At 45.7% G+C, this 115,343-nt stretch carries 111 protein-coding genes and 2 riboswitches (2 of these 113 only partly in view); of the genes, 60 read left to right on the top strand and 51 right to left on the bottom strand.

All coding sequences use genetic code 11. From position 1 onward, the window contains the following. The 7 genes from NYR53_RS31885 to NYR53_RS31855 all read right to left on the bottom strand — a co-directional run. A protein-coding gene (locus tag NYR53_RS31885; protein ID WP_261306594.1) for an ArsR/SmtB family transcription factor crosses the window boundary here: on the bottom strand, window positions 1–111 show its 5' portion. The gene continues 171 nt to the left of window position 1, outside the view; 111 of the gene's 282 nt are visible here — the first part of the coding sequence; its start codon is at window positions 109–111; its stop codon lies off the left edge, out of view. A 137-nt stretch (window positions 112–248) separates the two neighbouring features. Next, the gene (locus NYR53_RS31880; protein ID WP_261303043.1) at window positions 249–422 is read right to left on the bottom strand and encodes a hypothetical protein; all 174 of its coding nucleotides are present in this window, start codon (window positions 420–422) and stop codon (window positions 249–251) included. Between the two features lie 133 nt (window positions 423–555). Next, window positions 556–3,222 (bottom strand): S-layer homology domain-containing protein, encoded by a 2,667-nt coding sequence (locus NYR53_RS31875; RefSeq protein WP_261303042.1) that lies wholly within the window; start codon window positions 3,220–3,222, stop codon window positions 556–558. A gap of 16 nt (window positions 3,223–3,238) precedes the next feature. Next, window positions 3,239–4,108 (bottom strand): hypothetical protein, encoded by an 870-nt coding sequence (locus NYR53_RS31870; protein WP_261303041.1) that lies wholly within the window; start codon window positions 4,106–4,108, stop codon window positions 3,239–3,241. Window positions 4,109–4,566: 458 nt separating this feature from the next. After that, window positions 4,567–5,289, bottom strand: coding sequence for an amino acid ABC transporter ATP-binding protein (locus NYR53_RS31865; protein WP_261303040.1), 723 nt, complete (start codon window positions 5,287–5,289; stop codon window positions 4,567–4,569). Beyond that, on the bottom strand, window positions 5,276–6,736 hold the full coding sequence (locus NYR53_RS31860) for an ABC transporter substrate-binding protein/permease (RefSeq protein WP_261303039.1): 1,461 nt from the start codon (window positions 6,734–6,736) through the stop codon (window positions 5,276–5,278). The genes NYR53_RS31865 and NYR53_RS31860 overlap by 14 nt, the downstream gene beginning before the upstream one ends. Before the next feature lie 580 nt (window positions 6,737–7,316). Next, complete coding sequence (locus tag NYR53_RS31855; RefSeq protein ID WP_261303038.1) at window positions 7,317–7,955, bottom strand: nitroreductase family protein; 639 nt, start codon at window positions 7,953–7,955, stop codon at window positions 7,317–7,319. Window positions 7,956–8,085: 130 nt separating this feature from the next. Between NYR53_RS31855 and NYR53_RS31850 the strand changes: the two genes are divergently transcribed. Further along, window positions 8,086–8,451 (top strand): MerR family transcriptional regulator, encoded by a 366-nt coding sequence (locus NYR53_RS31850; protein ID WP_261303037.1) that lies wholly within the window; start codon window positions 8,086–8,088, stop codon window positions 8,449–8,451. An 827-nt stretch (window positions 8,452–9,278) separates the two neighbouring features. Here NYR53_RS31850 and NYR53_RS31845 read toward each other — a convergent pair. From NYR53_RS31845 to NYR53_RS31815, 7 genes are all read right to left on the bottom strand, one after another. Continuing rightward, window positions 9,279–10,046, bottom strand: a complete 768-nt coding sequence (locus NYR53_RS31845; protein ID WP_261303036.1) for an ABC transporter permease — start codon at window positions 10,044–10,046, stop codon at window positions 9,279–9,281. Beyond that, on the bottom strand, window positions 10,047–10,808 hold the full coding sequence (locus tag NYR53_RS31840; protein WP_261303035.1) for an ABC transporter ATP-binding protein: 762 nt from the start codon (window positions 10,806–10,808) through the stop codon (window positions 10,047–10,049). Window positions 10,809–10,821: 13 nt separating this feature from the next. Further along, on the bottom strand, window positions 10,822–11,688 hold the full coding sequence (locus NYR53_RS31835; protein ID WP_261303034.1) for a pentapeptide repeat-containing protein: 867 nt from the start codon (window positions 11,686–11,688) through the stop codon (window positions 10,822–10,824). A 13-nt stretch (window positions 11,689–11,701) separates the two neighbouring features. Next, window positions 11,702–12,031 (bottom strand): PadR family transcriptional regulator, encoded by a 330-nt coding sequence (locus NYR53_RS31830; protein ID WP_261303033.1) that lies wholly within the window; start codon window positions 12,029–12,031, stop codon window positions 11,702–11,704. A 360-nt stretch (window positions 12,032–12,391) separates the two neighbouring features. Continuing rightward, the gene (locus NYR53_RS31825) at window positions 12,392–13,216 is read right to left on the bottom strand and encodes a DJ-1/PfpI family protein (protein ID WP_261303032.1); all 825 of its coding nucleotides are present in this window, start codon (window positions 13,214–13,216) and stop codon (window positions 12,392–12,394) included. A 62-nt stretch (window positions 13,217–13,278) separates the two neighbouring features. After that, window positions 13,279–13,911, bottom strand: coding sequence for a DUF2306 domain-containing protein (locus NYR53_RS31820; protein WP_261303031.1), 633 nt, complete (start codon window positions 13,909–13,911; stop codon window positions 13,279–13,281). 27 nt (window positions 13,912–13,938) lie between these two features. Beyond that, complete coding sequence (locus NYR53_RS31815) at window positions 13,939–14,994, bottom strand: DJ-1/PfpI family protein (protein ID WP_261303030.1); 1,056 nt, start codon at window positions 14,992–14,994, stop codon at window positions 13,939–13,941. Window positions 14,995–15,211: 217 nt separating this feature from the next. Here NYR53_RS31815 and NYR53_RS31810 point away from each other — a divergent pair, with 217 nt between their 5' ends. The 12 genes from NYR53_RS31810 (at window position 15,212) to NYR53_RS31755 (ending at window position 27,529) form a co-directional block, all read left to right on the top strand. Further along, complete coding sequence (locus NYR53_RS31810; protein ID WP_261303029.1) at window positions 15,212–15,901, top strand: response regulator transcription factor; 690 nt, start codon at window positions 15,212–15,214, stop codon at window positions 15,899–15,901. 1 nt (window position 15,902) lies between these two features. Beyond that, complete coding sequence (locus NYR53_RS31805) at window positions 15,903–17,258, top strand: sensor histidine kinase (protein WP_261303028.1); 1,356 nt, start codon at window positions 15,903–15,905, stop codon at window positions 17,256–17,258. Between the two features lie 167 nt (window positions 17,259–17,425). Beyond that, window positions 17,426–18,892: a spore germination protein gene (locus tag NYR53_RS31800; protein ID WP_261303027.1), complete on the top strand. Its 1,467-nt coding sequence runs from the start codon at window positions 17,426–17,428 to the stop codon at window positions 18,890–18,892. A 15-nt stretch (window positions 18,893–18,907) separates the two neighbouring features. Continuing rightward, complete coding sequence (locus tag NYR53_RS31795) at window positions 18,908–20,017, top strand: GerAB/ArcD/ProY family transporter (protein WP_261303026.1); 1,110 nt, start codon at window positions 18,908–18,910, stop codon at window positions 20,015–20,017. A 24-nt stretch (window positions 20,018–20,041) separates the two neighbouring features. Further along, complete coding sequence (locus NYR53_RS31790) at window positions 20,042–21,163, top strand: Ger(x)C family spore germination protein (protein ID WP_261303025.1); 1,122 nt, start codon at window positions 20,042–20,044, stop codon at window positions 21,161–21,163. 165 nt (window positions 21,164–21,328) lie between these two features. Then, on the top strand, window positions 21,329–21,853 hold the full coding sequence (locus tag NYR53_RS31785) for a DoxX family membrane protein (RefSeq protein WP_261303024.1): 525 nt from the start codon (window positions 21,329–21,331) through the stop codon (window positions 21,851–21,853). Window positions 21,854–21,950: 97 nt separating this feature from the next. Next, window positions 21,951–22,568, top strand: a complete 618-nt coding sequence (gene mobA, locus NYR53_RS31780) for a molybdenum cofactor guanylyltransferase (RefSeq protein WP_261303023.1) — start codon at window positions 21,951–21,953, stop codon at window positions 22,566–22,568. Between the two features lie 105 nt (window positions 22,569–22,673). Beyond that, the gene (locus tag NYR53_RS31775) at window positions 22,674–22,838 is read left to right on the top strand and encodes a cytochrome c oxidase subunit 2A (protein ID WP_437180110.1); all 165 of its coding nucleotides are present in this window, start codon (window positions 22,674–22,676) and stop codon (window positions 22,836–22,838) included. 35 nt (window positions 22,839–22,873) lie between these two features. Beyond that, window positions 22,874–23,344, top strand: a complete 471-nt coding sequence (locus NYR53_RS31770) for a cytochrome c oxidase subunit II (protein WP_261303022.1) — start codon at window positions 22,874–22,876, stop codon at window positions 23,342–23,344. Window positions 23,345–23,375: 31 nt separating this feature from the next. Continuing rightward, complete coding sequence (locus tag NYR53_RS31765; RefSeq protein WP_261303021.1) at window positions 23,376–25,040, top strand: cbb3-type cytochrome c oxidase subunit I; 1,665 nt, start codon at window positions 23,376–23,378, stop codon at window positions 25,038–25,040. A 92-nt stretch (window positions 25,041–25,132) separates the two neighbouring features. Then, on the top strand, window positions 25,133–25,438 hold the full coding sequence (locus NYR53_RS31760) for an STAS domain-containing protein (protein WP_261303020.1): 306 nt from the start codon (window positions 25,133–25,135) through the stop codon (window positions 25,436–25,438). 51 nt (window positions 25,439–25,489) lie between these two features. Beyond that, window positions 25,490–27,529, top strand: coding sequence for a sensor domain-containing protein (locus NYR53_RS31755; RefSeq protein ID WP_261303019.1), 2,040 nt, complete (start codon window positions 25,490–25,492; stop codon window positions 27,527–27,529). A gap of 79 nt (window positions 27,530–27,608) precedes the next feature. Here NYR53_RS31755 and NYR53_RS31750 read toward each other — a convergent pair whose 3' ends face one another. Next, complete coding sequence (locus NYR53_RS31750; protein ID WP_261303018.1) at window positions 27,609–28,892, bottom strand: methyl-accepting chemotaxis protein; 1,284 nt, start codon at window positions 28,890–28,892, stop codon at window positions 27,609–27,611. Window positions 28,893–29,060: 168 nt separating this feature from the next. Between NYR53_RS31750 and NYR53_RS31745 the strand changes: the two genes are divergently transcribed. Further along, the gene (locus tag NYR53_RS31745; protein ID WP_261303017.1) at window positions 29,061–29,603 is read left to right on the top strand and encodes a hemerythrin domain-containing protein; all 543 of its coding nucleotides are present in this window, start codon (window positions 29,061–29,063) and stop codon (window positions 29,601–29,603) included. 26 nt (window positions 29,604–29,629) lie between these two features. On the opposite strand, the gene NYR53_RS31740 is transcribed toward NYR53_RS31745, so the two are convergent. Then, window positions 29,630–30,325 (bottom strand): Crp/Fnr family transcriptional regulator, encoded by a 696-nt coding sequence (locus NYR53_RS31740; RefSeq protein ID WP_261303016.1) that lies wholly within the window; start codon window positions 30,323–30,325, stop codon window positions 29,630–29,632. A gap of 294 nt (window positions 30,326–30,619) precedes the next feature. Between NYR53_RS31740 and NYR53_RS31735 the strand changes: the two genes are divergently transcribed. From NYR53_RS31735 to NYR53_RS31725, 3 genes are all read left to right on the top strand, one after another. Then, window positions 30,620–31,084: a GAF domain-containing protein gene (locus NYR53_RS31735; protein ID WP_261303015.1), complete on the top strand. Its 465-nt coding sequence runs from the start codon at window positions 30,620–30,622 to the stop codon at window positions 31,082–31,084. 90 nt (window positions 31,085–31,174) lie between these two features. Further along, complete coding sequence (locus NYR53_RS31730; protein ID WP_029195708.1) at window positions 31,175–31,828, top strand: response regulator transcription factor; 654 nt, start codon at window positions 31,175–31,177, stop codon at window positions 31,826–31,828. After that, window positions 31,821–32,927: a PAS domain-containing sensor histidine kinase gene (locus NYR53_RS31725; protein WP_437180109.1), complete on the top strand. Its 1,107-nt coding sequence runs from the start codon at window positions 31,821–31,823 to the stop codon at window positions 32,925–32,927. Before NYR53_RS31730 ends, NYR53_RS31725 begins: the two co-directional genes overlap by 8 nt. A gap of 34 nt (window positions 32,928–32,961) precedes the next feature. Here the strand turns inward: NYR53_RS31725 and msrA are convergent, their stop codons facing one another. From msrA to NYR53_RS31685, 8 genes are all read right to left on the bottom strand, one after another. Next, window positions 32,962–34,092, bottom strand: a complete 1,131-nt coding sequence (msrA, locus tag NYR53_RS31720; RefSeq protein WP_261303014.1) for a peptide-methionine (S)-S-oxide reductase MsrA — start codon at window positions 34,090–34,092, stop codon at window positions 32,962–32,964. Window positions 34,093–34,128: 36 nt separating this feature from the next. Next, a complete protein-coding gene (locus NYR53_RS31715) occupies window positions 34,129–34,506 on the bottom strand; it encodes a DoxX family protein (protein WP_261303013.1) in 378 nt (125 codons plus the stop codon). Between the two features lie 177 nt (window positions 34,507–34,683). Then, the gene (locus NYR53_RS31710; RefSeq protein ID WP_261303012.1) at window positions 34,684–35,346 is read right to left on the bottom strand and encodes a response regulator; all 663 of its coding nucleotides are present in this window, start codon (window positions 35,344–35,346) and stop codon (window positions 34,684–34,686) included. Beyond that, complete coding sequence (locus tag NYR53_RS31705) at window positions 35,343–36,377, bottom strand: sensor histidine kinase (protein ID WP_261303011.1); 1,035 nt, start codon at window positions 36,375–36,377, stop codon at window positions 35,343–35,345. The genes NYR53_RS31710 and NYR53_RS31705 overlap by 4 nt, the downstream gene beginning before the upstream one ends. Window positions 36,378–36,679: 302 nt before the next feature. Next, the gene (locus NYR53_RS31700) at window positions 36,680–37,501 is read right to left on the bottom strand and encodes an AraC family transcriptional regulator (protein WP_261303010.1); all 822 of its coding nucleotides are present in this window, start codon (window positions 37,499–37,501) and stop codon (window positions 36,680–36,682) included. A gap of 151 nt (window positions 37,502–37,652) precedes the next feature. Beyond that, window positions 37,653–38,735: a Gfo/Idh/MocA family protein gene (locus NYR53_RS31695; RefSeq protein WP_261303009.1), complete on the bottom strand. Its 1,083-nt coding sequence runs from the start codon at window positions 38,733–38,735 to the stop codon at window positions 37,653–37,655. A 1-nt stretch (window position 38,736) separates the two neighbouring features. Beyond that, window positions 38,737–39,507 (bottom strand): sugar phosphate isomerase/epimerase family protein, encoded by a 771-nt coding sequence (locus NYR53_RS31690; protein ID WP_261303008.1) that lies wholly within the window; start codon window positions 39,505–39,507, stop codon window positions 38,737–38,739. A 197-nt stretch (window positions 39,508–39,704) separates the two neighbouring features. Beyond that, entirely contained in the window at window positions 39,705–40,601 is an 897-nt protein-coding gene (locus NYR53_RS31685) for a helix-turn-helix transcriptional regulator (RefSeq protein ID WP_261303007.1), read from the bottom strand. A 173-nt stretch (window positions 40,602–40,774) separates the two neighbouring features. Between NYR53_RS31685 and NYR53_RS31680 the strand changes: the two genes are divergently transcribed. Genes NYR53_RS31680 through NYR53_RS31670 form a run of 3 tightly spaced genes read left to right on the top strand, consistent with a single transcriptional unit; the run spans window position 40,775 to window position 43,641 of the window. Continuing rightward, window positions 40,775–41,620, top strand: a complete 846-nt coding sequence (locus tag NYR53_RS31680) for a sugar phosphate isomerase/epimerase family protein (protein WP_261303006.1) — start codon at window positions 40,775–40,777, stop codon at window positions 41,618–41,620. Between the two features lie 11 nt (window positions 41,621–41,631). Next, window positions 41,632–42,633 carry a hydroxyacid dehydrogenase gene (locus NYR53_RS31675; RefSeq protein ID WP_261303005.1) on the top strand — a complete coding sequence of 334 codons (1,002 nt, stop codon included), beginning with the start codon at window positions 41,632–41,634 and terminating at the stop codon, window positions 42,631–42,633. Between the two features lie 60 nt (window positions 42,634–42,693). Further along, window positions 42,694–43,641: an acetylxylan esterase gene (locus NYR53_RS31670; RefSeq protein ID WP_261303004.1), complete on the top strand. Its 948-nt coding sequence runs from the start codon at window positions 42,694–42,696 to the stop codon at window positions 43,639–43,641. A gap of 51 nt (window positions 43,642–43,692) precedes the next feature. On the opposite strand, the gene NYR53_RS31665 is transcribed toward NYR53_RS31670, so the two are convergent. Continuing rightward, a complete protein-coding gene (locus tag NYR53_RS31665) occupies window positions 43,693–43,989 on the bottom strand; it encodes a hypothetical protein (RefSeq protein WP_261303003.1) in 297 nt (98 codons plus the stop codon). Between the two features lie 282 nt (window positions 43,990–44,271). Between NYR53_RS31665 and NYR53_RS31660 the strand changes: the two genes are divergently transcribed. Together NYR53_RS31660 and NYR53_RS31655 are read left to right on the top strand one after the other, a co-directional pair. Then, window positions 44,272–45,666, top strand: a complete 1,395-nt coding sequence (locus tag NYR53_RS31660; RefSeq protein WP_261303002.1) for an MFS transporter — start codon at window positions 44,272–44,274, stop codon at window positions 45,664–45,666. Between the two features lie 155 nt (window positions 45,667–45,821). After that, entirely contained in the window at window positions 45,822–47,489 is a 1,668-nt protein-coding gene (locus NYR53_RS31655; RefSeq protein WP_261303001.1) for a ribonuclease J, read from the top strand. A gap of 105 nt (window positions 47,490–47,594) precedes the next feature. On the opposite strand, the gene NYR53_RS31650 is transcribed toward NYR53_RS31655, so the two are convergent. The 5 genes from NYR53_RS31650 to NYR53_RS31630 all read right to left on the bottom strand — a co-directional run bounded on the left by NYR53_RS31650 (window position 47,595) and on the right by NYR53_RS31630 (window position 51,883). Continuing rightward, window positions 47,595–48,038: a DoxX family protein gene (locus NYR53_RS31650; protein ID WP_261303000.1), complete on the bottom strand. Its 444-nt coding sequence runs from the start codon at window positions 48,036–48,038 to the stop codon at window positions 47,595–47,597. A 20-nt stretch (window positions 48,039–48,058) separates the two neighbouring features. Continuing rightward, the gene (locus NYR53_RS31645; protein WP_261306591.1) at window positions 48,059–48,661 is read right to left on the bottom strand and encodes a TetR/AcrR family transcriptional regulator; all 603 of its coding nucleotides are present in this window, start codon (window positions 48,659–48,661) and stop codon (window positions 48,059–48,061) included. 160 nt (window positions 48,662–48,821) lie between these two features. After that, window positions 48,822–49,814: a zinc-binding dehydrogenase gene (locus tag NYR53_RS31640; protein ID WP_261302999.1), complete on the bottom strand. Its 993-nt coding sequence runs from the start codon at window positions 49,812–49,814 to the stop codon at window positions 48,822–48,824. A gap of 77 nt (window positions 49,815–49,891) precedes the next feature. After that, window positions 49,892–50,722, bottom strand: coding sequence for a Ppx/GppA phosphatase family protein (locus NYR53_RS31635; protein ID WP_261302998.1), 831 nt, complete (start codon window positions 50,720–50,722; stop codon window positions 49,892–49,894). Between the two features lie 456 nt (window positions 50,723–51,178). Beyond that, window positions 51,179–51,883, bottom strand: coding sequence for a response regulator transcription factor (locus tag NYR53_RS31630; RefSeq protein WP_261302997.1), 705 nt, complete (start codon window positions 51,881–51,883; stop codon window positions 51,179–51,181). A 271-nt stretch (window positions 51,884–52,154) separates the two neighbouring features. Here NYR53_RS31630 and NYR53_RS31625 point away from each other — a divergent pair, with 271 nt between their 5' ends. From NYR53_RS31625 to NYR53_RS31595, 7 genes are all read left to right on the top strand, one after another. Next, window positions 52,155–53,438 (top strand): GGDEF/EAL domain-containing response regulator, encoded by a 1,284-nt coding sequence (locus NYR53_RS31625; protein WP_261302996.1) that lies wholly within the window; start codon window positions 52,155–52,157, stop codon window positions 53,436–53,438. 119 nt (window positions 53,439–53,557) lie between these two features. Beyond that, window positions 53,558–56,734 carry a response regulator gene (locus NYR53_RS31620; protein ID WP_261302995.1) on the top strand — a complete coding sequence of 1,059 codons (3,177 nt, stop codon included), beginning with the start codon at window positions 53,558–53,560 and terminating at the stop codon, window positions 56,732–56,734. Between the two features lie 104 nt (window positions 56,735–56,838). Continuing rightward, window positions 56,839–57,732, top strand: coding sequence for a PhzF family phenazine biosynthesis protein (locus tag NYR53_RS31615; RefSeq protein WP_261302994.1), 894 nt, complete (start codon window positions 56,839–56,841; stop codon window positions 57,730–57,732). A 125-nt stretch (window positions 57,733–57,857) separates the two neighbouring features. After that, a complete protein-coding gene (locus NYR53_RS31610) occupies window positions 57,858–58,061 on the top strand; it encodes a hypothetical protein (RefSeq protein WP_261302993.1) in 204 nt (67 codons plus the stop codon). 166 nt (window positions 58,062–58,227) lie between these two features. Then, window positions 58,228–58,704 carry a hypothetical protein gene (locus tag NYR53_RS31605; protein ID WP_261302992.1) on the top strand — a complete coding sequence of 159 codons (477 nt, stop codon included), beginning with the start codon at window positions 58,228–58,230 and terminating at the stop codon, window positions 58,702–58,704. A 61-nt stretch (window positions 58,705–58,765) separates the two neighbouring features. Further along, entirely contained in the window at window positions 58,766–59,032 is a 267-nt protein-coding gene (locus NYR53_RS31600; RefSeq protein ID WP_261302991.1) for a hypothetical protein, read from the top strand. 159 nt (window positions 59,033–59,191) lie between these two features. Further along, window positions 59,192–60,421: a hypothetical protein gene (locus NYR53_RS31595; protein WP_261302990.1), complete on the top strand. Its 1,230-nt coding sequence runs from the start codon at window positions 59,192–59,194 to the stop codon at window positions 60,419–60,421. 15 nt (window positions 60,422–60,436) lie between these two features. Here NYR53_RS31595 and NYR53_RS34580 read toward each other — a convergent pair whose 3' ends face one another. The 3 genes from NYR53_RS34580 to modA form a co-directional block, all read right to left on the bottom strand. Next, complete coding sequence (locus NYR53_RS34580; protein WP_367618599.1) at window positions 60,437–60,769, bottom strand: DUF5658 family protein; 333 nt, start codon at window positions 60,767–60,769, stop codon at window positions 60,437–60,439. Between the two features lie 228 nt (window positions 60,770–60,997). Then, on the bottom strand, window positions 60,998–61,669 hold the full coding sequence (gene modB / locus NYR53_RS31590) for a molybdate ABC transporter permease subunit (RefSeq protein WP_261306590.1): 672 nt from the start codon (window positions 61,667–61,669) through the stop codon (window positions 60,998–61,000). Window positions 61,670–61,671: 2 nt separating this feature from the next. After that, the gene (gene modA / locus NYR53_RS31585) at window positions 61,672–62,532 is read right to left on the bottom strand and encodes a molybdate ABC transporter substrate-binding protein (RefSeq protein WP_261302989.1); all 861 of its coding nucleotides are present in this window, start codon (window positions 62,530–62,532) and stop codon (window positions 61,672–61,674) included. Window positions 62,533–62,693: 161 nt separating this feature from the next. Here modA and NYR53_RS31580 point away from each other — a divergent pair, with 161 nt between their 5' ends. Continuing rightward, the gene (locus NYR53_RS31580) at window positions 62,694–63,650 is read left to right on the top strand and encodes a substrate-binding domain-containing protein (protein WP_261302988.1); all 957 of its coding nucleotides are present in this window, start codon (window positions 62,694–62,696) and stop codon (window positions 63,648–63,650) included. 190 nt (window positions 63,651–63,840) lie between these two features. After that, entirely contained in the window at window positions 63,841–64,026 is a 186-nt protein-coding gene (locus NYR53_RS31575) for a hypothetical protein (RefSeq protein ID WP_261302987.1), read from the top strand. A 38-nt stretch (window positions 64,027–64,064) separates the two neighbouring features. On the opposite strand, the gene NYR53_RS31570 is transcribed toward NYR53_RS31575, so the two are convergent. Next, window positions 64,065–65,621 (bottom strand): ABC-F family ATP-binding cassette domain-containing protein, encoded by a 1,557-nt coding sequence (locus tag NYR53_RS31570; RefSeq protein WP_261302986.1) that lies wholly within the window; start codon window positions 65,619–65,621, stop codon window positions 64,065–64,067. Window positions 65,622–65,828: 207 nt separating this feature from the next. Between NYR53_RS31570 and NYR53_RS31565 the strand changes: the two genes are divergently transcribed. Continuing rightward, entirely contained in the window at window positions 65,829–66,239 is a 411-nt protein-coding gene (locus tag NYR53_RS31565; RefSeq protein ID WP_261302985.1) for an SRPBCC family protein, read from the top strand. Between the two features lie 42 nt (window positions 66,240–66,281). Here NYR53_RS31565 and NYR53_RS31560 read toward each other — a convergent pair whose 3' ends face one another. Next, window positions 66,282–67,031 carry a spermidine synthase gene (locus NYR53_RS31560; protein ID WP_261302984.1) on the bottom strand — a complete coding sequence of 250 codons (750 nt, stop codon included), beginning with the start codon at window positions 67,029–67,031 and terminating at the stop codon, window positions 66,282–66,284. A gap of 128 nt (window positions 67,032–67,159) precedes the next feature. Between NYR53_RS31560 and NYR53_RS31555 the strand changes: the two genes are divergently transcribed. Further along, a complete protein-coding gene (locus NYR53_RS31555; protein WP_261302983.1) occupies window positions 67,160–67,543 on the top strand; it encodes a GyrI-like domain-containing protein in 384 nt (127 codons plus the stop codon). Between the two features lie 64 nt (window positions 67,544–67,607). Here NYR53_RS31555 and NYR53_RS31550 read toward each other — a convergent pair whose 3' ends face one another. Both NYR53_RS31550 and NYR53_RS31545 read right to left on the bottom strand, forming a co-directional pair. Beyond that, window positions 67,608–67,871, bottom strand: coding sequence for a hypothetical protein (locus tag NYR53_RS31550; protein ID WP_261302982.1), 264 nt, complete (start codon window positions 67,869–67,871; stop codon window positions 67,608–67,610). Between the two features lie 517 nt (window positions 67,872–68,388). Continuing rightward, a complete protein-coding gene (locus tag NYR53_RS31545; protein ID WP_261302981.1) occupies window positions 68,389–69,282 on the bottom strand; it encodes an AraC family transcriptional regulator in 894 nt (297 codons plus the stop codon). Window positions 69,283–69,404: 122 nt separating this feature from the next. Here NYR53_RS31545 and NYR53_RS31540 point away from each other — a divergent pair, with 122 nt between their 5' ends. The 4 genes from NYR53_RS31540 to NYR53_RS31525 all read left to right on the top strand — a co-directional run bounded on the left by NYR53_RS31540 (window position 69,405) and on the right by NYR53_RS31525 (window position 72,409). Then, window positions 69,405–70,481 carry a Gfo/Idh/MocA family protein gene (locus NYR53_RS31540; RefSeq protein WP_261302980.1) on the top strand — a complete coding sequence of 359 codons (1,077 nt, stop codon included), beginning with the start codon at window positions 69,405–69,407 and terminating at the stop codon, window positions 70,479–70,481. 22 nt (window positions 70,482–70,503) lie between these two features. Further along, window positions 70,504–71,340, top strand: a complete 837-nt coding sequence (locus NYR53_RS31535) for a sugar phosphate isomerase/epimerase family protein (RefSeq protein WP_261302979.1) — start codon at window positions 70,504–70,506, stop codon at window positions 71,338–71,340. A gap of 270 nt (window positions 71,341–71,610) precedes the next feature. Next, entirely contained in the window at window positions 71,611–72,099 is a 489-nt protein-coding gene (locus tag NYR53_RS31530; RefSeq protein WP_261302978.1) for a hypothetical protein, read from the top strand. A gap of 25 nt (window positions 72,100–72,124) precedes the next feature. Next, the gene (locus NYR53_RS31525; protein WP_057303996.1) at window positions 72,125–72,409 is read left to right on the top strand and encodes a hypothetical protein; all 285 of its coding nucleotides are present in this window, start codon (window positions 72,125–72,127) and stop codon (window positions 72,407–72,409) included. A 48-nt stretch (window positions 72,410–72,457) separates the two neighbouring features. On the opposite strand, the gene NYR53_RS31520 is transcribed toward NYR53_RS31525, so the two are convergent. Further along, window positions 72,458–74,779, bottom strand: coding sequence for a helix-turn-helix domain-containing protein (locus NYR53_RS31520; RefSeq protein ID WP_261302977.1), 2,322 nt, complete (start codon window positions 74,777–74,779; stop codon window positions 72,458–72,460). A gap of 155 nt (window positions 74,780–74,934) precedes the next feature. Here NYR53_RS31520 and NYR53_RS31515 point away from each other — a divergent pair, with 155 nt between their 5' ends. From NYR53_RS31515 to NYR53_RS31490, 6 genes are all read left to right on the top strand, one after another. After that, window positions 74,935–76,455, top strand: a complete 1,521-nt coding sequence (locus tag NYR53_RS31515) for an extracellular solute-binding protein (RefSeq protein WP_261302976.1) — start codon at window positions 74,935–74,937, stop codon at window positions 76,453–76,455. Further along, on the top strand, window positions 76,430–76,669 hold the full coding sequence (locus NYR53_RS31510; RefSeq protein WP_261302975.1) for a hypothetical protein: 240 nt from the start codon (window positions 76,430–76,432) through the stop codon (window positions 76,667–76,669). Before NYR53_RS31515 ends, NYR53_RS31510 begins: the two co-directional genes overlap by 26 nt. A 206-nt stretch (window positions 76,670–76,875) precedes the next feature. Next, window positions 76,876–78,405, top strand: a complete 1,530-nt coding sequence (locus NYR53_RS31505; RefSeq protein WP_261302974.1) for an extracellular solute-binding protein — start codon at window positions 76,876–76,878, stop codon at window positions 78,403–78,405. Between the two features lie 102 nt (window positions 78,406–78,507). Next, window positions 78,508–79,458, top strand: coding sequence for an ABC transporter permease (locus NYR53_RS31500; protein WP_261302973.1), 951 nt, complete (start codon window positions 78,508–78,510; stop codon window positions 79,456–79,458). A 48-nt stretch (window positions 79,459–79,506) separates the two neighbouring features. After that, window positions 79,507–80,382, top strand: a complete 876-nt coding sequence (locus tag NYR53_RS31495) for a carbohydrate ABC transporter permease (RefSeq protein WP_261302972.1) — start codon at window positions 79,507–79,509, stop codon at window positions 80,380–80,382. Between the two features lie 54 nt (window positions 80,383–80,436). Next, a complete protein-coding gene (locus NYR53_RS31490; RefSeq protein ID WP_261302971.1) occupies window positions 80,437–81,531 on the top strand; it encodes a glycoside hydrolase family 88/105 protein in 1,095 nt (364 codons plus the stop codon). A 77-nt stretch (window positions 81,532–81,608) separates the two neighbouring features. Here the strand turns inward: NYR53_RS31490 and NYR53_RS31485 are convergent, their stop codons facing one another. Then, window positions 81,609–82,733, bottom strand: coding sequence for a GerAB/ArcD/ProY family transporter (locus tag NYR53_RS31485; protein ID WP_261302970.1), 1,125 nt, complete (start codon window positions 82,731–82,733; stop codon window positions 81,609–81,611). A gap of 156 nt (window positions 82,734–82,889) precedes the next feature. Between NYR53_RS31485 and NYR53_RS31480 the strand changes: the two genes are divergently transcribed. The 6 genes from NYR53_RS31480 (at window position 82,890) to NYR53_RS31455 (ending at window position 87,789) form a co-directional block, all read left to right on the top strand. Further along, window positions 82,890–83,126 carry a hypothetical protein gene (locus NYR53_RS31480; protein WP_261302969.1) on the top strand — a complete coding sequence of 79 codons (237 nt, stop codon included), beginning with the start codon at window positions 82,890–82,892 and terminating at the stop codon, window positions 83,124–83,126. 19 nt (window positions 83,127–83,145) lie between these two features. Continuing rightward, entirely contained in the window at window positions 83,146–84,762 is a 1,617-nt protein-coding gene (locus tag NYR53_RS31475) for a spore germination protein (protein WP_261302968.1), read from the top strand. Between the two features lie 26 nt (window positions 84,763–84,788). Then, window positions 84,789–86,015, top strand: coding sequence for a Ger(x)C family spore germination protein (locus NYR53_RS31470; RefSeq protein ID WP_261302967.1), 1,227 nt, complete (start codon window positions 84,789–84,791; stop codon window positions 86,013–86,015). Beyond that, window positions 86,015–86,197 (top strand): hypothetical protein, encoded by a 183-nt coding sequence (locus NYR53_RS31465; protein ID WP_261302966.1) that lies wholly within the window; start codon window positions 86,015–86,017, stop codon window positions 86,195–86,197. Before NYR53_RS31470 ends, NYR53_RS31465 begins: the two co-directional genes overlap by 1 nt. A 221-nt stretch (window positions 86,198–86,418) precedes the next feature. Next, entirely contained in the window at window positions 86,419–87,141 is a 723-nt protein-coding gene (locus tag NYR53_RS31460) for a metallophosphoesterase family protein (protein WP_261302965.1), read from the top strand. Between the two features lie 141 nt (window positions 87,142–87,282). After that, window positions 87,283–87,789: a GyrI-like domain-containing protein gene (locus NYR53_RS31455; RefSeq protein WP_261302964.1), complete on the top strand. Its 507-nt coding sequence runs from the start codon at window positions 87,283–87,285 to the stop codon at window positions 87,787–87,789. A gap of 181 nt (window positions 87,790–87,970) precedes the next feature. Here NYR53_RS31455 and murA read toward each other — a convergent pair whose 3' ends face one another. The 4 genes from murA to NYR53_RS31435 all read right to left on the bottom strand — a co-directional run bounded on the left by murA (window position 87,971) and on the right by NYR53_RS31435 (window position 91,361). Beyond that, on the bottom strand, window positions 87,971–89,254 hold the full coding sequence (gene murA, locus NYR53_RS31450) for a UDP-N-acetylglucosamine 1-carboxyvinyltransferase (RefSeq protein WP_261302963.1): 1,284 nt from the start codon (window positions 89,252–89,254) through the stop codon (window positions 87,971–87,973). Between the two features lie 24 nt (window positions 89,255–89,278). Next, window positions 89,279–90,055: a DeoR/GlpR family DNA-binding transcription regulator gene (locus NYR53_RS31445; RefSeq protein ID WP_261302962.1), complete on the bottom strand. Its 777-nt coding sequence runs from the start codon at window positions 90,053–90,055 to the stop codon at window positions 89,279–89,281. 180 nt (window positions 90,056–90,235) lie between these two features. Then, the gene (locus tag NYR53_RS31440) at window positions 90,236–90,592 is read right to left on the bottom strand and encodes a DoxX family protein (protein ID WP_261302961.1); all 357 of its coding nucleotides are present in this window, start codon (window positions 90,590–90,592) and stop codon (window positions 90,236–90,238) included. A gap of 1 nt (window position 90,593) precedes the next feature. Next, complete coding sequence (locus tag NYR53_RS31435; RefSeq protein ID WP_261302960.1) at window positions 90,594–91,361, bottom strand: DODA-type extradiol aromatic ring-opening family dioxygenase; 768 nt, start codon at window positions 91,359–91,361, stop codon at window positions 90,594–90,596. A gap of 163 nt (window positions 91,362–91,524) precedes the next feature. Between NYR53_RS31435 and catR the strand changes: the two genes are divergently transcribed. Further along, a complete protein-coding gene (catR, locus tag NYR53_RS31430; protein ID WP_261302959.1) occupies window positions 91,525–91,845 on the top strand; it encodes a catDE operon transcriptional regulator CatR in 321 nt (106 codons plus the stop codon). 388 nt (window positions 91,846–92,233) lie between these two features. On the opposite strand, the gene NYR53_RS31425 is transcribed toward catR, so the two are convergent. Genes NYR53_RS31425 through NYR53_RS31415 form a run of 3 tightly spaced genes read right to left on the bottom strand, consistent with a single transcriptional unit; the run spans window position 92,234 to window position 93,451 of the window. Next, complete coding sequence (locus tag NYR53_RS31425) at window positions 92,234–92,614, bottom strand: ArsR/SmtB family transcription factor (protein ID WP_261302958.1); 381 nt, start codon at window positions 92,612–92,614, stop codon at window positions 92,234–92,236. Between the two features lies 1 nt (window position 92,615). Then, window positions 92,616–93,041 (bottom strand): SRPBCC family protein, encoded by a 426-nt coding sequence (locus NYR53_RS31420; RefSeq protein ID WP_261302957.1) that lies wholly within the window; start codon window positions 93,039–93,041, stop codon window positions 92,616–92,618. A gap of 29 nt (window positions 93,042–93,070) precedes the next feature. Beyond that, the gene (locus NYR53_RS31415) at window positions 93,071–93,451 is read right to left on the bottom strand and encodes a hypothetical protein (RefSeq protein WP_261302956.1); all 381 of its coding nucleotides are present in this window, start codon (window positions 93,449–93,451) and stop codon (window positions 93,071–93,073) included. Between the two features lie 236 nt (window positions 93,452–93,687). Between NYR53_RS31415 and NYR53_RS31410 the strand changes: the two genes are divergently transcribed. Next, window positions 93,688–94,689 (top strand): Gfo/Idh/MocA family protein, encoded by a 1,002-nt coding sequence (locus NYR53_RS31410; RefSeq protein ID WP_261302955.1) that lies wholly within the window; start codon window positions 93,688–93,690, stop codon window positions 94,687–94,689. A gap of 394 nt (window positions 94,690–95,083) precedes the next feature. Here the strand turns inward: NYR53_RS31410 and NYR53_RS31405 are convergent, their stop codons facing one another. Continuing rightward, window positions 95,084–96,433 carry an APC family permease gene (locus NYR53_RS31405; RefSeq protein ID WP_261302954.1) on the bottom strand — a complete coding sequence of 450 codons (1,350 nt, stop codon included), beginning with the start codon at window positions 96,431–96,433 and terminating at the stop codon, window positions 95,084–95,086. 92 nt (window positions 96,434–96,525) lie between these two features. Next, a riboswitch (guanidine-I (ykkC/yxkD leader) is annotated at window positions 96,526–96,629 on the bottom strand. Between the two features lie 192 nt (window positions 96,630–96,821). After that, a riboswitch (guanidine-I (ykkC/yxkD leader) is annotated at window positions 96,822–96,920 on the top strand. A 71-nt stretch (window positions 96,921–96,991) separates the two neighbouring features. On the opposite strand from NYR53_RS31405, the gene NYR53_RS31400 reads away from it, so the two are divergent. The 5 genes from NYR53_RS31400 (at window position 96,992) to NYR53_RS31380 (ending at window position 105,215) form a co-directional block, all read left to right on the top strand. Then, window positions 96,992–97,714, top strand: coding sequence for an urea amidolyase associated protein UAAP1 (locus NYR53_RS31400; protein ID WP_261302953.1), 723 nt, complete (start codon window positions 96,992–96,994; stop codon window positions 97,712–97,714). After that, a complete protein-coding gene (locus tag NYR53_RS31395) occupies window positions 97,715–98,368 on the top strand; it encodes an urea amidolyase associated protein UAAP2 (RefSeq protein ID WP_261302952.1) in 654 nt (217 codons plus the stop codon). Window positions 98,369–98,425: 57 nt separating this feature from the next. Next, on the top strand, window positions 98,426–102,046 hold the full coding sequence (gene uca, locus NYR53_RS31390) for an urea carboxylase (RefSeq protein ID WP_261302951.1): 3,621 nt from the start codon (window positions 98,426–98,428) through the stop codon (window positions 102,044–102,046). 18 nt (window positions 102,047–102,064) lie between these two features. After that, the gene (atzF, locus tag NYR53_RS31385; RefSeq protein ID WP_261302950.1) at window positions 102,065–103,897 is read left to right on the top strand and encodes an allophanate hydrolase; all 1,833 of its coding nucleotides are present in this window, start codon (window positions 102,065–102,067) and stop codon (window positions 103,895–103,897) included. A gap of 388 nt (window positions 103,898–104,285) precedes the next feature. Further along, window positions 104,286–105,215: a nucleoside hydrolase gene (locus NYR53_RS31380; protein WP_261302949.1), complete on the top strand. Its 930-nt coding sequence runs from the start codon at window positions 104,286–104,288 to the stop codon at window positions 105,213–105,215. A 93-nt stretch (window positions 105,216–105,308) separates the two neighbouring features. Here the strand turns inward: NYR53_RS31380 and NYR53_RS31375 are convergent, their stop codons facing one another. The 4 genes from NYR53_RS31375 to NYR53_RS31360 are packed head-to-tail and all read right to left on the bottom strand — an operon-like array spanning window position 105,309 to window position 110,473. Further along, a complete protein-coding gene (locus NYR53_RS31375) occupies window positions 105,309–106,382 on the bottom strand; it encodes an ABC transporter substrate-binding protein (RefSeq protein WP_261302948.1) in 1,074 nt (357 codons plus the stop codon). A gap of 28 nt (window positions 106,383–106,410) precedes the next feature. Beyond that, a complete protein-coding gene (locus tag NYR53_RS31370) occupies window positions 106,411–107,574 on the bottom strand; it encodes an amidohydrolase family protein (protein ID WP_261302947.1) in 1,164 nt (387 codons plus the stop codon). 35 nt (window positions 107,575–107,609) lie between these two features. Then, complete coding sequence (locus NYR53_RS31365) at window positions 107,610–109,202, bottom strand: PucR family transcriptional regulator (RefSeq protein ID WP_261302946.1); 1,593 nt, start codon at window positions 109,200–109,202, stop codon at window positions 107,610–107,612. After that, complete coding sequence (locus NYR53_RS31360; protein ID WP_261302945.1) at window positions 109,202–110,473, bottom strand: amidohydrolase family protein; 1,272 nt, start codon at window positions 110,471–110,473, stop codon at window positions 109,202–109,204. The genes NYR53_RS31365 and NYR53_RS31360 overlap by 1 nt, the downstream gene beginning before the upstream one ends. 571 nt (window positions 110,474–111,044) lie before the next feature. Between NYR53_RS31360 and NYR53_RS31355 the strand changes: the two genes are divergently transcribed. The 4 genes from NYR53_RS31355 to NYR53_RS31340 form a co-directional block, all read left to right on the top strand. Beyond that, window positions 111,045–113,720, top strand: coding sequence for a YhgE/Pip domain-containing protein (locus NYR53_RS31355; protein WP_261302944.1), 2,676 nt, complete (start codon window positions 111,045–111,047; stop codon window positions 113,718–113,720). 44 nt (window positions 113,721–113,764) lie between these two features. Beyond that, complete coding sequence (locus tag NYR53_RS31350) at window positions 113,765–114,157, top strand: hypothetical protein (RefSeq protein WP_261302943.1); 393 nt, start codon at window positions 113,765–113,767, stop codon at window positions 114,155–114,157. A gap of 187 nt (window positions 114,158–114,344) precedes the next feature. Beyond that, entirely contained in the window at window positions 114,345–115,019 is a 675-nt protein-coding gene (locus NYR53_RS31345) for a phosphatase PAP2 family protein (protein ID WP_261302942.1), read from the top strand. Next, window positions 115,016–115,343 carry the 5' portion of an MGDG synthase family glycosyltransferase gene (locus NYR53_RS31340; protein ID WP_261302941.1) on the top strand. It continues 854 nt past the right edge of the window, so the window shows 328 of its 1,182 coding nt (coding positions 1–328); its start codon is at window positions 115,016–115,018; its stop codon lies beyond the right edge, outside the window. The genes NYR53_RS31345 and NYR53_RS31340 overlap by 4 nt, the downstream gene beginning before the upstream one ends.

Genomic DNA, 115,343 nt, shown 5'->3' with positions numbered 1-115,343 from the left:
GCACAAATTCCTCTCTTCGGTAAGCAACAGGGCAATTTTAAGCCGGGTCGGTTCTCCTAGTGCTTTGTATACTTTGACGGCTTGCCGTACCTCCGCGTTATCCTCGACCATCGTTACCTCACCTTTGCTTATTGTCATTATTTCTATATCTGTCGAAATAAAAGTACCATACCTTAGGATAAAAGTAAATAGGGTTATTTTCATTCGCTTGGATTGAAGCTGTGATTGGTCGATCCATTTCCAGCGATTCATCCCGCCACCTGTAGAGGATGGGGGAATTTTCGTTGAATTCCGTTAAAGAAGTACAACACCCTATCCGGATTGTAGATTCGCTTAGCCGCATCGACATAAAACGAATAACCGTTGTAATAACGCCCAAACTCGAACTTAACCTTTAAGCTGTAGATACGTGCGAACGACAAAGCACCGCGTACTCCTTTCGGTCAGAAATGGAGTCGCGGTGCTTTTTAAGTCTTAGGATGGAAACTTCGTGGCGCAGTGAGTAAATCATTTTTGTTGTATTTCTCGTGCAGCAAATCAGCCTTGAGCTAAAAATTAAAGATGAAGTGCTGACAGAAGCATACTCAACATCTTCACCGTTTCGGCTCTTGTGGCCGGTTCCTCAGCTCTGAAGGATCCGTCCGGATACCCGTTAATCAGATGCTGAGAGGCGATCCATTGAATGGCTGGGTGAGCCCACTCCGGTATGCTCACTTGATCGGAAAACACCGTTTGAACGGGAGTAGCGGAGTCAGAATGCGATGGTAATATTCTTGAGAAGATCATCGCGATTTCGGCTCGAGTCACAGGCTCATTGGGTTTAAACTGCGCATGGCCTTGGACTCCATCTCCCTGAACCCAGCCTGCTTGAACGGCCGAGCCAACTGCATCTTTAGCCCAATCAGGGATCGACGTGCTGTCTAAAAATGCTGTTGAGCCAGCAGCCGGCTTCAAAGCGAGCAAGTCCGCGAGCAATTTGACGAACTCCGCTCGGGTAACCGTTTGGTCAGGCCGGAACGTTCCGTCCTCATACCCATGAATGGCCCCCATGCCAATTAAACGTTGTGCATAGGCTTGCGACCAATGCCCTGAAAGATCAGAGAATACCTTCAAGCTAACCGCGAAAACCCCGAATTTGGTAAAATGATTGATTTCCATCACGATGGAACCGTCCTGCCCAGCTTGCCCACCAACATAGATCCAACGCGCTTGATTCTCATTATAGTAGAATACAGCAGGAACTTTTCCTTTTTCTATGTTTTGTGACTCATAGCTGAAGCTCAGCTTTAACGGCTTTTGGAATGCGTTATTCTCACTGCTAGTGAATTCTACAATAGGACTTAAACGGCTCATCCCCGAGAATGCCGGGGCATGTTCTGTCGGTATTACCACTATGGTAATCTTACCATCCTTAGATAAGGCACCATCCGGAATATCGATGGATACGACATTATCTAGCTTGACCGTACCGCCTTCAGTCGCTCGGATTTCACGCTCGGCACTCATCACTGTAGCTGCTGATGGAATCATAGGATTCTCTGCTCCTGATGGTATATTTCCATTTGACGTATCGCTGGGAGGCGTTTTGACGATGACATCGACCGGGCTAACCGTAACCTTCACGTTATCTTGATAGACTCCGTTCGTAACTGTAATGACGGATTGTCCTGCTTGTTTAGCGGCGATGAGGCCGTTAAGTGAAACCGTCGCAACGTTCACGTCGCTGCTAGCAAAAGTGGTACCTTCGAATGCAGCCGTCACATCGCGAGTCGTGTTATCCGACATGGCCGCTGTGACTTGCAATTGCCGGTTCTCTTGGCTGCCCAGCTTCAGTTGAACAGATTTCGGTGATACCGTAATTCCCGTCACATAGGGAGGTGTCGCCGGTGGTGGCGGATTGACGATCACATTCGCCGGGCTAATCGTGAGGTTCAAAGTGTCACTGTAAACTCCGTTTGTGACGGTAATAACAGACTGTCCTGCTTGTTTAGCGGCGATGAGGCCGTTAAGTGAAACCGTCGCAACGTTCACGTCGCTGCTAGCAAAAGTGGTACCTTCGAGTGCAGCCGTCACATCGCGTGTCGTGTTATCCGACATGGCTGCTGTGACTTGCAATTGCCGGTTCTCTTGGCTGCCCAGCTTCAGTTGAACTGATTTAGGGGATACCGTAATTCCCGTCACATAGGGAGGTGTCGCCGGTGGCGGCGGATTGACGATCACATCCGCCGGGCTAATCGTGAGGTTCACAGTGTCACTGTAAACTCCGTTTGTGACGGTAATAACAGACTGACCTGCTTGTTTAGCGGCGATGAGGCCGTTAAGTGAAATCGTCGCAACGTTCATATCACTGCTCGCGTAAGTGGTCCCTTCGAGTGCAGCCGTCACATCGCGTGTCGTGTTGTCCGACACGGCTGCGGTGACTTGCAGTTGCCGGTTCTCTTGGCTGCCCAGCTTCAGTTGAACTGATTTAGGGGATACCGTAATTCCCGTCACATAGGGAATAATTACAGGTGGTGTCTTGTCAATATTGCTAACAGTGTACGATCGTTGCTCGCTCTGGTTGCCTGCTGCATCAACGGCGTACGCATCAACGGTCCCATTTTCCACAATGCTGATCGGTCCCGTATAATCCTGCCACGAACCTGATCCGATCCGGTATTTCTTCTGCACGGCATCGCTCGGATAATTGATCGTGACCGTCACTACGCCATTCGTTGGCGCAACTGGGTCAGCACTGATCACTGGCGCGCTCGGGGGTGCTTTATATACTGAAAACATTAAATCGTACCCGGCTCCATCTTGCGCTAATTTCCACCCGTCTTTGCCATTCGCTTGCTCGCCGATCACGATCGTATCGGAGCCCTGTCCAATTGGGCTGTATAGGATTCGGTAGCCTATTTTATACCATTTGCCCGCTTCATAGTCTGCTGCGCTGCCCAGAGCAACAGCTATGCTCGTACTATCTGTTAGGACTCGTGTTAATTTGCCTGATTTCGCAGTAAAGGGACCGCTCTTAGAAGCTCCTTCGAAGACTGCAACGTCGGCACCACGGTAAATGTAGTTGCCTGATGTATCCATGACAGCTACCGTCAAATTGACCTCGTGTACCGTAGATCCGTCGCTAACCAGCTGTCCGTTAGATAAAGCTGTTGAAGCGAAAGCATGACAAGCGAGCATCAGCCAAAAGATGCAGGTGATCCATATATAGCGGTATTTTCCCATTCTCGATCGCCCCTGCTTAATTGAAAGTAGCCGTTACAGTAGAAGTGTTCGGCGCCGGGATTACTTGAAACACGAACGAATATCCCCCAAGCTTCAGTACCTGAATGCCGTTTGTCGGTAGCACGCCAGACAATTGAATATATCCGTCCCCTATATCTCCATTTCTGACAGTCACGCCCCCTGAACTTAAACCATCCGCCAAGTCCTCACTTCCGGCCACCACCAGGTTGAACGACTGTCCCTGGACGACAGTAAAGACGGGGCTTTGATTCATTTTTACGATATCTGAAAGATGCTGTGAACCGATACTGCCATTTGCAATCTCAGCTGATCCTACGGTTCCCGCACTGTCTGTGACGTCGCCACCCGGTGTCAGATACAAACCTTGCTTGAAGTGCAGGACTGGACGAACATAGACTCCCGTACTATTAGCTGCGACGGGATAACCCCCGCCATTCGTGCCAATTAATTTGTTAAATTCAAAGTTAGTATCGGGCGAAAATGTCCAGAATGCCTTTTGTGACATCCAACCGAAGTAGTGTTTAATATTAGCCCAATCATCGGCAGTTGGCAGAGCGAAGTTAGCCGTTACAGTAAATTGGTGTACCACCCCTTCAGAATCAACCATTTCCGGCCTCAAAGTCCATACGGTATTTTGGATATATTCCTTATTGGGAAGGCCATTATAAAACGTCGTATTCAGCCAGTTTCCAATATTACTGCTCTTGGTCGGGTCAAAATAGGAAGCGGCCGCTGAATCAAACGGGCGGGCATCTTCAAAGCCTACCTCCATCACATAACTGGTTGCCGGATCTAGCACGATCCACTGCTTGCCTGCAAAATTGACGATATCGCCGACCAGGGCGGTGTTGAATGCTCTGTTCATCGCTGCATCCGCCTGACGGGGAAATATAGCCGCCAAGAGAATGGCTGCAAGGACAACTTTCCAGCTTCTTGCTAATTGTTTCATGTCGATCTCCCTCTTCTTGCAATAGTTAACCACTTGAACAGTTTAGCAAGACAAGTTTAAAACTGGTTAAAAAAAATCCCATTTTGATACTTTGTATAAGTCACTTATATTGCACCAGACTAACGCAGTGTCGTATTAAACAAAACGAATATAAATAAGGGGTAAGCTTCGCTTCCCCCAAAAACATATAAATTCTGTGGTTAAAAAAGCTGCCGATACTTTCTCGACAGCCTTAAGCTGCAAGAAAGCTCGAATCGTTAAACTAGATGGATAGGTTTATGCAGGTACTCAAACAAAAGAGCCTCAGAGAACAGTGTCTCTAAGGCAAATCTTTTTACTCTAAATAATAATTCGTATCTAAAGAAATAACTATCCTATAGAACTTTCGCCAAAAAATCTTTCGTGCGGGTGTTAGACGGGTTTCCAAACACTTGCTCAGGAGTCCCTTCCTCCACGATCACACCTTTATCCATAAACACAATTCTGTCGCCTACTTCACGGGCAAATCCCATCTCATGGGTCACGATAATCATCGTCATGCCACCTTTAGCCAACTTCTTCATAACATCCAGCACCTCTCCTACCATTTCCGGATCAAGTGCCGAGGTCGGCTCGTCAAATAGCATCACATGCGGCTGCATCGCCAAGGCGCGTGCAATGGCAATCCGCTGCTGTTGTCCGCCGGAGAGTTGGGAAGGGTAGCAATCCTTTTTATCTGCCAGTCCAACAGTGTGCAGCAGCTTCAACGCAGTTTTCTCCGCTGCAACGGTTGACAGGCCTTTCACCTTGGTAGGTGCCAGGGTCAGATTTTGCATAATGGTCTTATGCGGAAACAAGTTGAAATGCTGGAACACCATGCCCATTTTCTCCCGGGTGGCGTTAATGTTGTGCCCACGGGCGGTAATGGACTCGTTTTCAAACAGGATTTCCCCGCCGCTGGGCTGCTCCAGAAGGTTGATGCAGCGCAGAAAGGTGCTTTTCCCCGAGCCACTCGGCCCGATGACAACGACGACCTCACCGCCTTCGATGCTGATATCTATTCCTTTGAGAATTTCTGCTTCTCCATATGATTTGCGTAAATCTTTAACGGTGATCACTAGCTCCCATCCTCCGTTCCCATGCGCCAAGCAGCTTGGACAGCGTGAAAGTCAATACAAAATAAATCGCAGCTGAAATAATGAGCGGGCTAAGTCCCTTGTACGTGATATTCTTCACGACTCCAGCCTGGTACATAATATCTGCCATTCCGATCACGGATATAATGGACGATTCTTTGATAATCGTAATAAACTCATTTCCGATCGCGGGAAGGACTGACTTAAACGCCTGCGGCAAAATAACATGACGCATCGCTAGCCACCTGCTCATTCCAAGCGAACGGGCTGCTTCCATCTGCCCGCGATCCACGCCTTGAATACCCGCACGGAAAATTTCCGCCAAATAAGCTGAACTGTTCAGGGACAGCGTGATAATACCTGACTGCAACGGGGTAAAGTTGATCCCCAGCGTGAGCGCCAGCCCATAGTGGATAATCAAAAGCTGCGCCAACATAGGTGTACCGCGCAAAATCTCAACATACGTTGTACCCAGCAAGGTTATCGCCCGGATACGTGACATTCGCAGCAGACTGATGATCAAGCCAATCATGAAGCCAAACAGGACGCCAAGCGCAGACAACAGCACCGTATAACCGAGGCCAATCGCGTAATAGCTGCGGTATTCCCAGAATATTGTAAATATATTTCCAGATGATTGCGGCTTATCTACAGACAGCATACTCGCTTGTTTAACCATCTCTGTAATACGGTTCTCGCTCTTTAGACGGGCGACCGTCGAATTGACTTGTGCCAGCAACTCTGTGTTGCCTTTGCGGATGCCGATCGCCGCTTGAACAGGTGCATCGTCCGGAACGGCTTCCGCAAGTGTAAGCGCGCTGTTCTGCAGGTAACCGACGGCAACGGTGTCTTCCAGAATGACGGCATTAATTCGTTTCGTCTGTAACTGCAGAACAAGGTCCGGTATGCGGTCAAGAGATGTAATAATAGCCTCCTGAATGGATCGCGCAATCTCCTCTTGAACGGAGCCTTTTTGTGCGCCGATCTTTTCACCCTTCAAGCTATCCATACTCTTGTAGCGTTCTTTATCTTCGGTACGAACCATTAATACCTGCTTGGATTGGTAATAGTTGTCGGAGAAGTCGATACTTTTCCTGCGTTCATCTGTTGGTGTCATTCCGGATATTACCAGATCAACCCGGCTACTTTGCAAAGCGGGCAGCAAGGCATCAAAGCTCATGTCCTCAATAATAAGCTTTGCTCCCATGTCCTTGGCAATTTCACGAGCAATATCAATATCAAAGCCCACGATCTGGTCTTTTCCATTTATAGTTTTATGAAATTCATAGGGCGCAAATTCAGCGCTGGTACCCAGAACAAGGGTGTTCTCCGACTGGCTACCTGCCCCATAAGTGGTCTGAACAGGAAGGCCGGTCAGCAGCACCAGCATCAACAATAACAGCGTCGTATAACGGTAATGCTTCTTCACTATGTTTCTCTCCTAACTTGTAGTATGAACATGAACAACGTGTAATTATAAAGAAGTATGAATGATTATGCAACTGCCTGCTTGACTCGATGCGGACGATCATACACAGAGATTTCCATACCGTGCTTTGCTTCGGGATGGACAATAATGGTCTTAGTATTCAACTAACGAAGACGTTAGTTGAATAAAGCGAAGTAAGGGCCATCTTGCAAAAATTTGCCGATACAGACAGCGCGGAGAAGAACCTTATCATAAGTAAGGGCAAGTTTTTTGTGAAATTCCTTGCGGGGCATGGATTTATTTAAGTGTATGTAGGTTTCGGGCTAGCGTCTGGTCAAATAAATAGCTCTGTCCACCTATCGATGAATGGGCTGCGACATCTCGACGTCTAGACACTGTCGTAGCGTCAAGTCATTCCTGAGCACGTTGTCGAGAATGTGAACACTTTGGGCATTCAGTTGTCGGAGGAAGTGCATGAGACGTTCGAGAAGCTCTTAGCATAAGATGGACATAACAGTTGAGGAAAGTCGGACCAGTTACCGGTCCGACTTTCTCTGTTCAATGGGAATGTGAATTCATATTAGCGCCAAAAAGTAATTTGCTCACTATGCAAGCGCACAGATTCATAGCCCTCTTCTTTCGCCTTTCCGATTGAGAGGAGCATGACTGGTACATATCGTTCGTCATCCAGATCAAATGCACTAACAACCTTATCACGTTCAAAGCCACCCATAGGATTGGTGTCATATCCATGCGCACGGGCTACCAGCATTAGCTGCATGGCAAATAAACTTGCATCGACTTTGGCAATTTCGATCTTTAATTCTCTCGGTATTTGAGGAAACATGCTCATAATTTGTGTGACCTGCTTGTCGCGTACATCGCTAGGCATTTTCCCTAATTCTACAGCTTTATTATAAATTTCTTCTACGTATAATTCACTCTGAGTATCGCCCAAAATAATGAGCATCGCCGAAGATGTATCATTTTGTCTCGTATTAAACTGTACAAGAGGCCGAAGTTTGTTTTTCCCTTCAGGGGAATGAACTACGATAACACGCCATGGTTGCATATTCGCAGATGAAGGCGCTAAGCTTGCTTCTTTTATGATAGCTTGCAATTCTTCCTTTGAAATTTTGACGTCCTCATCGTAAAGCTTTACGGAACGCCGGCCAGTAATAATGTTGGTAAAATCGTTATTCTGGAAATGTTTTTGCATGTAATCTCTCCTTTTGATGTGACCAGATATTTTGACAGTCGCGATAGTCTCTGGTTATCATGTTGTTAGTATGAACTATGAACCTTGGTTCACAGCAAATACAAATTATTGTAAGTTCAGAAGGGAATAGATGATGAAAGCGAATGAAGTTTCTAGGCTGACAGAGTTACCCATATCTACCTTGCGATTCTATGAACGCAAACAGTTGATCCCGGAGCAGTTTATATCAAGGGATGAAAATAATTACCGCATATATGATGAAGAAGTGGTTGATTATTTACAGGATGTGAGAATGCTGCTCACGTTAGGTTTTACGATTCAGGAATTAATTTTACTCATAAATGAGAGTTCACATATAGAGAAGAAGGCACTGGTTGCGGAAAAAATTAAATATATTCAGGAGCTGGAAGCACAATTGGAGGCATCAAAAACATTCTTAAAGAATGTTTTAGAGGGCAAGGCAAATTTTCAAACCCGATGCAAATATAAGCAGTAATCGTGGTATTACAAGGCAAATCTATTCGCAAAGGATGGCCTCTACTTGCCGTTATAGAAAGCGCGGAGAACCGTATCACAGGTAGAAAAGAGGATCATTACAATAATGGAAACGATAACTAATTAAATCACATCACGAGGCTGCCGCAGGATCAATAGGCGGCCTCGCTCCGTTAACGAGGTTAGTGGAAGTAGGCTACTAAGTGGAAGAGGTGCAATTTATGAATAAACCATATGAAATTCAACCATTAAGATTACAGGGGGGATGGACAGTAGAATGTAATAACTTTTATGAATGCGAACCTGATAACTCCAATGATTTTGGCACATATTTTGTTGAAGATTTATTGCAACTTACCAATAGTAAATATAATCTTGTTCTCGACTTGGGGTTTTTATCAAAAGTATCGATAAGGATAATCCAAAAGACTACTGACAACAATTCATTTCACTAACGAGAACTATAGCTCAAACAGAACGAAACGAGGCTGCCGGCACAAACGGTAGCATTGTTTCGTTAGCAGTTTAGTGAAAAAGGAATCGAGACGTGGGACTGAAGGAGACTGCAAAAATGAGTCGTAAGGCACAATAAAAAGCACCACCTGGGTGCTTTAAGCTGAGCCGATATTTCGGCACTTAGGAAATGCACTGCATCCGTAGAATTCATTTACGTAGACCCTTTCCTTAGATCCCACTGTATTGTCACAGCACGGTAAATTGGATAAATACCCTCTTGATGTAAGTTCAGTATAAGTGATTATAACGACATTCGTACTTTTACACTGCTAATCAGCTGCGCCCTTATATTCAGTAAAAGCTGATCTTTTTTCACACCCGTTTTTTATACACCCTCATTGCAAAGAAATAGGCTACGAACAATATCCCAACGCACCACGCAAGAGCGACCCATATATCATTGCCCACCGGCTGATCTGCCAATAGCGCACGGATGGCGTTCACGATCGAGGTCACCGGCTGGTTTTCGGCAAAAGCGCGAACGATTGACGGCATCGACTCGGTCGGCACAAATGCTGAACTGATAAATGGCAGGAAGATAAGTGGATAGGAAAACGCGCTTGCACCTTCAATTGTTTTTGCGGTCAGTCCGGAAATCGCCGCGACCCAAGTTAAGGCCAGTGTAAACAATGCGAGTATGCCTGCTACGGCAAGCCATGGCAATATGCCTGCTGACGAACGAAAGCCCATAATCAACGCTACGAGAACGATGACGAGAAGCGATATGGCGTTGGATACGAGCGAGGTCAGCACATGCCCCCAAAGCAAGGCGGAACGTGAAATCGGCATGGTGTGAAAGCGCTCGAAAATGCCCCGCTGCTTATCCATAAACAGGCGGTAAGCCGTATAGGCGATTCCGCTTGCGATCGCCATAAGCAGAATACCTGGTAACAGGTAATTCACATAGTTATCCGTTCCGGCTTGAATAGCACCGCCTAACACATAGACGAACAGCAGCATCATCGCAATTGGAGTGATGCAAACTGTGATGATGGTATCCATACTGCGGAAAATATGACGCATAGAACGTCCAAGCATAACACTAATATCGGTGAAGAAGTGATTCTTTGTCGTTTCCATTTACTTTCCCTCCTTTTTGCCGACGATTGCTAGGAATATCTCTTCTAATGTCGGCTGTTTTTCAACATACTCCACCTTTGCGGATGGGAACATCTTTTTAAGCTCCGAAAGCGTGCCGTTGGCAATAATTCTACCCTCGTGCAAAATGGCAATTCGGTCGGCAAGCTGCTCAGCTTCTTCCAAATACTGCGTGGTCAGGAGTACCGTCGTGCCACCATCGGCAAGCTCCTTAACAATTTTCCAAACCTCGATACGCGACTCGGGATCAAGTCCAGTGGTCGGCTCGTCGAGGAAAATGATCTGTGGTTTTCCCACAAGGCTCAAGGCGATGTCGAGCCTGCGGCGCATACCACCCGAGTAAGTAGACGCCCTGCGGTCGGCGGCGTCTGTCAAGCCGAAACGTGTAAGCAAATCGTCCGCAACCTGACGCGGATTTTTGAGGTATCGCAATTTGGCAATCATAATCAGATTTTCCCGTCCGGTCAAGATTTCGTCTACGGCGGCAAATTGCCCGGTCAGACTGATCGCTTGCCGTACATTCTCGGGTTTTGACGCAACATCGAATCCGTTTATGGTGGCAGTTCCGCTGTCTTGTTTGAGCAGTGTGGTGAGGATTTTGACAATCGTTGTCTTGCCAGCCCCGTTGGAACCGAGCAGGGCGAAAATACTACCCTTTTCCACCTCGAAATCTACGCCTTTTAAGACTTGAAGCTGCTTGTAGGACTTTTGCAGGCCAACCACTTTAATTGATGTGTTTTGCATAAAATTCCCCTCCTTATCGAACAGTAACCTTAGACAAATCGGCTCCCATGCCCTTAAGAGAGGCATAAGTCAACTTATCCATCAATGCTCCGTCAAAGCAGATGGATTTGATGCCACGGTAATACTTATTGGTCAATGAAAAGAACGCCTGAAAAGATACATTCTTGAGTGTAGCGCCCCTAAACGAAGCTTCGGTTAATGCCGACTTGTCAAACTTAACGCCGATAAAGGTTTGCCCGTCAAAACGTTGCCCGCTCAGGTCGCAATATTTGAAGTCCACGCCGTCAAATATACAACCTTCAAAGATTGTTTTTCTAAGATCGGTCTTGGTTAGCGTAACGTCGGTCAGTTTTATGCCTGTGAATTTTGCTCCGTCCAGCCCCGAAGTGCTGAAGTTGGTGCGTACAAGGATCGATTCATTAAAGCTCGCGTTTGAAAGATCTAGGGAGGTAAAGCTACAGTCAGTCAAATTCGCGCGGTCAAATTTGGCTTCACGTGCGTCGCTGGCCTTAAATGAACTGCCGGTCAAGTCTGCACCCACAAAGTCGGAACCGCGTAACGAACTAGCATTAAATTGGCCTTTATGCGCAGTAACGCCCGCAAAGTCGCTCATTGGCAAGTTGCTCGCGCTAAAGTTTGTCACGACTTGCCGTTCCAACGAGCGGGAGAGGTTGGCGACCTCCAGGATCGTTTGTTCAATGTCGCCGATACTCTCAATAGTCATCTTAAATGCTGTTTCATCGTCTTTGCCCTCGGCTTTGAGTTCACGGTACCGCTCCTGCAAATCGGAGTGCAGATCGGCCTTTAATTCGGTGACGCTTTTTACCCCGTCGTATGGTGTAAAAACACCGTTCAAATAGTTCGTCAACTTCGGATTCATATTATCAATCTCCTTATAATAAGTTTTCTAACACGCGCTGTGCATACTCCCAATTGCTTTTGTTTCGGGCGTATGTATCCTTGCCCTTTTCAGTAATCCTAAAATACTTGCGCCGTCCGCCCTGAGATTCATCGCCCCAATACCACTCGATATCGCCATCTGTCTCAAGACGTCTGACACTGGAGTACATTGTGGCTTCCTTTAATTCATATTCGCCGCCCGAGCGCTCGGCAATCAGCTTGACAATTTCGTATCCGTAGCGGTCAGCTTCGGATAGGAGCCGTAAAATCATTGTATCCGTATGTCCGCGTAGCAGGTCGGATGTGATTTTGTTCTCGCTCATATCATCACCTCCATATTTGAATAATACGACACATTACTATGACTGTCAAGGTAGTGTTTTAAACAAAATACTTTGTTTGAAAAGAATGGATTATATTCAGAACGATATCTAACGGATTCATTTAGGGCGAGCGATAACAGAATACGTCTCTCAGTTCATTACAGCCGCTGAAAGAACAGGAAGTTGAATGAGCAGTGCTCTGGGTCCGGGTAATACCGCCGCCGGACTATTGGATTTAAAGCAAAAAAACGCCAAGCCCGACATGATTGATGGCTTAGCGTATATTTTTGTTAAAATATTGGCGGAACCCCTATTTGGGCATTGATTGGCGCCGTATTATTTTATTCGAACCTTCTCGCCTCACTTTTCGGCGTTACTCACGGAAGCAGCAGGTTGTTTTTCTTCAGACGCTTTTGGACTCGTATTAAAGTCGATCGGCGCAATGCCTTCCGCCCGCCACACAGTGCCTCTTTTCTCATACTCGAATAGCTTTTCTACAGCAGCTGCGATTTGGGGCCCTAATTCACGGTCGACCAAGTACAAGGCCACGTCAAGTCCAGAAGTAACACCTCCCCCGCTCACGAAACGAGGACTATCTTCAACTACTCTTGCTTCAATTGGAATTGCTCCGAGAGCTCCTAATGCATCCATGCCTAAATGATTGGTAACCGCGTGTCTACCTTTTAACAAACCTTCCATCGCAGGCAGCAATGTACCTCCACATACTGTTGCTACAGTGACTTCCTTATTGTTAAAAGCTTGTTTCAACATATCCGGTAAGCCTGTCTTCATGGCCTGCCTTAATATATTCGGAATGGCATCTTCCGAATCGCCCGCTGGCTTGCCTGAAGCTCCAGGCACCAAAATAATGCCAGGACGATTTGGGTCTAATGCGGCTTGTGCTTCGAGGGCGGGCCCACTCAGGCCGCTCGGGACAGAACGCTTACCTTCTGCGGATACCAATTCCACAGTAACGGCTCCTCCTGAGTACATTCCCGCGGCAGCGAATACTTCATATGGCCCTAATGCGTCCATCAGATCGAAACCATCGAATAATACGATTTGAACGTGAGTACTTTTGTCCTTGGATGTATCCTTATCTTCTTTTGTTTTCGCACTTGCTACAGGGGCTACTAAACTTAGAACCAGTGCCAGCGACATGAGTAGTCCAAAAAATTTTTTCATCTTTATACTTATTCCTTTCGTATAGCTCAAGGCATGTTAGCCCTAAGGGATTTTTTGTATTGTTACCTCTTTGATTGACCGATCGTTCTAATGATGACGTTAGGAATGACCAGCAGCAGCACAATGGAGCCGTAAACGCCAATTGCATAGCTGGTAACGTAAAGGAGGCCGAATCCCTGATGAAAAAGGGAGGTGATGAGATGAATCAGCATGTTCGTAAAACAAAAGGCGTAACTTCGGATCATCCAATTCCGGTGCTGGATGATGCGTTTCTTTTTGATCTGTAGGAGCGCCATAATGGTGATAAGCAGCCAAAGAATATTAAGCGCATTGAACCCCATACTGCTTATTTTACCTCCGGTGGCGTAAGGCGCCATGTATCCGGAAGTAATCACGACAAGAAGTACGGACACTAAATAAACGTAGCCATTTATGCGATGGAATTTGCGGCTTTTTTCAAAGATTTGATTGGAAAAATTGAGTAGCCCCGCCGCCATAGCGATGCAAGCAAACGCAACATGAACGTGCATCACGTTTAACCAGACCGGGAGATTTAGCTCGCGCTTCAGTCCGGTTTTATAGCTTAAAAATGCCTCGGCTCCGGGATCGATCATATAATTGACCACCAAGGCGTAAAGGATAAATAGAATACTGACAAAGGCTAAAAGTCCATATAATGTTTTCCACTTCTTCATGCAATCCCAAACCCCCGAGGCTTCACTTTATTGCAAATGCACATTTCTGGGCAAGGAAACCCGCTTACCTGTTAATTTAGATGCCGGCAGTATGCCGGCCTTAACGATACCGGTCATATGATCTCCGCCCGCGGCAACTTCGAAGTTCAGGTTTAAGAGTATTGGTTTCGTGATGCGCAGTGACCAGGTAAGCTTGTTGTCCTGAAGTAACGGGTTTATAAAGTCGATCGTCTCATCCTCTTGCGTTGCCTTGCCTTGGATGATCCCATTACTAGTTGATATGGAGAGCTTGACCTCCATTTTCCCGACGGGCGTAGCTATTATCGTATTCCAGTCCCCGTCGAAGTCAGATTTCCCGTATGAAGTATTACTGATGTCGTGGGCCATCCCCGCTTTGTTCGCCTCGATGTTCGTTTCTTCACCCGTCACTGCCTTAGGAGAGCTAGGCGCTATTCCTTTTTCCCGCCAAACCGTTCCCCTCCGTTCATATTCGAACAACTGCTCTACCGCGTGTGCGATGCGCGGTCCAAGCTCGCGTTCCACCAGATACAGCGCTACATCGAGTCCCGAAGTGACGCCGCCGCCGGTAACCAGGTTGCCGTCGTCCACTACGCGTGCCGGAATGGGAATGGCACCGGTTGCTCCAAGTAAATCCATGCCCAGATGATGCGTTACTGCCGGTCTGCCATCCAAGTGCCCTCCCATGGCCAGCAGCAGCGAACCGCCGCAAACCGTGGCGACGACGATGTCTTTTTGCCCGATTGCCTGCCTGATCATTCCGGTCAATTCTGTATTTATTGCGCGCTTCAAAATAGCCGGGATCGAATCGGGGCCATCTCCTGCGACGCTACCCGACGCGCCAGGCACGAGAATGATGTCCGCACGTTCCGGGTTCAATCTGCTGCTCGCTTCAATCTTTAATCCGTTGATGCCGCTAACCACGGACCTCGGTCCTTCGGCGGTAACGAACTCTACGCTTAACGCATTCTCAGCATACATGGCAGCAGCGCAAAAAACTTCGTAAGGCGCAATGGCATCCAGAAGGTCGAAGCCATCAAAAAGCACAATTTGAACCGTTAACATTCATAAACCTCCTCATATTATTTTGTTAGAAGATCTTTCAGACTGTGGTATTCCTTCTGGTCAATTTCACCCTTAGCAAGAAGAATCATAACAAATGAATATCTCAAACGAAGCTTTAAAAAGGTAACAAAACAATAAACATTTCATCACAAAACATGAAGTTGCGTTCGTTCTTCCAGAAAAAATGATAAACTAGGAACGCAAAGGTGGGATATTCATGAGTGAAGTAAGAAGTACGATACTGGTTGTAGACGATGACCAAAGTATCGTTGAACTATTGAGGGATTTTTTGGAGTACGAAAATTTTCAGGTTCTAACTGCTTGCGATACCGTCGGGGCGTGGGCCTTGTTTGAGAAGAGTTCCATTCATTGCATTGTTCTTGACATCATGATGCCGGGACAAAATGGATTTGAGTTATGTCGCCGGATTCGGGCGGAGAGCAACGTTCCAATCCTTTTTTTGAGCGCACGCAGCGATGATGTGGACAAGATTCGAGGACTGACGCTCGGCGGCGACGATTATATCGTCAAAACTGCTTCACCCGGTGAGATCGTAGCCAGGATAAAAGCTGTATTGCGGCGTTCGGCTTCTCAGCTGCAAATGGATGAAAAGATCTTGGATTTTGGCCGCATTAAGCTAAATCTATCCACAAGAGAAGTGATCGTGGATGGGAAGAACGTAGTACTCACGCCTAGGGAGTATGAATTGCTGCAACTATTTGCTGAACACCCCAGGCATGTTTTTACATATGAACAGATACTTGCAAAATTTTGGGAAGGGGTGGGCGATAAGCATACGATTCGGGTGCATCTCGGTCGACTTCGCGAAAAAATTGAATCCGATCCGAATCATCCTCAATACTTGGTCAACGTGTGGGGAGTAGGGTATCGCTTCGAGGGAGGATAAAATGAGAACACTTCGCATTCGTACGTTTATTATGCTGGTCTTCTTCTTCATATCGCTAGTGCCGTGGCTCTTCTATGTGACAGTTCACTTCATGGAGACAAAAACACTCAGCTTCGCAAAAAGCGGGCCGCAAAGTGAGATTCTGCAAAGACATTTAAACGAGACCATTCACATGATCGAAGCGGGCTCGGACAAATGGAGGGATCCGAACTGGCAAAACCAATTGCACACCCAAATGCAGCAAGTGAAGATGGAAGTGGATATTCTATCTGCGTCAGATCAGGAAATTTATCGGTCTAATCCAGAGCGTCATGGCTCATTGTCGTCAACTGAACGGTTCTCCGTCGTAGCGGACGGTCATTTACTTGGAAGAGTCGTCATTTATCTGCCTAAGTCAAGTACGGTTCAGATGATTTCGATGTTTGCCGGACTATTGTTAGCTTTCTTTATTATTGGTGTTGAAATGCGAAAGTTCCTTCTTAACCCTCTTGAAAAGATGAGCTTTGCAGCCAGACAAATTGCTGCTGGAGAGTGGGAAGTGGAGTTACCCAGGTCCAGGATCACCGAAATCTCCGAAGTACGCGATGCATTCGAAGTGATGGTGAAGGGGCTTCAAAAATCTTTTCAAAAACAAGCGGAATTGGAAGAAGAACGTCGATTCGTGATCGCAGCTGTCGCACATGATTTACGGACCCCGCTATTCGCCTTACGAGGTTATTTAGATGGTCTGGAGCAAGGAATTGCTCAATCTCCGGAGAAAACAACAAAGTATCTGGCGGTTTGCAAGGAAAAATCAGCGCAATTGGATCGGCTGGTAGAAGACCTTTTCACATTTACAAAGATGGAATATGTGGAGAGGAAACTTCCCAATAATACGATTGATTTTAAACTCATCATCCAGAAGTCGATTGACAGTCTAAGTCCGCTGGCTCGGCAGAAGCACATCTCGATCTCGAGCCATACAACAGACGACTGCTTCATTAGCGGTGACATGCACTTATTGGAACGTATGATGAACAATTTTTTGGATAATGCCGTCAGACACACACCCACCTATGGTGAAATTGTTGTTCAGTGTTATAAAGAAGATGAAAAAGTGAATTTTACGATACGTGATACAGGGCCGGGCTTCTCTTGGGAAGAACTGCAACGAGTTTTTGAACCGCTATATCGTGGTGAAGAATCTAGAAATCGTTCCACTGGCGGCAGCGGATTAGGGTTAACCATTTCACAAAGAATTGTAAGGCGACACGGAGGCGAACTTATCGCTGGCAACCATTGGGAGGGTGGAGCCCTGCTAACAGGTTGGATACCTGCAAGAAATATGAACGGAATAAGAGGGGGGATTAGCCTATGAAGGTGGTCATAGCTATCGATACTTTGTGTGAATCCAACCTTTAATTATCTGAAGTAACTCTATAAACCTAATGGCTTCGCCTTTTATATGAGGGCGAAGCTTGTTTGCGTTGGTTCCCATGCATAACTTGGAGAAAAAAATGGATACTATGGTTAAAGGTGATATGTATGGATTTACCGGGTTCCGTTGATCTCTTCGAAGAATCATTGAAAAGCCTGCTCCATAATTGCTCGGATCTTATCGTCAAACATGCGAAGGATGACCTTAATCTCATTTATTTTTGTGATTTAGTTGACGCAAGTCTCATTAACAATCAACTACTCAGCTCCCTACAGCAAATTCGGCTAGAACCATTCTCGATGGAGGGACTTGCTCAATTAATCCCTATTGGCCAGACTGATCTTACTTGTGAAATGGAGCAAGTCATTATCTTGCTGCTGCGCGGTTGGACCGTGGTATTTAAAGTCGGACAAACAGACGTCATACTGGTCAATACCTCTAAGCAGCCAAAACGATCTCCCTCCATAGCGGAAATCGAAACGAACGTGATCGGGCCTCAGATCGGATTCACCGAATCATTGGAAACGAATCTGGGGATCGTCCGCAGCTATGTTGCTCATGAAAATCTGTGCAATGAATCCTTTGAGATTGGTGAAGTAACGAGAACTCAGGTGCAATTGCTTTACTTGAAAGATATCGCAGAAGAGCAAACCATCAATACGCTGCGTCAGCGTATTTCGGAATTAGAGATAGACGGCGTCATCGGGAGCACCCTTCTGGTGCAGCTTATTGAAGATAATTCTTTGTCGATTTTTCCTCAAATGATCATAACCGAACGACCCGATCGTGTCAGTTTTAGCTTATTGGAGGGCAAAGTCGTTCTGCTTATCAATGGCAGCAATTTTGCAATTATAGGACCGAGTACATTCCTTGATTTTTTCAAATCACCGGAAGATCATTACCTGCATTGGAATATTGCCATGTTCATAAGAGGATTGAGGTTCTTGGCCATCTTCATCTCGATCCTTTTGACCCCTGCGTATGTGGCTGCCTTAACGTTTCATTATGAGATTATTCCTCCTAGTCTGCTCGTTCCGCTAGCCCAGTCGCGATCCAGAGTGCCTTTTCCGCCTTTGTTTGAATCGTTATTTCTAGAAGTTACAATTGAGCTTCTGCGTGAAGCCGGGGCTAGACTACCGACCAAGGTTGGACAAACGATGGGCATTGTGGGAGGTATTGTTATCGGACAAGCGGCGGTTCAGGCCGGATTTACGAGCAACATCTTAATTATGATTGTCGCCTTGGCGGCTCTGTCTTCGTTTACCACACCCATCTACTTAATGGGGATTAGTATCCGATTTGTTCGTTTTCCGATGATTATTGCTGCAGGCATTTGGGGTGGGATCGGCATTGTGTTCACGATTTGTTTATTACTCATGCATTTGTTACGTCAAACGAGTCTTGGACATCCGTATATGCATCCGATCTATCCTCCGCGATGGAGGGACATGATAGATACGGTCATTCGACTTCCTTTTCCATTTCTCTCCGCTCGTTCTACCTTTACACGTACACCGAATAAGCCAAGATTCAATAAGAATCAAGCGAAGCTGAAAAAAGACATCGACGAGTAGACGGGTGATGACAAGATGGAGATCTCGGATAAACCGAGGCAAGGTTTACTGTTTCAAGCGTTCCTACTTGTTTTTGTAATCAGTAAAGCCCAATTGGGGGTGGGCGTGCTCGGTTTCCAGCGAGTCATTTTTAAATTTGCGGGTCATGATGCTTGGATTTCGGTCATTGTGTCCGGTTTAGCTGCACATCTTTCCATTTGGTTGATGATTCGCACGCTTGCGCATTATGATTCTGCGGACTTGTTCGGTATTCATTATGCACTATTCGGAAAATGGGTAGGGCGGATTCTCAGCCTCTTGTTTATGACGTATTTCGCGTTCTACGTCCTAACGATCTCCCGCACATATATTGAAACTGTTCAGTCGTGGATTTTTCCCGATTTCCCGACATGGCTCCTCATGCTGCTTTTCATTACGCTAATTGCTTATGGTGTGACTGGCGGAATTCGCGTGATTATTGGCATGTGCCTGTTTGGTATTGGATGTTGGATTGTGACCACATTATTTTTTTATGCCGCGATAAGACATGCCCAGTGGAGTTTTTTGCTTCCGATTATGGAAGCCACGCCTACCCAGTTGTTACAAGGAGCGAGTAAAATGCCGCTGACGGTTGCTGGGTTCGAGGTCATTTACTTTCTGTATCCGTTCATTCGAGATCAACAAAACGTGAATCGTTACGCGCAAATAGGTGTTCTTCTTAGCAACCTATTTTATTTGTTCGTCATGGTCATTTCTATCGTTTATTACAGTCAAAATCAGATGCCAAAAACGATTTGGGCTACGTTTAGTTTCTTAAAAATCATCCGATTTCCGTTTCTGGAACGATTCGAATACATTGCGATTCCGCTCTGGATGCTTATCCTAGTATGCAATCTTATGTTATTTACATGGGTTATCCTGCGTGGAATGAAGCGGGTTTTTCAACAAAATCAAAAACGGACGTTAGCCGTCTTCTGTGTCCTTCTTTTCGCATGCTCCTTTCTGTTCCAAAAACACGGACAAATATATAAGATGAACTCGATCTTGAACTCCGTGTCGACCTATGTGATCTTTTTGTATCCACCCCTTCTTTTTCTGTTGGTGAAAACCGTACATGCCATTAAAAAAAGAACCGTTAATCGATAAGATTACTCTCGGGGAGTGAAATGCGTGAGAAGACCGCTTTGTCTATCTCTGTTGCTCGGCACAGTCGTTTTGTTCTCGGGATGTGTCAAACCATTCATATTAGAGAATTTGGCGCTTAGCATTATTATCGGATATGACTCTCTTGAGAAAGAACGCATTCTTACAACATCGGTCTTGCAAAAAATCGATCCGAGCGCCAAAGAAAAGACGCAGGTTGTAGCCAGTACGGCATATACCAGTAAAGGTTCGCGCATTTCTTCGAATCGAGAGCTTAGCAAATATTTGGTTGGAGGACAAGTACGGGTTGTCATGTACGGCAAAAAGCTTGCCTCCAAAGGGATCATCGATCTAGCTGATACCTTGTCCCGTGACCCAACGCTCGGTGATATGATCTATCTTTGCATAAGTGATGGAGAAGCATCACACATTTTAACGCATCGTTATCGGGAAATATCGAATATTGGCATGTATCTTTATGAAAACTTAAGACAAAATTCGGAGAGAGAGGAGATTCCTTCCCCAACACTCCAAGATTTTCTTCGGGATTATTATAGTGAAGGCAAAGATCCCGTCATTCCGTTGCTCAAACGAAGGGGCAATGAGGTCTTTATCAAAGGATTGGCTTTGTTTCATGATGACCGCATGGTTCATGAAGCTTCGCCGCGGCAAGGGTTTCTGCTCAAAGTACTACTCAATACGAAGAAAGAGGGAAGCTTCGAACTCGTAGCAGATGCCGAACCTTTAACGAAGTACATGAAGCATCCAGATAAAGAGGTTAAAATTGTATTCGCCACTGTGAAAAGCAGCAGTAAAATTAAGCTTCTTGACACGAAAGTACCCGAATTTAATTTGTCGGTGTCGATGCAGGGGGATCTTCAAGAGATTTCGGCTCCTTATTCCTTTGAGAAGCCCGAGTCTGTATCAGCATTAGAGAAAGAAATTGAAAAAAAACTGAAGAAGGAAATAGAAACATTCATCGCGAGTTTGCAATCGAATGAAGCTGATGTTGTCGGGTTCGGTGAGGTTTATCGGAGTAAAATAAGAGACTCAAAGCTAACCAAAGCAAAGTGGCACCCCATGTTCAAAAAAGCAAAAATCAACGTTCGCCTAAATTTCACATTGAGACATACCGGTGCTATTGAATGAAGGATCAGCAAGCAAAAGCTGCCATGGGCTTAGTCCAAGGCAGCTTTTGCTATGTCAGTCCACCAGTGTTTCCCTGTGGTTCACGCAGGTGTGATCTATTTCACATACCGGACTGTTTTTAGGAAATATAATGAAGACAGAAAAGAAAAAAAGGAGATGGTTCACATGATGAAGTGGTTAAGGGGAAATCGTTACGCGGCGATGATCTTGACGATTATTCGTTTGTATGTGGGTTGGCAATGGATGACAGCGGGGTGGCATAAAATCGCCGGAGCAAAGCCATTTGACGCAGCGGGTTATCTGAAAGGCGCCATTGCGAAACCAGTCCTTGAATCGGGAACTACGGATATGGTTTACGCAAATTATGTAGCTTTCTTAAAAAGCTTTGCCCTTCCCAATGTGGGCATCTTCAATACGATAGTTCCTTGGGGGGAATTGTTAGTTGGTTTGGGTCTGATTCTTGGCGCACTGACGACTACAGCCATATTTTTCGGCCTATTAATGAATTTTATGTATATGTTCGCCGGAACGGTCAGCAGCAATCCATGGTTAGTGCTTCTTGGATTCTTTATCATCGCCGCAGGCGCTAACGCAGGCAAGTTCGGCGTTGACCATCTGATTCTTCCTTATCTGCACAAATGGTTTGATAAACTAATCGACAGACTCCATTTGAAGCCGAAATATAAATAAGCGGACACCTATTCATGAAGAACCTACTCTTTGACTCAGTTCGCTGAAGAAGAGTAGGTGTTTTTTTCTCACTACAAAACGGGATAGAGGGAGTGTGATGGTGATGCTTACGGGCGTCATTTTGGCTGGTGGAGCAAACCGTCGAATGAATGGGGAACTGAAAGCATTACTTCCATTTGGTGGACAGCCTCTCATTGTTCGCCAAGTGGATCGGATGAGGATATTGTGTGATGAAATCATTGTTGTAACCAACGATCCCAAATCGTTTCTACCTATCCTGGATCGTTCGGTACGGATTATTACGGATTTTCACACTGGCCATGGACCGCTTGGGGGCATGCATGCAGGATTGTCGTTAGCGAAGCATTCATCGGTCTGGGTTGTTGGTTGTGATATGCCTTTTATTTCGTACAAAGCCGCCGAACTTTTGTGGAACAGAAAGCGGGAAGGGGAAGGCATTGAGGCTGTAATTCCTCTTGTATCGGGTAGATTAATTCCCCTACATGGGATTTATGATCGCGAATGCAAGGCTAAGATTCTTCCACTGCTCATTAGAGGTGAAACGCGGGTTTCTGCTTTACTGGGACATATGTTCTGGAGTGAGTTAGGGGATGAATATTTGCAGAAGAATGGCGTCGATCTGAAATTCATTGCGAGCATCAAGACCATGGACGATTATAAAGCTTTTCAAAGCACCGTGAAGACGGGGATGTAAGAAGTTGTTCATTTCCTATACGGAATGTGACATAAATCATAGTGGCCTCGGAAGAATGCTCCTAGAATGAGGATAGTTGGATTTGAAGTTGGAGGTGGGTCTGAAATGAGTATTCGAAAGTTAAGCAATGAGCAGCCTGAACAAATGAGAACAAACAAGGCGGATCAAGAACCCGTATTGAAAGGCACATTTGCCTCGGTCTTGCTGCTTGGAGCTTTTTTGGCTATAACCTGGGTCGCTGTATTTCTATTATTTCTGTACAGACAGTAGTTCATTTCACGATTAGAAAAGGGTGGTTTTAAGCCATGCATATTCATAAACTTGAGAAAATTTGGCTAGCAATCGGCATCAGCATGCTGTTTGTATTCCTTGGCGTTTTGGGTGTTTCCGCATTTGCCATGGGGGTTAAACCGCCAAGTGAGCATCATCATCGGATTGATCCTGCGAAAGTAACAGAGACAGCCCCTTTTGACAAACCAGGGTTGTATAAGACCGGAGAAAAAGAATATGAAGCGGTGATGACCGCTTTTACATTCGGATATGCCCCAGACAAGATGGAAGTGCCTGTTGGTGCAACGATCAAGTTCGTAGTCACGAGTCAGGATGTCGTTCACGGGTTTGAAATTCCAGGAACGAACGTCAATATGATGATTGTTCCTGGCGAAATCAGCCAAGTGACGCATACGTTTACGAAACCAGGCGAGTACCTTATTTTGTGCAACGAATATTGCGGCGGAGCGCATGAATTTATGAAAACGACGATTATCGTGAAATGATGGGAAGAAGCACAGAAGGGTGGAAGTCGGCATGAAGAAAGGGCAATTGGAATGGTTTGAAAATAAATTCGATCTCAAAGATGGGAGGCTGGTCGTAGCACATATTATCGTGGCTTTCCTTGCACTGCTCATCGGAGGGATCGCGGGGCTGCTGCAAACATTAGTGAAGAGCGGGACGGTTAAGCTCCCTTACGGGATCGGTTATTATGAACTGCTGACTGCGCATGGCGTGTTGATGGCGATCGTATTTACGACCTATTTCATTATAGGCTTTCTTTACTCAGGCATTTCCTACACGTTAGGCGGAAAGCTGCTTCCGATTGTTCATCGCATGGGATGGCTTGGATTTGCTTTCATGACGGTGGGAACAGCCCTCGGGGTAGTGATGGTTTTGACAGGAAAAGCGAGCGTGCTGTATACGTTCTACGCGCCAATGAAAGCTTCTCCTTACTTTTACATCGGATTAGCCCTATTGGTGGTAGGAAGCTGGATTAGCGGGTGGGGCATCTTCTATCAATTGAAGTATTGGAAAAAGACACATCAAGGCAAGATTTCTCCGTTGTTTGCATTTATGGCGGTCATCACGTTCCTTATGTGGCAAATTGCGACCATCGGTGTTGCTGCCGAAGTGCTGATTCAGCTCATTCCATGGTCCTTCGGATGGGTAGAAACGATTAATGTGATGCTCAGCCGTACCCTGTTCTGGTACTTCGGCCATCCGCTCGTATATTTCTGGTTAATGCCTGCGTACATGTGCTGGTATGTCATTATTCCGAAAATTATCGGAGGCAAAATCTACAGCGACGCGCTCGCCAGATTATCCTTTGTCCTGCTTTTGCTATTTTCCATTCCGGTTGGCTTTCATCATCAATTGATGGAGCCGGGCATTAGCTCATTCTGGAAGTACCTGCAGGTCGTCTTGACCTTCATGGTGGTCGTTCCGTCATTGATGACCGCATTCTCGCTATTTGCTACCTTTGAGATCAATGGTCGTGCCAAGGGTGCCAAAGGGCTGTTCGGTTGGATAAAAGTCATGCCATGGAAAGATGTTCGATTCTTCGCGCCATTCCTCGGTATGCTGATCTTTATTCCAGCTGGCGCAGGCGGATTAATCAACGCAAGTAATCAAATGAACGCGGTGGTTCATAATACGTTATGGGTAACAGGGCACTTTCACTTGACGGTTGCGACGAGTGTAGCGCTCACGTTCTTCGGGATTACGTACTGGCTGCTTCCAGCCGTCACGGGCCGTGTGCTTACGAAGCGCATGAACAAGCTTGGGATTATTCAAGCGATCATTTGGTGTGTAGGCATGTTCTTTATGTCAGGTGCGATGCATCTTGTTGGACTATTCGGTGCACCGCGGAGAACGGCATTCACGACCTATGAGGGAAATGCGGATGCGGCAGGCTGGATGCCGTATTATGTTTTCATGGCTATTGGCGGTACGGTACTTTTCATTGGCGTGCTGTTGATGGTGTACAATGTCTTCGCTCTTCTTCGGGCGCCGAAGGGTGTGACAGAGTATCCAATCGGCGAAGCGATGGAGCAAGCGGAAGCGACTCCGGCCTACTTGGATCGTTGGAGTGTGTGGATCAGCTTATCGGTGGCGCTGATACTGATTGCTTATACGGTACCGTTAATGGATATGATTATGCATCCAGGTGTCGGTTCCAAAGGGTTTGTCACTTGGTAAAAGGAAAGAAGCACCGGACTTTATGTGAAGTAAAGCTGGTGCTTTTTTTACAATGAAGTGAGGCTGGAAAATAGGGACCTGGAGGGGTAACAATGTTTCTAGATGTTCGAGTGTCTGGCGGACAGGTGAATATAACGCTTAGGGGCAAAATTTATGTGGATGAAGCAACGATCATAAGGGAGAAGCTGTTTCCTTATTTGGATAGAGGATGTAAGCAATTTGTTTTTAACTTACGTGATGTTGACTATATCGATAGTTCTGGACTCGGCGTACTAGTTGCGCTTCAGAAGAGAGCTCATTCTAATGGTGGCGAGGTGGTCATTAAGGGTCTACAGGGGGATGTCAAAGAACTGTTCGAGCTGACTCGCTTAACGAATGTTTTTGAGATTCAACCCTAATTTTGTCCTATTCACGTGAAAGAAGTCGCTTACCTAGAGGTGATAATCGAAATGAAAGATAAGCTGCGGCTTTATGCACGTGTATTTAAAAAGGTTATGGAATCCATCATGATTACAGACTCTGGAGGCGTTATTTTATCGGTCAATCCTGCATTTACAACGACTACCGGCTATACGGAGGATGAAGTGGTGGGTCAAACGCCGCGTATCTTGTATTCTGGCAAACAAAAACCTGAGTTCTATATTCATATGTGGGCAACGATTCATGAAACGGGTGGTTGGAAGGGCGAGATCTGGAACCGACGGAAGAACGGGGAGCTGTATCTCGAATGGTTGACGATCAGTGCTGTGAGGGATAAGCGTGGCAAAATAACCAATTATGTAGGCATTTTCATAGACATAACGGAGCGCAAGAAGTCTGAGAAAAAATTGCAGCTGCATGCCAGAGTATTCGAAACAGCGAGTGAAGGGATCATGATTACGGATACAAAAGGAACGATTTTATCGGTCAATCCAGCGTTTTCCGAAACAACTGGTTATTCGGAGGATGAGGTTTTAGCTCAAACGCCGCGCATGTTACATTCCGGCGTGCAGGATGCCGAATTTTATATTCAAATGTGGGCATCAATTCATGAAACGGGCAGCTGGCAGGGCGAGGTATGGAATAAGCGAAAGAATGGGGAAATCTATCCCGAATGGCTGACGATTAATGCCGTTAGAAATGAGAATGGCAAAATCTCCAATTATGTCGGGGTTTTCACAGATATTACAGAGCGTAAGCTGTCGGAAGAGAATTTAAAATATTTGGCCCATTACGATGTATTGACCGGGCTCCCGAATCGATTCTTATTTCATGACCGACTGAGTCATGCGATTAGGCAGGCCAATCGTCAAGGCCACTCGGCTGCCCTGATGTTTATTGATCTCGACCATTTCAAACTAATTAACGATACTTTGGGACATGTAGTTGGAGATCAACTGCTGCTGAAAGCTAGCAAACGGCTGGAAAGCTGCGTTCGAACCGGCGATACGGTATCACGATTTGGCGGCGATGAATTTACGGTCATTCTACCCCGCATTCATGAAACCAAAGATGCACTGCTTGTAGCGCAAAAAATATTGGAAGAGCTGGCCCTTCCTTTCTTCCTAGCCGAACAGGAGCTGTTCATAACGGCAAGCATTGGAATCAGCGTGTATCCCTTGCATGGAGAAGATAGTGAAACCTTGATCAAACAAGCCGATTCGGCCATGTATCGTGCCAAGGAACAGTCCAACAATTATCAGCTGTACACTTCCAATATGAACGCAACCTTCTACCGGAAAATGAAACTGGAAAACGGGTTGCGAAAAGCGTTGGAGAAAGACCAATTAAGAATTGTGTACCAACCGCAAATGGACATTCGTACGGGCCGGATCAACGGCATAGAAGCCTTGCTTCGCTGGGAGCATCCCGAGATGGGCATGGTATCGCCGAATGAATTTATTCAGATCGTAGAAGAAAATGGACAAATTGTCGAAATCGGAGAATGGGTGCTGCGCAAGGTTTGTGAGCAGAACAAGGCCTGGCAATCCGCAGGCTATCCTCCCTTGAAATGTGCCATCAATCTGTCGCCCCGACAGTTCAATAATAAGAATTTGATTGAAACGGTCAAGCAGATATTGAAGGAAACGGAGCTGGATCCGAGTTATCTTTGCTTCGAAATTACGGAAAACATCAGCATACACCAAATTGAGTCGGTATTGACGGTTCTGCATGAGTTTAAAGAGATTGGGCTGGAGTTAGCCATTGATGATTTTGGCAAGGGGCATTCCGCTTTAAGTTATTTGAAAAAGTATCCCATTGATACATTGAAAATTGATAAATGCTTCGTTCAGGGTATTGAAATGGATCGAGGGAATGCATCGATTGCCAAGGCTATGATTGATATGGCTCATGGCTTGGGGCTCCGAGTGATTGCCGAGGGCGTAGAAACGGAAGATCAGTTGGCTTTTCTCAAGGACCTCCATTGTGATTCTATACAAGGATTTTGGTTAAGTCGACCGCTGCCTCCTGAAAGGATCGAATCCTTCTTCATGGCTGACGAAGGTTGATCCAGCATACGATAAAAAGCCTTCCTACATGCCTCAGCAGTGCATGTAGGAAAGCTATTTCCAAAGACAGAGACCAATCTCATCTCACTTTAAAGATCTCAATTTGTTTCTTTAAACTTGCGGATTGATCTCGCAATACATCGGAAGATGCAGCGATTTCCTCCATCACGGCCGTCTGTTCCTGTGTTGAAGCGAACACGCCCTTCGCGCCTAAAGAAATTTTGGCGGCAATGTCGGTGACATCTCGAGCTTCGTTCAAGGTGAGCTGTACTTGATCCGCTTGGCTTGCGACCATGGATGCCATATGATCCACGAGTTGATCGACCTGATTAGCTTCACCAACAATACTTTGAAGCGCTGATGCTGTTGTCTCCCCATTGGCGGCTTCTTTATTGACCATTTCGAATTGCTGTGTAATTTTGAAGACCACATGCTTGACCTCAGACTGAATTTGATCGATAAGCTGATTAATGTCATGAACCGCATGCGAACTTTGCTCGGCGAGTTTCTTCACTTCACCGGCAACTACGGCAAAGCCTTTGCCATGTTCCCCGGCTCTCGCAGCCTCAATGGAAGCATTTAATGCCAATAAATGGGTTTGATTGGCGAATTCACCCACAACGCTCGAAATCTCGCTGATTTGCTTCGCATTGCTTTCCAACCGTTGAACAGTATGGATGGATTCTTGATTGGAAATCGCAAGATTTTGCATCCCAGTAACTAACGACTGAATCACTCTTGCACTATCCTTAATGGTAATAATCATTTGCGTCGTTAAATGCCGGGCTTCATGGGCTTCTTTATTGATATCATCGGTGGTTCTCATGATTTGTTCCACGGACATGAACATGGCTTCGGAAGATTTCGATTGCTGTTCAGCCCCATGGGAGATATCTTCAATCGTCGTAGTGATCAGTTCCACATGAGCTGCTGCATGTCCAATCGCTGATCTCAATTCATCCACATGCATATCGGTTCCTATGAAGTTAGTTGAAATTCCATCAATGATATCTCTTAAATTCCCGATCATCATCGAGAAAGAAAGGCCGAGTGCTCTTAATTCATCATCCGATTTGCTTGGAGTAATAGCAATTTGCAAATTTCCTGCGGAGGCCTCATTCGCTGCGTCTGTAAGCTGCAGTAAGGGTTTAATGAACCATTTTGCCGCAATCCATCCCAGAAATCCTGTCCAGAAAATACCGAGAGAAAGGGTGATCCAAATGAACAGCCAATCCGGGATGTAATCTTTCAATAAATCTTGCAGGGTGAAAATAAAAAAAGCACTTGTCCCATAGGTTACGGTGGATACTACCGTGATGCCAAGTACCATTTTCTTGACTATGCTCCATTTAAATTTCTTCATCTTCGTCAGTCCCCATTCTGCCTGTTTCTGTGATGATTTCTTCCAATAAGCACTTTCCAAAAATATAGCAGAATCTTGAAAGCGTAGATGTGATGTTTCTCACAGCGATAATCGGCAAAGCCTTTATACTAGAAATAGAAGCAAAAGACGTATATTGGAGGGATGAATATGGCACCACTTTCAATAACCTGTATGTTGGGAATAGCCTCATCCAACCCAGATGAACTTGATTTTGCCACGGATCGTCTGAAGGAAGAGCATAACCAATTAAGACAGCAGCTAAAGGCTCTCGAACATAGCGCTAAGGAAGTGAGCCTGCTGGATGATCCTGCGGAGGGCGTTCAGGTCTTGCAGCAGCTAAGGCAGCAAACCGCTGATTTTGTGGAGGCACTGGAGCGCCACGCGGAATGGGAGGACCAGGAATTGTTTCCCTTTCTGCTTGATTATTTTCATCGACAATCGGCTCCATCGATCACTCCCTCCTTTTGGGTACTGGAAAAGGATCACCAGCTGGCGATTTCATTTATCCAGACCTTCAATGAAACCATCATCGATTTAACGCCAATTGTCATCAAAAAACAGCTGATTGAGGCTGCGGCGCACCTCATACAGGCCTGCTTAATCTTAAACGATCACTTCACAATGGAAGAACAGCTCGTAATTCCTTTAACGGAGAAAGTGCTAACGGACCTTGAATCCTTCTTTTCATAGTTAATTGGACCATTTCAATCGGGATGCTACATGCGGCAAATCTCTTTCGGGCAGTTTTCGCAGTGGCATACATCGCGGAGATAGGTTAAATCCTTAATCACGATATGGCCATTTTCAATCTCAAGCGCATCTTCCTTCTTCATATCACTCAACATCCGATTGACACTTTCCCGTGTAGCTCCTATCATATCGGCCATTTCTGTATGATTGATCTTGTAATTGATCAGCGTATGTTCACCGTTTGGAACGCCATATGAATTACTGAGCCTGATAAGTAACGAACAGAGTGCGCCTGGTTTTCCGTACATCATCAAATCACGGAACTTCGTTTCAGTCATGCGGTGCATAAGCCCCATCCATTTCATAAACTCAATGGCCAAATCCCCATGCTGCCAAAGTAATACTTCGAGGTCTTTTCGTTGAATGACCCCAATCTCGCAATCGGTTGTGACTTCTGCGCTAAAGCTTTGTACAGAGTTCTGAAAGGGATCGATCTGACCGAATAAATCACCCGCCTGATGCAGAGATATAATGAAGCTTTTACCCGTTTCCGACAGCTTAGTGATGCGTACTCCGCCTTTCATTACGTAGTACAATTTATCCGCGACATCACCTTCCCAGAACAGATAATCACCTTTCTCCGCATGTTTCACATACATAATACTTTGTAATTTATGGAAATTTTCCTCGGAAAAAAAGGCAAGAATACCTTTAACAGCCATCTGTACCAACTCCTCAACGTTTCTTTGTTATCTCTATCTTAACGGGTTCAGATGGTTTTGTTTATCGGGAGTTCTGCTGATCTTTTGGGGGGGAAACTCCCTATTTGGTGTGAGATAAATCACAAGTTAATCCCTTACTTTCCTGATGACTCCTGAGGTAATTTGCAGGTGAATTCGCGCAATGTCCTGATTGCGAAATCAGGGTTTTCCCTGACATACAAGATGAGCGGAAACGTCTACAATGTTAATTAAAATAAATCGGCTCTGGTGCGTAAGGAAATGGAGGTGGCCAGTATGACTCATGGGGATGCAAACATCATAGAAGAGCTGGAGCGATTGCGAAGCCTATCGTCAAGTGATTTTATCGCACTGGCGCCATTGCATGACAAAGTCGAGCGCATTCGTTGGAAATATGCTTCAGGCAGCAGGAATGAACGCTATCAGCAAATGGTGATTAAATCAGGTCAAGGATTAGCAGGTTCCGTCCTGCGCCTAGGCAGATGGGTGAAGCTCGATGACTCGCATCCTGACTCGGATCAAGTGCGACGAAGTTGTCCTGTCCTACTTGCTGAGCAGCTGCAGACAGCAGCGGTATTTCCAATTTTAATGGATTCCGATAATCTCTTGATAAAAGGTTTGCTGTTCATTGGCAAAAGAACACAGCCCAGATATGCTGAGGCCGAGCTTATTGTCGTTCAGAAAGGTCTTCCTACATTGGCTTGGTATCTGAAGGAGAATACAGGGGAAATGGCAAAATGAGTTCCATTACTGGAATTCATTTTATTTGTTATTAGTAATACAATAGGAGTAATGATAGGGTAGTTCTAGCCGATTTATTGGAGGATGGGTATGCCGAAAATTCTGGTAGTTGATGATCATGCCGTAGTCAGGTCGGGATTAATGAGCCTGCTGAATGGTAAGCACAGCATGGAAGTTATCGGAGAGGCTGCCGATGGACAAGAAGGTATTCAAGCAGCCCAATTGCTGAAGCCGGATGTCGTATTAATGGATTTGAACATGCCCCATGGCATGGATGGACTTACAGCAACCACAGAATTGAAGCGTCTGATGCCGGATTTGGCGGTGCTGGTTCTGACCATGCATGATGATGACGAATACCTGTTTAGGGCGATTCACGCCGGCGCCTCAGGGTATATATTGAAAAGCGCTCCGCATGAGGAGCTGTTGACAGCTATCCGCTCCGTTGCATCAGGAAACGCCTATTTGTATCCTACAGCAACCAAAAGGCTGATGAGTGAATATATAGAACGCTTGAAGCATGGAGAAAATATCGGTCCTTATGAATCGCTTTCGGAACGCGAGAAAGAAGTTCTGTCTCTGATTGCCAAAGGATTTTCCAATAAAGAGATAGCCGAACAATTGATAATTAGCGTAAAAACGGTAGAATCGCATAAAAGCAACGTGATGGAGAAGCTAGGGCTCAAAACGAGACCAGAGTTGGTCAAGTTTGCGGTGAAGAAAGGATTGTTGAATTTTGAGTAAGGATGTTAACAGGGAGTATCCGGAAGTGATTGGTGAAAATGTTACCGAGCTTATAGCACGTATGGATGATTATATTACGGACTCTTTGTTTCAAGCTGATCTGAAACAGTCTCTCAAGCAGCTGTCCAATGTAAAGTTCGCCCTAGATGAATCTTCCATTGTTGCTGTCACGGATCATAAAGGGAAAATTCAATACGTGAACGATAAATTTTGCGAAATATCCCAATATTCACGTGCTGAGCTTCTCGGTCAAGACCACCGGATTATTAACTCGGGCTATCATCGGAAGGAATTTATGACCCTCTTGTGGCAGACGATCTCCTCTGGCAAGGTATGGCGCGGGGAGATCAAAAATAAAGCAAAAAATGGCGGATTCTACTGGGTGGATACGACGATTGTGCCATTCGTGGATGAGAAGGGGCAACCCTACCAGTATCTTGCGATTCGTAACGAAGTCACGCAATTAAAGCGTGTCGAAGAAGAACTGCAGCTTATGATGTCGCAGGTTATGCAAATTCAGGAGGAAGAACGAAGAAAATTTTCTCGTGAGCTGCATGACGGCATTGGACAGAGTCTGTTCTCTCTGTTGATTCAGATGGATAGAGTGATCGGGGAAAGTGAAAAGTCTGAAATATCCGGGCTTCGACAGGTGGTTTCCGGAATTATTGAAGAAGTTCGTAATTTGGCGTGGGAAATCCGTCCGTCTGTTCTGGATGATTTGGGTGTAGTGCCGGCAATTCGAACCTATATAGAAAATTACACGGGGCATTACGGTATACGTGTCATACTGGATAGCAATTTGCGTAAGCGATTGGGAGCGTTGGAGGAAACGACCATCTACCGAGTTATCCAGGAGGCTCTTACCAACGTAGCCAAATATGCCGATGTATCCGAAGCTAACGTGTACGTTCATGATAAAGATTCGTTTGTTGAAGTGCGCATCGAAGATCGGGGAAAAGGTTTTATTCGCAGTGGCGGCTCCAAAGGAGTGGGGCTGTTCAGCATGGAGGAAAGAGCGAAGAGCATTGGCGGTGAAATCGCTATTCATTCTGAAATGGAAAAAGGGACGACGATCACCTTGATTGTACCAAAAAGGTGAATCATACATCCCTACGTAGAGTTTTGCTGAGCTCTTAGGAATTAAATTGCTTAACAAACAAGCCATATCCGCTTGCCTCAAGGTCATCTTTCGGAATGAACTGTAAAGCGGCAGAGTTAATGCAGAAACGCAGTCCTGTTGGCTCGGGGCCGTCATTGAACACATCGCCTAGAAAGGAATCGGCACAACGGCTTCTGACCTGGGTAACCACTGAGAATAAGTCGCGTTTTTCTTTAAATATAAGTTGGTCTGGCTCCAACGGTTTCGTAAAGCTAGCCCAGCCCGTACCCGCATCAAATTTGTCTTTAGAGCTAAATAAGGGCTCACCCGAAACAATATCTACGTAAATACCTTCTTTTTTGTTATCCCAATATTCGTTGTGAAACGGCTGCTCGTCTTTATCATGCTGAGTTACGTCGTATTGGAGCTTAGTCAACGTTTTCAACTTTGCATCTTTGTTAAAATCTTTATATGCATTCATTTTTTCGGGAATCACGATCCGATCTTTCCCCCAAGTTTTATTCAAAAATGCACCCCGACCAGAGCCGAGTTCATTGACCTTGTAGCTGATTGGATTTTTTTTGTAATAGTCCTGATGTTCCTCCTCCGCTTTGTAAAACGTTGATGCGCGGACAATCTTCGTTACAATCGGTTTATCGAACTGTCCTGACGAACTTAACGCCTCTTTGGATGCTTCGGCTAACTCTTTCTGTTCATTGCTATTGTAAAATACGGCGGAAAGATATTCTTTACCACGATCAACGAATTGACCATCTGCATCGGTAGGATCAATGTTTCGCCAGTAAACTTGGAGCAGCTGGTCATACGTTATCTGATCCGGATTAAAGCGAACTTCCACCGATTCTAGATGGCCTGTAGTTCCAGTAGACACTTCGCCATAGGTCGGATTTTCCTTTTGTCCGCCTGTATATCCGGTTACAACTTGCAAGACACCATCAAGCTTTTCGAAGGGTAACTCCATACTCCAGAAACATCCTCCAGCAAAAATAGCGGTATCGTAATGGGTGCTCGTTTTTTCACTAATCGTCGTTAACACCTCTTGAGCCTTCGTTATTTCATTTTTGTTAAATGAAGCGTAAATGGTATAGCCAATCAGGACGAATAGGGCAATAGGCAGCACAACTAATTTTTTTTTGGAAGTCATTTTTCCTTCGCCTCCGTTATAAGTTCTTCTAAGTTCTCAAGCTAATTCCATGCCTTTTTGCATTTTTCTGAGGAAGTAGTATGAAAGTAGAACAAACAATAAGACGACGATAGACTTAATACTTCCCATAGGATTTCCGACCGCATTTTCCGACCAAAATGCCGCTATACAATCAATCGTAAAACCGGCATATGCCCATTCTTTTAGCCTGTTAAATCTGGGAACAAGAAGAACAATGATACCTATGAGTTTGGCTACTCCAAGAATAGTCAGAAAGTAGGGAGGATAGCCCAACAGCTGAGTCGATTCTGCTAATGTTTTCGGGGTTTGCAACAGCTCATTGACGGCACTGAGTAAGAATCCTATTAGTGTACAAATCGTAATTACCCAGTAGGTGATTTTAATTTTCTTCATTTCAATAACTCCTCGTATCCATTTTTTAGTGTTGTCTTTCTTACACTTTGATTTTATCAAGAACAAGAAGCGGGCAAATCTATGAAAAGTCATGTATTTACAAAGAAAAAGGCAGAACGTTTGATCGCTAAAGCATGATTAATCTCATACTCTATGCCAAAAGTCATGCCTTTTTCATTATAGTTGATGACGAACGGAGAATACGGCTGCTTGTGTTCGGTCGCGCAATCCTAGCTTAGCTATGAGATTCGAAACGTGATTTTTCACAGTACCTTCCGTGATATTAAGCAAGCCTGCAATCTCTTTATTATTTAATCCTTGGCCCAATAAAGTTAGGACCTCTTTCTCCCGTTCGGTCAGTTGGCTGAGCTGGGCAGGCTCATGACTATGTAAAGGATGAGCGTTATCCGGGTGCCGTTCCGACATTTTTTTCAACTCGTTAAGCAGCGTTGCTGTGATATCCGGTTGAAGAACGCTCCCGCCATTGTATACCGTTTGAATCGCACTTACGATCGCCTCAGAGGGCATATCTTTCAACAAATAGCCATGGACGCCTTTTTCCAAAACTCTTAAAATTAGCTCCGCGTCATCGAATGTGGTCAGAATCAGTACCTTTGTCTCCGGTAAAGCTCTAAGAATCAATTCCGTTCCTTCCACGCCATCCATGCCCGGCATTCGGATATCCATCAATACAACATCGGGTCGCAATTCATGCGCCTTCGTATAGGCATCTCTCCCATCCACCGCTGTTCCAACGACTTCCATGCCCTGTTCCAACCCGATGATGGTCGCAAGTCCCTCTCTCATGAGCCTCTGATCATCTACGATGAGGATTTTCAATGATGTACACGCTCCATTTCTGTTAGTGGATAAGGGAATTGTACTTCAACAGCAAAACCTTCTTGCTGATCCATGCCAAAATGCACCTTTCCGTTCCACTCCCTAACTCTTTCTTGCAAATTGATTAAACCAAACCCCAGCTTCAGTTCAGCAGGGACCTCTCCGTCATTGCGTATGCATAGAGAAAAATCGGTCTCCGAATAGGTTAACAAGATTTCCGCATGTCTCGCATGGCCGTGTTTATGAGCATTCGTCAGTGATTCCTGGACAATTCGATAAGCCGTTAATTGAAGATCACCTGGCAGTGGGACAGGTATCCCTTTTACTTCAAAAGTGGTTTGAACCTCGGCAAATTTGGTGAATTCCTCCGTTAGTTTCCCCAGGCTATCATTTAAGGAAGTGGACGTAACAGGCTCATCTCGAATAGCCCTTACCGAAAGTCGGACCTCTTGCAAAGACGATCTAATTAGATCTTCACAGGCCAGATAGGTTTGTTCACTGCGTAAAGGATCCAGACTGCTTAGCTTGCGAGCCGCTTGCATTTGAACTAATAATGCCGTCAGTTTATGACCTACCGTATCATGAATTTCTCGTGCAATTCGCACTCTTTCCCTCGTCGCTGCCCACTCCTCCGTTCTAAGAGCATAGTCCTGAAGCTGCTCATGGGATTGCATCAATTGTGCATACAACTGCATCGTATCCCGACGTGCGCGTTGATAAAAATTGATTAGAGAGCTCACAATCCCTGCGAAAACAATGAACGAACAGGTAATGAAATAACCAATTTCATCGATTCGTTTGTATAGATACCATTCAATACTGCCCATCGTAATGATATACACGACCAGCAGAAGCAAGCATGTAATAATTAACATTCGGGTGTTCTTTAGAAACATTAAAATGGCTAAAGCTGTAATTCCAATAAATAAATGGTTCGGGAAATTTCCACCAATATAGACATAACCATAAGAAGCGGATACCAAGAAATCTAAGATAAGGATGTGAAAAAGCCAGGTGTGTTTTTTTTTCATCTTTAAATAAAATTGAACCAGAAGAAAAACCACCAATGAAAAGACAACAAAACTTAGTCCCCAAAAAATTGTAATTGAATTCTGGAAATAAAAAACACCAGTTAAAGCCAAATCAAAAGCAAGCTTTATACCAAAAAACAGCCTCCATGAAAGGGAGTTTTTTCGTAATTCATCCGTTTCTTGAAACATTCTCTTCAGCTCACCTCATCTATTCTGGATCTTGTTGAAGCGATTATAGCATAATGAATTAAAAAGATCGCTTCTTCACATATTGCCTCTTTGGCAAGTGGAGAGCGATCTGTCTATTGTTCCACACGAAGCTTCGAGCGTTTCTGTTGTTCTTCCCGATATTGCCGGGGGGATAATCCAAAATGCATGCGAAATTGCCGATGGAAGTACGTATAGCTATTAAAACCGCATGATTTTGCGACATAATCAAGTGACATTGCGCTGAAACGAATGCGCTCGCATGCGACGCCCAGGCGGACTTCAATAGCATAACTCATAATGGATTGGCCAAAATTGATTTTAAACAAATTCACAGCTCTGGAGATACTAATTCCCGCATGTTTGGCGATTTGCTCCAAGGTGAGAGTTTCTGTCGCATGCTGATCGATGAATTTTTTTATTCGATAGGCGATGTAGGATGGACTTAACGTTGTTCCCATGCCGGCAATTTCATGCAGGCGCTGTAAAGTTAAGCAAAAGACGCGCAGTGTATAATCTGTCAGCTCATCGTGGGTGTCATTCCTCCGTAACCTTTCCTTCATCAACTGATTCCACAGCTTCAGAAGATCGTCGTCAAGAGGTATGGTTGTCTTTTGCGGAGGGTTGAAATTGGCCCACCATTGGTCAATCCATGTTCCATTGCAAATCACATAGTAATCGATGCTGTTGTTTTTCAGGATAAGCTCGTACTTTTCGCCAGGACGAAACATAAGCAGGTCTCCAGGCTCAATCACAACAAATTCGTTATCAATCAGCGCTTCACAGCAGCCGCTTGTCTGCAACCTAATGATGTATGTGTTTAGAAACTCACACGGATTTCTAAAACGCTTCTTATGATGCGCCATCGCTGCATCAATCGTTTCAGCTCGCAGTTTATCCTCGCGTCCATGCACCACCAGTTTCCTCCTTTGTTTGAGCAAATCGTTCATGTTTCGGTATCTATTAGATAATTATACGAACTTTCTAGACACTTGTATGCAAATATTTCCATACGTGAACGTGACCGCCCTTGAACAGGGCGGCATTTGTATTTTTATTTTAATGAGGCTATTCAAAATAAATGGCTTTTCCAGTCTTTGAAGACTCATAGATCGCTTCTAATATTTGTGTGACAACAAGTGCTTGCTCCGGTTTTACCAACGGCTCGGTGTTATGAAGGATACATTCGAGCCACAACCGCGCTTCCAAGTCGCTTGAACTTTCTGCTTTGCCTTCAAAAAAGGCGACCCCGCCTGCACTCAAATCGATGGTGGTAGTGTACATTCTTCCCAGCTTTTCACCATTAATGCGGAGTCCGTCACGCATGTCCGCTCCGCCTTCCGTACCGCAAAGCGTCGTTTTTGCCTCTAACGTATCAAGGGAGTTAAGTGCCCAACTGGATTCGAGTATAACGTTCGCACCGTTCTGCATCGTTATGAAGCCGAAAGCTGAATCCTCCACCGTAAATTTATCCGGATCCCACGGTCCCCAGGCATTTGCTGCGTTTTCTTTGCGGCTAAGCTTGTGATAGGCCCTGCCCAAAACACATTTTGGTGCGTAATTGTTCATCATCCGAAGTGTTAAATCCAACGCATGGCTGCCGATATCAATGAGAGGGCCACCACCCTGTTTCTCTTGATCTAGAAAGACACCCCAGGTGGGAACAGCGCGTCTGCGTATCGCATGAGCCTTGGCAAAATAGATGTCGCCGAGCTCGCCGTTATCGCAAATTTGTTGCAAATAACGGCTGTCTGGCCGGAAATTATTTTGGTAGCCAATTGAGAGCTTTTTGCCGGTACGTTTCGCAGCATCCACCATGGCTTGTGCTTCTGCGGCAGTTTTGGCCATCGGTTTCTCACACATGACATGCTTGCCTGACTCCATGGCCGCGATAGAGATCTCCGCATGTGAATCGTTCGGCGTACATACATAGATCACATCGATGGAGGCATCTTTAAGGACTTCTCTATAATCGTAAAATGCTTTTGCGTCAATCGAACCGTATGCTGCCACTGCCTTTTCTGCTTTTTCGACCATAATATCGCAGAAGGCGACCATTTCTAGCTCCTTTAGCTTGGAGAGCGATGGGAAATATTTCTCGAATGCAATGCCTCCACAACCAATAATTGCCCCTTTAATTTTTTTCGTCATCTTATTTGACCTCCATAAACCTATAATTTTGGCGCAGCCAATCCATACTTATCTTTACACTTTCTAGCGCAGAGAGCTCACAATCGTCTTGTTCGACGATGAGCCATTCTGTTCCCGCCGCCTCTGCTGCCGCAATAATTGCGGGTAAATTCATCTCGCCGCGTCCCAGCTCCAACGTTTGATAAGTGCCATCAGCGAACTTGCGAATGTCCTTCAAATGAATCAAAGGCACACGTCCAGCATACTTTTCAAGGTAAGCAATAGGATCGCAGCCAGCGTTATGTACCCAACAAACATCGAGCTCACTTTTCATATCGTCTGGGGATGTACATCCAAATAATGCATCGAACCAAGGTTGACCCTCATATGTTTCGGTGAATTCAACGTAGTGATTATGAAAGCCAAATGCGATGCCTTTGCTCGCAAATTGCTTGCTGCACTCGACAAAAAAAGCAACAGTTTCGGGAAGCGCTTGCCGTTGTTCTTGATTGATCCCTGGACAGACGACATAACGGCTGCCGATGGCAACATTCATGGCAATTTCTTCTTCCAAATAGTTTTGTAGGCGTTCCATGCTGACATGGCTGCCGATGGCTTTCAATGACAAGTCGGTCAGCAGCGTCTTTAACTGTTCAGGGCTAAAATCGTAATAACCTGCAAACTCCACGCCTTCATAACCGAGCTCAGCCACTTTTTGCAAAACCGTTGCGGCGTCATGCGTCATTTCATCTCGAAGTGTGTATAATTGCAGGCCTATTCCTATTTTCTTCACGAAAGCTTACCTCCCACTTCACACAAATTGTTCATTTCTGATTCATTATAAGATGAACGATCTCGCCATGAAATGAAGGATGTCATTGAAACATGAACAATATGATTAAGTTTTTCAGAGTGAAATTTAGGAACAAAAGACAGAAAAAGACCGCCCTAGGGAGGTCTTTTGTATATGTATGCTACCATTTAAGGCTACTAAGTTTGATGCCTACGGTAGTCTCCTGGCGTTACGCCTGCGTGCTTCTTGAACGTTCTATTGAAATGACTTATATGATTATAGCCCACACGGGTAGCAATCTCGGTCACATTGAGGTCCGTTCCCCCTAGCAGCTCCATAGATGCCTGAATACGAATGGCAGATAAAAGCTCGATATACGATTTGCCCCGCACCAGCTTGAGCATGTTGCTGAAATACGATGGAGCCATCAATGCTTTTGCGGAAACCTCTTCCAAATGAAGATCCTCATGGTAATGCGTTTCCATGTAACGGATAGCCTCATAGAAGGCTTCTCGGTGATGTGCCACCCTGTTGCGCTCATGTTGACTTTGCGTTTGTGAATAGCGTTTATACTGCCTGCCGGTAATGACTAGAAGCCTCAGGAGCTCGGCCTTGATCGCTAACCGATAGCCTTCTTCTTGTTCCTCCCATTCCGTGAGAATGACGTTCAGCAGGTTCTCGACCACAGACTGTGTAGGAGGAGGGAACGACATTTTGGGTAACAGATCGGCTTCGGAAATCAGGGGCCTGATATAGGCGAAATCGACGAATGTCTGCATTTGCGCCAGATCCTGAAAGCTTTCATTAATCGCATGGGGCATAAAATCGACCTGTATCATCTCAAAAGCCATCGAATCACGGGGTTCCAAGCGATGCTCTTGAAAAGGCGGGATCGAGAAGAGATCGCCTTTGGTCAACACATATTGTTGGCCCGCCGCCCAATGAAGACAACTGCCGGACATCATGTAGCACAGCTGCAGGTGCTCGTGAGCATGCTGATATCGATTCATATTCAGTGGCGTTCGAACTTCAATTTTAAAAGGAAACTGCTCGTCAAGAAACCCTTTGTATTCATAGATCGGATAATCAGACATACATGACCTCCACGACATTCATCCGTAACTCATTAGCTAAAGATAATGGTACACAGATTCGAGGAATTGTGCAAAAGAAACATAGAAAAGGGAAAGCGTTTACTGAGTTTCGCTGCAATAATAGGAGGAAGTGAAGTTGCCCACTAGATCTGGGAGGAAATGGGGAAAGCAGTATGAAGCATCTGGCATTTAGCACGCTCCCCTGCGAGGGCTGGTCTTTGGCTGAGATGATTGTGTTTGCCAAGGAATGCGGTTTTGGCGGAATGGAGCTGAGGGAAGGGCCCACATGGGGCATTACCACCGAGATGGCGCAGAAGGAGCGGGGAATAGCGCTTCGGAAGTTCGAGGAAGCGGGCATCCGAATCACCAATATCGGGTCAAGTGTATGTTTCACAGGCGAAAGAGGAGATGCCGAGCAATTCGAACTTTTTAAAAAGGTTGTTTCGCTCGCTCGCGATTTGAAGGCTGGCGGCGTGCGGATTTTCCTCGGCTACTTCAATAATCGCAGGGACAATCCGGTTCCTGCTATTCCATACCCTGAAATCATAGCTCAGATTAAGCAAGCTTGCGATTATGCGGCCTCTTACGGTGTTCAGGTATGGATTGAGACGCATAATGAATTCGCCACCGGCCGTTCGCTTCGCAAGCTGTTGGATGATGTTGACAGAGAGAATTGCGCGGTAATCTATGATATTATCCATCCACTCGAAGAAGGAGAGTCTCCAGCGGAGACAATCGCGTTACTAGGCTCGCAGTGCGTTCATGTACATGTCAAAGACGGCATCCCTTTTGAAGATCCGCTAGAGTCGAACTGGAAGTACACCAAGGTCGGCGAAGGGCAGGTTCCGATTGCTTCCATTGTAGATCAGCTTGAGCGAATGGGCTATACCGGCTATTACTCCCTGGAGTGGGAAACCAAATGGCGCAGGGAGCTGCAAGTTCCCGGTATGGAGCCAGCAGCTATTTTTCCTGCGTATGTTGAATTTATGCGTGAATTACTTCAAAGCCTAATGAAATGAGGGTTAAGCCTGTGAAAACATTAATTACGATCGCTGACGCTGGATTACGTGAATTATTTTGGCAGGAGTCCACTCTGAATAAGCTTTCCAGCTTCTCTGAGGTTGATTTTATTACCTTGAATGAGAAATTTACAAGTGAGGACCTGTCGGAACGAATTGGCTCTTATGATGCCTGCATCACTTCATGGGGTTCGCCTCGCTTTACCCCGGAAGTGCTCGCTCGCGCAGAGAGATTGAAATTTATCGGCCATGGAGCAGGCAGTGTAGCGTCGATCGTCAAAGAGGATGTGTTCGATACTTCGATTGCCGTAACATCGGCTAATAAAGTACTCGCCCTCTCGACTGCGGAGTGTGCACTTTCATTGATGTTTGCCGGAGCTTGGGACTTAGCAGGGTACAGCGCCGGGCTTAAAGAGGGACAGTGGAGCAATAACAACCGTGATACGATTCTCGGCGTGACGCGAAGAGTGATCGGTCTAGTCGGCTACGGGGAAATCTCCAAGCAGGTAATGCGGATGCTGCAGCCTTTTTACACGAAAATCTTGCTGCACTCTAGCTACTGTACACAAGAGGAAGCGGCTGCGCAGGGTGTCGAGCTCTGTGGTCTGAATGAACTGTTCGAGCGCAGCGACATTGTCTCACTGCACAATACGTGGACACCTCGCACGCAAGGGATGATCGGCGCGGAACAGCTGTCGCTGCTGCGCGACGGAGCGCTCTTCATTAATACGGCTCGCGGGCCTATTGTGAAAGAGCAGGCGCTCTTAGAAGAACTAAGCAAAGGCAGGATACGTGCAGCCCTTGATGTTTACGACATTGAGCCGATGCCAGCCGATCATAAGCTGCAGGCGATGCCGAACGTGTTATGCTTACCGCACATTGGCGGGTTCCATGGCATATTGAAGCGCGAGCTCTGTGATTTCATCGTCGATGAACTGCACCGGTTCGTGAAAGGTGAAGATTTGCTCGGCAAAGTTACGTTGGATCAGTACCGCAGACTGACGCCATGGTAGAGGGATCTCGTAGAAAAATTGTATAATAAAAAGGACAATTTTTCCATGAGGGGTGTAGCGATGAACGCAATAGAAACACGGATTCATTCGTTGAAACAGTATATGCCGGAGTTAACGGCACCAACTGATCTGGAAGATTTTTGGGATCGTGTCTCCCAGGAAGCAGCAGAATCTGTGAGATATACGATTGAGTCGGTCGCCTCCCCTTTCCTACAGGCCGAAGTTTACAAAGTTGTATTAGAGGGGGCAGCCAATACGCAGGTTCACGCTTGGTATATGCTGCCTTCCGTCCAGCTGCGTCATCCGCTTCCCTGTATCGTAACCTTTCACGGTTATTCCGGTTCCAAAGGTCAACCGGAGGATCATGCTGCATGGCTGCTTATGGGGTATGCCGTACTCGCCATCGACATTCGTGGGCAAGGAGGGGAGACCGGCAACGGGCTGCCGCAAGCATATGGCATGACCAAAGGGTGGATGACACAGGGGATTCTCGATCCGGAGGGTTCCTACTATCGGGCAGTAGCTATCGATGGCCTGCGTGCTGTACGGTGTGCGATGGCAATGCCGGAGATAGACCCCGAGAGGGTGTATGTTTTTGGCGGCAGCCAAGGGGGTGGTCTTGCGCTGCTTGTATCCGTATTGGAGCCTAAGCTGCGGGCTGTAATCGCACATGTACCGAATATGTGCCACATGGATCTGGGGATACTTCAATCGGTCAGTTCACTCACCGAAGCTGCGGAATTCGTAACTCGATTCCCGGACCACCTTGACGAGGTGCTGCGGACGCTTAGTTATTTCGACATCATGAATTTGGCCCATCGAATTACACTGCCCGTGCATGTGACGGTTGGATTGAAGGACACGACCTGCTTACCCGAGGCGATTTTTGCCGCATATAATCGAATCGCATCAGTGAACAAAACGATCGAGGTTCACCCGTTCATGGGGCATGCGATGCCCCCGGGATTTCACGCTGCGGGACATGCCTTTTTCTCGCAGTGGCTTTGAGGGTTGGGCAAGGGGAGCAGGAGCCTAGTAGTGATCTTTAGCTAATCACTACTAGGCTGTAGGCTCGTTTTTCATAAAGCTTTTAGCTAAATTCTCGACGTTTAAATCTCTTGTATTGCTATCATGTTCTCTTAAAACCTGAATCCAATATTGCTCCCCCGGTTTATTCGCTCTGAAAATGGCTTGATCTTTATTTTCAATACGAACATCGTGACCACAGTCTATTAAACATTGTTGAAAATCATTTAAGGTAGGTTTTTGATTTTCTTCTAAGAAGATAAGACCTCTTAAAAGTTGTACGCTATCCTTGTGGATAACTTTAAAGTGAATAATGTGTTCTTTTTTCATAGATAAACACGTCCCCCTACGATGACTTTTTTTGCATACCATAAGTATATGGTAGCTTTTGTTGTTGTTGGGGGCTGTGATTTTTGTTATAGCTCATCGTTGTAAAGTTGGAAATCATAGCAAGTTGAATCGAGTTGAAATGTCTGGATTTATTTGGAATCGCTAATTGACATGCGTATGCCTCCATGCTAAACTGTAACGAAAATGATTATAGATGATGAACTTCAGTATATCGTTTAGCAAGCATGTGATAGACCATCTTGAGTGGGGAGGACCATTCGTATGTCAACCGTTTTACCGCAAGTAGAGCAACCATCTGTATCAGAGGCACCCGGTATTATCCGAGAACGGACGGTCTCTTGGTTACTCTGTTTGACCATTATTCTAGTCGTTATGAACACGATGATGTTCAATTTGGCATTGCCCAAAATTGCTGTACAATTCGCTCTCAACCCCTCAACGGCGTCATGGGTCGTGACGGGTTACTCCATCGTTTTTGCCATATCATCGATTACTTTCAGCCGATTGTCCGATTTCGTGCCCATTCGAAGACTCTTCACGGCGGCGTTGCTGGCATTGGGCGGGGCATCCGTAATTGGTATGTTCAGCGACGGATTTGGGCTGCTCCTTATCACGAGGCTTATTCAGGCTGCTGGCGCTGGTGCCATTCCTTCGCTCGCGATCGTGCTTGTCACTCGTTACATTCCTGTGTCGCGCAGAGGCATGGCCATGTCGTTCATTTTATCAGCGGCCTCACTTGGCCTCGGGCTTGGTCCTGTCGTCGGCGGATCGATCGTGCAGTATCTGGGTTGGCATTTCCTATTTGTGATCACCGGCTTAACCCTGCTGCTGATCCCGGTTTTCCTGCTCATACTTCCCCGTGAAAAGGCGGAGCGCGGCTCGTTCGATTTTATTGGCGCCGTCCTGATCGGGATGGGAACGACAGGTTTGCTGCTCTTCCTCACATCCAAAAGCATGGTTGCACTCATTGTGGGCGTGATTGCCCTGGCCTTGTTCGCGGTACGCATCCGCAAAGCGACGAATCCATTCGTCCTGCCCGCGCTATTCGGCGACAGACTCTATCTGGCGCTTGGTGCTATCGGCATTAGCGCCTACATGATCAGTTTTGCCTTCTTGTTCCTCGCCCCGCAAATGCTGGCCAGAGTCTTCGGTTTAACACCGGCCGTATCGGGTCTTGTGCTCTTTCCAGGTGCGCTCCTTGCCATGCTGGTATCCAACCGGGTTGGTCGCCTCATCGACCGATACGGTAACGGCGCACTCCTTCGCTATACGCCATGGTTGCTGCTGTTTTCGACCGTTTTGCTGGCGCTGACTGCTGTCCATTCTTTCTATGGGCTTGCCGCTGTCTATATACTGACGAGCATCAGCATCACTTCTATCTCGAGTGCGGTCTCCAACGAGCTATCACGGCAGTTGACGAAGGAACGGATCGGCTCGGGTATGGGCTTATTCCAGCTGCTGCAATTTTTCAGCGGGGCTTTCGCCGTAGCCATCTCGGGGAGTGCACTCGTCTGGCAGAAGTCGCTGCCAACAGAGCGCGCGTTCGACAATCTAATCTGGGGCATGGTCGGAATCGCCATATTGACCATCGTCTTCGCCTTTATTTATCGCGGCTACGCCAGAAAGCGCACGAGTGCCGCTGCTGCTCTGGCTTAATATAGATTAACAAAGAGGATCCCGCGCGGATCCTTTTTGTGTTTTTAACAAGAAGTTTCGAATTCAGAAAATGGTTATCAGGAGAAAATCGGAGTATAGGTTATCCCTATTCTGGAAAAATTAAAGCAGATATGTAAATATGGGGGGCTTTTCAGGTGAATAAGACTGACCATCAGTTATCTGTTTTCTCTTTAGGCGGTATCAACGAAATTGGCAAAAATATGTATGTGGTGCAATATGGCGATGATATCATTGTCATTGATTGCGGTTCAAAGTTTCCAGATGAAAGCTTGCTCGGTATTGACTTGATCGTTCCGGATATTGCCTATTTACTCGAAAATAGCGATAAAGTCCGCGCATTGATTATTACACATGGACATGAAGATCATATCGGGGGCATTCCGTATATACGAAGACAATTGAACATGCCGATTTATGCAACACGGCTAACGCTAGGTTTAATTGAAAACAAGTTGAGAGAGTCTGGACTTCTTGCCGATACCCAATTTATTGAGATTGACTCTGATTCGAGCATCGAACTTGGACAGATCACGACTACCTTTTTCAAAACAAACCATAGTATCCCTGATTGCTTGGGGGTTGTTTTTCATACACCTGAAGGAACTGTCGTACATACGGGAGATTTCAAATTTGATTTGACCCCAGTGGGCAATCAATACCCTGATATTCATAAAATGGCGGAGATTGGGAAGGACGGTATTCTACTTCTTTTATCAGAAAGCACGAATGCCGAGCGCCCTGGCTACACACCTTCAGAAAGCCTTGTAGGTAAGCATATTGAAGATGCCTTCCATAAAGCAAAGCAAAAAGTGTTCATAGCCACCTTCGCATCGAATGTGCATAGGCTTCAGCAAGTTGTTGATGCTGCTCAGGCAACGAATCGAAAATTAGCTTTACTTGGCCGCAGTATGGTCAATGTGGTGAGAATTGCTTCCGAGCTTGGCTACCTAACGGTCCCCGAAGGGATGCTAGTGGAAGCGGGAGAAGTCAATCGGATGGCTTCTGATCAGATAGCGATCTTATGTACCGGTAGTCAGGGGGAACCGATGGCTGCCTTATCGCGATTGTCCCGTGCCAATTATCGTCAAGTAGAAATCATGCGTGGAGACACCGTTATTCTATCCTCATCCCCGATTCCGGGAAATGAACGCAATGTATCGCGGACGGTTGACAATTTATTTAGCCTAGGGGCTGAAGTGATATATGGTTCGAGCTCAGCGACAGGCATGCATGTATCCGGGCACGGGAGTCAAGAAGAGCTGAAGCTAATGCTAACGCTCATGAAGCCGAAGTATTTTATTCCGATTCATGGCGAGTTTAGAATGCTGCATCAGCACCGTATTTTGGCGGAAGGCGTCGGCGTGGACCCGGCTAACATCTACATATTAAATAATGGCGATGTCGTGGATATCAAGAACGAAGTAGCAACTCAGAGCCGCAAAGTGTACGCGGGGAATACCCTTGTCGATGGATTAGGGGATGTCGGCAATATTGTTCTGCGTGACCGCAAACAACTGGCCGAAGATGGTATCTTGATCGTGGTCCTTCTGCTTAGTAAAAGTGACGGTAAAATTTTGTCTGGTCCGGATATCATCTCCCGCGGCTTTGTCTACGTTCGAGAGTCGGAAGACCTGATGGATCAGGCTAATATTCTAGCAACAGAAACGATAAACAGGCTTCAAAGAGAAAACGTGAATCAATGGAATGTGCTTAAAACGAATGTAAAAGAGGCACTGGGAAGACTCTTTTATGAAAAGACAGGCAGGAGACCTGTTATTCTTACGATACTTACGGAGATTTAGATAAATAAATTTAGTGCTTTGGCTCGGCTGCGAGCGCTCGATAGCGATGTTTTTCATCGCTATCGCATTGTTTTCGCGAGCCGCGCGCATGCTATCGGATTGACCTTACACCCCGCTGCCCGCCAAGAGAACCGCCGCTAGAAACACGATCTGCAGCAGCGTTCGAGCGAGCAGCTTAGGCGTAGGTCTTCCGCCGATGGTTAAGCGTTCCCGGGCTGCCTTTACATTGGCCGGAAACATGGCTAATAGCAGAAGCGCTAAGCAGATGGAAGCCACCCGTGAGGTAGCGGGGAGGAGAATGCCGATGGCTCCGGCAATTTCCAGCCAGCCAGTGGCAGTTACCAGCCAACGCGGCCTCGGGAATGCGGGCGGAACCATCCGGATCAGATCCTCTCGGTTTTTACCCCAGTGGGCGGAAGCGGTAACCAGCAGCATAATGGCCACCGCTCCTTGGAGCGGAGTTTGCCAACTGTCGAAATAGGACCAGCCGAACAGGCCTAGAACTCTAAATAGCGTAAACGAAACCACAAGCACATAAAAAGGTATCATGAGTATCCCTCCGTTAAAGTCTATTGGCTTGATTTGCCTTTTAGCATATCTTTCATAAACAACGAATAATCTTGGGTATTAAAAAATGTCCCTGCTATTGGAATCGAGGAGCGCAAGCGGAACCCGAGTGAGAGCAGAACGAACATCTCCGCTGTTTTGTCCGCATCCACGGAGTCCGGAATGACTCCATGCTCTTGGCCAGTCATTATCCACTGTTTGGATACATGCACAGACCGCTCATAGTAGTGATTGAGCACATCCGCTACCAGAGGCTGATCCTCTTTTCCAAGTAAATACATAAGCACCTTGTTCGTTACGTCCTGACCATCTTCTAGTAGCGATAAACTTTCTGTGATCTTCTGCATAGGATTATCGAACGTAGGGCGGCTTGGATCCACTTCGTTCATAAAACGTGTGTTGGTCTCTTCCAGCCGCTCTTGCAGTACCCAAGCAAAAATTTCGTCTTTGCTCTTCACGTAATGGAAAATAGCCCCCTTGGACAGTCCTGATTTCTCCATGATGTCTTTCATGGTGATCGAGTGACATCCTTTTTCTCGTATCAGCGCTTTGGTTGAATCCAATAGCAGCGTCATTGTTTGCTGTCTGCGTTCCTCTTGCTTCAAAGTCATCCCTCCGAGTGCGTTTGTAACCTCATGTGTCGATATCTCTATATACACATTATATATACCGACCATCGGTTTGTAAATAGATTTTATTATTGGACGGTATATAAATAAGCGCATGCCGCCAAAATGGCGCATGCGCTTATTTATATGCCAATCTCTAGACAGGCAGCAGAAGCACTTTGCCCGAAGTCATATTCGCCGTGTACTGCTTGATGGCATCGACGGTTTGACTCATCGGGAAGTTTTGGCTAATCTCGGTTTGGATATGTGATCCGATTGATTTTTTCATTGAGCCCTGTAGGGCAAGCAGTTCAAAAATAGATTGCGTTTTCACCCAATCAGATGCCCAGAATCCGGCGATACGTTTCCGGCGAAAAACAAGATCATCGGCGTTGATCGTTGTCGTTTTTCCTCCCAGAAGGCCGTATTGGAAAATGGTAGCGCCATCAGGGAGCGCCGACAGCACGAGGCCCGTTAAGTCGCCTCCTACAGCATCAAAGCACACGGTAGCTCCTAGCTCATGGGACTTCATCTTTAAGTCCTTCTCGAAGGTAGCTGAGCTGCTGTTGACGATATGCTGTCCGCCTAATTCTCTCAGCAGCAGTTCTTGTTCTTCCTTGCGAACAACACTTATCACAGGAATACCATGCTCTTGGCCGAGTTTCACAAGTATTCTGCCAAGTGCACTAGCACCGGCGGTTTGAACGATGGCTTTGGATTTATGCTGCTTTGCTATTTTCACCATGGCCATGGCACTTGCCGGGTTGACGAAGAAAACAGCACCTTGCTCATCGGATACATGATCAGGCAGCACCATGCAGGTCATAGCACTCGCCTTGGTATAGGGCGCCCAGGAGCCGTAAACTTCGGATACGAAGGCGACACGCTTCCCTTTTAACATACGTGCGACAAGGCTGCTGCCTGTAGCGATGACGGTTCCGCATCCTTCCATGCCGCCAACCGAAGGCAGTTCTCGCTGTATACCATAATTACCGTGCAGAAATAATAAGTCGGCGGGATTAATGGAGGCAGCATGTACTTTAATCAGCACCTCACCGCTGTTTATGTCCGGAATGGCAGTTTCGCCAAATTCAATCCCTGAAATCCCTCCATACTCCTTGATCATAACGGCATTCATTATCTTCGTCATGCTAGTAAACCCACCTTATCTATTTGCGTATAATGTTCTCTAATGATTATATATGACTGCTGCAAAAGTGGGAATATTTATAACTGTCTGATAAATCCATGAGCGATATTGAGATCCGATGGCATGAATTTGGTTGCACCCGATTTGATCAAGCCAGCAAGAACGACACAATTAGAAGCAATAGCGCCGCGCATCCATTTGGGATCGAAAGGAGAGTTAGCTTCTAGGGTTTGGAGGTCCTGAGCTGCCAATTGTCTGGTTAGTTGGGTGAAATCACTTCTATGGCAATACAGATCATCCTCAAGCTCGATCTGGAAATGACGCAAATACGTTTTCTCACCGCCCGTATAGGCAAACTGCTCTAAGGAAGCCGGCAATCGGCAGGAAAGCCATTTGATACAAGTGGCAATCTGTCTTTGATCTGGAGGCCCGAGTAAGTTGAATTGTTGGTTAAGATCCGAGATGCCGAATGGAATCAGATAAGGAGCTTCGCTTTCACTCGTGATAATTTGGATGCTGCCTCCCCCGGTATTGATCACATCAAGGTCACTGGGGATATCGGATTCCGCTATCGCTTTCTTGAGCAACTCGGCTTCCTCTTTCTGGCTAATGGTTCTATAAGCAATCCTCAAATTCCTACAAACTTCCTGCATATGTTCGGACAAATGAGGTGATCTTCGCATCGCTTCTGTACCAATAGCTTCAATGTCTCCTTGGCCAAGGCCTTCGATAAAGGAGCATTGCGTAGAAAGCAAAGACTTTAAAGTCCCTTCAATCGACGGCAGGTCCACCCCGCTCTCCAGAAGCTCCCATGTTAGAACATCCACTTGCTCAATATGATCGTTTGATTTCCTAAACACTTTGGCACTATGACTTCCCAAATCCAAAATTAATTTATTACTTTGCATAAGATCTCACCCATTTGTTCCATAGTTTGGTTATCCCCTAGCGTGGTCTCAGAAATCCAATACTAAAGGATCAATGATTTCTATGTCAACCAATTTTTGCTAAAAATTAGTAAAAGATTGTATGGAGATATGCTTTCAACAAATTGCATTGTTTTACGACATAAACAGAATGAAGTCAGAGGGAGTAGGGGTATAGATGCAGGGATTTGCAGCTTAAATTGAACTCTTGAAAGAAGTTGTTTGCGAAGGTTGAAGCGAAGCAAATTAAGCCTATAACTTATCTGCTGAGAGGTGTCCTAATTCGGAATCCATCGTCAAATATGCGTAAGTGAGGTTGCCGGATGAATGCATCCCTATTCGCTGTTAAATGATGTTGTAAAATATGCAACAATTTATGCGACAAATGGATAAAGGGCTGCCCTCAAGGTCTAATTGACCTTTTGGAACAGCCCATCTTCACATGACAAATTTATAGCCTACGCCCCACACGGTTTTTATGTATTTCGGTTCTTTGGGATTAACTTCAATTTTCCTGCGCAAATTCGTAATATGAACGTCAATGGCACGGTCGTTTATGTAGGAATCGAAACCACGTAATGCATTTATGAGATCTTCTCTGCGGTAAACGCGTTCGGGATGCTCGTACAGCAGCCGGATAAGCTCGAATTCGGAGAACGTCATTTCGATGGACTCGCCTCGGACGTAGAGCGTTCTTTTTTCCAAATTAATGTTTAAATCCGTGGCAGATCCGGTAACTTCATGATCTACCTGAAGCTTTGTCGTCTCGGTAGGGTGTCCCAGTTTGAAACGACGTAATAGGGCTTGTATCCTGGCTTTCATCTCATGCATGCTGAATGGTTTGACTAAGTAATCGTCAGCACCTACGGTGAATGCTTCAATCTTTTCGCTCACTCTGGAGTCGGATGAAATGATAATAATGGGCACAGTAGTTATGTCCCGAATGGACGTACACAGCTCAATTCCTTCGAAGTCAGGAAGATTGAGATCGAGAAGAATGAGATCCGGTTCAAATTCATGCAATGCTGCAAGGCCTTCCTGACCGTTGTGGGACCTTAGGACTAGGAAGTCTTCCTCTTTCAGATACATACAGATCATTTCACCGATAATATCATCGTCCTCAATTAGCAGGACTCTGTCCATTAGAAACTCCCCCAAACTAAGCTAAATTTTCCAATTCATAATTCGTGAAATGAACAGAGGGAATGCACGCGCTAACACTTTACTCATTAATTCTATTATACGGTGTCGAAATTTAAGAGTAAACCGCTATCATTGACATTTTAAGAGAAATTGTTAGTAAAATATTAGCGAAATTAGAAGGAGGAAATCGTACCATTTAGGTAAGTAACTTAATAAGTGGAAAGTATAATAGAGATAATGTGTATTTATTGCTTGTAAGGGTGGTGGGGAAATGGGTCTTTTGGACGGGTTTGGTGTTCTAATGGTATGTGGATGTAGTGAATTAAGATCAGAAGTAGAGTCCTTAATCGAGAAGGATACACAGTTCGTAATGACAGGTATGGCGAAGCAGGGAAATACCGTACTTGACTGCATCTTGGCTAATAAACCGGATTTAGTTATCGTTGATTTAGATATGGTTAACGCAGATGGATTACTTGCGCTTCATCTTATTATGAATCATAGTCCTATTCCTGTCGTAGTACTTAGTACGCATACACCCGAAGGTTCTATGAAAACCATTCAAGCGATGCGGCTAGGTGCAGCAGATTATTTTCATAAAGAAATGTTATCCATGGAATTGAAAAATAAGTGTATGACCTCTTACTTTCTAGAACGATGCAAAATGGCCATTCAGAACGGCATTCAAGGTGTCTATGACACTCACTTCTATTCAACAGGAATTGCAGAAGCCGTTCTTTCCGCCTCCTTGCCAAATAGACAAGATCAGTTCCAAAGGCGTATGGACATCGAGTTTCAATTGCGAAGAGCGATTGATAATCAGGAATTTCATCTTGTTTATCAACCAGTTGTTGATGTATATTCGAATCGAATTGTAGGACTAGAGAGCCTGATTCGTTGGCATAACCCTACTTTGGGTCATGTGCCTCCTTCTGATTTCATCCCCATAGCGGAAGAAAGCGGTCTTATTCATGAAATAGGGGAATGGGTATTGAAGGAAGCCTGTATGCAGAACAAGCGGTGGCAGGAAGCTGGTCTTTCCAAAGTGTTCGTTGCGGTTAATTTGTCCAGACGGCAGTTCAATGATAGCCGACTTAGCCGGATGATTCAGACTATTTTGGAGAAAACAGGCCTACAACCCAAGTACTTGGAGCTCGAAATTACGGAAAGTATGAGTATGCAAGTTGAACTGGCCGCAGACGCACTTCGTCAGCTGAAGAAGCTGGGTGTTCGCGTCGCGATGGATGATTTTGGTACCGGATATAGCTCGCTCGGGTATCTCAGAGACTTCCCCATTGATAAATTGAAAATTGACCAATCCTTTATTAAGGGATTGATACATAAACAAGTGAATGCGGTTATCGTAGACACGATGGTTACGATGGCTAGAAATTTGAATCTTCTCGTTGTAGCGGAAGGTGTAGAGACGGAGGAGGAGCTTCAAGTACTGCGGGAGTGTGGCTGCAGGCTGGTCCAAGGCTATTATTTCAGCCAGCCGGTCATGGCGAAGCGTATTGAGGAAATGCTGCATCTAGAAACTAAACAAACGGGATAGCGTGATTATCCTACATTCTAAGTCGATATAGGCTGGTGATTATTCTGCTTCACGCTTTGATTACCAATTTTGCTATTATAACGATTTTTGTATTATTCGTGGAACAGCTTTCCATAACGATGAAACTGAATCAGAAGCCTGCTTGGCTCTACAAGGGTTTCATTGGGCTTTCATATGGAATGTTAGTGTTTGTCCTCTTGCACTTCAGTGTCCATGTTGATGATCACGTTATTATTAACTTTCGCGGAGTAGCCTTACTCCTTTCTATTTATTTAGGAGGATACTTCTCATTAAGTATTACATTCGTATGTTTATGGATAGGGCGCTACTTCTTTGAAGGTAACATAGAAATTCCTCAGCTGATTTTTGGAATGATAGCTGTCGCGGGGATTAGTGTGATATTTGCTAGAACGCGTTCATATTGGCTTAAATGGTTATTTGGAGGAGTCATTTTCTACCCGTCTTATTATACGATGATATGGTTTGTTTATCGCACACCGCTTGATACCTTTTACAGATATATTGTCATTGAGCTGCTTTGTTTGTTTTTTGTTGCTTGTTTTCTGCGATATTTAGTCCGGGCTCGTGAATATAAGCAGCAGGTCTATCAAGTGGAACAGGAACTAATCAATATGCTAAGATTTCAGGCAGGCTTTACATTTAAGTTCCATAAGCACCGAGATCAATACGTTTACATCTTATTTGAAGGACAGCTGGTCTATCATCTTGGTTTGAGACCTAGTCTATTCATCGGCAAAAAATTGGAAGAAATCCATGTATTAAGTGAAGAGTTTAAACAATTCGTAAAGCAGCATTATGATAAAGCTTGGCAAGGTGAGCGAGTCTCCTATGAATACGATTGCAGCGGCTCTACGATCCTTGTTAATCTACAACCCATTTATAAGTATGGTTCCGTCAATGAAGTAATTGGATCTGCCGTCGACGTGACTGAGCACCGTGCAGCGCAAATCAAAGCGAGAGTCAGAGATGAGCAATATCGGACGTTGGTGGAAAATTCGGAGGACTTTATTTTCAAATTTCGACTGGACGGAAGCATCTCCTCTACGAACTACAAAATGTACCAGACCTTTCAGCTAGAGCCCGAGCAAGTAAGGGGACAGCAATTAACGGATCTGGTCCAGATGGATGATACCGAGAAGTGGGAGCAGATATTCGAACAAACGATCGAGAGGCGGAAAACGCAGCAATTTGCAATCCACTTCTTGCTTCCGGATGGCAATCAGCATGCGTATAACGTCACCTTCTCCCCTTTATTCAATGAGGATAAAACAGAGATCACCGGCGTTACCGGTACGGTACACGATATAACCGATTTGAAGAAGCGGGAAGAAGCGGATGAGTCCAACAGGGCGAAGAGTAAGTTTCTAGCTAGGATGAGTCATGAAATACGTACGCCCCTGAACGGTATTATTGGACTTTCATTACTTTTACAACGAACAGAATTGACGACGATTCAGAAAGAATATTTGGACAAAATTGATTGTTCCTCGAACGTCCTACTTACGACGATTAACGATATTCTTGATTTCTCAAAAATCGAAGCAGGTAAAATGACCTTAGAGATGGTGGATTTCTCATTAGAACTATCCCTTCAAAAGGTTGCCGATCTAGTCAGCGTATCTATAGGCAAGAAACGAATCGAGATTATGCTGGATACTCCAGCGGATTTACCGGATATCGTTAGCGGGGACTCCTTTCGTCTGGAACAAGTACTCATTAATTTAACGAATAATGCGATTAAATTTACCAAGCAGGGCTATATCCGATTGAAGGTTCGGGTCGAGAAGTATGTGGACGAAGGGGTCGTTATATCATTTGCAATGGAAGACTCTGGAATTGGCATTTCTAAGGAACAGCTATCGCAGCTATTCTTACCGTTCTCGCAAGCAGATACATCCATAAGCCGCAGGTATGGCGGTACCGGGTTAGGACTTGTCATTTGTCAGCATTTGGTGCAGTCTATGGGGGGCGTTTTGCAGCTGGATACGGTCCTTGGGGAAGGCAGCCGCTTTTATTTTAGTCTGACGTTTGGCACAAAGGGGGATGCTGGAAAAGGGACGAAGCGCCTGAACGCTGTGCTGCCACAGGGGAATAACCGAGTTCTCGTAGCTGAAGATCATCCAGTTGTAGCACAGCATATATCAGAGCTCCTTGGTTCCTTTCAATATCAGGTGGATACGGTTATATCTTCATCTGATTTGTTTGCTTCTTTGGAACAAAATAGCGCGGACAAGTCAGCAAATGACTATATATTCTTGGATATGCAAATGGATCAAATGCAGCATCCCGCCACTTGGCGCCGTATCTTGGATTCGATAGATCGCACACAGACGAGACTGATTGCGTTTACAACACTTGAAGGCAGAGATGAAATGTCCGAATTGCCCTCGGAGCTGAAAGCGGATGCAATTATTGTTAAGCCTGTCAGCAGGCTGACGCTGCAGAAAAATTTGCAAGCTTTAAATCAACGTAGACTGGAGGCAGTTCAAGCCATTGCAAACAATTCCATTGAAGTAAGCAGCTCGTTATCCACCATGTCCAAAGGTAGCATTTTAGTTGCAGAGGATAATGAAATTAATCAATTGGTGATTATTGGACTTCTTGAACAATTAGGTTACCAAGTGGTTATCGCGCAGAATGGCTATGAGGTCCTGGAGCTTGTTGATCAGCAGGAATGGAAGCTTATTCTAATGGATATTCATATGCCTGAGATGGACGGCTATGAGGCAACACAGCGGCTGAGGAAGCTTAAGCTGATGAATAAGATCCCGATTATTGCCCTTACAGCGGATGTCATGATGCAGGACCGGCCGGAAATTCTTAAACTGGGGCTGAATGACATCCTGATTAAACCAGTAGATGAAAAGCAGCTTTCCGATATGCTGGAGAAGTGGCTAAATCCGAGTTGGTTATTTGAAATCGAGGGTGTAGACTCCACGCAAATCATGCGAAATATTGATCATAAAATACATATTTTTCAATATATGATGGAGAAATTTAAGCTGGATTACCGTAACTTCTCGGAGCAATTCCTCCCATTTATTATCAATGAGGAGAATGCGATTGCACGCAGAATGGTTCATACACTTAAAGGTGTTGCAGCCAATTTCTACGCGGAGCCGTTATTAACGGCGGTTCTAGCTTTGGAAAAGGAAATGGAAATCGAAATCAATTTGGACGATTGTCATGAGGGGATTAAACGAATACAGATTGAGATTGATCGGATACTTGGCGTGAAGCGAGATATCCTGCTAGCGAATGACCAGATTAGTTAGATGTTGTAAAATTGAAGCTGCCGCGGCAGCTTTTTCTTTTTGCAGAAGTAAAATATCATATAATTGGTATTAGAAGATTTATTGTGAAGAGGCAGGTGTATGATATGAAAACAATAAAGGTTTATCATTACGATGCATTTAGTCATATTCCTAACATGGGTAACCCAGCGGGCGTCGTTATGGATGGCGAAAAGCTTTCTGATGATGACATGCAAAAAATTGCAGAAAAAGTTGGTTTTAATGAAACAGCTTTCCCGCTTAAGTCCGAAAAAGCTGATCTCAAGATTCGATTCTTTACACCTGGTCATGAAATAAACCTCTGTGGTCATGCTACAATGGCAACCATTTATGCATTGAAAACAAAAGGATTACTTGGTGATCAAACAGAATGGACGATTGAAACAAAAGCAGGCGTTTTATCGATTACACTAGACCCTCACCTGAATAAAGGGATATACATAACGATGCAGCAAGCTACTCCGCAGTTCCAAGAGTTTAATGGCTCATTAGAAAAATTGGCATCTGCTATGGGGATTCAAGAAGAAGATATAGAAACTAATCTACCAACATTGTATGGAAGCACGGGCATATGGACGTTGTTAGTCCCAATAAAAAACCTTAGTACTTTCAAGGCAATGAAACCGAATAATAAGCACTTTCCAGAGGTATTACAAGAAATGCCAAAGGCGTCGGTACATCCTTTCTGCTTAGAAACATACGATGTGAATGCGCACATGCATGCTCGTCATTTTTCATCTCCCTATTCCGGTACGATTGAGGACCCGGTTACTGGCACCGCTTCTGGAGTAATGGGTGCTTATTATGCTAATTTTTTGAACAAGGAAGCTGACTCTCCGCTAAACCTTTTGATTGAGCAAGGTCATGAAATGGGCAGGGATGGCAGAATTCACGTGACAGTAACACTAAACAATGATCAGTATGGCATAGAGGTTAAGGGTACTGCTGTTCATGTTAAAGATTTCGAGGTTTCCATATAATACGGGTCCTCTTCCTTTTAATTCGCTTATTATGCGGGTTAAGGATATGTCGCTGGAATGAAATGCGCTCCTTTGAGTCACAATAACTTGAAATAAATTTTGTGATGAACAACGGAGGGATTTCTTTGGATCAAAACGAATTGCATAAGAAGCTTGGACGTCCAGTCAGCTGGGCCATAACCTCGAATCCGGAGGAGAACGCGGATAACGCTATCTCGAATGTAGACCAGACAGATGAAGAAGTTCCTTCTAACTATCAGGCGATGGGTGAGAGCTATAGCGATACGACTAACTTTGAAGTTAACAAAACGCCCGGCAGATTGAATTAAAATTAAAAATAGGAGGAGCCATGTTGAGAGTTTTCAATGTGGCTTTTTTTATTGCTAACTATTTTTTACGGCTTATAATTAGGGAGAATATGGAGGGCATACACATTTTATCTAAACAAGGAAATTTACTTTTAAGTGAGCTGCCGAACAAGAAAGGGACTGCTTTGTGAAAAAATATGTTATCTCATCTTTTATACTCCTTCTAATTCTTTCTGGAGTTGTACTGCGTAAAGATTTTACTTTGTTCATTAAAAACATCGAGAAGGAATTTTATTATCACTCATCAAAATTGACGGAAAATATAAGCGTCATATTAGCTTACAGAGGGGTAACGAGCAATTCGGATAGATATATCAAGTTTATTGAACATGTTCAAGAAGGGAAAAGTGATTCATTCACCAGAATTTGGTTTGATGATATGAAAGATATTAATAATTTCAGCATCTTTCATTTTAACGGCAAAATGATTACATATGTACAAAATATTACGTATCTTGGTGAAACATCAACAGCCTTATATACTTGTAAAGGGATAGAAGGTATAAAAGTAGAGCGAAAAATGGTTTATTCTTTTATAGGGTGCACGAGCCAGGAGAAAGATAAAGATACCTTTAATATGGAGGTATTTTGGATTCCTAATTAAAAATGTAGAACGGTATTTTAAAAATGGTAATATGAGGATATTAACGTGAAGGAGGTCTAACATGAAAGATACTTCCTACAACCCTTTTAATGACAAAACATTGCATCAATCCGAGAAACTAACCAATGAGGTAGCCACAGAAGAGAGGGTGCCTTTTAACGAAGCAATTAAGCATGACGATATTGTTCAAGGCTTTCAATTACCCAAACGAGTTGAACAATTTCCAAAGTGGTACCAGAATCCTCGGAGAATTTACGCGACGATTTCTGTGCTTGTGTTTTTGCATCGTTTATCATCTATCAAATTGTCCAAAATATTGTTGCTATAACCAGAGGGAAATAGTTTTGGAATATCAGCAACATCTTTGAGCGCTCTATCCGGCAGATCGGTGGGGCTCTTTGTCGTGTGTTGGACAATTCGCTAATGAGGGAAAAATTGTAACTTTCATGCAAAACGTACGTCTAATTATCGAAAGGAGATGATTAGTTTGACCAAATGGTTAACCTTACTGCTAACCGCAGCCATAGTTTTCCTATCCGGGCCGCAGCTCTCTAAAGCTGAGCAGGAACTCGCTGCGCCAAGTGATATGCCTTATGTAACTTTGTTGGACGAGTTTACGCTGTACGCAAGCAAGGAAACAAGATCGAATGAGGTAATCGGCTCGCTTAGCGCCTTCCAGTCTGTCCACTTAGCTCCGATCGAGAGCAGCATGCTGCTGGGCATCACAAGTATGGATAAAGTGCCGGTTATGACATGGCTTGGTGTAGCATGGATTAATTTGAAGGAAGGTGCGTTCAAATATGGACAACTGGAGCTTCAGGAGCAAAAGCTGACTTTACTTGAACAGGAAACAGACCTATATGACTCAGCGTCACCGATGAAGACAACCCAGTACAAACTATCTGCGCAAACGGTTCAAGTTGTTGCCTCTATTCCAGTGTGCGACCCTTATACGCCATGCTACTCCAATGATAAGTGGTATCTAATCAAAACCTCGTGGCTTGGAGACAAGTGGATTCGCCCATATCGTTATGCAGAAAAATACAAAGGCTCTCCGGTCGAAGGAATGATCTCGATTGAACAGGAGACTGCGGTCTATATGCTGCCTTTCGAGAAACCGTTGACTGACGAGCCAAAGCTGGCACCTCAGATCGTGAAGCCTATCGAGAAGTATATACAACAAGCGCGAATGGTTCCTCCCAGCGTCTGGTATAAGGTCGATACATCGAAAGGATTAAGATGGATACACGCAGATGATTCCAATGGACTTGGGTTTGAGGGTGTAGAGAAGGTCGACCTTAAGTTGGACATTCCTGTCCCATTTCGCTATTACAAATTACCATTCCCTTATAGCGACGAGTTGCCTGGGCCTCAGCTGCCGCAAACCGTTCATGCGATTGGAAAAAAAGATGGTTGGTTCTTTGTCGTAGCGGACGGATCTGGTAAGTGGATCAACCTGGCTAAGGAAATCTCATCCCGGTTGACCGGTGACTTCGATAACGATGCGAAGCTCGGGGTGAAGCAGAGCGTTGCTCGCTTAGAGCTGACCGAAGCGTCCATTGCACTGGACACACCGTATATGGACGCTTCATTAACTACGCAGGTGCTTACCTTTACACCACAAACCGTCACCGCTTCACGCGAATGGAAGTCTCCAAACGGGGAGTTGTGGTATTACATTCATACTTGGCAGGGAGCCAAATGGGTGCGTCCATAGCATCGGAACCATTGATTAGCCTTTCGCAACGTAAGTCAATCCATAAGACAACCAGATGAAATGGTATACATTGACGGCTCCGTAGATCAAGACGATGAGGGTCAAACAGGGCTGGACCCAGACCCTTTTTCGAATACGGGGGTATATGGCCATTAGGATCAAAGGAAGTATCAGTTTAACAAAATAATATCCGCTAACATGCCACTCGTAAATACTTCGGATAAGTGGATTTAGCTCCTTGATAAATGCCAGATGAAGGCCAATATCCGTAAAAATTGCGTCAGTACAACATAAGAAAAGTAAGCAAATAAGTGTTTTACTGATAAACAATTGACGAATGACATCCATAGGCGCCCTCGCTTTCAACTGCAAGAATGAGAGAAATGAATAGGGTTATATACGGATGATACATAATGTAACTTTTGGAAGCAATAGGTCATATGCAAATAAATATATGATGAATAGGAGGATCAGTTTTGACATTACACAGCATAGGTGAAATTAGTGAAATCAACCGATTCCATGTAAATGTACATCCTTTTAGGGGCTTTTTTTTTGTATTCAAGACAACCTTCTCTAATTCTTTGGCTTGCGGTTAGCGAACAACAGTAGTCCGAATGAGATAATGATAATGGCTCCTGCCCAGTACCATGCGAGGGTCTGATCACCAGATTCAACAGCAATATAGATGGCGGTAGGCAACGTTTGGGTTTTGTGAGGGATGTTGCCTGCTATCATAAGCGTTGCACCGAATTCCCCGAGCCCTCGAGCAAAGCCAAGAATGTAAGCTGCCGTAACAGAGCGCCATGCCAAAGGTAAGGTTATATATCGTAGCACTTGCCACTCGGTTGCTCCCGTTGATCTCGCTGCATCCTCCAGATCTTGGTTGACCGAGGAAAACCCGGTTTTCATCGTTTGATAGACCAAAGGAAAAGCCACCACAATCGAAGCAATTACCGCTGCCCCCCATGTAAAAATAATCGACTGATTAAAGAAGCTTTCCATGAGGTGACCAATCCAGCTCTTTTTACCTAGTAGGACCAGCAAGATAAAACCTACGACTGTCGGAGGAAGCACCAATGGCAGAAGAAACGTTGTTTCTAACAATGTCTTTCCGCGAAAGTTCCGCCGCGACATTCCCCAAGCTGCTAATCCACCAATCAAAAGAACAAAAATGCTGGATACAACGGCAACTTTTAATGAGAGGATTATAGGATAAGCAAATTCTGTCCAGTTCATCTGTTTTATCATCATTTTGGAATAGTGAATCCGTATTTCACAAACACATCCTGGGCTTCTTTACTTTGGAGATACGTGTAAAAGTCAGTGGTTTCTTTGCTGTGTTTTGTTGCTTTTACAATACCTGCAGGATATTCAATGGGCGTGTACGTTTTTGGATCAACACTAAAAACTGCTTTCACATTTTTTGAAGTCAACGCATCGGTCTTATAAACAAAACCGGCTTCGGCATTCCCGGACTCTACGTAGGTAAGTACTTGGCGCACATCCTTGCCCTGTACGATTTTGGCTTGAAGTGTGTCCCAAAGCTTCGCGTTAGTCAAAGCCTCTTTGGCATAGCTGCCAGCAGGGACGGTTTGCGGTTCTCCGACTGCTAGGTGCTTGATCGTTTCGTTTGTTAAATCTTCTACTTTTTGTACGGTTACTTTGCCATCAGCGGGAACAACGAGAACCAATTCATTGATAAGCATGTTTTTTTGCTGTGATGGTTCAATCAACTGCTTGTCGACTAGTGTTTTCATATTTTTAGTTGCTGCCGAAAAGAATAAATCTGCTGGAGCACCTTGTTCGATTTGCTGTTGCAGAGCCCCAGAAGCTCCGAAGTTAAAATTGAGTTTAATTTGTTTATTTTTGTTCTCGTAATTCGTTTGAATCTCTTTGAATGCATCGGTTAAGCTTGCGGCTGCAGAAATCGTTAATTCTACTTTCTCAGTGGGTGTTGGTGTTGAGGTAGGTGTCGCTGCTGCTTGAGCAGTTTGAGCTGGTGTTGAGCTAGCAGCGGGTTGCTCTTTTTTGCTCGTACAACCTGTGATGATCATAGTAGTTATAACAAAACATAATAAAACATAACTAAACATTCTTGGTTTTAACATTTAATCCCCTCCGAAATTAAATTTATATCTATTTAATCATAAATAGAATTGTATATTTACTGATTATTATATAAAACCATATTTAATTAGTAAACAACGGGATTGAAATACCCTATTCATCCGCTTATGATAGATGTTAAACATGCTTTTGGAGGTTTACCATGACAGCTGACGTTTCCTATACAACGGAAGAAATATCTAAACTTTTGAAAATCTCCAAACTAACCGTCTATGATCTAATTAAAAAAGGGGATCTGCCTGCTTATCGTGTTGGAAAGCAGATGCGCGTAGATGCATCGGATCTCGAAGCATATAAAACACGTGCGAAAGGAGGTATAGCCTCTCCCAAAAAGGACCTGGCCGAATCTCTTCCACAGCAGCAAGTTCATGCTCAGGCTGCCTCATCTTCGAAACAATCTCTTGTCATAACTGGACAAGACGTTAGCTTGGACATTTTGGCCAAGCATATGGAGAGACATGTATCCAATTACAGACCACTTCGTTCTTACGTGGGAAGTTTGGATAGTCTGATCTCGATGTATAAGGGTGAATCCGATATTGTCAGTACGCATCTGCTGGATGGTGACACAGGCGAATATAACATTCCCTATATCCGAAAATTGCTGACGGGTTCTTCCTATCTGGTTATGAATCTCGTTTCACGATCGGCTGGCCTTTACGTTAAGCAAGGAAATCCTAAACAGATCTACGGCTGGGCTGACCTCAAGAAGCCTGGACTTCAGTTGGTCAATCGTGAAAAAGGTTCCGGCGCACGAGTTCTTCTCGATGAGCAGCTCCGTCTTCATGGAATCCCCTATCAGCTGCTAAGCGGTTATGAGCAGGAGGAATCGAATCACATGGGTGTGGCAGGTAAAGTCGCCACGGGTGAAGCTGATTTCGGGGTGGGAATTGAGAAAGCAGCCTATATGGTTGGCGGCGTTGAGTTCATTCCACTTATTCAAGAACGATATGACCTTGTCATGTTAAAAAAACCGGAAAACCTGGAATGGATTGAGCGACTTAAGCAAGTCTTACAATCCGAATCCTTCCACAATGAGCTGCGCCCGATCCAAGGTTATGATTTATCGCAGACAGGACGCATTTTATTCGAGACTTAACGAATCAGAACGATTGTATTTTAAAACATGCCAATTCACTTAAACACAAGTGAATTGGCATGTTTTTTTGAGGAGGAGTAATTCCGTCTAAGGACTGATTTTTATCCGGGAGATCTCATTTACAATAAATTCAAGTGGGAAGCACGGTTATGAAAGAGTGGTGAGAATGCTGCATTATTGGCATGGGTTAGTGAGAAAACAGATCATATGGTGCAGTTATATGTCCATACATGTGAGCTTGGGAGTGCGAATAGGTGGGGTCATTCGAACGATTCTCATTCCCATGAAACGCATGCAAATGATGATTAATCGGAAGAAGATGCCAGTTCGAAAGATCATCATGCGACTCATGCATGAATATAAAAAGCTTACCTAATCGCAAGCAAGCGATTAGATAAGCTCCATAAATAAGATTTAAAACACTTTCGTCGTCCAAGATTCACAGTTCCATGTTTCTGTTACGACATCACGATAAAAGTCCGGTTCATGAGAAATTAGCAGGATGCTGCCTTTGTACGCCTGAAGAGCACGCTTCAGCTCATCCTTCGCATCGACATCCAAGTGGTTCGTCGGCTCATCGAGCACGAGTAGATTCGTCTCGCGGTTGATCAGCTTGCAAAGCCTAACCTTAGCTTTCTCACCACCGCTGAGTACCACAACTTTACTCTCGATATGCTTGGTTGTGAGCCCGCACTTGGCTAACGCCGCGCGTACCTCGAATTGTGAGAATGAAGGGAACTCATTCCACACTTCCTCAATACAGGTGTTGTTATTGGAATCCTTGATCTCCTGTTGGAAGTAACCTATTTGGAGGTTATCTCCCTTTTGGACAGATCCGGATAGTGACTTGATTTCACCTAAAATACTGCGCAGCAAGGTCGTTTTACCGATTCCGTTCGCGCCCACAAGCGCGATCTTCTGACCACGTTCCATGCGAAGGTTGAGCGGTCTGGATAAGGGATCCTCGTAACCGATAACGAGATCTGTCGCTTCAAAAATCAGCTTACCAGATGTTCGCCCCTCCTTGAAATTAAACTGCGGCTTCGGTTTTTCCCTGCCCAACTCGATAACTTCCATCTTGTCCAGCTTCTTTTGCCGGGACATCGCCATATTCCGCGTCGCGACACTCGCTTTGTTACGGGCGACGAAGTCCTTCAGTTCAGAAATTTCCTGCTGTTGACGCTTATACGCGGATTCAAGCTGTGACTTTCTCATTTCGTGAACCTGCTGGAAGTGCTCGTAATCGCCAACATAGCGATTTAACGCTTGATTTTCCATGTGATAAATCAGGTTAATCACGCTGTTGAGGAACGGAATGTCATGTGAGATGAGAATGAAGGCATTCTCATACTCTTGCAGGTAGCGTTTCAACCATTCGATATGCTGTTCATCGAGATAGTTCGTCGGCTCATCGAGGAGCAGAATGTCCGGTTTTTCGAGCAAAAGCTTCGCTAGCAATACCTTCGTCCGCTGCCCTCCGCTTAAATCATTGACGTCCTTATCCAGCCCAATATCTGTAAGGCCTAGTCCACGAGCGGTTTCTTCGATCTTGGCATCGATCATGTAGAAATCTTGATTCGTCAATGTATCCTGAATCGTTCCAACATCTTCAAGCATTTGCTCAAGCTCTTCTGGCGTTACGTCGCCCATCTTGGCGTACATATCGTTCATTTCCTGTTCCATGTCGAACAGATATTGAAAGGCTCCCTTTAAGATGTCGCGGATCGAAAGGCCTTTATTAAGTACAGCATGTTGATCCAAGTAACCAACGCGCATACGCTTGGACCATTCGACCTTGCCGTCATCCGGCTGGAGCTTACCTGTAATGATGTTCATGAAGGTGGACTTCCCTTCACCGTTAGCGCCGATGAGTCCGATGTGCTCGCCCTTGAGTAGGCGGAAGGATACATCGTTGAAGATGGCGCGGTCTCCAAAGCCGTGACTTAGTCGTTCTACGTTTAATATGCTCATGAATGACACCTTTTCTTTTGATCTATTCTTACTTTATTCTTATTTTATTATAAACAATGGGTAACGAACAACACCAAAAAAGATCATTCGCATTAAGAGCTGCCAAACGTCGCAATATTTGTTGTTATGGTTACATATTCCTTCATAGGTTACCTAACATTGGGGAAAATAACATTGCCCAACTTCAAGTACAGGAGATAGAAGACAATGACGACAGCATCTTGCAAGTGTGGATCGACGATCCAACAAGAGGTGGTATTCCCCGTGAGTCCGAATCGCATCTACGAGGCATTGACCGATGCAACACTGTTTAGTGAGGTGATGGGGGGCTCTCCGACTGAAACGTCGACCGAATCCAGCGGCACCTTCTCCTGCTTCGGAGGGATGGTCGTGGGGAAGAATATAGAACTAAGGCCAAATAAGCGAATTATTCAAGCATGGCGTATCAAGGATTGGGAAGAAGGCGTCTATTCCCTGGTGAAGTTCGAGCTGGAGGAACAAGGGGAGGGAACTCGCTTAACCTTGAGCCATACAGGATTTCCTGAGGACCAAAGTGAACATTTGTCTAAGGGTTGGCATATCAACTACTGGGAACCGCTAAAACAATTCTTCGCTTAACACAAAAAAACGTTATCCGTTCACTTGAACGATAACGTTTTATCACTTTGGGCTGCTATCCTTAATGACATAGCCTTGTCCTAGTTCAATCTCTGTGAAACCCGCCATATGGCGTGCTTGAAATCTGATTGGCTTGTTTCTGCCCATGATAATGATATTTAGTACATCGGCGGCACCCTCAGATGGCAGGGCAAATGATTTGATGTAAGCATATTCCTCACTAAGCGTCGTATGAATGGCGTTAAGAAGCTGATCATTCTCCCCTTTACCCAATAGATTCATGATGATAGCCCCTTGCGAATCGAGCTTTTCCCTCGTTATCCTGAAAAATTCCCTGGACGTTAGATGTAAAGGAGTACCTTTCTCCGTGAAGGCGTCTAAAATAATATAATCGTAGGCCTGCGGTTCTTCACTCCCGAGAATTTGACGTCCATCACCAACGATCACATTATCCTTGCGGTATCCAAAAAACCTCTTGCTTAACTCCACGACTTTATCATCGAGCTCCGCTACTTTACATCGTTTCTCCGAATAATGCCCTGCAATCGTTCCAATTCCGTGTCCAATGACAAAGACATCCTCGAATGTGGGGGTATTGAAATCCATTAAATGGATAATCGCTCTTGGATATTCAAATAGGATTCGTTCAGGATGATTCAAATCCATTGCACCTTGTATAGCCTTATTGGAAAACTCCAATACTCGGAAGTTCCCTTTCTCACCAAACAGCTCCGGCGTATCGTACACAGATATCTCGTGATTATTGCTGACCTCTTTGAACAGTAAATCCAAGTGATGTTGCTCCTTTTTTAAAAAGAAAATGTACAACAATGAAATTAAATATTTATGAAAGCTGACAGACTGTTGTCAGGGAATGAATGTTATATTCTCTATATTAAAACTAGTAGGAGGAAATATACATGCATGCAGCAGTTACTGAAAAGCTTATTTATGGCAAAAAAATAAGAACAAATAATCAAAATACGGACAAAATACTTAGTCTGTGGGAAGAGTTTGTTCGTTTAAATGTAAAAGGTGATATCTATGCTGTTTATCATAATTATTCAAGTGATTTCACAGGTGATTATGATTTGATTATAGGTACTGAGGAGAAAATTACGGATGAAAGTAGTGTCCTCATTCTAGCAGGAAACTACCATGTTGTAGAAGTAGATAATACGGATCCACAAGGCGTCTTTCATGCATGGGTGGATATCTGGAAAAGCGATATTAAAAGAGCATACAAAACTGATTTTGAATTTTATTCTCAGGATGGCAGTATAAAGATATTTCTATCCATTTAATCATGAATAATAAAGAGATCCACAACCCATTGTTGTGGATCTTTTCTATCTTTTTAACAACAAGCTATCGATTGCGTTGTAACACCAAATATCCGCTGAAACTTGAAGTTTTTTTCTGGAACACGATTTTAAAACCGATGTCATGGTCTAATAAACAATTTAAAGCATTGATAAGCAATCCATTGGGTACCAACGTAAATCTACAAGGTTGAGCGCTGCCAATCACACGAGCAGCAATAATCCTGCGTGCTGAACCCGGTCTTAGAGGGTTTCTTGTCCAACTGATCAATATTAAATCGGGCTGTAAAACAGCTTTTGTACGAGCCATTCCGATCACCTCGCTTCTATATTTGATTCTCTATATAAAATGCAAAGTAGATTCATAATGTGCTAGACGAAAGGCGGATTAATGTAGACTGGCATCCATGACAAAAAAACGGCTTAAGCCGTCTTTGGATAAGAGTGTTTTTAAAAGTTGAAGCAAGGCAAGTTACGCTGCCTAAGATGTATATGTTTAAAACATCGGCGGTAGCGTGTTGTTGTATTTTGTACAACATTACGCATGCTAATCAGCGTTTTTCACGCCAATGTTGCACGCTGTACAACATGCCTTCTTGATGCCTCATTTCCCCCACGAACCAGAAAACAAATATCAGGAAAAAATAGTCTTACCGAACGAATGACTATGCATGTATCCGCTAAGCCAAGTCTGCATATAACGATGCTAAACAGGGGAAAGCTTGTCTTGCCCCAAACTCAAAAATCAAAAAAGGAGAGGTTGCCCTCTCCCTGCGGATTGCGTTGACTATGTTTGATGGTTGCTCCCATAAGACCCGAGTCGTCTATCATTGCGTCACTCGTCGACCATACTCGGCTTTGCGATAATCCTTCGGCACGATGCCTTTGCTTTCCCGAAAAATGCGGGAAAATGTTTTATACGAGCCATACCCGACCTCCAAGGCAATCTCCGTCACGCTCATGTCGGTGGATACAAGCAAGCTGCACGCATGGCGCAGTCGCAGATCGTGAAGGAAATGAACGAACGTTTGGCCGGTCGTTTGTTTAATGACCTCGCTGATGCGGGACACACTCATCGTGAACCGTGTCGCGAGGTCTGACAAGGCCAGATCCTCTTGATAGTTCCGGTGGATGTAGTGAATGATGGGCCACACGGAAGGACTCGTTTTGGCCCCTGAGAGCGGCGATATGGCCGTGACTTCAGCCTGCCCCGCTTGTTTCCAACGATACCGATCGAACCGAACAAGGATTTCCTTCAGCCTCGCTTTCAGCAGTGTCTGCCTGTAGCGTTCGTTCGCGTTGTACTCTTTGTACATATCTTCAATGAGAGCACTCATTTGCAGTTGATCTTGCCCATTCAGTTGGACATAGCCCGGCAAGGTATTCGTATCATGAAACAGTCTGGACAAGCCTTGATCGTTCCCTGGCTCCATAAGCAGGTCCATACTGAATGAGCAGTTGAACAGGACGAGATGCTCCCCCGGATCTGTAAATATTTCATGCACCTGATAGGGCAGTACGAACGTAAAGGTGCCTGGTGTCATCGGATGTTTCACGTCATTTATGGTTTCTGCTCCCCGGCCATGGACGACATAAGAGAACTCTAGGTAATCATGGCGATGTGCCCGAAAACCATGGTCGAGCGTATTCCTGCTGAAATGGAAAGGGAAAGACGAGTCCATATTGGGGTACGTTTTGAGATAATCGGGAAAGTACGTCATAGTGAGGCTGATCTCCTTCGAAAAAATGGGACGTTTTCCGAAATAACGGTACGACTTCTTGCTGCACTTATTTTACCATAAAAGGAGATCGAACAGGATGTGCATATGAGGAGGAACGAACAGTGGGAAGCGTTAACAAAATTAGAGTAGGTATTATTGGAGCGGGGAATATTGGCGGGGTTCACATTCGTGAATTTTCGAAGCTAGGCAATTTATGTGAAATTACGGCGATTACGGATGCCTATCTGCCACTCGCGGAAGCACGCGCACAGGAACACGGTATTGCTTACGTACCAGCAACCCCAGAAGAACTTATTCAAAGTGCAAATGTAGACGCTGTTATTATCGGCGTGCCTAATATGCACCATGCTTCGCTTGCTGTTCAAGCGATTGAAGCGGGCAAGCATGTGCTGATTGAGAAGCCAATGGGTATCAACGCGGAAGCGGCCAAACAAATTTATAAGGCCAGTCAAGCATCAGATAAAGTCGTCATGATCGGCCACCAAATGCGCTGGGAATCCGTTCCGCTTCAGATCAAGGAGCAGGTCGATGCCGGCGAGCTAGGCAAAATTTATACAGCGAAAACAGGTTGGTTCCGCCGCAAGGGTATTCCCGGTTGGGGCACTTGGTTTACGAAAATGGAGGAGTCGGGCGGAGGTCCGCTGATTGATATTGGCGTTCATATGTTGGATCTTGCCCTCTACTTGATGGGGAATCCGAAGCCAGTGTCAGTATCGGGCGCTACGTATGCCGAATTCGGGCCTCGCCGCAAAGGAATCGGAACATGGGGTACGCCAAACTGGAACGGTACGTACGACGTCGAAGATTTGGCTACTGCTTTGATTCGCATGGAAGATGGCAGCACGCTGACGCTGGAAGTAAGCTGGGCCGTACATATGGATACGGACAATACACCGTTCGTTCACCTGATGGGAACAGAAGGCGGAGCAAGCTATCGCGGAGCTAACGGTAAGCTGTTAACGGAGAAGTTTAACAAAGCGATCGAGACCGATCTGAAGAAACCGGATGATGATGAGGGTGAACGTCTGCGCCTTAGCCTCCATTTCCTAGATTGCATTCGCGAAGGTAAACAACCGATTACATCGGCACTCTCCGGCTATACGAACAATCTTATTCTCGATGCCATTTACGAATCTTCACGAACTGGGAATGAAGTGAAGCTGAACTGGAACGAATAACATCACACTTGGAGGGATTACCATGCTTAGAGGATTAACAGGGGCTGGACTCGGCAAGCTTGAAAGTAATGAACAATTCATAGAGTTGGCGGCAAAATATGGCTTCGAGGCCGTCGATATCGACGCGCTTGGTCTAGTAGAGAGCTACAGTGTAGCTGGGGCACGTGAGCTGCTTCATAAACATGGCCTCGTCATTGGTTCCATCGGTTTGCCGGTTGAATGGCGAGGGACGGAAGAGACTTTCCGTGTAGACTTGCCGAAGCTGACACAGGCGGCAGCCGCTGCTGCTGCGCTAGGATGTACGAGCTGCTGCACGTACGTGTTGCCTTCAACAGATTTGGGCGCTGCGCATTTCATGGCGTTAGCCACACGCAGACTGCGTACTTGTGCTCAAATCCTAGGTGCCTACGGCATCCGTCTTGGACTAGAGTTCGTGGGTCCGCATCATCTACGTACCCGTTGGAAGCATCCGTTCATCTGGACGCTGGATGAGACGTTGGATTGGATCGACGCCATTGGCGAGAGCAATGTTGGCTTATTGTTCGACGCGTACCATTGGTACACGAACGGGCTAACGGTGGCCGATATTGAGAAGCTTCGCGCCGAGCAAATCGTGCATGTTCACATTAACGACGCACCAGACGTTCCCGTGGAGGAAGTGCTGGATAACGCACGTTTATATCCAGGTGAAGGTGTAATCGACTTGGTAGGCTTCCTGCAAGGATTGCAACGGATAGGTTATAAGGGGGCTGTCTCTCAGGAAATATTGACGGCAGCGCCGCCAACAGAGTCCCCTGAGAGTTTAGTTCAGCGTTCCAAAGCCGGCTTCGACAAAGTGTATGCGGCAGCTGGAATTTGATTTTTCAACATAGAAGGTAATGGTTATTTGAGATGGGCTCGCCTGTAGTAAGGATGGCATAGACGTGATGAAGAAGCTTGCTGACGCAAGTGTTCACGGCCACCTTACGTGGGCAAGGCCTTTTCATTTTATACCAGTAAAAAATTATTCGACAAAGGTTCCTAAAATCCCACCCTACGGAATGACAACCTTTTTATCCATTTTCTTATAGTATTTTCTTGTCCATAGAACATAACACATCATGAATTTAAAGGAGATATCAAAGGGGAAATGGAACAAGAAGACTATATCGCAGAGGCAACCTTTCATGCTAATATTTCATACCTCATTCAAGCCCAAACGAAGAAGCAAGCCTTAGAACAGGTCGCATACGAATTAAACAAAACCAACATCCAGCTAAGTGAAATTACACTTGAGAATGAATTAGGAGACTCCAACGTTTTTACGGTTCAAGAAGTTGAAAAAATGGATTGGTATGACGTGGATCATACTGAGTGCAGTAACCAGTTTAAGGTCTTTGGTTGTATGCAGCTGCTTATTATCCTGCGGAAACAGAATGACACTACGAAAGATGTTGAACAAGCAACCTACCGTTTGTCTCAGTCACTTGTCTACGGTAAACCAGTTTTGACGATATCAGAAGGCTATAAGCACATATTTTTAACCGTTTCACAACATAAAATGGAGTGGAAAACCAAGCTTCAGGAGACAGAAAAGGAAACGGAAACGGAAACAGTGCTTTTAAGTAAACTTGCCTAAAATAAATGAAAGAGAGGATACGATCATGCAAATCAAAAAGAAAAACGACATTGGTGAGATTTTGGACAATTTTTCATCATTTGCGAAATGGGACGCTTCAGGAGAGAAACTCTATCTTGTGTTTGCTGACAACAAACGCGGAGGGCAATGGACTTTGATGAACTACTCCGATGATCGTTTCAGCGTTCATGGACTGGGCCAAGACTATGTAGATGAGAAGGAATCGTTCTTTGAAGAACGTAACAGTGTTGTATCGTTTTTATGGGATAATCGTGCGGCACTCAAAGCTGCGGTCAAACCAACAACCTAGCATTTGGTTGCTAGGATTATAGACAAGCAAGGAAGGAAGGCAAGGAACCTACCCATTAGGTGCCGAGCCTTCTTTCTTTTTGTCCCGATACTGGCCGGGGGTTAAGCCTTCTTGCTTGCGGAACGAACGGATGAAGTTTTGCGAATTGTTATAGCGAAGCTTGGAAGAGATATCCTTGATTGGCATATCGGTTTCGGATAGCCATTTCTTAGCCATATTGAACCGGTAGGTCGATAAGTAGTCACTAAAGGAGCAGTTCGTTTCTTTGCGGAAAATACTGCTCAAATAATTCGCGTTATAATGCAGCCGAGAGGCGCATTCCTCAAGCGTCAGATCGGTGTCGTAATAGTGCTGCACAAGATCAATAATCTTCTCGGAAATGTTGTGGTACTGGGCATCCTGCCGGTCGCGATAAATGCGAATAAGCGGGTGAATGACCTCTGTCCAGAACCAGTCCTCGATTTCGGCTGTCATATGCAAATTGAGGAGCTCCTCGAAAAGGGACCCTTTGTTCGGATGAATCTGATTCAAGCTGATTCCGGATTCCTGCATCACCATGAGCAGGTTGTTGAGCAGCCGTGCCAATGGGATTTGATACTCCTGAGGCGTCAGGGGAGCTGCGAATACCGCTTGCAGCAGCTGCTTCAGCAGCTCTTTGGACTTATCCTTTTCGGCTAGCTTGATCGCATCCATCAATTCGTTCTCGATCAGCTTCGGGTAGTTTAAATTCAAGTAATGCTTCCCCGAGTTAATATTTTCATATTGAATGATGATGCCCTCACCCAGCTTGATGCGATGCTTCAAAGCCTCCAGACCTTCCCGGTAGGCAATCGCCATCTGCGAAAAAGCATGAATCGGTAGGCTCATCCCGATACTGACATGGAGAGTCAGGAAGCTATAGATATGCTGCTGCATCTGCTCGGTTAGTGCATACACGATATTGCGAAAGGCAGCTTCTTCGCTATCGGCACTTCCGATCAAAGTGACCACGGTCTGGTCAATAATGATAGGTGTGAGACGCTGCTGCGAAGGAATCAGTTCCTCGATCATATTGTGCACGGCGAAGAGCAGCAGTTCCATATCCCGTTTTTCGTAACGCGTATTGTCGATCGAATCGATCTGCATCGTGATCACCGACATCGTTTTCCACTCTTCAATGTGCTTGTTATAGCCGAATTGCGCCAGCTTCTCCAGCAGCTCGCTCTGTTTGATATGTCCTTGAAAAGCCTTGATTAAGAAAAACGTCCGGACCTGTCCGATATGTTGGTGGACTTCTCTTTCCAGTTGTGACTTCGATTGGAACAAGGTATGGACATGCTCGCTGATCATTTGGAACTCATTGGCCTTCCGCTTCTGATTCACAGTCACAAGTCCTCCGATTTGGTTCAAAAGAAGCTGGATCGGCGAATACATTTTGCGCGAACCTAGCCAAGCTAAGACCATGGAGAGGAGCAGCATCAGGACGCATACATAGATCGTATAGGTTCCGATTTTACTGGATTCTTTCGTCAAGCTGTCGATGGAGGTTAAGGATAAATAGGTCCAGTTGTTGAGGTTGGAACGCAGGAAGCTGACGGAATAAGGTTTCTCGTTAATATTCGCTGAGAACTGGCCCATTGGCGCCTCTAACTGCTTCAAATCTGAAAGCCCAGCTTCGATGATGGATTTGCCGATGAGGCTTGGATCCGGATGCATGAGAATCCGACTCTGTTCGTCCATAATCAGGATGTCATCCAGATGCTCGGTATCGTTTTGGATCAAATCCTGCAGGCTGCAGGCAGGAATGTTAGCCAGAGCCAGACCGTATTTCTCCAGACCGGTAGTGGGCAGCTTTTTAACCAGAGAAATACTGTAGTCACAGGTAACGCTTCGCGCATTTTCTTCGGTGAAAAACCACTTGGAGGGACTCAGCGTCCAAACGCTGTTCTCCTGCGTGTTCATCAGGGTCATAAGCTTATCGTAATAAGGGTAGCTGTCATAGCGGTACAAGCCCGAATTCTTAATCATCCAGTTTTCCCTGGCATTGATCAAGATGACATCTTCCAGCTTGGTATCAAAAGATTGCATATATCGAATTTCGCTGCGCAGGTCATCATACATCATGAAATCGTTTACAGTTAGCGGCATATCCATCGCCTTTTTGAGCACGGTAGAGTTGATGACCTGATTAAGTGTATGGTTGACAGTCGTTAATTTCTGCTCTACATTGGAGTTGATTTGGGTGATTAACTGCATTTTACCTTCGTTGACATTCTTTTGAATTTCGCTTGACGAGGTGACGAAGGCGAAAGCGCCGATGAAGATAACCGGCAGCGTGCTAAGCAGGAACCCGAATATGGTCATTTTGCTAAGAAAACTTAAAGAGCGCATCGCATCCAACACCTATCTATCTTGAGGATGATCATTCAGGCTATCTATGTATTGTAGTCAAGACTTACGTGAAGAGCAATAATCATCTGATTGAGGGATAATCATTTTCTCTGATTCTGACTATAAAACACTGCTGTTATAAGGGGGAAGCTCTCATGAGAACAAGTTTATGTGGCAAAGGGTTCAAGCTTTTTGGTCTCCTTTTGATAGGGCTGCTGATGGTTGCTTTGATCAGTGCTTGTCAGAAGAACAGCTCGAAAAAGACAGATGATGTGAACGGAAACCGTCCCGTTATATCGATCATGGCACCGCTGCATTTTCCTCATCCACCCATCCCTGAATTGGTTCAGGAAATCGAAAATCGCACACAAACTAAGCTTGATCTAAACTGGGTTCCAGACGGCATATATACCGATAAAATGAACACCGCACTCACCACAAACTCACTGAAAAAAGCAACTTATGTGAAATATACAGATTACATGCTGATGAAAAATTCGATCCGTTCCGGCGCATTCTGGGATATCGGACCTTACTTGGCGGCGTACCCGAATCTGAAACAGCTGAACAAGGAGATTTTGGGCCAGGCTGCTGTCGATGGCAAAATCTATGGCTTGTACACCGAGCGGCCTTCCTCTCGGCAGGGCATTATTATTCGTGAGGATTGGCTGAACAATCTGAAGCTGGCTAAGCCGACGAATTTGGATGAACTGTATCAGGTGTTGAAGGCTTTTACGTTCGGTGATCCTGATCTGAATGGGAAAGTAGATACCATCGGTTTGACGGACCGGAATGATTTGGTTTTTGGCGCGTTCAAAACGCTCAGTTCTTACTTTGGCACACCGAATAACTGGGGTTTAGCGGATGGGAAGCTCGTGCCTGAGTTCGAAACACAAGCCTACGTGGACACGATGAACTACATGAAGAAATTGTATGACGAGAAGCTGATCAATGCCGATTTCGCAGTCACCAGTAAGGAAGTTCAGCGCGATAAACTCATTCGCGGCATTGCGGGCGTCTATATTGGCAGCATGCAGGATGTGCAGCGTCTTTCGGATGAAGCTCAGCTGATTAATCCTCAGGCGAAGTTCACGCTTGTGAATCATGTCGAAGGCCCGATGGGTTTTCGGATTTGGTCGATTCCCAACTACAGTGCGCTCTACCTGTTCTCGAAAAAAGCGATCCGTACCGAAGCGGAATTGAAACAGGTGCTGCAATTTTTTGATCGTTCGATGGATAAAGATGTCGCCAACTTGATGAAGTACGGGCTGGAAGGACGTCATTACACAGCCAAAGGGGATCAAGTTCAACTCACGGAAGAGACTTCTAAGCTCCGCGTAAATGAAGTGAATGCGCTGTATGCACTCATGATTGCCGATCTGAGCAATCCGAAAGTCATGCGCGTCTCGGAGAGCGAGTCCTTGTCGCAGCTCGCGGACCGACTGAGCTTGGACAACGAGAAAAACGTCGTCAAAGACCCGACCGTTGGTCTGGAGTCGAAGACCTACGACGAGCGAGGCGTCGAATTGTACAAAATTGTATCTGACGCTACGTACAATTACATCTTAGGGAAACTGGACAAAGCCGCGTTCCAGCAAGAGATTGATCGCTGGAAGCGGAATGGCGGCAGCCAGATGATCAGAGAGTACAATGAGGCTTATGGTAGGCGAGGTTGAGGATTGGGAAAGTGAAAGTGAAGGAGGAAGGAGGAAAGAGGAAAGAGGAAAGAGGGGAAACCGCTGGCGCTGGTGCGCGGCGGTTTTTTTTACGTTTTGGTGCGCTGCTGGAGAGGAATTGGGCAGTCATGGGGGAGACCGGGTTAAGGCTGATACGATGTTTTTCATCGTAAAAGCCGCCGATGAGCGCGCGCGAGTTGGTTTACTAAAGTAGCAGGAAGAGCACCTAGCTGGTTAGATTGCAAGCTGAGACGTTGATTTTCATCGCCCCGCGGATAATCATCTCCCCCACCGATAATCATCATCTCACATCCTATGCCAAACGAGGCTTAGATGAGTAAATGATTATTTCGGTACCTCCCTGCGGCCGTGTAGTGTGAAACTTGTAGCACACAACAATTTCGCGGAGGTCTAACCATTATGAAGAGAAAATTAGTCTCGATTCCACTTAGCTTTCTGCTTATTACCAGCTTCGCACTGGCAGCTTGCTCAGACGGGGGGAAGTCAACTCCTGCAGCTACGACTGGTGTGGTGGAGCCGCCTAAAGCAACGGCAGACAACAAACCGACGGCGATCACGATTATGGCACCGCTGAACACAGCGCAAACGCCGCCGGATACGATTATTAAAGAACTTGAAAAATTAACGAATACGAAGTTAACGTATCAATTTTTCCCGGCAGATACGTACGAGGAGAAGCTGAATACAACGTTCGCTACAGGCGCACTGCCGCAAGTCACTTACCTGAAGAACCAAGCGACATTTATTCAGATGAAATCGGCTATTCGTGACGGACAATTCTGGGAAATTGGTCCTTTGCTGAAGGACTTCCCGAACCTAAGTAAATTGAAATCCACGACCAATGATAATACGAAAGTGGATGGCAAGCTTTACACGCTCTATCGCGGTGTAGACATTGCCCGTCAAGGCCTCATCTATAGGAAAGATTGGGCGGATAAGCTAGGACTGAAGCCGCCTGCTACTACGGAAGATTTGGCAGCCATGATGAAGGCGTTCACTGAAAATGATCCAGACGGCAACGGCAAAAAGGATACCATCGGCTTAACGGATCGTAACGATCTCATTTACGGATCATTCAAAACCGTTGCCACTTGGTTCGGCGTGCCGAACAATTGGGGTATCAAAGATGGCAAGCTGCAGCCTGAGTTCATGTTCCCCGAATATGTAGCGACGATGGATTACTACAAGAAGCTGCGTGATGGTGGACTTATCAACAAAGATTTCGCGGCTACAAGTAAAACGGATCAACAGAAGCTGTTCACCAATGGTACAGCGGGTATGTATATCGGTGCCATGACGGATGTTTCATCTCTCAATAAAGATTTGATCAAAAACGTGCCTACAGCAGTGGTAGATGTGCACAGTATGGTTGCTGGGCCAAGCGGTAAATTCGCAGCATGGGCTCTTCCTGGCTATGCGAACGTCATTTTGTTCCCGAAATCCGCTACGAAAACAGAAGCTGAGCTAAAGAAGGTCTTGGCTTTCTTTGACAAAATGATGACGCCTGAAGTTGCCAATGTTGCAAACTGGGGTATTAAAGATGCTCACTACAGCGTAATCGACAATAAAGCGAAGAAGCTGGATGAAGAGAAGTGGACACGCGAAGTTAAGCCGTTCACGGACGCGGCTATTGGTGATGAAGATACTTCCGGCAGATACTTGGGTATTCCTACGATTCCTGCTCAAGGTAAAGCAGATGAACTCAAGATTGCCAATCTGAAGTTCGCTGTGCAGGATCCGGTAGCTGCTCTGGATTCGAAAACGAATCAGGAAAAAGGCGTTCAACTTCAAGATGTGATTAAAGATGCAACGAACAAATATATCTATGGCACGATTGATAAGGCTGGTTTTGATAAGGCTATTGAAGATTGGAAGAGCCGTGGCGGCAGCAAAATTATCGAGGAATACAACGCTGTTTATAAAAAATAATGAGATAGTTGCTAATCAGGCAGATTGAAGTTGGGAGGGTTGCTGTGTCATCAGTAGCAGTCTTCTCGCTTTTTATGAACCACCCGGAAAGGAAGAAATCTTATGCAGGAAGTGAATGTAGCACAACGCGTGGTGGCTAGGAAACAAAGCAGTGAGCTGGGTAGACGACTCTGGAAAAACAAATGGATCTACGTCATGCTGCTGCCGGGAGTCTTGTACTTTCTCGTTTTCAAATATATCCCTATGTACGGATTGATCATTTCGTTTCAGAATTATAAGCCTTTTAAAGGGGTTAGCGGGAGTGAATGGGTTGGTTTAGAGCATTTTCGGCGTTTGTTTACAGAGCCTGATTTCTTGATTATTTTGAGCAATACATTAATTTTATTTGTCATGAATCTCTTGTTTTATTTTCCGATTCCGATTCTTCTGGCGCTCATGCTAAATGAGGTCAAAGGGGATCTTTTCAAAAAAGTATTTCAAACGATTGTCTATCTGCCACACTTTATGTCCTGGGTTATTATCGTCTCGATCAGTTTCGTTATGCTGACGATGGATGGCGGAATTATCAATGATATTATTGAGTTTTTCGGATTTGAAAAGATAAATTTCTTGTTAGCCCCAGAATGGTTCAGACCGATCTATATTCTTCAGGTTATATGGAGGGAAGCGGGTTGGGGGACGATTATTTATCTGGCGGCGATTGCTTCTATCGATCCTGGGTTGTATGAAGCTGCGCGTATGGATGGTGCGGGACGGATTAGACAAATCTGGCATATTACATTGCCTGCTATTCGAAGTGTCATCATTGTTTTGTTAATTTTGAAAATTGGTGCGGTTCTCGAACTCGGTTTTGAACATGTCTACTTGCTTCTCAACTCCATGAACCGAAATGTTGCGGAGATCATTGATACTTATGTATATACGGCAGGGTTAAAACAAGGACAATTCAGTTACAGTGCTGCGATCGGATTGTTCAAATCGTTTATTGGACTTGTGCTGGTTATGTTAGTCAACCGGATTGCCAAGAAGATGGGCGAAGAGGGCGTTTATTAGTGCTTACGAAGTAAGTTTTGCTAAAGCAAAACTCTTAGGAGGTTAACCATGGTAGAAGATAAAACGCTTGGCGGCAGAATGTTTGGTATCATCAATTATTTATTACTAACGATCATTGGTCTCGTTACGCTTATCCCCTTTGTACACGTTGTAGCGGGATCGTTTACGACCAGCGCGGAAATGGCTGCCAAGAAATTTGTCATCATTCCGACGGATTGGAGCATAGAGGCCTATCGATTCATTTTCTCGACGAATACGATTTTTAAAGCCATGGGCGTTTCAATTGGTACTACGCTTGCGGGTACGATCATCAGTATGTTTATCACAGCCCTGATGGCCTACGGTTTGTCCCGTAAAGACGTGGATGGAAGAAAAATCATCATGTTTCTTGTGGTGTTTACGATGTTGTTTCACGGCGGATTGGTTCCGACTTTCCTGGTTGTGAAGGAACTGGGAATGATCGACACTTATGCTTCGTTGATTCTTCCTACGGCCATCAGTGCATTTAATTTAATTATTTTGAAAAATTTCTTTCAAAACATCCCAGAGGGACTCGAAGAGTCAGCCAAGATCGATGGCTGCAGCGACTTTGGTATTTTGTTTCGAATTGTGCTGCCTTTATCGATGCCGGCAATCGCAACCATTTCGTTATTTTACGCTGTGACGTATTGGAATACTTACCTCAGCGCAATTCTTTACTTGAATGAGAGTGCGAAGTGGCCGATTCAGGTTCTCCTCAGACAAATTGTCGTGCTCGCCAGCGGGATGGATGTCAGTGCGGATTTGGATAGTGTCACACCGCCTCCTGCGCAATCGATTAAGATGGCTGTTATCGTCGTTGCGACTTTACCGATCCTGTGTGTGTATCCGTTCTTGCAAAAGCACTTTGCTAAAGGGGCTATGATCGGCTCCATTAAGGGATAGGAAGGGATTTCAATTCATCCGAAAATCTATTTTGACATAGAGAGGAAATTCAATATGACTCATCATTTTGTAAAATCACCCATCGAATGGGCACGAGCTGCCTGCGATTCAATTATGAGCACGTACACGCCAATGGAGCTGCCGCCCGCTGGGCGCTGGCATTATCATCAGGGTGTTTTCTTATGCGGCATGGAAATGCTGTGGGAATCTGAACAAGATGAGCGCTATGACGCCTACATTCAGGCTTATGTGGATAGTTTGATCGACGAACACGGCAATCTCTATTTCGCGCGGGATGAGCTGGATGCGGTACAAGCAGGGCTTTTGTTATTCCGGTTGGAAAAGCGGACAGGACACAGCAAGTACCGAATCGCTGCGGATAAGCTAAGAAACTTGCTGAACACGCTGAATCTCACTACGGAGGGCGGTTACTGGCATAAAGATAAATATGCCTACAACATGTGGTTGGATGGTTTGTATATGGCAGGTGTTTTCTCATTGAAATATGCGAATGCTTATGGAGATCACGACTTGCGTGGAACCGTGCTGCATCAAGAGAAACTAATGCGTAAATATATGAAAGACGAAGAGACGGGGCTGCTGTACCATGCCTGGGACGAAAGCCGCAAGATGCCGTGGGCGAATGCCGAAACCGGATGCTCACCGGAATTTTGGGGCCGCTCACTCGGCTGGTACGGCTTAGCGGTCACACAATTCCTAGATGAACTTTCACCTGACGAACCAGGCCGCGAAGAGTTAGTTAACTCGCTGCGTGATTTCGTTTATGCCTTGATTCGGTATCAAGATCCGGAGAGCGGACTTTGGTATCAAATCGTTGACAAGGGTGAGCAGCCCGATAACTGGCTGGAGACATCCTGTACGAATCTGTTCGTATATACGATTGCCAAAGCGATTAAACACGGAGTTGTTGGTCAAGAATGTCTGGATGCAGCCGTGAAGGGATATGAAGGACTGATCCGAACGCTGCAGTTCGACGAGCAGGAACGGATGATATTGCCACTCATCTGTATCGGAACGTCAGCGGGCGATTATGAGAACTATGTGACTCGTCCGACTAGTGAGAACGACCTGCATGGAGTGGGCACATTTGTGATGGCGTGTGTAGAAGTGCAGTCACTCATGAAGTAAGAATCCTAAGTTTTGTGCTTAAGAGGCTGGACACATATTCGTGTTCAGCCTTATTTTTCGTGAAACTTACTAAATCGTTATTGCCTTTGCCGCAATGTAGGATCACTGTGGGACAGTACCCTATTATGTAAATAGGCCATAATCAGCAACAAACTGGGTATGACAAACTGCAAGGGGAGATGCAGATAGGTCATGTCAAATTTTAATCCTATCGCTAGGTGCTCTGCATATGTTTTAACCATGATCTGACCAAGAGGGACAATAATCGCACCAAGCGGTATAAGAACGAAGTGATGGCTCTTCAAATTTAATAATTGGGCTGTCCCAACCGAGGCGCCATATATGTAGATACCAACTTTAAAAAATCCCCCTGCTACCATTAGCATGATAACCACAGCATCGACCCGCTCGAGAAAATCCGCCACGGAAACCATTCGTATCGCCGATAGTAGAGGATAATTTAACATACCGTACAATTGAGGCCCTAGAACGGAGACCATGCCTAATATATTAAGGGATAATAAAACTCCTGCTGTCAAAACGGCAGCCATCGCTACTTTTTTAAGCTTCACATTGTCCTTTAACGCTGGCCATATCATGGTGAATATAACCAATTCCCCAAAGGGCAGGCTAGTTTGATAGGGAAATGACTCTTTCCATATGTTTTTTATTCCTGAACCAAGAAAAGGTGTAAGGTGCTTCATGTCAACAACCCCGGATATATAGACGATCAACCATGTACTCATGGATATGATCAGAACAACGGGAAATACCAATTCTGCCATTCGTCCAAACACTTCAATGCCACCGCGGAGCGTATAAATGATAACGACTACAAAGCTTGCAAGTATAAAAATACTTGGAGTTCCAACTAAAATTGTAGAAAGCATAAGTTCGGAGAAATCTCGACTGATCCTCGCAGCTTGAGAGGTAAAATAAATAATATAAGTGATACATAATGGATATCCAAAAAACTTGCCCATCAGTTGTTGAATGATCTGAATCAATGAATGACCTGGATAATACTCGGATAATTTAGTGAAGACGGAGATTAAAATAAATCCGAACACCATACCTATTAATACGGTCAGCCAAGCATCTTGTTTAGCTTCCGCCCCTAATGAAAAAATGATAGCACTCCCGATTTCAAAAGCTAACATAAGAAGAAAGAGTTGTTTGATACTTATTTTCTCCAGTTTCATATCGCCCTCACCTTTTCCGCGAATTAGATATCATTATTAACGTTCATGATCTTTTTTAAACGAAATATTGTTTATGGTTTAGGTATCGTTTACCTCAAATTGTCAAAAGATAGGTAAATAGAAATTGAATAGAACAGCTCGCGTGTCGGAGGAGAAATGATGAAGAAGTTTCGTCATCTATGCTTTACCATCGTACTCATCGCTTTCATTGGATGGAGTATGTATTTTTACTTACATGAAGTTTCGTCTAAATTTTTGGGCCAAATAAATTTTTATACGTTTACTGTTTTGGAAATGCTGTTGGCTGTAATGGGAGCTTTCTATATGATCACTGCGGTTATTATGTCAGTAGGTTATCTTTTCTTTGTAGTGGTCAAAAAAATAAAGGCTTAGTAGTGAGGGGGAAGGTGGCATGGAAAAAGGAAAGTTAGGTTGGTTGAAAAGTTTAGTGGCTTCTCAACGAAAGAATAAGAACTTTCTGGAACAATCAGCCGCAATCCGCAGGGAACCCTTGGAAAATGATCTGCTTAGCACAAATCTTTTACAGAATGTAGAACAATTGAAAATGATCTTTGATCGTTCTTCTGATATTGTGTTTAGGGATTTTCAAGTGGGCGAGACGCAAAAGGGGACGCTTCTTTTATTAGATGGCCTTGTCAACATGAAATTGATTGACGATGATGTCATAAAACCTCTGCTGGAATATGGGGGAAATCAGCTAACACAAGCGATCCTTCGCTATGAGGACATGGAGATTTTGCTTCGGAATCATGTGATTTCTGCTGCACAGATAAGCAGCGGAACTAATTTCCAAGATGTGATAGATCACGTTTTGTCTGGGGATACCGCATTGATTCTTGACGGCGCAGGACAGGCTATATTCATCAGTGCGAGAGAATGGGAGTCCCGATCGGTTGAAGAACCGGCGACCGAAGCTGTGATCCGCGGTCCTAGGGACGGGTTTACGGAAAACCTGCGGACCAATACCAGTCTTATTCGCAGGAGATTGAAAACCCCCCAGCTTAAAATGGAAGCGATGAAAGTAGGACGGTTATCAAAAACCGAGATCGTCATTACTTACTTGGATCATATTGCTGATGAATCACTAGTGGCGGAAGTCCGCGAAAGAATCGGCAGGATTGACATCGATGCGATTCTGGAAAGCGGATATATCGAGGAATTCATTGAAGACAATCCGCGGTCCATTTTCCCCCAGGTGCAGAGCACGGAACGACCGGATAAAATTGTTGGCAATATATTGGAAGGGAAAGTAGCGATTATTATCGATAATACGCCCTTTGCCCTATATGTTCCGGTAACTTTTTATGAAATGCTGCAGGCGAGCGAAGACTATTATGGGCGCTTTACGATTTCGACGGCGATCCGTTGGATCCGTTTTTTGTTTCTGGTGATCGCCTTGTTTTTACCATCGCTCTATATTGCACTATTAACATTTCATCAGGAAATGGTTCCGTCAACCCTGTTATACAGTGTGGCTTCCTCCCGTGAAACGGTCCCCTTTCCAGCTATTGTCGAAGCCTTGCTGATGGAAATAGCTTTTGAAGGATTGCGGGAAGCTGGTGTACGTCTGCCTAGGCCTGTAGGACAGTCGGTGAGTATTGTCGGAGCTTTGGTAATTGGTCAGGCCGCCGTTCAGGCTGGCATTGTTTCCGCCCCCATGGTTATTGTCGTATCCATCACCGGAATAGCTTCATTTATCATTCCCAGCTTCAGTCAGGCGGTCGCGATTAGAATGCTGCGATTTCCCATGATGTTTTTAGCCGGATCGCTGGGATTATACGGAATACTCTTAGGCATGTTGTTCATCATGAGTCATATGTGCCGCCTTCGTTCGTTCGGCATACCCTATTTGTCACCTTTGGCCCCATTGCATTTTGGTGACTTAAAAGATGTGTTTGTACGGGCACCTTGGTGGAGTTTGACAGAGCGTCCGGATGAGACTGCAAAAAGTAATCCACAGCGAATGAAAAGGTCGTTGCGTCCCCAACAACCGAACAGCAAGGAGTAGGATTTTCTAGGGAAAGGTAATGTTGGATGAGAACACGAATTTTATTGGTTTGGACCCTTCTGATGATGCCGATTCTTTCAGGCTGCTGGAGCCGGATAGAAGTCAATGACCTAGCATTTGTAACCGCGGCAGGAATCGATAAGATGGAGGATGGTAAAATCCGTTTAGCGCTGCAGGTAGCTATTCCGCGAATGTTAGGTGCTGCAGGTCAAGGGGGTCAAGGCGGGGAGAAAGACATAGGAGCCAAAGCGGTATGGGTCATTTCAGAAAAGGGGGAATCGATTCTGGATGCCTATCGGAGACTCCAGGAAAAACTGCCGCGCCGCATTTTCTTTTCTCACAGCGGTATTATCGTTATTGGCGAAGAAATGGCTCGAGACGGAGTTTCTCCGATACTCGATTTTTTTATTAGACAACGGGAAGCGCGAATGCGCAGTTACATACTTTTTACCAAGGGAGAGGCTGTAAAGATTCTAAAGTTTGTCCCCAAACTCGAAAAAATACCGTCTGAAGTCATGAGAGAGGAAGTGAAACAGCACATTGGCGTAAGGATAAATCTAAAGGAGTTTGTCCATATGCTTGTAACAGAAGGTGTGGAACCGATTGCGGCTGAAATGGAAATCGTATCTTCGAACTTAATGAATGAAGAGGATTCAAAGGCACCATCTCCGTCGAATGTGGAAACCAACCTGTCGCTCAAAGGATCAGCGATTTTCAACAAAGATAAATTAATTGGTTGGATGAATGACCTAGAGACAAGAGGTGTTCTGTGGCTTCGCAAGGAGATGAAAACAGGTGTTGTCACGGTAAACATTCCAAAGGAAAAGGGAAATGGGAAAATCAGTGTTTTAATAGTGAAGGCCAAGACCCAAATCACTCCGATTCTTAAGGATGGAGAAATAACCATGGAAGTGAAAGTAAGTGCTGAGAACGATCTTTATGAGAATAATTCGAAATTGGATGTAAGTGATCCTAAAGTGGTTCATGTTGTGGAAAAAGAATTGGAAGAGGATCTCATACAAAGAATCCAATTGGTACTCGATATGGCGCAGAAAAAATTTAAATCAGACATTTTCGGATTTGGCGTCGCTGTAGAACGGAAATATCCAAAAGAGTGGAAAAATAAGTTTAAAAAGCAATGGGAGGAGGATTTTCCAAAGCTTAAAGTCAAGATTATTGCTGATATGACAGTAAATCGTACAGGTTTATCGAATAAACCTTTGATTTTGAAAGAGAAGGAGTCCGGAAAATAATGAAACTCGTTCTGATTGTCGTTTTATTTGGACTTCTTGCTTCTCGAGATGTGCCCGGACTGATTAAGAACAAAAAGGTTAATAAAGATCTGGTTGTATACAGTTTTTTGATGATGGTAGGGATGACTTTGAGTTTTCTTGCTGCTTTCCATGTCTACCTTCCAATCTGGCCGCATGGTTAAAAGGAATCGTACAAGCATGGAAAGCATCTTTCGGGGGCTGTCCCAAAAGGTCACTTGACCTTGAGGACAGCCCCTATTCATTTTTGTGCCCCCATGATGGAAGATAATTTAGGAATCCCGATGAAACCAAACTATGATAAAATAAAATACAAATAATAGAAATACGAATAGATTCAGAGTTTGCTAGGGTTGCTGGAGCACGCCATCAGGGGGTACAGGGTATGAAAAGAACGTTAGCTATAAGCGATATTCATGGTTGTGTGGAAGAATTCAAGAAATTACTCGATAAAGTAAACTTTAATGCCGAAGAAGACCAGCTCGTGCTGCTTGGTGATTACGTAGATCGAGGGCCAGCTAGTCGGGAAACCGTGGAACTCGTTATGCATTTGGTTCGAGAAAAGGGAGCGATTGCGCTCAAAGGAAATCATGACCAACGTTTCGTTGATGTTCTTGGAGACGTAGATTCACTAACGGAGATGAAGTTCTTTGAACATGGAGGTATCCAAACGTTTAAAAGCTTCTGCGGGTCCGGGGAGCTTGATTTGAAGCAATCGAAAGAACGAATCCGGGCAAAGTTCAGCGATCATATTTCATTTCTAAACAATCTTCCGTACTATCACGAGGACGAGACGCACATTTATGTGCATGCTGGGCTTAATCCTACATTTTCAGATTGGAAAACCCAACCAGAAAGGGACTTTATGTGGATTCGAGCTCCCTTTGTCCAGCAGCGAACCGTCGTTAAAAAAATAGTTGTTTTTGGGCATACACCGGCCAAGGATATTCATGGGAAAGCAGATGTTTGGTTCGATCGTGATAAAATCGGCATTGATGGCGGCTGTGCCTACGGCTTGCAGCTCAATTGCTTGGAAATCAAGGGCAGAAATCAGTACAAGACCTATTCCGTTGCTTCTAAAGGGAGTTGGAAATCAGGGATGGGATAGCATTGGGCTAGCCCATTATCAAGCAAACAAGGCATAGTGACGCCAGTTTATGCGAAAGCGAATGTGCTGCAAAGAAAATTCAACCCAAAGCGGAGAGACTTTGAGCTACGCTCAAAGATCCCTATATTAGGAGGAATTCGAATGGACTATCAACTGAAGACGAAGCCTGCTTTTAAACTGATTGGCTATGAACTGAAAACGTCCTGCAAAGAGGGAAGAAACCATCGTGAAATCCCTGCATTCTGGAGTTCGTATCTACAAGAGGGTAAGGGGAATCGCATTCCCAATCGTGTACACGCAGATTCACAAGTCGAACTGGGCATTTGCACGGATTTCAACATGGAGACTGGTGATTTAACTTATATCATCGGAATGGAGGCCACAGGCTTCGAAGGTGTGCCTGCCGAGCTGGTGTGCCGAGAATTTCCGGAGGCTAATTATGTAGTGTTTACGACGCCAAAGGTTACGCAAGATCAATTCGTTGCAGCTATTCAGAGTACGTGGAAGTCCATTTTCGAAGAATGGTTTCCTCATTCCGGCTATGAACATGCGGGCGGCGCGGAGTTCGAATTGTATGATGAGCGCTGCAACCCTTCCAAAAATGAGCTCATCCAAATGGACATTTATATTCCGATTAAGGAAAAGTAGAACAGCATGCCTGTAACAAATAGGAATCATTTGTAACCAAAATGACATCTGGTTTTCATCTGGCTTTAAGGTTCGGAGCCTATACTGAAATTCGACCCCCTTTTTAAATATATATACTTGAAGACCCGCAGCCCGTTGCTGTGGGTCTCTTTTTTTGCGTTTGGAAGAGGGGAGAACGGATTTAAGCGCCGAATTCGATCTCTTTGTCGGGAAGATCGCTAACTTCGATCTTGGCACCGAGGGAACAGAAGGTATCGACGATGTTTTCATACCCTCTTTCAAAATGTTCGACGCCGGTAATGGACGTTCTGCCTTCCGCCATCAACCCGCCCATGAGCAGGCAGATGCCAGCCCTAATGTCTGTGGCGTGGACCAAATTGCCTCGTAAGGGCAGACCGCCTTTGACGAAAGCTGTTCCCGAACGAACCCTGATATCAGCTCCGAGTCGGATTAATTGCCCTGCATGACTGAATCTTTTGGGATAAATCGTATCCGTTACGATACTTTTTCCTCCGGCTTTGGTGAGGAGTGCCGTCAGTGGTTGCTGTAAATCGGTAGCAAATCCGGGATACATCGCCGTTCTGACCCGCGTTGCTTTGAGTATGCCCGAAGAGTAGGCTGTGATGGAGTTATCACCGTATTCAAAAGATAACCCGATCTCTTCTAATTTAGCTATACACGAGCCGAGATGCTCCGGAATGATATCTTCGACGGTTATCGTACCGCCAGTAGCTCCCGCAGTCATGAGTAAGGCTCCTGCTATCAAGCGATCGGGAATGACGGTATAGGAGCAGCCGTGTAGATAGGTGACGCCTTCGATATGAATCGTATCGGTACCGGCACCCTTGATTTTAGCCCCCATTTGATTCAAAAGGTTGGCGGTATCGACCACTTCCGGATCTTTTGCGGCGTTTCGTAGGATCGTTCGTCCGTTAGCTCTAACAGCTGCCAACAGACTGTTGATTGTGGCTCCAGATGTAATCATATCGAAGTAAATATCCGCGCCGCGCAGCTCGCGAACTTCCACTTCATAGTAGTCTTTGTGAAAAGTAAACCTAGCGCCCATGGCGGTTAATGCTTTGATATGTTGATCGATGGGGCGGCTGACAAAATCATCCCCTCCGGGATATCCGATAACGACTTTGCCGTATTTCGCAAGGAGGGCACCTACAAAATAATAGGCTGTACGGATCTTAGATGCTCTGGACGGATCGATGGTCGTAGAATGAATAGCACGAGGATCAATATATACATCGTTTGTTTCTTCGCGAAACATATGCACACCGATGTCATCTGCTATTTGTCGAATGATGTGATAATCTGCAATTTCGGGAATTCCTGTTAACCTGACTTGCTCGTCGGTCAAACAGGCTGCTGCCAATAAAGCTAATGAACTATTTTTGGAGCCTGGAATCTTGACGGTCCCTTTTAGATTCATAGATTGTTCCACTTCAATTGCTTTCACCCTGCATCTTCCTTCCGTATTGGATCAATTGTGATCTACTGGCGCGATGATGACTTCTATACCTCGATTTTTAATCTTCTGAACATCCTCTTCTGCGGTCTCCGCATCTGTGATAACCAAATCTAACTGCTCGATGGATACGGAACAAGCGAACATATCGATTCCTATTTTTTCATGCGGCGCTAACCCGATTTTTTTTCGGGAAATGTCACAAACAGCTCTAGTAAAGCTTGCTCCTTCAGGAGTGGCTGTGCTTATCCCTTTGGCTGAAAGGCCGCCTCCTGTTACAAAGCATATATCTAATGAAAATTTCCTGACCTGCTCAATAGCTAATGGGTCAATCATATTACCTGAAGCAGCTCGAAGCTTGCCGCCAATTAAATAGGAATCAATATGGTCATATTCTCTTATGGTTTGAGCGATTTTGAGCGAATTCGTTACTATCGTGTAGGGTATATGTTTAGGTAAATAGGTCAGCATACCATAATGAATACCTGCACCACCGATAAAAACGGCATCATTGGCTTGAATAAAGGAAGCAGCCAGCTTGGAAATTGCATGTTGGTGCGGCAGCGCTTCACCATATCGTATAGATTCCGTTTGTGGTAAAGTCCGAACCTTGGCAATAGGGATGGCGCCGCCATACGTTTTCTTAAGCAAGCCCATTTCTTCCATGATGGTCAGATCTCTTCGGATAGAGTCGACGGATAGTTGAAACTGATCAGCGAGTTCCTTGGCGACAACGCGTTCGTCCTTTTGAAGGATGGCCAAAATCAACTGTCTACGTTCTTCAGCTAACATTAGTATGCCCCTTTTTAGCGGGAAAATGGAAATGATTTCTGAAATTATCTTATTCCGTTTGTCTCGTCTTTGTCAATTATTATGTCCGTTTTTATCATGAAGTTTCATGTTTTTGCCTGTTGTTAAAATAAAAAAGGCTTCTCCCGCACTCATCTACAAGATGATAACGGGAAAAGCCTTTTATGCGCGTCTGGAACGTCTTAGCGCAACAATTAATGCCAAGATGAGAAAGGTAAGCGGTAATGCCGCGGTGCTCATACCTTGGCCTGATCGGACATGAGTTAGCATAGCGCCAGCCATTATGACAACAATAATGCCAGCGGAGTAGAACGCGATGCGCGGCTTCCAGAAGCCGATAACCAGTCCGATTCCAGCCAATAATTCAATAGCTCCAACGACATACATGGCGTTTAAGCCATACCCGTAGGTTTCTGTAAAAGCTTCCACCTGCATGGGATTTGCGGATAATTTCATAAAGCCAAACATTAAAAACGCTGCTGCCAGCAAGCCTTGAAAGATGCGAGCCGTCCATTTCATATTAAAAAGAGACCGAAAGATAGCTGAGCGAACCGACTTCGTAGCTGCGATGAATCACTTGAACAGGACGTTCCGGGTCGCCGCTGCCCATTGTAATAAAGAGTGGAATGAAATGCTCTGGTCTTGGCACAGACATACGAGCATTCGGGGCTAAAGTGGCGTAGTCGAACAGCGCCTCCAGATTCTGCGTTTGCATGTTGCGGATGAGCCAATCGTCGAAATCAACTGCCCAAGCGTCTGGCTCTTTGGCATCCCAATTGAGAGCTCGCAAGTTATGAACAGTAGCTCCGCTTCCGATAATCAGGATATCTTCCTGATCGAGACCGCGCAGAGCTTCCCCGATGCGGTACTGCTCCGCAGGCGGCAAGTACGGGTTGACAGACACTTGAATGACTGGGCATGCAGGTTGTGGGAACATCCGCAATAGCGGAACCCAAGAGCCGTGGTCAAGCCCGCGCTGCGAATCCAAGTTCACAGGGATGCCTTTCGCCGTGAAACGGTCAGCGATCATTCGAGCCAGCTCCACATCCCCTTTGGCGGGATATTTGATTTGAAACAGTTCATCCGGGAAGCCGCGGAAATCATAGATGGTGTCATATACATCATTGGTGGACGAAATAGTGAGTGCCTCTGTCTCCCAATGAGCCGTGAAAATGACAATAGCTTTCGGGGAAAGCTTCTTGCCATAGTCAAGCAGGAATTGCGTACAAGCTGTATCTTGAATAGCCATCATGGGAGATCCGTGTCCTACAAATATGGGTGAAATCATGATAAAAACACTCCTTTTTGAATTACTTAAATTCACTTAGTTACTTAATGTAACTGATATTACGTCAAAATGTTAGTTTCGTCAAGTAACTAAATTACTTTTTGTAACCTTGTATATCCGTATCCACTTCCTCTATAATAAATAGACATATAGAGGTGATAACATGGAACGAAACCTATTATGTCCTCGTTTCGAAAAAGCTGTAGAAATCCTCAGCAAGCGCTGGACATCACTTATTGTTTTTCAATTACTATCAGGCCCGCAGCGGTTCATAAATATCGATCAGGCTCTTCCCAATTTGAGCGGCAAGGTATTGTCGGAGCGATTGAAGGAGCTTGAGCATGAAGGTATCGTTAAGAGGGTAGTATTCCCAGAAAGTCCTGTTCGTATCGAATATTCACTTACGGACAAGGGGCAGGCGTTAGCCCCGATTTTCAGTGAGATTGCGAAATGGTCACAAGATTGGCTGCCTGTTCAGGAGTAGAGTAAAAAAAGGTCATCCAACCTGTAGAAGGCAGCAGGGGAGATGACCTTTTCGAGTAAGCGCGTGGTTCATTATGCGAATAAGGTAACTGAAGTTGCTTATTTTACTTAATAGCCCCGGTTATAAGTGCATAAGCAAGTTAGGCATGCTTATTGTTGGCTAATACATCCTGGAAGTCTCGTTTATTAGCTAATAAGCATTTCCTGAGGTCTTATGTGACGAGATGCCCCAATATTAGAATGAATAAGCAAGCTGAACTTGCTTATTTATTTCTTGCTAAACTGCTTTTCGTAGAAGGCTCGGTTAGTTCCGATTTGTAATGCCCCCTAAAGTAAAGAAAAAACCGCTCATCTCCTATTGGAGTTAGCGGTCTGTATACTTTATCTTGTTATTCGTGTTTCGTGGGATCGACCAATTCCAAAGCGGATAAGGCATTTCCGCCTTCTTCGTCATCCGATTCCACGAACCGTTTGAGCACATTTAACTTGTTTTCCCAATAGCGTTCATAATAGGATAGCCAACGCTTCAACTCCATAAGCGGTTCTGCCTCCAGCCTGTATCGGGTCTCGCGGCCGACTTTGCGTTCTTTCACCAACCCGGCATCAGCCAAAATACGGAGATGCTTGGACACTGCAGTGCGGCTCATCGGGAAATGCCCGGAGATAACCGTTACAGGCATCTCTTGGTCTCCCAGCAGCTGTAACACCTGACGGCGAGTCGGATCGGCGATCGCTTGGAAGACGTCATGCTTCTGCGAGGGGACTGCCATCTTAAGCCTCGACGTGAGCAGCCAGTTTCTTCGCCAAACCAATCCAGCCCATCGACATGGTCTCGCGAACAGCTGTGTGAGGTTGACCGAATTCCGTAACTTTATCCGCATCCCAGCCGGAGTGGATGAGAGTGAACTCCGTTTTGCCTTCCAAATCGGTCAATTCAAAAGTCAGCGACCAATCTTTGCCCCATTCGAAAGTCAAACGGTTCGGCGGGTCGAGCTCGGTTACTTTACAAGGGGATTTGCCAAATGGTCCTGCTTCCAAATGAAATTCATAGCCAATCTCTGGCTTGAAATCATTGGGCATGAGCCAAGCTGCGATGCCATCAGATGTCGCTACGGCATTCCAAACCTTTTGAATCGGTGCGTTAAAAACGAGTGTTTGCTTGATATCCGGCAATGTGCCTTGAGTCTGATTTTCCATAAATAAGAAGCCTCCAATGATTAATTTTTTTAGGATTTCGCTTTCACTTTACTCTTATGACGCAAACGCAGGGCCGACCATTTATCGTCCACCGCGACATTGCTTACAAGACGATAGTCCGTTTTCTCATCCATCAACTTCCACAGAATGTCTCGGTTAATGTCGGTTTTCACCTTTGAGCTTTGCTTCGGATAAGTCATCCAAAACACAGCCTCATCGTTCAAATAGGCAATCGCTTTAGGAGCCCACTCCTCCACCTCGGCGGCATTGTTAACAAAAAGCTGAACGAAATCGTAGGTCCCATTCGGATCCTCATTATCCTCAATCCCAAGCTTGTAGCCTTCGGGTGCCTGAAGAACGAGAGCTCGTCCTTGCTTGTAGCGCAGCTTCTTCAGCAATTCGTCCTGCATCGTAAGTCATTCCTTCCCGTATGTCCTCTTCGTATTCTGTCCAAAAGATTTAGTTTTCCAAAGGTATTACAATGCGAAACCAAATGGTTACACAAAGGATTATACGAAACCTTTTGGTTTCGTGTCAAGAGGGTCATTAAGAGGGGATTTTGACTTAATGTTTCTGTTCTCTTTTTCAACAATTCTATAATCATGTTATAGTTATGAAAAACAAGAGTGGATTAAAGGAGAACGATATGATACGTTTTGCTGTTATTGGAACCAATTGGATTACGGAAGAATTCATTCATGCTGCCCGCGAGACGGGGGAGTTCGCCTTAACGGCCGTATACTCGCGTACAGAGGAGAAAGCTGCGGAATTCGCTCAGAAATTTGAGGTTTCTCATATCTATACAAGCCTAGAAACGTTTGCGCAAAGTAAGGAATTCGATGCGGTTTATATTGCGAGTCCGAACTCCTTACACGCTGAATACGCGATACTCTGTATGAATCATGGCAAGCATGTTATCTGCGAAAAGCCTGCGGCATCCAATACCGCTGAGCTTTCAGCGATGATTAAGGCTGCACAAAGTAATAAAGTGGTGTTCATGGAAGCTCTCAAGTCCACGCTGCTTCCTAATTTCAAGGCGATACAAGACAATTTACATAAGCTGGGGAAAATTCGCCGTTATTTTGCGAGCTATTGCCAATATTCCTCAAGGTATGATGCCTATAAGCAGGGAACGGTACTGAATGCGTTCAATCCCATTTTCTCCAATGGCTCGATTATGGATTTAGGTGTTTATTGTATTTATCCGTTGGCGGTACTTTTTGGTGCTCCTGAACGTGTACAAGCAAGCGGAGTACTGCTGGAGTCGGGCGTAGATGGCGAGGGCAGCCTGCTTCTTAGCTACAAAGAGATGGATGCGGTTATCATGCACTCCAAAATTTCGAGCTCCTATCTGCCAGCAGAAATTCAGGGCGAGCATGCGACGATGGTCATCGATAAAATCAACACACCTGAAAAAGTGGAAATCCGTTACCGAGATGGTTCTGTGGAAAACCTGACGCGGGAGCAAGGCGTAAGAACGATGCGTTATGAAGCGGAAGAATTTATTAGGCTTATTAAAAGCGGAGCATCGGAGTCACCGACGAACTCACATGCGAATTCCAGCATTGCCATGGCCATTATGGATGAGGCTAGGAAGCAGATGGGGCTTGTTTTCCCGGCGGACCGTAAATCGGGTGAATTCGAATAAGCAAAGATGGCTGTCTAGCAAATGAATCAAAAGGTGTCGATTCAGCGCTCTGCGATTAGTGTGAATGACTTTAGATTTACGCCGTCTTTTTGGGTAAGAGTGGTTGGCTATCAGGGTCGAGTATGTTGGATTAAGGCAAGTGAAGTAGAGTGTGCTGTTTGCCACACGGAGTTGTATTTAGTACAACATTATGCAAGATAATCGGCGTTATCGCGGGAATTGTTGCAAAAAAAACTCCAATGAAATCGGGAAAATAAGGTGAATGAACCTGATTTGATTGTACTTTATCCAATGCAGCAAATGGCGGAGGAGTGTCGGTTATGCATATACAGCGAATTAAACCAAAAAAAGACCGTCAGATGTTGTGATCTTTCCTGACGGTTTTTTCTTTATTCTATTCCAAAGACCCGGAAGGACGGCCGCTGCTGGCAATGACGGGGCTGCTTGCCACAGTTAGCATGCGTGCCGAACGCTTTCGAATCAAGTGATACACTATGCCCGCGAGGAGCCAACCGCCTCCCATCCATAGGGCATCTTTGTCGAGTAGAGACAGTAGATAGCCAATGAAACCAGCTCCGATCAACGGCATAATGAGATAGAGGAACGTCATCTTCGGCGAGCGCTGCTTATCTTTGATGTATTTTTGAGCGATAACGGAGATGTTTACAAAGAAGAAGGCCGTTAATGCCCCGAAATTTACGAATTTCACAGCATTGTCTAGCGATATAACAAGAGCGAGCAGAGAGACGACGCTGACGATCACAATGTTGGTGACTGGTGTGTTGAACTTAGGATGAAGGGAACCGAACACCCGTTTAGGGAGAATGGCATCGCGCCCCATCACGAAGAGGAGACGAGAAACGCTAGTTACCGATGATAAGCCTTGGGTGAAAATGGCGAGTATAAGCACGGTGATGAACACAGAGCTAAGTGCGGCTCCGCCAACGAGCTTCACGATCTCGAAACCAGCCGAATCGGTATCGACGAAGGTTAGCTGTGGATAAACGAGCTGTGTCAGGAATGACGGTACCAAGTATAGAATGCTGGCTGTAATAATGATAATCATGATGGCCCGAGGAATCGTTTTCTCGGAGTTTTTGGTTTCTTCGGACATGGTCGTAATCGTGTCAAAGCCTAGAAAGGAGAAGCAGATCATCGAAGCTCCCGCAAGAATGCTGGAGAAGGGGACTTCGGTTTGCAGGAATGGCTGCAGCGGATGAACATCTCCGGTGATATTTCGGAAAAGGAAGAAACAGAAGACCGCGATAAAAAGAATTTGAATCCAGACGAACAGCTTGCTGATATTCGCAGAGAACTTAATGCCAATTATATTTACGATGCCAAGAATGATATTGAGTCCAATGATCCAGACATACGCTGGAATGGACGGGAATTGTGCGTGAAGATAGATGCCGAAAGTAAGGCAAGCAATAATAGGGGAGAAGAAGTAGTCAAGCAGCAGTGCCCAGCCGACCAGGAAGCCTAAGTAGGGATGGATGCTTTTCTTCGTATAGGTGTATGCGGAGCCTGAGGTGGGAAAAGATTTGGACATGACACCATAGCTGTACGCGGTGAAAAAGATGGCAACGAAAGCAAGCAGGTAAGCTTGCGTCAGCATGCCATGTGCATTCTCGTAAGCAATGCCATAGATGGAAAAATAAATCATAGGCGTCATCCATGCCAGTCCCATGTAAACGACTTGAGATAGGTTTAAAGATTTGCGTAATGTGACTTCTGTTTTCATGATGTTGACACTCCCTTATCCTTATTTGCCGGTGATCGTACGGGGCGGGGCGTATATGCAAAAAAGCCAAGGAGATATCTATGAAACAGATATCCTCCCGGGCTTTTATCCCTCCGTGAACACAGGGTTAGCTGTGCGTTTTCTCTTGGTCCAGACCGAGGCTGCGTGCACTCGCGGAACCCTAGAAAACCATGTATGTGATGAATCATTACTTATTTATTTGCGGCAAACGCTTTTTCGCTTATTCGTGTTAGATATTCACCTAATATGTAAGTTAATATAACACAAAATTAAGCTCATGAGAAGTATTTTAGATAAAATACGGAATTAATCTAGAACATATTGACACACTCCGTTAACGATGTTATGTTTAGTAACACAAACGAATACGATTGTTTACTAGGGTTCCGCCGGTTATGACCGGGCTGGTCCGAGAGTAAACCGCTCTTGCCTAAGAGCGCCACGGAAGGATAAAAACCTGGGAGATATCACCAAGACATTTGAGTCTTGTGATGTCTCCCTTTTTGTTTAACTATCATGGCAAAGGAGATGGGTAGCATGGCTGACATTTGGAGCAAGACGATAGGGCCTGGCGGCAAGTGGTCAGGAGCAATTGGTAGAGGGAAGTTGATTCGTTTTACGGCGCTGGAGGCGGGCGCGAATGTGTCTATACAAGTGTTCCACGCGAGGGATCTTACGGAGCGCTACAATATGCCGGATACGCTGAAAGCCCAGCATACTGCCCATTTAACACGTGGTAACGTGCTGATGAGTGACAATGGCCGAGCGTTAGTGAGCATTGTGGAGGATAGTGTTGGTTGGCATGATCCGCTTAGCGGCTACACAAGCCGTGCGGCTACGGATGCCAAGTATGGGACGACGAATTTCCAAGAGCAGCGCAATGAGTGGCTGCGGAGCGGGCAGGAGAACTTTGCAGTAGAGCTGGTGCGTAATGGCCTGAGCATGCGCGATATGATGCCGGTTGTGAATTTATTTTCCAAAGTGTTTTGTGATGACAGTGGGGATATGCATTTTAGCACGACTCATTGCCCTGCGGGAGCAACGGTTACGCTGCGTACGGAATTAGATGCCTTGCTTGTCTTATCGAACACGCCGAACCCGCTTGACCCAAGATCAACATATCCATCTGTACCAGTCAAAATAGAGGTGCTGGCTGCTGACCCAGTGGGTGAAGATGATTATTGCTTGAATTACCGTCCGGAAAATCGCCGAGCTTTTGAAAATACATGGGAATATCACACGCTGTTAGGGGGAATTTAAATGGCTGTTTTTAATCGAGTGGAAAGCCCTCGCCTCGTCAGGGATGCCGTCTATAGCGAAGTTATTCAAGCGGGAGACGGTTGGATGTGTGTTTTGAAGCCAGGGCAAGTGCTGCGCATTGTCGATCTGGAAGGGAATCAGGCGGCAGACACGTTGTTTTATGATGCGGAGAATCCGGAAGATCATTATAGCGCGGTTGCGACCATTGCAGGTCAAAGCAATATTTATCTCAGCACAGGCTCTGTCCTCCGGGCAGAATCCGGTAAGGCATTGCTTGAAATCGTAGCCGACACCTGTGGGCGCCATGATACGGTTGGAGGTTCATGCTCGGCTCAAAGCAATACGGTACGCTACTCGCACGATAAACTGTCGATGCACAATTGCCGAGATACGTTTATGCTGCAGCTTGCTCAGCACGAAAGCGGAGCGTATACGAAGCGGGATTTGGCGCCGAATATTAACTTCTTTATGAATGTACCTGTCACACCGGATGGTGGACTGAAGTTCGATGATGGCGTTTCCGCTCCGGGCTGTTATGTAGAGGTTCAGTCGCTTGGCAGCTCTATGGTGCTGATCAGCAACTGTCCGCAGCTTAATAATCCTTGTAATGCCTACAATCCGACACCGATTCAGGTTCTTATTTGGGAGAAGTAAGTTCCTTTGATTAAGAGGAGATAGAGGGTCTACGAAATTCTAAGGGGTGTGGATACGATGTTTACTAAAGTGCTGATTGCTAATCGGGGCGCTATCGCTGTACGCATTGAGCGTACTTTGCGCAAGCTCGGGGTTGCGTCTGTTGCTGTATATACAGGGGCAGATCAAGACAGTTTACATGTGGATGGGGCAGATGAAGCTGTTCTGATCGGTGAAGGGTCGGCGAAGGAAAGCTATTTGAATACAGAGTTGATTTTGAAAACAGCGCTGGAAACCGGTGCGCAGGCGATTCATCCCGGTTATGGCTTCCTGAGTGAAAATGCCGATTTCGCTCGTGCTTGCCGTGAGAATGGCATCGTGTTCATTGGACCTGCGCCAGAGCAAATGGAAATGTTTGGTCTCAAGCATTCTGCGCGGGAAATCGCTGAAAGAGCGGGCGTACCCATGCTGCCGGGAACACCGCTGATTACAGAACTGGATGAGGCGCTAGTTGAAGCTGCGCGGATTGGTTACCCTGTTATTCTTAAAAGCACAGCAGGCGGCGGCGGCATTGGGATGCGCGTCTGCGCAGATGAAGCAACACTGAGAGCTGCTTATGATGGCGTCCGCCATTTGGCAGAGACGAATTTCAAAAACGGCGGCATGTTTCTCGAAAAATATATCGCGAGAGCGCGTCACGTTGAGGTGCAGATTTTCGGAAATGACTTCGGTGAAGTCGTTACGCTGGGTGAGCGAGATTGTTCCATTCAGCGTCGTAACCAGAAGGTCATTGAAGAGAGTCCGGCTCCGAATCTATCGGATGAAGTGCGTGAGGCGATGTTCGACTCGGCGAAGCGTCTTGCTGCTGAAGTGGGCTATCGCAGTGCAGGGACCGTGGAATATCTTTATGATCCGGAGACGTGTGAGTTTTACTTCCTTGAGGTGAACACCAGACTACAGGTTGAGCACGGTGTGACGGAAGAAGTGCTGGGTATTGACCTAGTCGAGTGGATGGTGCTTGAAGCGGCTAATGAGCTTACAAATATTCAATCTCTTATCCGTAAGCCGGTAGGGCACAGCATTCAAGCGCGGATTTATGCGGAGGACTGCCTTCAGCAGTTCCGTCCGAGTGCGGGGCAGTTAGATCGTGCGGTATTTTCTGATAAAGCAAGGAATGAAACGTGGGTTCGGGATGGTCTTACTGTCACAACCCTTTACGATCCGATGCTGGCTAAAATTATCGTCCACGGTACAGACCGTTTGGACGCTATTCGTAAATTGATCGAAGCGCTGGCGGAAACGCGCATGTATGGAATTACAACGAATCTGCAGTATTTGCAGGCTCTTCTTCAAGAGAAAGATTGCGTAGACGGGAACGTCTTCACGCAATTGTTGAATACGTTCGAGCCCGTGGAACGGGCTTTAGAAGTTGTAGACGGCGGAATCCAAACCACCGTTCAGGACTTCCCTGGCCGCATCCGCCACTGGGACGTGGGTGTGCCCCCTTGCGGACCGATGGATCCGCTATCGTTCCGCATCGGTAACAAGCTGCTTGGCAACGCTGACGATGCCTGCGGATTGGAAATGACGCTGCACGGAGGCTCTTATAAGTTCCGCAGCGACATGTGGTTCTGCGTCACAGGTGCGGATATGCAAGCTGAGCTGGATGGAATGGCTATTGTGACGTATAAGCCGGTGTTTGCGGCTCGCGGTCAAGTGCTGAGTTTCGGCGAGGCTAAGGAAGGAATGCGTACGTATCTTCTTATCAGCGGCGGCTTGGATATGCCGAAAATTCTCGGCAGCTCATCCACGTTTACGCTGGGCGGCTTCGGTGGTCATGGCGGTCGAGCGCTGCGTACGGGAGATGTACTGGGAGTGAATGAAGGCGGAAGTCCAGTTCAAGAGGCTGCTGAGCTTGCTCTGAATCATCGTCCGGTGATGACGCGAGAGTGGACGATCGGTGTGATCCCTGGACCTCATTGTACAGGTGAATTTTTACATGCGGAATACTTGGATCAATTGACGGAAACGAGTTGGGAGGTTCATTTTAACTCCTCGAGGACGGGGGTTCGTTTGAAAGGACCTGCTCCGCTGTGGACGCGTGAAGATGGCGGGGAAGCGGGGCTTCATCCATCCAATATTCACGATAATGCCTACGCTGTAGGTACGCTGGATTTGACGGGGGATATGCCTATTCTTCTTGGACCGGATGGCCCGAGTCTTGGTGGTTTCGTATGTCCGGTGACGACGGCGTCGGCTGAGTTTTGGAAGCTGGGTCAGCTTCATCCGGGTGATACCATCCGTTTCCACTTGCTGACACTTCCAGAAGCAGAAGCCCTGCGCGATCTACAGGAAAGTAATTTGCGTGCGATTGGTGAGGGAGATTTCGGACGGCTGGTGCAAGTCCAGCTGCCAGCTTTTAATGAAGAGATTACGCCGGAATATCCACGTCTTTTTCATGAAACAGCTAATCGCAGATTTCCAATTACGATCCGCTGCTGCGGTGATCAAAACCTACTCGTTGAGTATGGCGAGCTTGAGCTGGATTTGCTGCTGCGCTTCCAAGTGCAGGCTTTGATGCAAGCGATTGTGGAGAGCGGCTCGATTCCGGTGCTGGATTTAACGCCAGGGATTCGCTCGTTGCAAATTCACATTGATCCATCACGAATTACGGTGATTGAAGCGTGTAAGAAAATTGTTGAAATTGATGCAGCGCTGCCTCCTTTGGAAGAGTTCCGCGTGCCATCTCGTATTGTTCGTTTGCCGCTTTCTTGGGATGATCCGGCGACGCAGCTGGCGATTCAGCGCTACCAACAAGGGGTGCGTCCAGATGCGCCTTGGTGCCCGAGCAACCTGGAATTCATTCAACGCATTAATGGTTTAGAGACAATTGATGATGTTAAAAAGATTGTTTATGACGCTAATTATCTGGTACTCGGACTAGGTGACGTGTATTTGGGGGCTCCTGTAGCCACGCCTATCGACCCGCGTCATCGCTTAGTCACAACGAAATATAACCCGGCACGAACGTGGACACCGGAGAATGCCGTTGGTATCGGCGGTGCCTACATGTGTGTGTATGGGATGGAAGGTCCGGGCGGTTATCAATTCGTAGGTCGTACGATTCAAATGTGGAATCGATTGCGTTCAACGGAAAGCTTCAAGGCAGGTAAACCATGGTTGTTAAGGTTCTTTGATCAAATCCAATTCTACGAGGTCAGCGCTGAGGAATTGCTTCAACTACGTGAAGATTTCCCGAGAGGCAGATATGAAGCGGATATTCAAGAGACGACATTCGATCTAGGTGAATATTTGCAATTCCTAAGCTCCATCGAAGAGAGTGCGGAAACGTTCCGTAAGCAGCAGCAAATTGCTTTTAAAGAAGAGCGGGAGAGCTGGAAGGCGAAGGGATTGGCGGAGTACGTATCCGAACAGGAGACTGTGAATGAAGGACCGGAGGATGAACTGCCGGCAGGGACTGTTGCTGTACGCGGAATTATGCCGGGTAGTGTGTGGAAAGTGCTTGTATCTCCAGGTGAACAAGTGAAGAAGGGTGATCAACTGGCTATTCTTGAAAGTATGAAAATGGAGTTCCCGCAGCATGCGCCATGTGATGGATATGTTTCGATGATTGGGGTGAAGCCTGGGGATCAAGTTCATGCAGGTCAGTTGATTCTCGGTATTGCACAATCTGCTTAAGGAGAGAGGTGTCTGAAAATGACTGAAAGTATTGGAGTAGCTAAGGAATTAACTATCGCTTGGCTTCGGGATAAGTATGAGAAACAAGAATTGACTCCTCGGGAAGTGATCGCGGCCATTGTGCAGCGCTCTTCAGATGATGCTGCAATGAATATTTGGATTACACCGCCAACGATGGATGTCATTCAGCCTTACTTGGATGGATTAAAATCTCTTTCTATGGCTGATGCGCCGCTTTGGGGAATTCCTTTTGCGATCAAGGATAACATTGATCTGGCTGGTGTGCCGACGACTGCTGGCTGCGCGGAGTATGCGTATACGCCGACGGAGCATGCGGGCGTCGTGGAGAGATTAATTGCCGCAGGAGCGATTCCGGTCGGCAAGACGAACTTGGACCAATTCGCGACGGGGCTTGTCGGCGCGAGAAGTCCTTACGGTGACGCGCATAACGCGCTTCGCCCGGAACTGATTAGCGGCGGCTCGAGCTCCGGCTCAGCCGTCTCGGTAGCTCGTGGCCAAGCGGCGTTCTCGCTTGGCACGGACACGGCAGGCTCGGGCCGCGTGCCTGCTGCACTCAACCGATTGGTTGGCTATAAGCCGAGTCTCGGCGCTTGGCCAACCAAAGGGGTAGTGCCTGCCTGTGCGAGTTTAGACTGTGTAACCGTCTTTGCGCACAGCTTGGATGACGCGCTCGTCGTAGACGGCGTAGTGCGCGGGCTTCACGCGGATGACCCTTGGTCACGCAGTGTAACAAGGGAAGCCACTAAGCTTCCGGCCAAAGTTTTTCTGCCGGAAGGTGAGTTTGGCTTTTATGGTCCGTATGCTTCGGAGTACCGCGCTGCGTGGGATGCTGCTGTTGAAAAATTAAAGGGATTAAGTGTCAATTTGAACATCCCTGTTGAATATATCGATGTTACGTTGTTCGCCGAAGCGGCAGCGATTCTGTATGAGGGCCCGTGGGTGGCGGAAAGATGGGCGGCTTTGGGCAGCTTCATTGAAGCAAATCCAGGCATCGCTTACCCCGTCACGGAAAAGATTCTTCGTTCAGGCTCCGCTGCCGAGTACGATGCGGCATCCGTGTTCCACGCGATGCATAAGCTGCAGCAGTTCAAGCTGGAAGCTCGCAAACTGCTGAAGAATGCCGTACTTGTCATGCCTACCTGCGGGGGGACATGGACGCGCGGGCAAGTGCTTGCTGATCCTATAGCCACGAATCGGGATATGGGTCGCTACACGAATCATTGCAATCTGCTTGATTTGTGCGGGGTTGCTGTGCCGGCGGGTGATGCGGCGCCGCAGACGCCTTTTGGCATCACGTTCTTCGCACTCGCTGAAGAGGAGAGCTTGATCTGCGGCGCAGCCGAGCAGTTCGTGGCGGGGGCTGTGGACGCCGAACTGGAATCGGCTGCTGGAGCTAGTGCGCCGCGTCTGACGGACTCGGCGGCGGATGAGGTTGCCGTGGCAGCGGCGCCGACGACGCTGGTTGCGGTCTGCGGCTTACACATGCGTGGCTACCCGCTGGAGAAGCAAATGCTAGGCTGTGGAGCGCGGTTCATCCGGGAGGATGAGACCGCAGCGAAGTACAGCCTGGTGAAGCTGCCGACCACGCCGGCGAAGCCGGGGCTTGTGAAGCAGCAGCAGGGCGGCGCAGCCATCCTGCTGGAGGTTTGGGAGATGCCGCTGGAGGCATTCGGCGGCTTTGCGGCTGCGATCCCAGCTCCGCTGGGGATCGGGAAGGTTGAGCTCCGGGACGGTACGGAAGTCCCGGGCTTCGTTTGCGAAGCTTACGCGGCCGCAGGCGCGGAAGATGTAACGGCTTTGCGCACATGGCGCAAAGTGGTGGCTTTGTAAGAAGTGAGCGGCGCCTGCCTGCTGATAAGTTTTTGCCCCAACTTGGAGAGGCGCAAGCCGACGAAACGTGTTTTAGTTAAATGAAAGAAGGGGCTTCCCAACAGAGTAAACCCGAATGAATGAATCCCATACAATGTGCAAAAGAACCTTCAAACCAACCATTAAAGTGGTTTTTGAAGGTTCTTTTGCAAACTGAATATTACTTACAAAGCGGGGAATCTAGGCGGCAATTGTTGCATTTTTTACAACATCATTCATCCGAGAATAGGGATTTATTCATCACCTCTGTGGAGTGTGTATGATCCGGGGCCGCTCTGTTGTTTATCGCATGTTGTATCAATCGCATTCATAAGCATAGAAAGGAGTTATTTATCGTAAGGAGGATGCAATGGTAAATAACGTATTGTTTTTCTCCGATATGGGGGTTGATGACGCCGTCGCTCTGATGTACGCTAGCTTTACGAAGACAATCAATATAGTCGGAATTGTTTGCAGCTACGGCAATGTACCAGTCGAGGATGCTGTTAAGAATGCACACTTTCTTCTCCGTTTATTGGGACTGAAAGATGTGCCTGTCATTAAAGGGGCGGAACGGCCGATGACGGGTGAAACTCCGACTTATAGTTCCAAAGCCCACGGGACGCATGGGCTCGGTTCAATAGTTCCACCTTTCGCATCGGAGGGGCAAAATTTTGGAATCGTGAAATCGATCCTTGAACGATATGCTGGCGAACTTATCATTGTCGATACCGGGAGACTAACTTCTCTTGCAATGACAAGTATGCTGTATGGGAAATTGATGGAAAAGGTGAAGGGATATCATATCATGGGTGGTGCCTTTCTTGTTCCCGGTAACGTTACGCCAGTGGCTGAAGCAAATTTTGCTGGCGACCCCGTTGCAGCAGATCTTATCATGAGGAATGGCGGGCCTATCTCGCTGTTTCCGTTAAATGTGACCCATAAGGCCATTGTGACGCAAACTATGAGTGATTCAATCGATCGGGCAGGGAAAGCGCCCCTTTTCAAACCAATTTTTGATGTATATTACGATTTTTATATAACTTCCATCCCCCAATTGCAAGGTGCCCCTGTGCATGACTTACTTCCCATGATGGCTCTTGTTAATCGACATATGTTCCAGTGGATGAGTAGAGCGGTTCATGTTGTTACCCAAGAAGGAATCGCGAAGGGGCAAAGCATTGCCGATTTTCGACTAAACGCCACCACCCAGCCAAATGCGATTAGGATCGCACTAGATTTGGACTACAGGCAGTTTTATTGGAATTTCATGACTGATATGACAGATAAAAAAGGATAATCGATAGCTCCATAAGGGCTTGATTATCCTTTTTCTTTTTTACCACATATAAGTTTTCAGTTCCCGAACGGAAAAAGTACGCTTCCCCTCGCGCTACTTAGCCATCAAAAACTCATTCGTATATAAATCCTTAATCGGGATGTCATCCTTAATCATGCCGGCTTCTTTCATCTGGCTTACTAGTGTTTTCCAACGATCCTCAGACATGTAGCCAACACCATGGGCTTTGGCATCACCGCCGAAAATGTAATCTTTCGCAACGGCTTGAGCATCTTTCAAGTGATCCACGTCGTAATCCTTGTTTACTCCGTTAAGCGTATTATTCACTTCATCGGCATGAGCATAATAGTAGTCCCAGCCCTCGGTTGTTGCTTTTAAGTATCTTTTGATCAAATCTGGATTCTTTTTAATGAAGTCATCGGTTGCGATGACGACGTTGCCGTAGGGGTTGTAGCCAAGGTCGGCATTGAGGAACCAAGCGACGTCAACGCCTTGCTTTTTCAGGACGTAGGGTTCATTGGTGGCAAAGCCTTGCGTGATGGAGTCTTTATCTGCGCTAAAGCCAGCGAGGGAGCCGGTATAATTTTGAACTTGGACTTTATCGAGTTTATATTTGTAGCTGATGTATTGCCAGAAGGGAAAGCCTACAGCTGTGTACACTTTGCGCCCGTTCAAGTCTTCGATCTTCTTAATACCGGAGTCTTTGTGGTAGATTAGGTTTTGCGGATTTGTCTGCAAGTTTGCGTAGATCACTTTAACTGGGATGCCTTCTTTGCGCGCGAGTACGACTTCGTCGGCGTTAGCCATGGCGAATTGTACCTTACCTGATGCGACTAGCTGAATGTTGGATACTTGTGGTCCGCCTTGTTGCAGTGTGACGTCAAGGTCTGCTTTCTCATAAAAATGGGCGACTTGCGCGGCGTAGTGTCCGCCCATTTCTGGTTGTGCGAACCAGCTCATTGCCTGGGTGACTTTATCCGGTTGCTTAGTGGTCTTGGTGCTTTCTGTGGGAGTATTTCCGCCTGTTGCTGCTGTTGATTTGGCTGTTGATGTCGATGTTGAACCAGCTGTACCTGTTGTTGCTGTATTGCTCGTTCCGCAAGCTGTGAGAAGGATGATCATCGCAATAGCGGCCGTGCTAGCCTTTGTTGTCCCCAGTAATTTCATTGGAATCTCCCCAGTCCTTTTTATTTTTCTACATCTTCCAAGCGCGCTGCAGTTGTCTCCCTGCAACAGGCACGCTTCGAACGCTGACGATCTCACGTGGAGGGGCGGCAGCGACCGCATGCTCAGCATTTATTGCATCAAGCAATATGAAATCTGCAGTGTCGCCTATCTGGAAAGCAGCTGCGGTGGAACCTAAGTAAGGATAAACAGATCGCAGTCGCTCATCGTCATTCCAACGGTTAATGTCCGCCATTCTACGGCCTCTAGCAAGCTGATCGGTAAATCCGAAGGGTGTCCAAGCGTCCAAGCCGGTATGGTCGGAGCCGATGTAGACTCTTACACCTTGTGTGGTTAATTGCGTTACGCGAGGCATAGCTGAGTCAATGGGAACGCTAGTGACAATAGCAATGTCCAACGTTCCTAGCCGCCTAGCTATAGCCAAGGATTCAGCTTCTGACACTTGGCCTAGGCAATAGGCGTGGCTGACAGTGACTTTACCGCTTTTACCACTTTGCTCGGTGTAGTCCATAATGCGCTCTAAGGTGAACAAACCCAGATGCCCTGGATCGTGCAAGTGAATATCGACCTCCGCGTCATGGACCACACTTAGATCGAATATGGCGCTCAAGCAGGCTTCTATATCCCGGTCAACGCCTGCAGGGTCAACACCCCCAACGATAGATGCTCCTTCTTGGAGTGCTTGCTGGATAAGGCTAACCGACTGTGAGCGAATTAATCCTTGCTGAGGGAAAGCGACGATTTCGATGTCCAGTGTGCTTTTGAACTCCTCTTGCAGCCCTCGAACCATCTCCAAATGCGTCAGTCCAATCTCGAGATCGATGTCGACGTGGACGCGAAGACGTGTGGTTCCGAAGTCTAACATTTGTTGTAGAATCGTTCTTGCACGCTCCATTTGCCCGCTTTTCATAGGCGCTAACAGGTCTTTTTCCATTTGAAACTGCTCAAATAACGAACCGACCTTTCCTCGTGAAACCCACTCTCGATCCGGGAATGCTTTGTCCAAATGCACATGATAATCTTTAAAAGTAGGCAGCATCAGCATCCCTTGTGCATCCCAAGTCACCCTCTCCCGATCACTCGTCCGAGGAACGATTTGGGCAATGACGCCTTGGTCTAAATAGATGTCGTGTAGACCTCCGTTAACATGAACGTTACTTAACCACTGTCCCATGAATACTGCTCCTTTCATCCTAGTTTCCAATGCTGCTAATGCTTGCTAGTTTGTAAATAGTTACGGAAAAGAAAGGCCAACTTTAAGCGCAGTACGTCACTCATTTTTTTGAAATCCATTTGCAAGATGTCAGCAATTTTCTCAAGTCGATAAGAAACTGTATTGCGATGAATGAATAAAAGTCGGCTCGTTTCATTGATGGAACCGTCATATTCGAGGTACACCTCGAGCGTTAAAGCCAGCTCTTGATCAATATGTTTGTTATTGCCGTAAATGGGCTCTAGGACGTAATTGTAGTAGCTGCGCATCGCTTCCTCAGAAAGGTGCTGGAACAACGAGAAAAGCTCGATAGATTCATGATGCAAAACGATTTGGTTCATGCGCAGCCTGTGGGCCACGCGGCTAGTTTCCAAACACTCGTTATAAGCGTCGTACACCAGCTCCGGATGAGCTTTGGCTCGACTAACCCAGCAATTCAAGCCCGAAGCGGAAGTTCTTGTTGTCAGACTAGATAGGCAGGTTGTAAGGGCGGCGATAAATTCTTTCTTATGGAACAACCGCTCCTCCGGTAAGGCGAAGATCGAAAACAATCCATCAGCGATATAGAGATGCTCAGACTCATAATGCTGCATCATGGGATGATAAATGAGCTCCTGACGCACTTCATTCAACAGTCTTTTGGCATTCGGATGCTCAGGTGAGACCGTTGTGAACACACACTGATAAGTGGTGGAAAGCACGCTTAGGTGATAGCTCTTGCAGCTTTTCATAAAATCATGAAAGGAGAGCTCTCTCCCGAAGAAGTCCGTAAAAACCTGGCTAAGCGCATGCTGTCGAGAAGGGTCTTTGCCCTTTTGAATATCCAAACCAAGATGATACGTTAATATTTCGGCCGCTTGGTGAAATAAGGCTTCTTCTTCCTTGAGCGTGAGCGGAGAATTTAGATACACTTTGAAAAAGCCCGTGCAGCCTTGAGGGTCCATCAAAGGAATGCGAAAACATCGCGTATCTCCGAAGCCTTCCCATTGCGCGTTTTTGTGCCATGGCCACTGATGCAGCAGGATATCTTCCGCCCACGAGGTATTATGAAATAGGACATTTCCACTGTGCCCGAACACGGCAATGGGCTGCCCCAAAATCCCCGAAATCATATGGAAAATATCCGACGATTCCTTATGTCGCAGTGCAAACTGCATGAGCTGCTTTTGTTTTTCCAGAATGGTTTGTAGTTTTTTGGTCGTTTTGGTGTGTTCGGCGTTGAAGAGGGCGTCCATCTGATCGGAAAAGGTGAATTCATACGGCAGCTCAAGAATGGGGATATCTAATCGATTCGCTTCATCGAATAATTCCTGTGGAATTTGAGACCAGTAGCGGCCTACCTTGATGCCGAGGCCTGCGCCGCCACGTTCGTCTAACATGCGTAATAGTGTTAAAGCTACTTCCAGGTGGTCTTTCATGGCGAAGGCGGTGGTGAACAGCATCTCACCGGACTTGACCCAATCGCCGGCATCGGGAGCATCCATCACATTGACGGATCTTAAAATACGGGATACGCCTTTCTGTCCAGCCACCAGCTTCGCATGAGATAACGGGTAAATCGTTAGCGCTTCTTCAACAGTCAGATGCATCAGGACCCCACCTTTCTTTCATCAAGAGCCACATTCTCATGGTAAAAGGTTGTTTGCTTCATGGTGGAAGCGACCAGCTTGCCTTTCTTCCATACGTACAGCCTCGGGGCTCGTTCGTAGACAACACTCCGAAGGTCAAATGCGTCACATAATACAAGATCTGCATATGCGCCAACTTGTAACCCGTAATGATCAATCTGAAGAGCTTGTGCGGCGCGAGTTGTTGCCATTTCGGCAATCGTGACCACATCCTGCTTGGAACCCATATAGGCGGTTTGGGCGAGAAGTAGTCCGGTATCCAGAGGATCGGCGGTGCCAAAGGGGGTGAAAGGATTTTGAATATTGTTGCTTCCGAAAATGACATTAACGCCTTGCTCTAATAGTAAGGAGACAGGAGTTAAGCCCCGGCGGGGGCGATGATCATCACCACGACCGTTCAAATAGAGATCCGTCGCCGGCAAACACATGACATGAATACCGGCATCTGCGATTGACTTGCAAATTTCTTTGGCTTGTTCGTAAGGGAGGGACCCTAGGGATGTGAGGTGTCCGACGCTGACGCGCCCCTGCATGCCGTGCTCGTGCGTCATTTGAATGATCGTGAGAATCGCCAGCATCTGCGGGTCATCGGAGAAATCTACGTGCAAATCCAGAGGTTTATTGAAGATGCGGGCTAGTTTGAAAATAATGCTTAGATGCTCTTCGAGATTCGGATCTTGATACGTAATGCCGCCAACCACATCTGCTCCTAGCTGTAAGGCTGTCCTCAGAAGTTCTTCTGTACCTGACTGCTTAATGATACCTTCTTGAGGAAAGGCCACAATCTGTAAGGTAAGGGCATTGTGGTAGCGTTTTTTCAGCTCCAACATGACTTCGAGGCCGATGAGTTTGACAATAGGGTCAATTTCTACATGACAACGCATGTGTGTAACGCCGTGAGCAATCGCTTGTCGAATCACTTGTACAGAACGAGACTCGATATCTTCTTTCGTGAACGTCCGTTTAAGCTCCAAGGTCGATGCCATGGCTTGCTGTACCGTGAGAGCTTCTTCTTTCATTTGATTCAAAAGATAAGCTTTATCCAAGTGGATATGCGGTTCTATGAATCCGGGGAGCAGTACGCGTCCATGGGCTTCTATGATATTTCCTCCGCTAAGGGAGTCAGGTCGATGCTCGTTAAGGCAAACAATCCTTCCCTCTTTAATGCCGACATCCATGAATGTGCTGAAATGAGGATTAGAGAAACGTTGGATGATCAAATCGGGCTCCATGCCACTTCACCTCGTGATTATGTCAATTAATCTAACGTTAAATTGTTTTTGTTAAGTGAATTATAGGTCTGTCATGTAAAATGAGTCAATTTAATGTCGGGATAATTGTGTATTTTAATAAAATAGATCCTGAAATTGTGATTTTGTAAAACTAATGTATGAATAACTCACATACCATCCCTCTTTTCATCGATTTAAAAGAGCTCTCACCACGGAAATTTTGCTTCTTCCCACCTTCACCTTCGACCTGCTTTCTGACCTCTGTTCTTTGTCCCTCTTTTTACGACTCCATACTGATCTTATTAGACTTATCCACAAAGTTACACACAGTATCAACATGTCCACAGAGCAGGCTGTGTATAATAAATCGGACAATTTATGCACATATCCACAGGTGGACTTACCCACAGCTATGTCGGCTTCTAACACGGAGGGGAACTCCTTAAGAAGGATTCCATTGGGGAGATTCCGGATATTCTTTTATTTAGTCTTTTCTAATATGGCAAATAAGTGTATGGTATCTTAGGTGAAAGGTAACATTAACCATATCGTTGGAAGTTGTGGAGGTATTATGAAGAAAATTTTGAGCATTTATTTAACGGATCTTAGGAACTTGTGGAAAGTGCCCACAGGTCTTTTTCTTATGATTGCACTAGCTATTTTACCGTCCGTGTATGCCTGGATTAATCTAGAGGCGATGTGGGATCCCTATGCGAATACGTCTGGTATCAAAATTGCGGTAACAAGCAATGACGAAGGGGCAACAGTCAAAGATAAAACCATTAATATCGGTAACGAAGTTGTGGATAATTTGAAAAATAATCATTCCCTAGGTTGGACGTTTGTAAGCGATCAGGAGGCTTTGGTTGGTGTAGAACGAGGGGATTATTATGCAAGTTTGATCATTCCTGCCGACTTTTCACGAAAAATTACAAGCATTGTGGATGGCTCGATGGAAAAGCCGGAGATTTTATACACGGTAAATGAGAAAATCAATGCGGTTGCACCCAAAATTACGAGCAAAGGCGCTTCCAACGTGACGGCGCAAATCAGTGAAAATTTTATTAAAACGGTGAGTTCGTCTATTTTGACGCGAATGAAAGAGCTCGGTATCGACTTGGAGAAAGAGCTTCCAACGATTCGAAATATGGAGTCAAGGATCTTTGAGTTGGAAAAGCGCTTGCCAGAGATTACGGCTATGGGTGACAAAGCACTGGAGATCGAGCAGAAGCTGCCCGAAATCAAGGAGAAGGGACAGAAAATCGTCGAGCTCGAGAAACGAATTCCCGAAATGGATCGGGCCGGAGATACGGTTCTAAAGATTGAAGAACGTTGGCCAAAGATTGAAGCAGCTGCGCAAGAAGTGTTGGTCATTCAACAGAAACTGCCGGAGATCCAGCGGGCCGCTGATCGTATCGCAGAGCTGGATCAGAACTTCGGCAAGGTGGAAGAGGCTCTGAACACGGCGATTGATAAATCACGCAAGGCGGACGAAATTGTTACCGCGGCGTTAAACACCCTGCCTAAAGTCGAGGCCATTGCTGCGCAAGGTGGCGCATTTGCAACCCAATTGGTTAACTTTCTGCAAAATAATGATGCTGCGTTCCAAGCGATAATCCCTGTCGTGAAGCAGAATTTGATATTACTTCAGCAGACAGCAGATGCTGTGACTCAACTTACTGGCTTGCTCCAGGATGCTAATCTTGACCCGCAGAAAGCTTTGGCTGCTATAGGTCTGCTCACGGATCGCCTTACTGCTGGTGTGACGGTCATTGACCGTACAGTCGACCTGCTTACGCGTTTGAATACCTACTTGCCGAATGGCCCGTTTACCGATTCCATAGACCGTTTGAATAGTGTGAAATCCAATTTCAATAACCAACTTCAAACGTTAAGCAAGATCCAATCGGCCATTCAGCGCGGGGAAAAGCCAGCGAAAGATCTTGTGGATAATTTGAACACATTGTCCAAAGAGGCGAGCAGTACATTAGGCAATATCTTGTCGCGTTACGACTCGGAAATTGTCCCGAATATCACCAAGGCACTGGGGCAATTGAAGTCTATTGCCCAAAACTCAGCTACTGTGCTGCAGACACTGCAGTCCCAACTGCCGAATATCAAAGAGATCTTAGTGGACGCGCAGAGCGGCATTCATTTCGCGCAAGCTCAGCTCGATATGCTGCAAAAGGATCTGCCGAATATCCGTGCGAAGGTACACGAAGCGTCAACGACTCTTCAAACCAAAATGAACGAGTTCACCAACGCAATCAATGAGGCCGCGCCGTTCGTTCGCAATGATCTACCCAAAGTCGAGCAAAAGCTGCATGAGGCAGCAAACTTTGTGCGCAATGATTTGCCGGCGGCGGAGGATGAGATCCGTAAATTATCCGATCTGTACCAGACGAAATTTCCGGAGGTCGAGAGTGCTGTTCATCTAGCGGCCAACCTTGTGCGCAATGATCTGCCGGAATTTGAGGCGGCTATCCGCAAGGCTGCGGATCAAATCCGTAAGGTCGAAGGCGGGGGCAGTATCGAAGAGATTCTGCGACTGCTGCAAAATGATATTCAAAAGCAGAGCGATTTCCTCGCGAATCCTGTGCTGATTAAAGAGGATAGGCGTTTTCCTATTCCGAACTACGGGTCGGCGATGTCGCCTTTTTATACAACGTTATCCCTGTGGGTAGGCGCTATGCTTCTTGTTTCGATGATGAGAGTGGATGTGGATAACCCGGACGGCCTGCTGAAGCCTCGTCATGTCTACTTTGGACGTATGCTCATCTTTCTGACAGTTGGATGTCTCCAAGCCATTATTGTCACGCTCGGGGATATGTATCTCCTTGGAACATATGTTGTGGATAAGTTCTGGTTCATTTTGTTTGCGATTCTTATCAGCAAAGTGTTCATAACCATCACATACACATTAGTCTCCGTATTCGGAAATATTGGCAAAGGCATTGCGATCATTTTCCTTGTGCTTCAGTTTTCCAGCTCCGGCGGCACTTTTCCGGTTAGCACAGCATCACCTTTTTTCCAAAAGCTTAACCCGCTCGTGCCGTTCACTTATGCGGTAGGTGTCATGCGCGAGGCGGTTGGCGGCATGCTGCTCTCTGTGGTGCTTAGGGATGTGTTCTTCCTTTGCGTGTTCATTGCGATTTGCTACGTCATTGCTCTTGCACTGAAAAAGCCGCTTAGTGGCTATACGAAGAAAGTTGCGGAAAAGGCGAAGCAGACGAAGCTGATTTCTTGAAGGAAGTTATGTACCTATTGCTAGGCATAAGGGGAGGGGGGCTTTTGCTGAAAACATTATTACTGGCGAGCGCAATTTTACAGGCGATTTCCCCCAATATAGAGGTGTTTGACATTGATTTAAGTAAGGTTACGAAGATCACTTCCTCATCCAAACAAATACAAGGGGAAGTTCTGGTCTGGTTAAAATCGATCAATGGCATAGATGGCAAAGTGAAATTTGAACCCCCTCCGCATGGCGTGATGATCAAAATTCCATTATCACCACCACTTAAAATTGAAAATGTGTGGGTTAATGAAGTGATTTCAGAGGTCTACCTTATTTACAGTAAAAATGAAAAAGCCAGATTACTTTTGTTTACTCGCGAAAATAAAGTAATGCTGGTTTATTTTGAGGCGGATCCTACCCCCTTTGTAAAACGGATTTCTACAAACTAGCTTTTCGGACTTGTGCTTAGTCACAGGTCTTTTCTATGTGTTTTTCCTTTTTGCGAAAATAGAACTTAGACTTTGGTCTAGGTTTTTTCGCGACCTTTGGCTAACGAAAGACAGTACCTTGGTGCGTTAAGAACTTTTTTGATCTCTTTTATAATGAAGATAACGTAAAGGAGAGCGAGGAATTGATGTGAAAAAAACTTCGTGGTGGTCATATATAATGGCTTGCAGCGGCTTGCTATTGATCCCTCTAGTGGGTCTCATCTACATTCATCTGAATCAGGCGGACGGGGTGGCTTACAGCTTAGTTACGGATTTGGATCGGCAAATTCCATTTATGAAGAGCTTCGTTATACCTTACCTGTCTTGGTATGGATTTCTGTTGGTTGGGTTCTTATATTTGGCTTATAAGGATCGCAGCATGTACTATAAAACACTTTTTCAGTTCATAATGGGTCTGCTCCTGTGTTATGGGGTATATGCTATATATCAGACCACTGTTCCTCGGCCGGAGCTAACCGGAAGCGATTGGCTGCTGCGGATGGTACAGTGGGTGTATCGCTCAGATCAACCGTTTAACTGTTTTCCAAGTACGCATGTGCTAACTTCGTATTTAATGATGAGAGCCTATTTAAGATCAACAGTTATATTTTGGCCTTATAAAATAATCGTTACGTGCATGTCATTGCTCATTATTATATCGACGCTGCTCGTAAAGCAGCATGTTCTGCTGGATATTGTGGGTGCAGTGCTGGTTTCTGAGGGTGTCGTGTACGTTGTGGAACGTTTTAGAATGGGTTTGTTGAAAGAATCGGTGGCTGTGAATACGCAGCAGCGAAAGTTCGAAGGGGGACTTAGAAGATGAAACATAGGGACAAACTATTAATCCTGACAGGCAGCCTAGGGGACGGGCATAATAAAGCGGCGCAAGCAATTCTGGAAGCCGCACGGTTTTATAAACCGGATGTGGACGTAAAAGTGGTTGATTTCCTAGAGTGGACGCATCCTTACCTGCATTCGGTGGGCAAATATTGTTATATGCAGTGGGTGAAAAGTCTGCCTTCGGTTTACGGGTATTTGTACCGCAAGACCCGAGAGGATAATACATTGTCTCATATGTTTAAAAAGATGAAATCGTTCAGCACCGATAGGATGCTGGAACTGCTGCAAGAAGAGGAGCCGACGGAAG

Origin of the sequence: Paenibacillus andongensis (assembly GCF_025369935.1) — a bacterium.
In the GTDB taxonomy this organism is placed as follows: Bacteria; Bacillota; Bacilli; order Paenibacillales; family NBRC-103111; genus Paenibacillus_E; species Paenibacillus_E andongensis.
Note: the sequence above shows the minus strand (reverse complement) of the source record. Positions and strands in the feature narration are given on the sequence as shown.

Excerpts from the sequence above, each read along its gene's own strand:
- NYR53_RS31875 (WP_261303042.1), bottom strand. The coding sequence starts at position 3,222 with ATGGGAAAATACCGCTATATATGGATCACCTGCATCTTTTGGCTGATG.
- NYR53_RS31870 (WP_261303041.1), bottom strand. The coding sequence starts at position 4,108 with ATGAACAGAGCATTCAACACCGCCCTGGTCGGCGATATCGTCAATTTT.
- NYR53_RS31855 (WP_261303038.1), bottom strand. The coding sequence starts at position 7,955 with ATGCAAAAACATTTCCAGAATAACGATTTTACCAACATTATTACTGGC.
- NYR53_RS31850 (WP_261303037.1), top strand. The coding sequence starts at position 8,086 with ATGATGAAAGCGAATGAAGTTTCTAGGCTGACAGAGTTACCCATATCT.
- NYR53_RS31845 (WP_261303036.1), bottom strand. The coding sequence starts at position 10,046 with ATGGAAACGACAAAGAATCACTTCTTCACCGATATTAGTGTTATGCTT.
- NYR53_RS31840 (WP_261303035.1), bottom strand. The coding sequence starts at position 10,808 with ATGCAAAACACATCAATTAAAGTGGTTGGCCTGCAAAAGTCCTACAAG.
- NYR53_RS31835 (WP_261303034.1), bottom strand. The coding sequence starts at position 11,688 with ATGAATCCGAAGTTGACGAACTATTTGAACGGTGTTTTTACACCATAC.
- NYR53_RS31830 (WP_261303033.1), bottom strand. The coding sequence starts at position 12,031 with ATGAGCGAGAACAAAATCACATCCGACCTGCTACGCGGACATACGGAT.
- NYR53_RS31825 (WP_261303032.1), bottom strand. The coding sequence starts at position 13,216 with ATGAAAAAATTTTTTGGACTACTCATGTCGCTGGCACTGGTTCTAAGT.
- NYR53_RS31820 (WP_261303031.1), bottom strand. The coding sequence starts at position 13,911 with ATGAAGAAGTGGAAAACATTATATGGACTTTTAGCCTTTGTCAGTATT.
- NYR53_RS31815 (WP_261303030.1), bottom strand. The coding sequence starts at position 14,994 with ATGTTAACGGTTCAAATTGTGCTTTTTGATGGCTTCGACCTTCTGGAT.
- NYR53_RS31810 (WP_261303029.1), top strand. The coding sequence starts at position 15,212 with ATGAGTGAAGTAAGAAGTACGATACTGGTTGTAGACGATGACCAAAGT.
- NYR53_RS31805 (WP_261303028.1), top strand. The coding sequence starts at position 15,903 with ATGAGAACACTTCGCATTCGTACGTTTATTATGCTGGTCTTCTTCTTC.
- NYR53_RS31800 (WP_261303027.1), top strand. The coding sequence starts at position 17,426 with ATGGATTTACCGGGTTCCGTTGATCTCTTCGAAGAATCATTGAAAAGC.
- NYR53_RS31795 (WP_261303026.1), top strand. The coding sequence starts at position 18,908 with ATGGAGATCTCGGATAAACCGAGGCAAGGTTTACTGTTTCAAGCGTTC.
- NYR53_RS31785 (WP_261303024.1), top strand. The coding sequence starts at position 21,329 with ATGATGAAGTGGTTAAGGGGAAATCGTTACGCGGCGATGATCTTGACG.
- mobA (WP_261303023.1), top strand. The coding sequence starts at position 21,951 with ATGGTGATGCTTACGGGCGTCATTTTGGCTGGTGGAGCAAACCGTCGA.
- NYR53_RS31775 (WP_437180110.1), top strand. The coding sequence starts at position 22,674 with ATGAGTATTCGAAAGTTAAGCAATGAGCAGCCTGAACAAATGAGAACA.
- NYR53_RS31770 (WP_261303022.1), top strand. The coding sequence starts at position 22,874 with ATGCATATTCATAAACTTGAGAAAATTTGGCTAGCAATCGGCATCAGC.
- NYR53_RS31765 (WP_261303021.1), top strand. The coding sequence starts at position 23,376 with ATGAAGAAAGGGCAATTGGAATGGTTTGAAAATAAATTCGATCTCAAA.
- NYR53_RS31760 (WP_261303020.1), top strand. The coding sequence starts at position 25,133 with ATGTTTCTAGATGTTCGAGTGTCTGGCGGACAGGTGAATATAACGCTT.
- NYR53_RS31755 (WP_261303019.1), top strand. The coding sequence starts at position 25,490 with ATGAAAGATAAGCTGCGGCTTTATGCACGTGTATTTAAAAAGGTTATG.
- NYR53_RS31750 (WP_261303018.1), bottom strand. The coding sequence starts at position 28,892 with ATGAAGAAATTTAAATGGAGCATAGTCAAGAAAATGGTACTTGGCATC.
- NYR53_RS31745 (WP_261303017.1), top strand. The coding sequence starts at position 29,061 with ATGGCACCACTTTCAATAACCTGTATGTTGGGAATAGCCTCATCCAAC.
- NYR53_RS31740 (WP_261303016.1), bottom strand. The coding sequence starts at position 30,325 with ATGGCTGTTAAAGGTATTCTTGCCTTTTTTTCCGAGGAAAATTTCCAT.
- NYR53_RS31735 (WP_261303015.1), top strand. The coding sequence starts at position 30,620 with ATGACTCATGGGGATGCAAACATCATAGAAGAGCTGGAGCGATTGCGA.
- NYR53_RS31730 (WP_029195708.1), top strand. The coding sequence starts at position 31,175 with ATGCCGAAAATTCTGGTAGTTGATGATCATGCCGTAGTCAGGTCGGGA.
- msrA (WP_261303014.1), bottom strand. The coding sequence starts at position 34,092 with ATGACTTCCAAAAAAAAATTAGTTGTGCTGCCTATTGCCCTATTCGTC.
- NYR53_RS31715 (WP_261303013.1), bottom strand. The coding sequence starts at position 34,506 with ATGAAGAAAATTAAAATCACCTACTGGGTAATTACGATTTGTACACTA.
- NYR53_RS31705 (WP_261303011.1), bottom strand. The coding sequence starts at position 36,377 with ATGAAAAAAAAACACACCTGGCTTTTTCACATCCTTATCTTAGATTTC.
- NYR53_RS31695 (WP_261303009.1), bottom strand. The coding sequence starts at position 38,735 with ATGACGAAAAAAATTAAAGGGGCAATTATTGGTTGTGGAGGCATTGCA.
- NYR53_RS31685 (WP_261303007.1), bottom strand. The coding sequence starts at position 40,601 with ATGTCTGATTATCCGATCTATGAATACAAAGGGTTTCTTGACGAGCAG.
- NYR53_RS31680 (WP_261303006.1), top strand. The coding sequence starts at position 40,775 with ATGAAGCATCTGGCATTTAGCACGCTCCCCTGCGAGGGCTGGTCTTTG.
- NYR53_RS31670 (WP_261303004.1), top strand. The coding sequence starts at position 42,694 with ATGAACGCAATAGAAACACGGATTCATTCGTTGAAACAGTATATGCCG.
- NYR53_RS31665 (WP_261303003.1), bottom strand. The coding sequence starts at position 43,989 with ATGAAAAAAGAACACATTATTCACTTTAAAGTTATCCACAAGGATAGC.
- NYR53_RS31660 (WP_261303002.1), top strand. The coding sequence starts at position 44,272 with ATGTCAACCGTTTTACCGCAAGTAGAGCAACCATCTGTATCAGAGGCA.
- NYR53_RS31650 (WP_261303000.1), bottom strand. The coding sequence starts at position 48,038 with ATGATACCTTTTTATGTGCTTGTGGTTTCGTTTACGCTATTTAGAGTT.
- NYR53_RS31640 (WP_261302999.1), bottom strand. The coding sequence starts at position 49,814 with ATGACGAAGATAATGAATGCCGTTATGATCAAGGAGTATGGAGGGATT.
- NYR53_RS31635 (WP_261302998.1), bottom strand. The coding sequence starts at position 50,722 with ATGCAAAGTAATAAATTAATTTTGGATTTGGGAAGTCATAGTGCCAAA.
- NYR53_RS31630 (WP_261302997.1), bottom strand. The coding sequence starts at position 51,883 with ATGGACAGAGTCCTGCTAATTGAGGACGATGATATTATCGGTGAAATG.
- NYR53_RS31625 (WP_261302996.1), top strand. The coding sequence starts at position 52,155 with ATGGGTCTTTTGGACGGGTTTGGTGTTCTAATGGTATGTGGATGTAGT.
- NYR53_RS31620 (WP_261302995.1), top strand. The coding sequence starts at position 53,558 with ATGAAACTGAATCAGAAGCCTGCTTGGCTCTACAAGGGTTTCATTGGG.
- NYR53_RS31615 (WP_261302994.1), top strand. The coding sequence starts at position 56,839 with ATGAAAACAATAAAGGTTTATCATTACGATGCATTTAGTCATATTCCT.
- NYR53_RS31600 (WP_261302991.1), top strand. The coding sequence starts at position 58,766 with ATGAAAGATACTTCCTACAACCCTTTTAATGACAAAACATTGCATCAA.
- NYR53_RS34580 (WP_367618599.1), bottom strand. The coding sequence starts at position 60,769 with ATGGATGTCATTCGTCAATTGTTTATCAGTAAAACACTTATTTGCTTA.
- modA (WP_261302989.1), bottom strand. The coding sequence starts at position 62,532 with ATGTTAAAACCAAGAATGTTTAGTTATGTTTTATTATGTTTTGTTATA.
- NYR53_RS31580 (WP_261302988.1), top strand. The coding sequence starts at position 62,694 with ATGACAGCTGACGTTTCCTATACAACGGAAGAAATATCTAAACTTTTG.
- NYR53_RS31570 (WP_261302986.1), bottom strand. The coding sequence starts at position 65,621 with ATGAGCATATTAAACGTAGAACGACTAAGTCACGGCTTTGGAGACCGC.
- NYR53_RS31565 (WP_261302985.1), top strand. The coding sequence starts at position 65,829 with ATGACGACAGCATCTTGCAAGTGTGGATCGACGATCCAACAAGAGGTG.
- NYR53_RS31555 (WP_261302983.1), top strand. The coding sequence starts at position 67,160 with ATGCATGCAGCAGTTACTGAAAAGCTTATTTATGGCAAAAAAATAAGA.
- NYR53_RS31550 (WP_261302982.1), bottom strand. The coding sequence starts at position 67,871 with ATGGCTCGTACAAAAGCTGTTTTACAGCCCGATTTAATATTGATCAGT.
- NYR53_RS31545 (WP_261302981.1), bottom strand. The coding sequence starts at position 69,282 with ATGACGTACTTTCCCGATTATCTCAAAACGTACCCCAATATGGACTCG.
- NYR53_RS31535 (WP_261302979.1), top strand. The coding sequence starts at position 70,504 with ATGCTTAGAGGATTAACAGGGGCTGGACTCGGCAAGCTTGAAAGTAAT.
- NYR53_RS31530 (WP_261302978.1), top strand. The coding sequence starts at position 71,611 with ATGGAACAAGAAGACTATATCGCAGAGGCAACCTTTCATGCTAATATT.
- NYR53_RS31525 (WP_057303996.1), top strand. The coding sequence starts at position 72,125 with ATGCAAATCAAAAAGAAAAACGACATTGGTGAGATTTTGGACAATTTT.
- NYR53_RS31520 (WP_261302977.1), bottom strand. The coding sequence starts at position 74,779 with ATGCGCTCTTTAAGTTTTCTTAGCAAAATGACCATATTCGGGTTCCTG.
- NYR53_RS31515 (WP_261302976.1), top strand. The coding sequence starts at position 74,935 with ATGAGAACAAGTTTATGTGGCAAAGGGTTCAAGCTTTTTGGTCTCCTT.
- NYR53_RS31510 (WP_261302975.1), top strand. The coding sequence starts at position 76,430 with ATGAGGCTTATGGTAGGCGAGGTTGAGGATTGGGAAAGTGAAAGTGAA.
- NYR53_RS31505 (WP_261302974.1), top strand. The coding sequence starts at position 76,876 with ATGAAGAGAAAATTAGTCTCGATTCCACTTAGCTTTCTGCTTATTACC.
- NYR53_RS31500 (WP_261302973.1), top strand. The coding sequence starts at position 78,508 with ATGCAGGAAGTGAATGTAGCACAACGCGTGGTGGCTAGGAAACAAAGC.
- NYR53_RS31495 (WP_261302972.1), top strand. The coding sequence starts at position 79,507 with ATGGTAGAAGATAAAACGCTTGGCGGCAGAATGTTTGGTATCATCAAT.
- NYR53_RS31490 (WP_261302971.1), top strand. The coding sequence starts at position 80,437 with ATGACTCATCATTTTGTAAAATCACCCATCGAATGGGCACGAGCTGCC.
- NYR53_RS31485 (WP_261302970.1), bottom strand. The coding sequence starts at position 82,733 with ATGAAACTGGAGAAAATAAGTATCAAACAACTCTTTCTTCTTATGTTA.
- NYR53_RS31480 (WP_261302969.1), top strand. The coding sequence starts at position 82,890 with ATGATGAAGAAGTTTCGTCATCTATGCTTTACCATCGTACTCATCGCT.
- NYR53_RS31475 (WP_261302968.1), top strand. The coding sequence starts at position 83,146 with ATGGAAAAAGGAAAGTTAGGTTGGTTGAAAAGTTTAGTGGCTTCTCAA.
- NYR53_RS31470 (WP_261302967.1), top strand. The coding sequence starts at position 84,789 with ATGAGAACACGAATTTTATTGGTTTGGACCCTTCTGATGATGCCGATT.
- NYR53_RS31465 (WP_261302966.1), top strand. The coding sequence starts at position 86,015 with ATGAAACTCGTTCTGATTGTCGTTTTATTTGGACTTCTTGCTTCTCGA.
- NYR53_RS31460 (WP_261302965.1), top strand. The coding sequence starts at position 86,419 with ATGAAAAGAACGTTAGCTATAAGCGATATTCATGGTTGTGTGGAAGAA.
- NYR53_RS31455 (WP_261302964.1), top strand. The coding sequence starts at position 87,283 with ATGGACTATCAACTGAAGACGAAGCCTGCTTTTAAACTGATTGGCTAT.
- NYR53_RS31445 (WP_261302962.1), bottom strand. The coding sequence starts at position 90,055 with ATGTTAGCTGAAGAACGTAGACAGTTGATTTTGGCCATCCTTCAAAAG.
- NYR53_RS31440 (WP_261302961.1), bottom strand. The coding sequence starts at position 90,592 with ATGAAATGGACGGCTCGCATCTTTCAAGGCTTGCTGGCAGCAGCGTTT.
- NYR53_RS31435 (WP_261302960.1), bottom strand. The coding sequence starts at position 91,361 with ATGATTTCACCCATATTTGTAGGACACGGATCTCCCATGATGGCTATT.
- catR (WP_261302959.1), top strand. The coding sequence starts at position 91,525 with ATGGAACGAAACCTATTATGTCCTCGTTTCGAAAAAGCTGTAGAAATC.
- NYR53_RS31425 (WP_261302958.1), bottom strand. The coding sequence starts at position 92,614 with ATGGCAGTCCCCTCGCAGAAGCATGACGTCTTCCAAGCGATCGCCGAT.
- NYR53_RS31420 (WP_261302957.1), bottom strand. The coding sequence starts at position 93,041 with ATGGAAAATCAGACTCAAGGCACATTGCCGGATATCAAGCAAACACTC.
- NYR53_RS31415 (WP_261302956.1), bottom strand. The coding sequence starts at position 93,451 with ATGCAGGACGAATTGCTGAAGAAGCTGCGCTACAAGCAAGGACGAGCT.
- NYR53_RS31410 (WP_261302955.1), top strand. The coding sequence starts at position 93,688 with ATGATACGTTTTGCTGTTATTGGAACCAATTGGATTACGGAAGAATTC.
- NYR53_RS31405 (WP_261302954.1), bottom strand. The coding sequence starts at position 96,433 with ATGAAAACAGAAGTCACATTACGCAAATCTTTAAACCTATCTCAAGTC.
- NYR53_RS31400 (WP_261302953.1), top strand. The coding sequence starts at position 96,992 with ATGGCTGACATTTGGAGCAAGACGATAGGGCCTGGCGGCAAGTGGTCA.
- NYR53_RS31395 (WP_261302952.1), top strand. The coding sequence starts at position 97,715 with ATGGCTGTTTTTAATCGAGTGGAAAGCCCTCGCCTCGTCAGGGATGCC.
- uca (WP_261302951.1), top strand. The coding sequence starts at position 98,426 with ATGTTTACTAAAGTGCTGATTGCTAATCGGGGCGCTATCGCTGTACGC.
- atzF (WP_261302950.1), top strand. The coding sequence starts at position 102,065 with ATGACTGAAAGTATTGGAGTAGCTAAGGAATTAACTATCGCTTGGCTT.
- NYR53_RS31380 (WP_261302949.1), top strand. The coding sequence starts at position 104,286 with ATGGTAAATAACGTATTGTTTTTCTCCGATATGGGGGTTGATGACGCC.
- NYR53_RS31375 (WP_261302948.1), bottom strand. The coding sequence starts at position 106,382 with ATGAAATTACTGGGGACAACAAAGGCTAGCACGGCCGCTATTGCGATG.
- NYR53_RS31370 (WP_261302947.1), bottom strand. The coding sequence starts at position 107,574 with ATGGGACAGTGGTTAAGTAACGTTCATGTTAACGGAGGTCTACACGAC.
- NYR53_RS31365 (WP_261302946.1), bottom strand. The coding sequence starts at position 109,202 with ATGCATCTGACTGTTGAAGAAGCGCTAACGATTTACCCGTTATCTCAT.
- NYR53_RS31360 (WP_261302945.1), bottom strand. The coding sequence starts at position 110,473 with ATGGAGCCCGATTTGATCATCCAACGTTTCTCTAATCCTCATTTCAGC.
- NYR53_RS31355 (WP_261302944.1), top strand. The coding sequence starts at position 111,045 with ATGAAGAAAATTTTGAGCATTTATTTAACGGATCTTAGGAACTTGTGG.